An 89,974-nucleotide genomic window follows, 5' to 3' on the forward strand; every position below is an offset into this window, starting at 1 on the left:
TCGCCGTACCGGCGGCGGACCGCGGCACCACGTCAAGGTCACCGGCACGGTGCGCGGCACCGCCCGGGCGATCCGCGACATGAGCGCGGTGCTCGCCCGATGAGCGTCCAGGTGCTCGTGCTGGCCAAGACGCCGGTGCCGGGACGGGTCAAGACCAGGCTCTGCCCGCCGTGCACTCCCGGCCAGGCCGCCGTGGTCGCCGCCGCCGCGCTCGCGGACACCGTGGCCGCCGTCACCGCCGCGCCGGCCACGCGTCGCTGCCTCGTCGTCGACGGCGACCATCCGGCACCGCCCGGCTGGCACCGGACGGCCCAGCGGGGCGTGACCCTCGGCGAACGCCTGGTCCACGCCTATGCCGACACCCGGCTGGACGGCGTGGGGAGCCTGTTGATCGGCATGGACACCCCGCAGATCAGCGCCGGGCTGCTGGCCGACGCCGCCCGGCGGCTCGGCGAGGGAGAGGACGAGGACGACGCCGACGCCGTGCTCGGGCTCGCCGAGGACGGCGGCTGGTGGGCTCTAGGACTCCGGAATCCGTCCCACGGCCAGGTATTGCGGCAGGTGCCGATGTCGACGCCGGACACCGGGGCGCTGACCCTGGCCGCCCTGCGGGCTCGTGGGCTCCGTGTCGCGGCGCTACCGACGCTGCGCGACGTGGATACCTACGCCGACGCCCAGGCCGTGGCCGCGCTCTGCCCCGCCGGGAGTCGCTTCGCGTACGCCGTATCCGAGCTGGCCTGCCCGGCGACCGCCGCATGACCGCCGTCACCACCGCACCGGCAGCCGCTCCCTCCGCCCTGGCAGTCTTCGACGCGGCCATGCGCCGCGCCGACGCCGGGCGGGCCGTCATCCTGACGGTCATGGACGACCGTGGCACCGAGCGCCGGATCGACGCCGCCGCCTGGTGCCGCAGCCACCTCCCCGGCGACCAGGGCCTGCTCGCCCGCTGCGCGGGACCGACCCTCGACGTCGGCTGCGGCCCCGGCCGGCTGACCCGTGCCCTGCACCGGCTCGGCCACCCCGCGCTCGGCGTCGACGTGAGCGCGGCGGCCGTCCGGCTGGCCCGCGCGCGAGGCGCCACCGTGCTGCGCCGCGATGTCTTCGGTCCGCTGCCCGGCACCGGCGGGTGGCGGCACCTGCTTCTCGCCGACGGCAACATCGGCATCGGCGGCGAACCCGAAGCGCTGCTGCGCCGATGCCGCGAGCTGCTCTCCCACGCCGGCCAGCTGCACGTCGAGCTGGCTCCGCCCGGAACCCGCAGCTGGTCCGGGGATGCCCGGCTCCGGCATCAGGCGGGAGGTCCGAGCGCGCCGTTCCGCTGGGCCCAGTTGGCCGCCGACGACCTGGCCGGTGCCGCCGACGCGAGCGCCCTTCAGATCCTGGACACCTGGACGGAGGCGAACCGGTGGTTCGCGACCCTGGGTCAGGCCTGACCCCCGGCGACGCGGACCCAGCCGCGGGGCGGCCCCCCGCGTACGCCGTCAGGTTCGCCGACCTGGTCAGAACCGCCGACCAGTGGGTCCGGGCGCCGCTACCGCAGCCACCGGCGTCGCTGCGGCGCGGGCCGCTGCGGCCAGATGCCTTCGACTCGAAGCTGCGTTCGCCGAGGCTGGCCAGCCTGCTCGGGATCGCCCTCGCCGTCGCGTTCACGATCTGTTTCGTCACCGGGCTGCTCAGCCACTTCATCCAGCACCCGCCCGGCTGGTTCTGGTGGCCGTCCCGCCCGGTCGGCCTCTACCGCGTCACCCAGGGCCTGCACGTGGCGACCGGGCTGGCCACGGTGCCGCTGCTCGGCGCGAAACTCTGGTCGGTCTACCCACGCCTGTTCGGCTGGCCGCCGGTCCGCGACATCGCCCACGCGATCGAGCGGGCCGGCATCGGCGTGCTGGTCGCCGCCGCGCTGTTCCAACTGGTCAGCGGCATCCTCAACGTCTCTCACTGGTACGCCCCGATGCCGTTCTTCTTCACCGCGGGGCACTACTGGTCGGCGTGGCTGGCCGTCGGCGCGCTGATCGCCCACATCGGCGTGAAACTCCCGGTCGTCCGGCAGGCCCTGACCCGGGCCGCTCCCGACCGGACCGCGCCGGGCGCGCTCACCCGCCGTGGCCTGCTCGGCACCGTCGGCGCGGCCGCCGGCGTCATCACCCTCGCCACCGTCGGGCAGACCGTCGCGCCGCTCGCACCCGTCTCCGTCCTCGCGCCCCGGCGGGCCCGCACCGGGCCGCAGCGCCTGCCGGTGAACAAGACGGCCGCCGGCGCGGGGGTGCGCGACGCCGCCTTCGATCCGGGATACCGGCTGACGATCGCCGGCCCCGCGCGGACGCTCAGCCTGAGCCTGCCCGAACTGGCCGCACTGCCGCAACACACGGTCGTTCTGCCGATCAGCTGCGTCGAGGGCTGGAGCGCCACCGGCACCTGGACCGGCATCCGGCTGCGTGACCTGATCGCGCTGGTCGGCGTCGACCCCGAGGACGCCGAGGCCCACGTCGAATCCCTCGAGGCCCGCGGCCGGTACCGGGCGACGACAGTGCCGCCCCCACACACCCGTGACCCGTTCACCCTGATCGCGCTGCGGCTCGGCGGCGACGTCCTGCATCCCGATCACGGCTACCCGGCCCGGCTCATCGCCCCGAACCGTCCCGGTGTGCTGCAGACCAAGTGGGTCGGCCGGATCGCGGTCCGGAGCCCGAGATGAAGACCGCGCGGCGCGCGCTGATCGCGTCCGGCGCGCTCATCATCGCGTACGCGGTCAGCGGCGCCCTCGCCGACAGTGACTTCAAGTTCGGGACGCTGGCCTTCCTGGCCGCCGTCATCGTGGCTCACGACGGGCTGCTGATGCCGCTGACGATCGGCGCCGGCGCCCTGATCGGCCGGATCGTTCCGCCCACGTCGCGCACACCCGTCCGGGTGGCCGCAGTGCTCAGCCTGGCGCTGACGATCGTGGCGTTCCCACTGGTCCTGGGCAGTGGCCGGGTTGCCGACAACCCGTCCGTCCTGCCGCTGCACTACGGCCGCGGCCTGTTCGTGGTCTACACGCTCATCTGGGTGACGACCACCGTAGTCGTGGTAGCGCGGCGCCGGCGCCATCGCCCGCACCGGGGCGAGGGGAACTGACCGGCACCGATCAGGCGGTCGACGCCGGGATGTGCAGGACGAAGCGGCAGCCGCGGTCGATGTTGTGTGCCTCGACCCGGCCGCCGTGTGCCTCGACCAGGCCTCGGACGATGGCCAGCCCGAGGCCGCCGCCGGTCATCGCCGCCGGCAGGCCGGTGCCGTGCGCCGGGGTCCTGGCCCGCTCGCCGCGGAATGCCACGTCGAACAGCCGCGGCAGGTCGGCCTCGGGGATACCGCCGCAGGTGTCGGAGACCGCCAGCCACACGTCCTTACGGTCATGGCCGGCGGCGATGCGCACGGTGCCGTCCGGCGGGGTGTACCGGACCGAGTTGACCAGCAGGTTGGTCACCGCCCGGGCCAGCTCGGGCTCGCTGGCCATCACTGTCGGCCAGCCGGAATCCGCGGCGATCAGCCGGATCCGCCGGCTGGCGGCCAGCGGCGCGATGGTGGTGAGGGCATCGGACACCAGGTCGGCCAGCGGAATCCTGGTGGGCACCAGCCGCAGCGCCCCGGCGTTGATCCGCGACAGTTCGAACAGGTCGTCGACCAGCCGGGTCATCCGGTCGGTCTCGACGCCGATCCGCCGGTGGTATTCGGCCACCGTGCCGCGGTCGTGCACGACGCCGTCCTCGAGGGCCTCGGCCATCGCCCGCAGCCCGGCCAGCGGGGTGCGCAGGTCGTGCGACACCCAGGCGACCAGCTCGCGGCGGCCGGCCTCGGCCTTGCGCTCCTGCGCCTCGGCCTGCGCCGCCCACACCGCGGAGGCCGCCAGGCGCCGCCCGAAGGTGAAACCCACGGCGAGACTCACCAGCGCCGAGGCCGCGACCGTGACGAGCACGACCTGCAGGTCGTGCGCCGAGAGGAACATCGCCTGGGCGACGGTGACGACGCCGGAGACCACCGCGATCACGGTGGCGGCGAGCAGCACGCCGATGTGCACGAGGATCGACCGCCCGCGCAGCAGCCGCAACGCGATGGCGCCACCGGTCGCGATGACCGTCCCGGACAGCAGCGCGTAGAGGCCGATCAGCAGCATGTCTTTCACGCCGTACCCCCGGTTGTCAGCGGAACCGCCGAGGGGCCGGGGCGTTCAGCCACGAGCCCGGGCGACGCCGGCGGGTTCGTAGCTGTAGCCGACGCCCCAGACGGTGAGGATGCGCCGTGGTGCCGCGGGATCCTTCTCGATCTTCTCGCGGAGCCGGCGCACGTGCACGGTCACGGTCGACTGGTCGCCGAACTGCCAGCCCCAGACCTGCTCGAGCAGATCGGCCCGGGACCAGGCCCGGGCGGGGTGCCGCAGCAGGAAGGCGAGCAGATCGAGCTCCCGCCCGGTCAGCGCGAGGGGTTCGCCGTCCAGGTGCGCGATCCGGCGCCGGAGATCGACGCTGAGGCCGGCGTCGTGCAGCATCGCCGGTTCCGGCTGCGCCGCGGCGGGAGCGGCCCGGCGGAGCACCGAGCGGATCCGCAACACCAGTTCCCGGGGCGAGAACGGCTTGGTGACGTAGTCGTCGGCACCGACCTCGAGGCCTAGCACCCGGTCGGCCTCCTCGCCGAGCGCGGTGAGCATGACGACGGGCAACTCCGGCCACTGCCGGCGCAGCCGCCGGCACACCTCGATCCCGTCGATGCCCGGCATCATCAGATCGAGCACGGCGAGGTCGGGCGGGAACGCCGCCGCGGCCGCCAGCGCCTCGGCACCGTCGGCAGCGAGCCGGACCAGGTGGCCGTCCTGCTCCAGGTAGCGGCGGACGACATCACTGACGGTCGGGTCGTCATCGACGACGAGTACGCGGTACGGCACGTACCGACGCTACCCACCCCCAACCGGTCAGGCCGCGGACAGGACCTTTCGAAATACTTACGGGTTGCCGGCGCCGGTCAGCTCCGCAGCGCCGTGACCGGGCCGGCCCCGCGTTTGGGGCAGGGGAGAACCTTCATGAAGATGCCGGGCTGCTCGGGCGGGCTGACGCTGAGGGTGGTGTCGCCGTCCTTGACGAAGTTGGCGAGCTTGTTGGCGACGAAATCGCCGATGTCGGACTGGGCCTCCTCGGTCGAGCCGCCGATGTGCGGGGTGAGGATGACGTTCGGCAGACCGCGCAGCTCGGAGATGAACTCATCGCCGCAGCCCTTTGGCTCCGCGGAGAAGACGTCGACCGCCGCGCCGGCCAGGTGACCGCTCACCAGGGCGTCCCGCAGCGCCAGCCGATCGACCACGATGCCGCGGCAGAGGTTGAGGAAGAGGGCGCCGGGGCGCATCCGCTTGAACTGCTCGGCACCGAAGAAGCCGGCGTTGCCCGGCCGGCCGTCGACGTGCAGCGTGACGACGTCGCTGCTCTCCAGCAGCTCCTCGAGGGTGGCACACCGGTGCGCGTTGCTCAGGGCCAGCTTGTCGTCGGTGTCGTAGAACGACACGCGCATGCCGAGGTTCTCGGCGAGCACGGAGAGTTGGGTGCCGATGTTGCCGTAGCCGACGATGCCCAGCCGGCGGCCGCGGATCTCGTGGGCGCCGACCGCCGATTTGTCCCAGACGCCCTGGTGCATCAGCGCGTTCTTCTCGGTCAGCCGGCGGGTCATCATGATGATCTCGGCGATGGCCAGCTCGACGACCGAACGGGTGTTGGAGTACGGCGCGTTGAAGACGGTGACACCTTCGCTCGCGGCGGCGCCCAGGTCGATCTGGTCGGTGCCGATGCAGAACGCGCCGATCGCGACCAGGCTGTCCGCGGCTTTCAGCACCCGGGCGGTCACCTGGGTCTTGGACCGGACGCCGAGCAGGTGCACACCCGGGATGCGCTCGATCAGCTCGGCCTCGTCCAGGGCGGTGCGGACGGACTCGACGTGGTAGCCCTCGGACTCGAGCCGGGCCACCGCGTCGTGATGGATGCTCTCCAACAGCAGGACTCGCATCTTTGCGATCTCCCCTTCTGCACGCATGGACCAGCGAACCCCCGCTTACTGAGGGTTACCGGTCGATCTCGGGGAGAGGTACGGATCGCGACGCGGCAACGGATCGGTCCGGCCCGGGTTCCGGGCCGGAAATAAGGACGGCGAAAGGTTCGGCCTTCGGCGATTCGCCCGATAAGTGCCATGAGGTGACCGACTCGGGTCGGGCCGTAAGCCGGTCGATATGCGGCTGATACGGCCCACGTTGACCGGTCCGGCCGCGCCCCTTTCCTTTTGCTTAATTCCTGGCACGGATTCATTGAACTGACTGTCTGGGAGATCCGTGTCATCGGGAGAGTACCGACGGTGACGGCGGTGTGCTGGAGGACAGAATCGTGGACATCAGAAGTCGTTCCGCGGCCTGGGCCGCCCGAGTGCGCGGCCGGCACTGCCTCCAGGTCAGCCCGCTGTGGCCGGCCGGCCGGTGGCTGCTCGGCCGGGCGGCGCTGGTGGTCACTCTGCGCGGGCAACCGATGGCCCGGCGGCTCGCGGTGGTGGTGTTGCTGCCGACCACGGTCGCCGCCTCCTTCGGCCTGCTGCGGGTCAGCGACGCGCGGGAGGCCGAACAGCCGCTGGTCGAGGCGCAGCGGTACGCCCTGATCAGTCAGGCCGCGGTCAGCGCCACCGAGGCGCTCGAGGACGAACGTGACGGGGCCGCGCCGGCGGTGGCGAGCGAGCAAGGCCGGCCCGACCTGTCGGGCGCGTACGAGCAATCCGACCGTGGCCTCGCGGCGGTGCTCGCGGCCGTCGCCGAGGTCCGCGACCCGTCCCTGGAGTTCGCGCGGGACGAGTTGAGCACCCGGATCGCGACCCTCGAAGAGCTGCGCCTGACCGCCTTCTCCGACTCCTTGTCGGCGGTCACGACCGTGAACCGCTACGCCCAGCTGATCCTCGACGTCATCGAGCTCGGCCGCCGGGCGGACAGCCGGGCGATGCTGCTGGCCGGTGACCCGTCGGTGGCCGGCCGCACCCTGGGCGTGTACGACCTGCAGGAAGCGGCCGGCCTGAACTCGCAGCGCCGCGCCCTCGGCACGGCGCTGCTCTCGCGCGGCACCGAGGCGCGCGGCGAGCGGGCGGTGCTCGGCGGCTACGGGATCCTGGTGAGCCTGCAGACCGCGTCGTTCCGGTCGGTGGCCGGCCCGGACACCGTCGCCATGTTCCAGGCCGCCGACGTCGAGGCGGCCGCGGCCGACGTCGAGGTGCTCGCCCAGCGCATCACGGCGGCGAGCGAGGCCGGCGCCTCGGTCGACCTGCCGCTGCGACAGTGGACGGAGGTGACGACGGAGTATCTGACCAAGGTCCGCCAGGTCCTGCGCAACGCCGTCGACCGAGCCCTCGCCGATATCACCGCGCTGCGCGCCGCCCGCGCCGAAGGGACCCGCACCAACCTGGCCGTCGTCGTCGCCGTGCTGCTCGGTGCGGTGCTGCTGGCCGGGCTCGTCGGTGGCGGGCTGACGGTGGAACTGCACCGGTTACGCGACCGGATGCGCGACGTCGGCGAGCGCCGGCTGCCCCGGCTGGTCGCGGCGCTGGCACAGCCGCCGGTGGAGCCCGGGTCGCCGTCCCGCTCCCGGCGGCGGCCTCCCGTGTTCCCACCGGGCCCGGCGCCGAGCAGCCCGGACGAGATCGGCCAGGTGGCGCTGGCCTTCGAGAACGTGCACCGGCAGGCGATCCGGCTGGCGACGGCGCAGGCCGAGCAGCGGGCGACCACGGCCGGCATCGCCCGCACGCTGACCCGCAGGAGCCAGGAGCTCATCGGCCGGCAACTGACCCTGATCACCGAGCTCGAGCAGCGTGAGCTGGACCCGGACAAACTGAACAGGCTGTTCGGCCTCGACCACCTGGCGACCCGGATCCGGCGGCACGGCGACAGCCTGCTCGTGCTGACCGGCGTGCCCGCCGCGTGGCACTGGCCGCAGTCGGCCACCCTGACCGAGGTCGTCCAGGCCGCGGCCGCCTCCACCGAGCAGTACCGCCGGGTCGAGATCAGCCCGCTGCCCGAGACGGGCGTCCGCGCCGCCGGCATCGTCGATCTGCTGCAGATCCTGGCCGAGCTCATCGACAACGCGACCCGCTTCTCCCCGCCGGACACCCCGGTGCGGATCACCGCCGGGCCGCTCGCCGTCGGCGCGATGCGGGTCGAGGTCCGCGACCAGGGGTACGGGCTGGGCGAGCGCGCCGCCGCGGAGCTCAACGCCCGGCTGAGCCACCCCCGGCCGGACGGGATCACGGACGAGCCGAAGCTCGGGCTGCACGTGGCCGGCACCCTGGCGGCGCGGACCGGTATCGCGGTGCACCTGCTGCCGATCGAGCGAGGTTGCGTGGCGACGGTGGTCGTACCGCCGCGGCTGCTGTGCCCGGCGCCGCAACCGCAACCGGATCCGGCGAGGGCCGAGTCGCCGGCCGGGCCGTCGCCGGTGATCCAGGGAGCTTCCCGCGGGGCATGACGGCCGTCCGTTTCCGGCGGCCAAGGGTTTCTGGTACGCGACGTCGGGCCGTGTCATCAGCGGCGACCCCGGGATGCGACGCCAGGCCGGGGCCGGTCAGAGGCGCGGTGTGCCACGTCGCGTCCGCTGTCCCGGTGTCGGCGTCGAAGGTGTTGCCCTTCCCCGCGCCGGTGAGCTTTCCCGCCATTAGCCCTGGCCGACCTGGACGGTGAGCAGCGGCGAGCAGGGAAACCACCCCATCGAATTACGGGACATTGCTTACTGTTGCCGCGCCTACTGTTGCCGCGGTTACTTTTGCCGCGCTTACTGTTGCCATGAGGAATAACCGATCACGGGTGCGTCCATGATCGGCCGGACCGTGCCGAAGCGTTCTGCGGTATCCGGGCCCGGCATTCACCGATGTGTCGAAAGTGTGACCGGCCCGGCCCCGGAAACGCGGAATCGATCGGAGAACCGACTTCCGCTTTGTTGGCGGAAGAAGGTTCTCCGATCGACGTCACGGTGACCTGAATGACGGGCACCGCGTATTCGTCACATTACCGTGCCGGTCGCTGGTCTCCTCAGCGGCCGTTGATTGCCGAGGCGAGGGCATTCCGCGCGAATTCCATGGCCTGGGCACCGGAGTTGATGTCCTCCGCGGCACCGCGCAGCATCCGCTGGCTGCCCCGCGAGGCATCCGGGTTCTGGGCGACCGCGGTCTGCGCCATGGCCAGCGACTGCTGGGCATCGGCCATGGCGGCCTGGGTGTTCGACACGGCCTGCCGCAGCTGCGCCACACCGGCGGCCACCTGCCCGTTGCGGATGAGTCCCACGGCCTGCCTGATGGACTGCGCCGCACCCATGCCGGCCTGCTCGGCCTGCAGGCCCTGCGCGGTGGCCGCGTCGGCCTGCTGCGTACCCACGTCCTCGCAGCCGTCGGCGATGTTGTCACCGACCTCCATCGCCTGCTCGGCGGCCGCCATGGCCTGGTCCGCCGCCTCCATGGCGGCGTCCTGCTGGAACTCGGTCAGGCCCTGCTGTGCCATGCCCGGCGCCTGCTGATTGACGGTGCCGGCATTCGAGGCGCCGAGGGTGACCGCGATGCTCACCGCGACGACCGCGCCGATTCCGGCACCGAGCCAGGCCTTGCGACGTACGTTCCGCATTTGTTTCTCCGTTCTCGACATCGGTGAGCCGACCTCGAAAACCCACGACGAAGCGCGCCGGAACAAGCCGGCGTCGCATCATGGGGTGGTTGCACACGTCCCGAAAAGGACGTGTGCCGAGAGTCTTTCCGAGTATCGGCTACCCGAACTTAATGATTCCTTGTGGTTATGTACGAGGGGCCCGAGCCCATGGTTCAAACTTCTTCAGCGCAAGTTCTGCGCAGGGGGGCTGCGTCGCGACATTTCCGAACCCGCCGCATCCACCGTGGACGCCTGGAGCGTGAAGACGTCCACCAATGTCCCGGCACAAAGTCGGCTACCTGGAGCTGCCGATCGCGGACATCCCCGCGCGGCTGCCCGCCGTCAGGAGCCGAGCACCATCAACCTCGTGGTGGCGGCTGACCCACTGAGCCAGAGCGTCTCGCGGCGCGGCAACCCCGACCTCGACCTCGACCTCGACCTCGACCTCGACCTCGACCTCGCCGATCCTGATCCTGATCCTGATCCTGATCCTGATCCTGATCCTGATCCTGATCCTGATCCTGATTCAGGAGATGATGCCGAGCCGGAAGACGGCGTCCCGGGCGAGGAGGAAGCCGACGATGCCGACGATCCAGGCCATCGCGTCGCTGCGGAGCATCCAGTCGCTCAGCCGGGTCAGCAGCGGGATGACGTGCTGCCCGGCGGCCAGGCGGGCGATCAGCAGCAGGAGCGCGGGAGCGATCATCACCAGGCAGTAGCCGGCCATGACCAGCGCGATGTGCGCCGCGGGCAGCGCTGCCGTGGTGACCATTCCGATGGCGGCGAGGTAGGGCAGCATCGTCGTCACCTCGACGGCGGCGGCCGTGAGCGCCAGCCCGGCGAGGGCTGCCGCGCCGCCGCTGTCGGCCAGGGCGCGTTCCCGCCAGCCGAGCAGCCGGCCGCTCGTGGGCGCTGTCTTGTTCCTGCGTTCCAGCCGGAAGCTCCAGAAGAACAACGCTACGCCGACGATGAGTTGCGCCCACAGCACCGGGCGGGTGTCGAGGAGGCGGGTGATCTGCGGCAGGAATGCGTCCGCGCCCAGCGCGACGGCCACCCCGACCGCGAAGTAGAAAGCGGCGACCGTGCCGAGGAAGACCAGCATGCGCGCGGCCCGGACCCGGCCGGGGTGGATCAGCAGCCAGGCGGGGATCAGCAACGTTCCGAAGCTGGTGGAGTCGATCAGTGCGAGGACGGCCAGTGAACCCAGCAGCGCGAATTCCATGACAGGACTCTGCGGTGTGGCGGCGGCCCGCCGCGTCGGCCGAAGGATGTCGTGGTTGCCGGGCGCGTACAACCTTCGACGGATGTTGGTCGGTGCGGCCTGTGATGGGATGGGGCCGTGGGAGCGGCGGAGTTGCGAAACCGGCTTGTCGAGCGCTGGCGGAGCAGCACCCGGTTCCAGGACGTGACGGCCGCGGTGGGGACGTTCGCCGCCGGCCTGGTGTTCAACCTCATCGGCCTGACCGACGTCTGGTCCTCGGTCCAGGTCGGCCGCCTCGCCGGTGCTCCCGGCTGGTGGCACACCGTCTTTCTGGCCGTCGGCTGCCTGGCCATGCTCGGCAAGCGCCTCCGTCCGATGGTCGCGCTCAGCGTGGGCAGCGTCGCGGCCGTCGCGGACCTGGCGTTCGGCGGCAGTATCGCGCTCGTCATGGTCATGTTCGACCTGCTCCTGTCGGCCGGGCTGTTCGCCTCCGCCCGCGCCCGGGCCGCGGTGACGACCGCGGTGTTCGTCGTCGTCGGCACCGCCAGCGTCGTGGGCGGCCTGGCCGCGGGCGAGTTCCGCGTCGCCGTCTTCGTCGGCCTGCAGCTGACCACCTTGCTGTTCGTGCCGCTGTGGTGGGCGGCCAACATGCGTCAGCAGCGCTCGCTGGGCGTCCTCGCCGCCGAGCGGACGACCCGGGAGGCAGTCCTCGCCGAGCGCGCGGCGATGGCCCGCGACCTGCACGACGTCATCGGCGCCCACCTGTCCACGACCGCGATCCACTCCGGAGCCGTGCTGGCGCTGCCGCCGGAGACCGAACGCGACCGGGCGGCGCTGCGCGCGGTCCGCACCAGCAGCCTGGCGGCGCTGGAGGAGATGCGCTCGATGATCCTGCTGCTGCGGGCCGAGGACGCCGCCGCCGAGGATCCCACGCTGCCCGGCGGGCTGGACCGCGTGCCCGACCTCGTCGAGGCGGCCGTGGCCGGCGGGCTGCGGGTCGACGTGCACACCCGGGAGATCCCGCGGATCCCGGTGCTGGTGGCGCACGCCATCTACCGGATCGTCCGGGAGGCATTGACCAACGCGCGCAAACACGCGCCGGCCTCCGACGTACGCCTCGACGTGCGCGAGGCCGGCGACCAGGTGACGGTGACGGTCACCAACACGCTGACCCGTTCGGACGGTCTCGGCCACCACGCGCTGAGCTCGGGCACGGGCCTGACGTCGATGCGGGAGCGGGCCGCGCTGCTGGGCGGCGAACTGACCGCGAGCCGCGACGGCGACCGCTGGCGGGTCTTCGCGACGCTGCCCCTGCGTCCCCGGGAGCGCCCGTGACAGGGCCGGCGATCCGCGTCCTGCTCGCCGACGACCATGCCGCGATCCGGGCCGGACTGTGCCTGATGCTGGAACAGGCCGCCGACATCGTCGTGGTGGGGGAGGCGGCCGATGGCGCGATCGCGATCCGCCAAGCCGCCGCGCTGCGCCCCGACGTGGTGCTCATGGACATCCGGATGCCCGGCACCGACGGCATCGCCGCGACCCGCGCGATCACCTCGGCCGGCATGGCCGACGTGCTGATCCTCACGACGTTCGACGTCGACGAATATCTCTTCGGCGCACTGCGCGCGGGTGCGGCCGGCTTCCTGCTGAAGTCGGTGGAACCGGCCGCCTTGGTCGAGGCAGTGCGCCGGGTCGCGGCCGGGGACGGCGTCATCGCGCCGGAGGTGACCCGCCGGCTGCTCGCCGTCTTCGCCGCCACCGAGCCGAGGCCGGCGGCCGCCCGCGGGCACCCCTCGCTCGACAGCCTCACCGGCCGTGAACGGGAGGTGCTGGCCGCGCTCGGTCGCGGACTGTCCAACGCCGACCTCGCGGCGACCTTCGCGATCAGCGAGGCCACCGCGAAGACCCACGTCTCCCGCGTCCTGGCCAAGCTCGGCTGCACCTCCCGGCTGCAGGCGGCGATCCTCGCCAAGGAAACCGGCATCGCCTGAACCAAACGGATTCGCCGAGGTAGCGGTTCCCGGCCGGGTCCGGGCCCCTCACCGATCCTCGGTACGGACGCCCTGACCAGGGCGAACCGGCCACGGCGTCGATCAGCGCCGGTTCGCGTGGCCGTATCCGTCGCGTGGCCGTGAACGTCGCGCGGCCGTAAACGTCGCGGGGCCGTATCCGTCGCGGGGCGGGCCGACGGCGCGGTGGCCGTCCTCGCGTAGGTCCAAACCGTGGAACCACCCGGGTAGTCATTGCCCGGCACCGTGCGGCGACCACGGGTCATTCGCGGCCCGTGATCAGCCGCCGGGCGGCGGAGGCGATGTGCGGCGCGTCGACAGCTGCCCAGGCCAGCAGTTCGGCGCCGGACCCCGAACCCGGCATGCCGCGGACGGCGAGGTGGGCGACCTGGAGGTCGGTGATGCCGTCGGCGAGCAGGCTTTCGGTGACCGCCGAGCCGAGGCCGCCTTCCGGGCGGTGGTCCTCGACGACGACGATCCGGCCGCCCGTGGTGGCGGTGGCCGCCGCCAGGGTGGCGCGGTCGATCGGTTTGACGGAGTAGCAGTCGATGACGCGGGCGGCGATGTGCCGCTCGGCCAGCATGTCCGCGGCGCGCAGGCACTCGTGCACGGTGACGCCGGCCCCGACGAGGGTGACCTGATCGTCGTCGCCGGCGCGCAGCGTCTTGGCGCGGCCGATGGGGAAGGTCTCATCGTGGGGGTAGAGGACGGGGTAGGCGCCCCGGGTGACGCGCAGATAGCTGATGCCGGAGGTCGTGGCCATCGTGTTGGTGAGGGCGGCGGCGCTGGTCGCGTCGCTGGGATAGAGCACCGTGGAGCCGTGCACCGCGCGCAGCATCGCGATGTCCTCCAGGGCCATCTGCGAGGGGCCGTCCGCGCCGATCTCGACGCCGGCGTGGGAGCCGACGAGGCACAGGTCGACCCCGGAGATCGCGCCCATCCGGATGAAGTCGTGCGCCCGGGTCAGAAACGCGGCGAATGTGGAGGCGAACGGGCGGTAGCCCCGCACAGCGAGTCCGGTGGCGGCAGCGACCATCTGCTGCTCGGCGATGAACATCTCGAAGTAGCGTTCTGGGAAGGCACGGGCGAACTCGTCGGCGTAGGTCGAGTTGCTGACCTCGCCGTCCAGGGCGACCACCCGCGGGTCGCGGCCGCCGAGGGCGAGCAGCGCGTCACCGTAGGCCTTGCGTGTCGCCACGCTCTCGCCGACGGCGTACCGGGGCCACCAGGCATGGCTCCGGCTCAGCACGGGCGCCCGGCCGGCCGTGCGAGCGGGGCGAGGACCGCGGATGATGACGCGGCGTTCGCCACCGAGCTCGGCGATGGCCCTGGCGGCCATGTCAGGTGGCAATGGCTTGCCGTGCCAGTCCGGGCTGTTCTCCACCTCCGAGAAGCCCTTGCCCTTGACGGTCCTGGCGAGGATCACCGTGGGCCTGCCGTCGGGAGGACTCTCGGCGGCGGACAGGGCGCCGTCGATGGCCTCCAGGTCGTGGCCGTCGACGGCGATGGCACGGGCGCCGAATGCCTCGGCGCGGCGTGCGTAGGCATCGAGGTTCCAGCCGAGCTCCGTCTCGCCGCGCTGGCCGAGCCGGTTGACGTCGACGATCGCGACGAGGTTGGACAGGTGGTAGTGGGCGGCCTTGTCCAACGCCTCCCAGATCGAGCCCTCGGCGGTCTCGCTGTCGCCGCACAGTACCCAGACTCGGTACGGCCGCCGGTCCAGGTACTTACCGGCCAGCGCCATCCCGACCCCGGCGGGCAGGCCCTGACCCAGCGAACCGGTGGCCACGTCCACCCAGGGCAGCACGGGGGTGGGGTGACCCTGCAGTCGCTGGCCGAGACGGCGGTAGCCGGTCATCAGCTCGTTGTCGTCGATGACACCGACGGCCTTGAACATCGCGTAGAGCAGCGGGGACGCGTGCCCCTTGGAGAAGACGAGGTGGTCGTTGTCGGGCAAGCGCGGCTGGTCCCAGTCGTAGTGCAGGTGGCGGGTGATGAGCGCGGCGACGAGGTCGGCGGCGGACATGCTGGAGGTGGGATGCCCGGAGCCGGCGCTGGTCGACGCGCGGATCGAATCGATCCGCAGCTGGGCGGCGAGTTCGGCCACCGCCCTGAGGCCGGATCCGGACGTCGGCGCGATGGCGGTCATGCTGACTCCCTGCGGACGGCAGACGGTGGAACTGGGCGCACCCGTGAGATCCCGGTCATCGACGGCCGTCCCGGCGTGGCGAGAACGTGGTTGTCGCGCCGGCCGCGCGGGGTACGGCCGTTTCGGGGAGCGCGGACAGGGGGAGGGCGATCGCCTCGAGGGGTTTGCGCTCGGCCGGTACGCCGAGGACGATTTCGACGACACCTCCGATGATCATGATGCCGCCGCCGATGAGGTAGCCGACGAACAGCCGCCCCGGGTCGGTGCCGGCGCCGATGAGGTGGCCGTAGAGCACCGGGCCCACGGCGCCGAAGCACTGGGCGATGGCGAAGAACACCGCGATGGCGCGGGCCCGTACCTCGATCGGGAAGATCTCGCTGACGGTCAGGTACGCGGCGCTGGCGCCGGCCGAGGCGAAGAAGAAGATCACGCACCAGGCGACAGTCTGCGTGACGGCGTTCAGCATGCCCCGATCGAACAGGTAGGCCGAGATGGTGAGCAGGACGCCGGAGAGCAGGTAGGTGCCGGCGATCATCTGCTTGCGGCCGACCGTGTCGAAGAGCCGGCCGATGGTGAGCGGGCCGAGCAGGTTCCCGGCCGCGAAGCCGATCAGGTACACCGGCGCGTTCGCCGCCGGCACGGCGTAGAAGTGCGTCAGCACGAGGACGTACGTGAAGAAGATCGCGTTGTAGAGGAACGACTGGGTGATCATGAGGGTGGCGCCGAGCAGCGAGCGCCGCCAGCGGTCGACGAACAGCACGCGCAGCAGGGCCCGGTATCCCGAATGCTCGTCCCTGACCTCGATGGCCCGGCGTTCGTCGACCGGCGCCAGGGCGATGCCGCGTGACCGGGTCTGCGCCTCGATGGCCGCCATGATCTGCTCGGCTTCCGCGGCCCGGCCGTGGGTCAGCAGCCAGCGCGGGCTCTCCGGCAGGTGCCGACGGACGAAGACGATCACCACGGCGAGGACCGGGCCGAGCAGGAACGCGAGCCGCCAGCCGGTGGACACCGGCAGCAGGTTCAGGAACAGCAGGGAGCCGAGCGTCCCGAGGATGGCGCCGGCCCAGTAGGTTCCGTTCACGCCGATGTCGACGCGGCCGCGGTAGTGCGCCGGGATCATCTCGTCGATCGCCGAGTTGATGGCCGCGTACTCGCCGCCGATGCCGGCGCCCGCGATCAGCCGGGTGGCGAACAGGTAGAGCATCCAGCCGGTGCCGTGGCCGAGGGTGAGCGCGGTGAGCCCGCTGCCGGCCAGATAGACGAGCAGGGTCACGGTGAACAGATTGCGCCGGCCGAGCCGGTCGGACAGGTGCCCGAAGAACAGGGCCCCGATCACCTCGCCGACCAGGTAGACGGTGGCGATGGCGCCGACCGCGGTCGCCGACATGCCCAGGGTGCCGGGCTGGCTCAGCACTCCGGTCACGGAGCTGGCGACGGTGATCTCCAAACCGTCCAGCACCCATGCGACGCCGAGCGCCGTGACCATGCGGGTGTGGAACGGCGTCCAGGTCAGGCGGTCCAGCCGGGCCGGGATCAGGCTCCGGACGACCCCGGGTGCTGTGTTGATCGCTACCATGGTGATCCTCCTCCGACCGGGTCATGCGACCGCGGCCGTGCCGCGGCCGACCGAGTTCGAGGCCACCATTGCTCGCCGGCATCCGGTGCGACCTCACCGGCAGCGCCCAATCGGATTGGCGGCTAGCTGGTAGTCCGCTCAATACTGGAGTGGACCTTGCAGCTGCGGACGGCAGGGGAAACCGCGATGACACGGCGCCGGCGGACCGCGCCCATCGTGCGCTGGTCGGGCCGGACGGCCGCCGGCGTGCTGATGGTGGCTGCCGTCACCGGCCTGATCGCGCTGCTGGAGCCCCGCGTCGCGCCGCTGCACCTGCTGGCGCTCTACCTGCTTCCCGTGCTCGCGGTCGCGGCGCTGTGGGGCGCCGGGCCGGCGGCTCTGGTCTCGGTCCTGAGCACGACGGTGTACGCGTACCTGTTCGTCCCGCCGGAGGCCTCGTTCGCGGTCGGCGACCGGCACGAACTGATCGGCCCGGGCGTCTTCCTGGCCACCGCGGTGGTGGCCGGTTCCCTCGCCGACCGACTGCGCACGGCGGCACTCGACTGGGCCCGGCTGTCCGCCGAACAATCGGCGCTGCGCCGGGTCGCGACCCTGGTGGCGCAGGGACCCGCGGCCCAGGCCGTCTTCGAGGCGGTCACCCGCGAGGTCGGCCTGCACTGCGGCGCCGACCTCGCCCGGATGGAACGCTACGAGCCGGACGGCACGGCGACCGGCGTCGCCGCGTGGAGCCGGGCGGCGGCCGGCCTCGCGGTCGGCAGCCGGTTTCCCCTCGACGGGCCCGGCGTGGCCCACGACGTCCGGGCGTCCGGCGGACCGATCCGCATCGACACCTTCGCCGGCTCCGGCGGCGCGGTCGCCGAGGAAGCACGCGCGCTCGGCATCCGCTCCGAGGTCGGCTGCCCGATCGTGGTGGACCGCCGCATCTGGGGCGTGATCGCCGCCGCCACGAAATCCGACCGGCCCTTCCCGGCGGACACCGAAGCCAAGATCACCGGCTTCACCGAGCTCGTCGCGATCGCCGTCGAGAACGCCGACGCCCGTGCCCAGCTGACCGCCTCCCGCGCCCGCATCGTCGCGGCCGTCGACCAGACGCGCCGGCGCATCGAGCGCGACCTGCACGACGGCGCCCAGCAACGCCTGGTGTCGCTGGCCTTGCAACTGCGCGCGGCCCAGGCGGCGGTGCCGCCGGAACTGGCCGGCCTCGCCGCCGAGCTGGACGGGGTCGCAACCGGACTGACCGACGCCGTGACCGAGCTACGCGAGATGGCCCGCGGCATCCACCCGGCCGTCCTGACCCAGGGCGGTCTCACCGCCGCGGTCAAAGGCCTCGCCCGCCGCTGCCCGATCCCGGTCGACCTGGTGGCGCGGATCGACGACGAGGTCCCCGAGCGAGTGGAGGTCAGCGCCTACTACGTCGTCGCCGAGGCCGTCACCAACGCGGCCAAGCACGCCCGGGCGGCCGGAGTCACAGTCGCGATCGAGGCGGCCGGCGACACCCTGGTCGTCACCGTCCGCGACGACGGCGTGGGCGGGGCCGGCTTCCATGACGGCGGCGGCCTCGTCGGCCTGAGGGACCGGGCGGAGGCGCTCGGCGGCCACCTCTCGCTGGACAGCCCGAGCGGCGTGGGCACGACCGTGCGGGTGGAGTTTCCGCTGCGCGCGGAGGCCGGCCCGGGCTGATCCGCTCCGGCGGATCCCCGCTAGCCACCGGTCCGGATTCCCGCTAGCAGGGATGCCGGGAGGTGCGTTCCGGGGCAGGCTCACGGTGGTAGTGGGCCATCCGCCCGGCACAGCCGCGGAGCGAGGGAGCGCATCATGAACCTGCCCGACGACGAGAAAACCCAGGTCGACAGCGTGCGCAATCCCCAGCGGCGGCACGAGCTGATCGAACGGCTGGCAGTGCCCACCTTCGACTGGGCGAGCGGGCCCATCGTCGCGATGGCCGAGGCGTTGGCGCCGTCCACCCGCGCCGGGCTGTCCGCCGGCCGGGCAGCACCGAACCCGGAGCACCGGCCCTATCGATGGCTGGGCCTGCGCCGGTGGCACAGGTCGGGAGCGGCGGCAAGCGGGTAGCGGAGATGGCCGTAGTGGCCGTTGGCCGCTTGGCCGGACGTTGGTCAGGTCGGGGGTGGCGGCAAGCGGGTAGCGGAGATGGCCGTTGGCCGCTTGGCCGGACGTTCGTCAGGTCGGGGCGGCGGCAAGCGGGTAGCGGAGATGGCCGCTGGCCGCATGGCCGGACGTTCGTTCCGCCGGGATCGCCCGATCGCGCGCTGAGCCGATCACAGCCGGCCGACCGATAATGGTCCCGCTGTCGAGGCGGGATGGGACGGTCGGCCGATGAGCGAGCTGCGGGTGGTGCTGGCGGAGGATGACGTCCTCCTCCGGGAGGGCGTGGCGAGCCTGCTGGAACGGGCCGGCCTGCGCGTGGTCGGGCAGGCCGGCGACGGGGTGCGGCTGCTCGATCTGACCCGCGAGACGCGTCCGGACGTCGTGGTCGTCGACGTCCGGATGCCGCCCGGGCACAGCGTGGAGGGCCTGGAGGCGGCCCGGGAGATCCGCCGGGAGCTGCCCGCGACGGGGATCCTCGTGCTCTCCGCGTTCGCCGACGTCGAGCACGCGATGGAGTTGCTGGCCGGCGGCCGGGGGATCGGGTATCTGCTGAAGAGCCGGGTCACCGACGTGGCCGATTTCATCGACACGCTCCGGCGCATCGCCCGGGGCGGCTCGGCGGTCGACCCCGCACTGGTGCAGGAGCTGGTGAGCGCGCGGCACCGCAACGACCCGCTCGCCGCGTTGAGCCCGCGCGAGCGGGACGTGTTGGCGCAGATGGCCGAGGGACATTCCAACGCCGGGATCGGGCGGCGGCTCTGGATCACCGAGGGCACCGTGGAGAAGCACGTCCGGAGCATCCTGGCCAAACTGGAGCTGCCGGAGACCGACGACCATCACCGGCGCGTTCTCGCGGTGCTCACCTTCCTCGAGGCTCGCTGACCGGCGGGGCGGCCGGGCCGCCGCCGGCGAGCACGTCGTGGATCGCCCGGGCGGACAACGTGATCTTGGAGATGAACCCGAGTGCGGGGCTGGTCGCCAGCAGCGTGGCGTAGTCGTCCTGGGCGTGCGTCGAGATCATGATCACCGGGGCCGGGTCGGACCCGGCGGCAAGCTGCCGGGCGAGGTCGAAACCGCTCTCGTCGCCGAGGCCGATATCCACGAGGGTGACGTCAGGACGCAGATCGGCGGCCTGGTGCAGGGCATCGGCGGCAGCCGTGGCCGTGCCGACGACGGCGACGCCCTCACGCTCGAGCAGGACCCGGGCAGCGGTGAGGAAGTGGAGGTTGTCGTCCACCAGCAGGCAACGCACGGTCACCCACCAAGCGTGCCAGCCGGGACGGTCCGCCCGCATTCCGGCTAGCAGGGATGCCGCCGAGCGTGCCAGCTGGGACGGTCCGTCCGCATTCCGGCCTAGCAGGGATGCCGCCGGTGCGGCGGAGGGAGGTCGCCGCCGGACAGCCCGCGTCCGCCGATGCCTCCGCGACACCCGCTGGCCGGCCCGCGGCTGCTCGGCGCGGCAGGCGTCGCCCGGCGCGAGCGGGATCGACGCGGCGCGGATGTCGCTCCGGCGAATGTCGTCGCCGCTCAGGTGTCGAGGACCGGTGCGCTGGCACCGACCGTGGTGAAACGAGGCAGGGCCGCGACGCCGATGGCGAGCAGGGCGATGATGCCCAGCTGCACGGCTTCGACGGTGGCGAAGGCGTCCGCCGTGTTGTGCGGCTCCAGGGCCAGGTAGAGGGTTCCGAGGGTGGCCACGCCGAGTGCGAGGCCGCTCTGTTGCAGGGTGATCAGCACCCCGCTGCCGACGCCGCCGAGGTGGATCGGGACATCGGCCAACACGCTGCGGAACAGTCCGGCGAACAGCATCGACTGTCCGGCGCCGGCCAGCGCGAGGGGTAAGGCCATGGCCCACAGGCTGACCTGTGGCCACTCCGTCACCAGGACCGCGACCAGCGCGGCCAGCCCGGCGAGCTGGATGACCGCGCCGACCGACAGCGCCGCCCGGCCGAACCGGCCGATCAGCCGTGGTGCGAACACGGAGCCGAGGAAGAACAGCACCGCCATCGGCAGGATGGCCAGGCCACCGTGCAGGGCGTCGGCGTGCAGGCCGTCCTGGACGGTCAAGGCGAAGACAAACATGAACGCGCCGAAACCGATGCTGTACGCGAACACCATCGCCAGGCCGCGCGACATCGACGGCAGACGCAGCAGCGACGGCGGCAGCAACGGTATCTCGCCGCGTTGCTCGGCGCGCCGCTCCACCACGAAGGTGACGGCACCGAGCACGACCGCGAGGGCGATCATGGCCCAGGTCCACCATGGCCAGCCCAGCGAGTGGCCTTCGGTGAGCGGAACCAGCAGGGCGGTGAGGGTGGCGGCGAACAGCGCGGTGCCGGGTAGGTCGACGCCGACCGGGTGATCCGAGCGAGTGTCGGGCACGATCCGGGCCGCCACCAGCAGCACGACCAGGCCGATGGGCACGTTGACCAGGAAGATCGGCCGCCAGGAGGTGCCGGCGATGTCGGCGCTGATCAGCAGGCCACCCACCAGTTGCCCGACGACCGCGGCGATGCCCGAGGTCGCGCCGTACAGGGCCAGCGCGCGTGCTTTGCGCTCGTGCTCCAGGGTGTGGTGGAAGGTCGCCAGCACCTGCGGAATGAGCAGCGCGGCGGCCGTGCCCTGCGCGATGCGGGCAGCGATCAGGATTCCCACGGTGGGCGCGAAGCCACAGACCGCCGAGGCCACGATGAAGCCGATGAGCGCTGCCAGGAACAGGCGGTGGCGACCGTAGCGGTCACCCAGTCGGCCACCCAGGACCAGCAGAGCCGCATACGCGACGCCGTAGCCGGCGATCACCAGCTCCAGCTCGGACGCCGAGGCATGCAGCGAGGCGTCGATGCTCGGCAGCGCGACGTTGGTGATGAAGAAGTCCATGATCGGCAGGAACGCGCCGGCGAGCAGGAGGAACACCCCTATCGGGTGCAGCCCACCGGACAGCGAGACGGCACGCGGTGAGGTCGGCGCGGCTTGCCGCGACGGAAGAGTGACGGCCATTTCTCCTCCAACTGATTATGAGTAGATAACTATCTCGACATAATCAGTGTGCGTCGATAATTATGGCCGGGCAACCATCTAGGCTGGCGGTGTGACGCGGAACCCAACACCGAGGCGCGATCCGCGAACGGCGCGCGCCCTCAGATCAGCCGAGGAGGGGCGCTGGGCAGACCTCGCCGACCTGGCACTGATCATCAGCCGGGAGATTCAGCACCGCGGCTACACCGACGAACATGCCCTCCACCTCACCCAACCCGAGGGCATGGTGATGCGCTACCTGCTCCAGAGCGAACCTGCCGCCCCCAGCCAGATCGCCACCGCCATCGGCATGCAGCGCACCAACCTCTCCGCGACGCTGCGCCAGCTCGAACACAAGGGCCTCATCCAGCGACAGGCCAACCCGAACGACCGCCGCGGAGTCACGGTCAGCCCGACCGAACAGGGGCGCAGCAACTACGCCCTGGTAAGACACGAATGGGCAACCGCCGTCAGCGAGGCCGCCGGACACGACACCACCCACCTCGACGCGGCCCTCACCCTGCTCACCACCATCAAGGACGACCTGACCAAGACACGCCCGCCAACCCCGTCCCGGCACCCACCGACCTAGCCCACCGACCTAGCCCACCGACCTAGCCCACCGACCTAGCCCGCAGAGCTTGTCGCTCGGCTTATCGAGATCAGCCGGCACCCGCCCGGGGAAGCGGGGGAGCGTGGTCAGCGGTTGAGCCGCCGATAGACCGGGGCCAGGCGCTTGTGCAGAATCCGGTACACATCGAACAGTTCGTCGTATGTCGCGCGGTGGGCGGCCGTCGGTTCGAAGACGTAGTCGTTGCGCATCAGGCCGGGGATCTCGGCGAAGGAGATCATTCCCGCGCCCACCGCGCCGATCCAGCCCGCACCGCGGGCGTTGACCGCCACCGGCTGGGCATCGCGGCGGATCTCGATGCCGAGGACGTCGGCGAAGATCTGGCACCACGAGTCGGACTGGGCGCCGCCACCCGTGATCACCATCGAGGTGACCGGCGCGCCCAGGAACCGGTCGACGGCACCGGTCAGCCAGCGGGTGTTGAGCGCGACGCCCTCGAAGACCGCCCGCAGCAGGTCCGAGCGGTTGGTGTCGAGCGAGATGTTCAGGAAGCCCGCCCGCAGGTTCGGGTCGTCGACCGGCGCGCGCTCGCCGTACAGCCAGGGCGTGTAGACCACGCCGTTGGAGCCGGCCGGCACGGTCGGGATGATCTGGTCGAAGGCGTCGAAGATGGTGCCCTCGTCGCGGCTCAGCAGATGACCGGCGCCGATCAGCGGGTCGTCGTACTCCACGATCTTGTCGCGCAGCCAGGTCAGGTTGGCGCCCGCGGTGGCCTGCAGGGCGGTCATCAGGTAGCGGTCCGGCACGGCGCAGGGCAGCGCCGCGATCTGGGCGAAGACGTCGGTCTTCTTGCGCGGCACGTGCGCGGCGATCCACGAGGAGGTGCCCAGGTACAGGTGCGGTTGGTTGTCGCCGGTGGTGCCGGCGCCGACGGCCGCCGCGGTGTTGTCGATGGCGCCCGCCACCACCTGGACGGACTCCGGCAGCCCCAGGTGCGCCGCGGCGCTCGGCGACAGCGTGCCGATCACCTCGGTGCACGCGACGATCGGCGGCAGCTTGCCGGGGTCGATGCCGCAGTCGGCGACCAGCGCCGGGGAGTAGCGGATGTTGCCGGGCCGCCGGTTGTCGGTGACCCACGAGGTGAAGATCGAGTCCACGGTGGCCACCGTGCGGCCGGTCAGCTTGAGGTTGATCCAGTCGAGCACGTTGAGGAACGAGGCGGTGCGCTCGTACACCTCCGGCATCGCGTCGCGGACCAACAGCATGTGCGACGCCGGGTCCTTACCGGCCACCGACGGCATGCCGCCGGTGAGCCGCAGCCAGCGGGCGATGCGGCGGACCGACAATCCATCGTACGCCGGGAAGCCGCCGAACTGCCGGCGCAGGTTGGCTGCCCCGCGCATGTCCAGCCAGCTGATGCACGCGGTCAGCGGCTCACCGTCGGCGTCCACGGCGATCGTGCCCTCGCCCTGGGTGGAGGCGCACACGGTGGTGACCGCCCGCAGGTGCTCGGGGTGGCAGCGGCCGAGGTCCGCGACGACCTCGGCCAGCGCCTTCCACCACTCGACCGGATCCTGCTCGGCGCCGCCGCCCGGCAGCACCCGCAGCGGCACCGCCCGCTCGGCCCAGCCGGTGATCGTGCCGTCGGCCGCGACCAGGGCGGCCTTCATCCCCGAGGTGCCGAGATCGATCGCGAGGATCTGTGGCGCCGGTGCCACCGATCAGACTCCCTCGACCAGCGCGAACACCCGGTCGAAGCGGGCGAGCGCGTCGTCGATGACCTCGTCGGTGTCGGCCATCGAGGTGTACATCCGCGACCCGGCCAGCGTGATGACGCCGTGGGCCGCGTACGCCGCGCCCATCTGCTCCATCAGCTTCTTGCGGGGCTTGTTCTCCTTCAGGAGCTTGAGCGGGTTGTGCATGTCGAGCAGCATGACACCACTGCATTCCAGGTGGACGATCGAGCCCTGGTTGTAGGCGACGTACGGCAGGCCGTACTTGTCGATGAGCCGCTGCAGTCCCCGGGTGAGCCGGTCGCCGGCGCGGCCGGCGATGACCGGCGCGTTGGTGCGGGCCATCTCCTCGATCGCGAAGTAGCCGGCCGCGCAGGACAGCGGGTTCGCCGAGAGCGTCCCGCCGACCTGGATGTGCGCGCCGCTCTTGCCGTCGAGCCCGGAGCCGAAGCTCGCCATGATGTCGGCCCGGCCGCCGACCCCGCCGGCCATCGGATATCCGCCGGAGACGGCCTTGCCGAGCACGGTCAGGTCGGGCTTGACCCCGAAGTAGCCGGCCGCGCCGCCCAGCCCGAGCCGGAACCCGGTGACCACCTCGTCGAAGATGAGCAGCGCGCCGAACTCGTCGCACAGCTGCCGGACCTTGGCGTTGAAGTCGCGCGGCACCGGGCGCGTACCGGACTCGGGGCCGACCGGCTCGACGATGATCGCGGCCGTGCCGCCGCGGGCCTTGTTCTCGATGAGCTTGCGCTTGAGCTGCCCGAGGTCGTGCGGGAACGCCTCGCGGGTGCTGTTGGTGGCGCCGAACGGGATGCCCTTGGAGTTCATCCGGTAGGTGCCGGGCACCCGCAGGCCGTAGACCATCGTGTCGGACCAGCCGTGGTAGGCGCCGCCGACCTTGATCACCATCTTGTTGCCGGTGAAGGCGCGCGCGCCCCGGACCGCGGCCATCACGGCCTCGGTGCCCGAGCCCAGCGACCGGTACATCTCGATGTGCGGCATGTACTTGTGGATGATCTCGGCGAGCTTGAGCTCGTACTCGTGGAACAGACCCGTCACCGGGCCGGACGCCCGGATCACGTCCGCGACCTGCTCGTTGACCGGGCCGTAGTTGCTGCCCAGGATCGTCGGGCCGCCGGCCTGCAGGAAGTCGATGTAGGTGTTGCCGTCCCGGTCGGTCAGGTAGGCGCCCTCGGCCCGGTCGACGGCCAGCGGGAACGGGTAGTTGAAGGCCAGGTTGTGCTGCACGCCGCCGGGAATGCGGAGCTTCGCCCGGTCGGTGATCTCCTTGCTGGCCCGGCACTTGGTGTCGAAGTAGCTCAGGACGTCGAGGAGCGCGTCGTGCCGCAGCCCGCGGATGGGCTGGGCGACCAGCGCCTTGAGCCGGCGCATGGTGTCGTCGACGTCGAGGTACTCGCTGATCGCGTACCCGAGCTGGGCCGCCTCGCCGCCGGGGGCCTCGACCAGCTCGGGTGCGGGCGCGCCGGCCTTGGCGACCTCGGCGGCCTTCGCGTCGGCGCTGGGCAGCTCCTCGGCCGCGGCGACCCGCACCGGCGGCACGGACTCGGTGATCTGCGCGGCGATCCGCTTCTGGTCCTTGCGCAGCTTGGTGAAGGCGATCTCCCGGATCGCCGCCGGGATGGTGTAGACCTTGCCGCTCTCGGTGGCCAGGGCCAGCAGGTACGCCAGCGACACCTTCTCCAGCAGCGCCATCGAGAAGACCGCGCGGTCGGGGTCGGTGCCCAGCGCGATGATGCCGTGGTTGGCGATGATGAACGCGTTGTCGCCGCTCGCCACCTTCTTCTGCACGTTCTTGGCGAGGAACCCGGTGCCCGACGGCGCGTACGGGATGATCGACACCTGCTTGCCGAGGAAGCGCACCTGCTCGTCGGTCAGCGCCGGGATCTCCTTGCGGAGAAAGGCCAGGGCCGACGCGTACGGCTGGTGGGTGTGCACGATGGCGTTGACGTCCGGCCGCTCGCGGTAGATGTTGGCGTGCATTCCACACTCGATCGACGGCGGCAGGTTGGTGCCGCCCTCCTCGGGGACGTGCTTGCCCTCGAAGTCGACGATGCAGATGTCCTCGACCCGCATCTTGTCGTAGTCGTAGTTGCTCGGAGTGACGGCGTAGAGCCGGCGGCCGGGGATCCGGACCGAGATGTTCCCCTCGGTCGCCTTGAGGTAGCCGCGGTCCAGCATGGTCCGGCACATGTCCACGACGTGCTGGCGGGAGAGGCGGTGCTCCACGACAGTTCTCCTCTGCTCAGGTGACCCCTCCATCGTCGCGCCGACCGGGTGCGAAATCTTCGGGGTTCGGTCACCGAGAACGAGGGCATTTTTTATCACGTCGTGACAAGATCGGGCATGACTCCCTGGCGGAAGCTCTCCCCGGACCTGTCCGCGGCGATGCGGCCGCACCTGCCGGCCACCGTGCACGAGGTCGCTCAGGCGCTCACCGAGGCGATGCCGGCCTTCGCCGAGAGCGGAAACGCCAAGTTCGCCCGCGACCTGCGCACGGCGGTGACGGTGGCCCTGTCCCGCTTCCTGGAGCTGGTCGGCACCGACGATCCCGCGCTGCCGCCCAGCTCACGGGAGGTCTTCGTGGGCCTGGGCGCGGCCGAGGCCCGCGAGGACCGCGGCCCTGAGACGCTGCTGGCGGCCTTCCGGATGGCGTCGCGGGTGATGCTCCGCAAGGCCTGCGAGGCGCTGGCCGTGCTGCGCCCGGTGGACACCGCCGAGCTGATCGACCTCTCCGACGCGATCAACGCGTACGTGGACGAACTGACCGCCGCGAGCACGGACGGCTTCGCCCGGCAGCTGCGCGAGCAGGCCGGCGAGGGCGACCGCCGCCGGCGCCAGCTCGCGGAGCTGCTGCTGCGCGGCAGCGCGCCGGAGGCGGTGGTCGCGGCGGCCGCGGCCGGCATCGGCTGGCGGGCCCTCGACACCGTGGTGCCCGTCCTGCTGCCCCTGGACCAGGCCCGCGACGCCCGCTTCCGGTACGGCGCCGACGGCGTGGTGATCGAGCGGGTCCGCGACGCCGTCCTGCTGCTGCGTTCCGGACCCCGCGCCGCCCGCTCGCAGCTCACCGCCGCCCTGCACGCCCGGGGTGCGGTGGTCGGCCCGGCGCTGGGCTGGGCGCAGGTGCCGGAGGGGGTCCGCCTGGCCGAACTGGCGGGTGAACTGGTCCGGCCCGACACGGTCCCGGTCTTCGCCGACGACCACCTGGTGACGCTGGCGCTGCGGGGCGAGCCGGGCGCGCTGGCCGTGCTCTCCATCCGGCGGCTGGCGCCGCTCGCCACGGTCCGGGCCACCCAGCGCGAACGCCTGCTGGAGACGCTGCACAGCTGGCTGCTGCACTGGGGTTCGCGCGCGGAGGTGTCCGCGGACCTCTTCGTGCACCCGCAGACGGTGAGCTACCGCCTCAAGCACCTGCGCGAGGTGCTCGGCGACGACCTGGACGACCCGGCGATCCGCTTCGAGCTGCTGCTGGTCCTGGCCTTCCGCGCCATCCCGGCCACCCCCGCGACATAGGCCGCACTGCCTCGGCTGATCTTCCCTACGCCCGTTGATCAGCGCCGTCGGGGATCAGGACGGCCCGGGCAGGCAGGGTTCCGGCGCGCAGCCGGGCGATCGCCTCCGGGGCGGCGGAGAGCGGGAAGCGCTCGACCTCGACCCGTAGCGTCCCGGCCCGGGCGAGGGCCACCACCTCGGCGAGCTCGTCCCGGGAGCCCCAGAACGGCAGCGACACCCGGGCACCGGCCGGCAGCGCGCTCGGCTTGCGGACGGTCAACTGCCCGCCGCCGCTGCCGACCACCACGAGGTCGCCGTCGGCGCGCAGGCTCCGCGCGGCCAGCTCCAGCGTCGCGTCGGTGCCCACGAAGTCGAGCACGACGTCCGCGCCCGGCCCGCCGCTGGCCGTGCGCACCCGGCGGGGGGTGTCCGCCGCAGCGGGCAGGCTCACGTGGGCCCCGCACTTGGCGGCGAGCGCTAGCGCCTCCTCCCGCACGTCCACGGCGATCACTTGGCTGGGCGTCAGCGCGCGCAGCAGTTGCACGGCCAGGTGCCCGAGGCCGCCGACCCCGATGACAGCCACCGTGCTGCCCTCGACCAGCGCGGCCCGGCAGCGCTGGACGGCGTGATAGGGCGTCAGGCCGGCGTCGGTCAGGGGCGCGGCCTGAGCGGGATCGAGGTCGCCGATCGGCACCAGGTGCCGGGCCGACGGCACCAGCACGAAGTCCGCCATGCCGCCGTCGCGGCCGAGTCCCAGGCCGGCCCAGGACAGCTCCGCGCGCCGGTCGCAGTAGTTGTCTCGGCCGGCCAGGCAGCGCGGGCACCGGCCGCAGCCCCACGGCCCGTATACGGCCACCGGGTCGCCCGGCGCGGCCCCGGTGGCGTCCGGCCCCAGCTCCGCCACCCGGCCGGCGACCTCGTGCCCGAGGGTGAACGGCGTCGGGAAACCCATCCCACCCGCGTCGATGACGTGCAGGTCGGAGTGGCACAGCCCGGCGGCGGTCACCCGGACGAGCACCTCGGCGCCGCGCGGCACCGGCCGGTCGAGCTCGGCGAACGCGGGCGCGAGCCCGAGCCCGGGGCCGAGACCGAGACCGAGCCCGGGGTCGGGGCTGAGCACGGGGCCGAGCCCGGGGTCGGGGCTGAGCACGGGGTTGGGGTCGGGGCCGGGACCAGGGTCGGGGCCAGGCAGGCGGAATGCCCGCATCACGATGCCGCGCCACGGTGCCACACTGCGGCGCCCGCATCGCGGGGGGTTGACACCGGCATGCCGACACAGTAGCAAACTGATATCAGTTCAGGAACGAGGTGCGGGTCATGGGACAGGGGCAGGTCGCGTTCGTCACGGGCGCGGGTTCGGGGATCGGTGCTGCAGTCGCGCGACGGCTGTCGGGCCAGGGCGCCGTGGTCGTCGCGGCCGATGTGAACCCGGCCGCCGTCGAGGCGGTGGCGGCGGAGCTGCCCGGCGTCACCCCGGCGACCTTGGACGTCGCGGACGCCGGGCAGGTCGAGCGGGCGGTCGCGAAGGTGGTTCGTGACCACGGGCGCCTGGACGTCGTGGTGCACGCCGCGGGGGTGGACGACCCGGCGGCCAAGCAAGTGCTCGCGGACGCGCTGGTCGCCGGGGAGCCGCCGCAGGCCGTCGCGGCCCTCGGCGACGCCGCCTGGCGCCGCGTCCTGTCGGTCAACCTGGACGGCACGTTCCACGTCCTGCGTGCCGCGGTGCGGGTGATGACGCCGGCCCGCGCCGGCGCGATCGTCGTCATCGGCTCGTCCGCGTCGTTCGACGCCCCCGTCGGCTACGCCCACTACGCCGCGGCCAAGGCCGGGGTGCACGCGCTCAGCCAGTCGGTGGCCAAGGAGGCCATCGCCTTCGGGGTGCGCGTCAACGTGGTGGCACCGGGGCCCACCGACACCGGCATGGCCGCCAGGACGCCGGAGCCGCTGCGGCACTCGATGTCGGACGGCCGGGTGCGCCCGTACGCGTCGCCGGAGGAGATCGCCGACATCGCGATCTTCCTGGCCGGCGCCGGCGCCGCCAACCTCGTCGGCGCGGTGCTGCTCGCCAATGGCGGGCGCTTCACGGTCTGACCTTGCTCGACGCCGCCCGGTCGGTTACCGTCACTGAACTGAGTTCAATTAAGGCAGGAGGCCGTGATGCGCGATGTCGACCCCACGGCGCTCGGCGAGACCGAGGAGCAGGCGCAGCTCCGGGGCGTGCTGCGCGACTTCTTCGCCGCCACGTCCGGCCCGGACGACGTCCGCGAGCACATATCCGCCCCGCGCGGGTTCGACGAGGCGTTGTGGTCGCGGCTGGCCGGCGAGATCGGCGCCCAGGGCCTGGCGATCCCCGAGGAGTACGGCGGCTCCGGCTTCTCCTTCGCCGAGCTCGCGGTGGTCCTGGAGGAGGCCGGCCGGGTCCTGGCGTGCGGGCCGCTGCTGTCGACGGTGGTGCTCGCCGGCTACACCCTGCTGCTCAGCGACGACCGGGCGGCCTGCCACCGCTACCTGCCGGCCATCGCCGCGGGCAGCCGTACGGCGACCGTGGCCGGCTATGACGACCACAGTGACCTGACCGCCACCCGGGAGGCCGGCGGTTGGGTCGGCGACGGCCACGCCGACTTCGTCCTGGACGGTGCCGGCGCCGACGTGCTGCTGCTCGCGGCGCGGACCGGCGCCGGGACGGGCCTGTTCGCCTGCGAGGCCGGCGCGCCCGGCCTGACCCGGCGGGCTCGGCCGGTCCTGGACGGCACCCGGCCGCAGGCCCTGGTGACCCTGCGGCAGACCCCGTTGACCCCGATCGCCGCGCGCGACGCCACCGCGGTGGTGGCGCGGGTCCTCGACATCGGCCGGGCCGCGCTCGCCGCCGAGCAGGTCGGCGGCAGCGCCCACGCGCTCGACGCCACGGTCGCGTACGTGGCGCAGCGCCACCAGTTCGGCCGGCCGATCGGCTCGTTCCAGGCGGTCAAGCACCGGCTGGCCGACCTGCTGGTGGAGATCGAGGCGGCCCGGTCGGCGGCGGCCCACGCGGCGGCCTGCGTCACCGGTACGCCCAACAAAGTCGCCAGGCCGCCGGACGCAGTCGCCGGTACGCCCAACAAAGTCGCCGGGCTGCCGGACGCAGTCGCCGGTTCGCCCAACGAAGTCGCCGGGCTGCCGGGCGAACTCGCCGTGGCGGCCGGCGTGGCGCAGGTGGTCTGCTCCGAAACCTATCGGCGGGCCGCGGCGGAATACGTCCAGTTGCACGGCGGCATCGGCTTCACCTGGGAGCACCCCGCACACCTGTACCTGCGCCGGGCGCGCTCGGCGGAGGTGCTGTTCGGCACGCCCGACGAGCACCGGGCGCGGCTCGGTGAATTGCTCGGCTTGACCAGCTGACAGAGGAGGAATTTTCGTGACCGTGACCGACGAGATCCAGTTCGAGCGCGACGGCAACGTTGCCCGGGTGTGGCTCAACCGCCCGTGGAAGAAGAACTGCGTCACCCTGCCCATCCTCAAGCGGCTCGACGAGATCATCACCGAGGTCGACGCCGACCCCGAGCTGCGCGTCCTGGTGCTGCGTGGCCGGGGCGGCACGTTCTGCTCCGGCTTCGACCTGGACGAGTTGCAGGCCGACTACATCGGCAGCAGCACGGCCATGGACGTCGCCGTCGTCTCGGCCAAGGTCTGCGACCGGCTGTACTCGATGGCCACCCCGTCGGTCGCCGTGCTGGAGGGGTATGTCACCGCGGGCGGCTTCGAGCTGATGATCTCCTGCGACTTCGCCATCGCGGACGACGACGCGAAGATCGGTGACTTCCACATCCGCCGCGCCCTGTTCGGCGGCGCCGGCCCGATCTACCGCGTCCCGCGCATGATCGGCATCCGCAAGACCAAGGAGCTGATGCTCACCGGCAAGCTGCTGTCCGGGGTGGAGGCCACCGACTTTGGCCTGATCAACTCCTCGGCGCCGGCCGCGGAGCTGGACGCGACGGTGGAGGAGTTCATCAGCCACCTGACCGACAAGAGCCCGTTCCAGATGCGGATCACCAAGATGACCATCGATCGGAGCCTGGAGGCGGACATCCAGTCGCTGATGGTGATGGAGCACCTCGCGGTCGGCGTGACGCTCAATTCCGAGGACGCCGCGGAGGGCGTCGCGTCGTTCCTGGAGAAGCGCGAGCCCAAGTGGAAGGGTCGCTGACCGATGGTGGCGCTGGTCGGTGCGCGGTGCGCGGGGTGCGCGGTGACGGTCTATCCGGCGGACGGGGCCTGCCCGCGCTGCGGTCGGGGCACGTCACCGGTCACGCTGTCCACTGTGGGCACGCTGTGGACGTGGACGGTGCAGCGGTACGCCCCCAAGTCGCCGCCGTACGTCCCGCCGCCGGAGGGGTTCCGGCCGTTCGCGGTGGGCTACGTGGAGTTGCCGGAGCGGATCCGGGTCGCCGCCGTCCTCGATGCGGCCGACCTGCCCGCGATCCGGATCGGCGCGCCGGTCCGGATCGAGGCCACCGGCGGGGTGCCGCGGGCAACGCCGATCGGGGAGGCGTGATGGGCGACGTGCTGATCGTCGGCGCCGGCATCTCCCGGTTCGGCCGCACCGAGCACACGACCGGGCGCGAGCATGCCGGCTACGCGGTGCGCTCGGCGCTGGCCGATGCGGGCATCCCGTGGTCGCGGGTCGGCGCGGCGTTCGGTGGCAGCGACGCCGCGGGCCTGGCCGACACGCTCGTGGCGGAGCTGGGCCTCACCGGCGTGCCGTTCGTCAACGTCAAGAACGGCTGTGCCACCGGCGGCAGCGCGCTGGTGTCCGCGGTCAACGCCATCCGCGCCGGCATGGCCGACGTCGTGCTCGCGGTCGGGTTCGACAAGCATCCGCGGGGCGCCTTCGACCCGCTGCCGGCGGACTGGGGCCTGGCCGAGGCGTACGGCCGGGACGGGCTCATGGTCACCACCCAGTTCTTCGGCATGAAGATCCAGCGCTACATGCACGACCACGGGATCAGCGCCCGCACCCTCGCGCTGGTGGCGGAGAAGGCGTACCGCAACGGCAGCCGCAATCCGCAGGCGTGGCGGCGCACGCCGGTCAGCGCGGCCGAGATTCTCGCCTCCGGGCTGGTCAGCGACCCGCTGACCCGGTACATGTTCTGCTCACCGGGCGAGGGCGCGGCGGCCGTAGTGCTCTGCTCGCCCGAGGCGGCCCGCGCGCTGCGGGGCGTACCGGTGACCCTGCGCGCGGCCGTCGTGCGGTCCCGGCGGTTCGGCTCCTTCGAGGTGTTCAGCCCGTGGGTCGCCGCCGGCGAGCTGACCAGCGTGAGCCGGGACGCCGCGGCGGCGGCCTTCGAGGCGGCCGGGGTCGCCCCGGCCGACGTCGACGTCTGCCAGCTGCAGGACACCGAGAGCGGCGCCGAGGTCATGCACCTGGCCGAGTGCGGGTTCTGCGCGGACGGCGAGCAGGAGAAGCTGATCGCGGACGGCGCCACCGAGATCGGCGGCGCGCTGCCGGTCAACACCGACGGCGGCTGCATCGCGAACGGCGAGCCGATCGGCGCCTCCGGCCTGCGCCAGGTCTACGAGGTGGTGCAGCAACTCCGCGGCCACGCGACCGGCCGCCAGGTCCCCGGCGGGCCGCGGGTCGGCTTCACCCACGTGTACGGCGCACCCGGCGTGAGCGCCTGCGCCGTGCTGTCCCGCTGAAGGAGCGACCCCGGTGAAGAGTGACATGGAAGCTGAGGAGTTCCGGGCGAAGGCCCGCGCCTGGCTGGCCACGGTCGCCCGGGCCCGGCCGGCCGACGACGGCTGGGGGACCGGCGACGATTCGGTCGCGGTCTTCGAGAACTGGACCGAGCAGCAGGAGCGCGAGCACACCGAACGGATCCGGGAGTGGGAACGGGTCCGGTTCGATCACGGCTGGGGCGCCCTGGGCTGGGCGCCGGAGTTCGGCGGGCGCGACCTGCCGGCGTACTACGAGCAGCTCTACCGGGCCGAGGAGGCGGCCTTTGACGTGCCGCGGCGCACCGAGATCTTCCCGGTCACCCAGCAGCTCGTCGCGCCGGCCGTACGGATCTGGGGCACGCCGGAGCAGCGGAAGCGCTGGATCCCGGCGATGCTGCGCACCGACCTGCTGGCCTGCCAGCTCTTCTCGGAGACCGAGGCGGGCTCGGACCTCGCGGCCGTGCGCACCCGGGCGGTCCGCGACGGCGACCGCTGGGTCCTCAACGGACACAAGGTGTGGACGTCCGGGGCGCGGGTGGCCTCCTGGGGAGTCGCCGTCTGCCGCACCGATCCGGCGGTGCGCAAGCACGCCGGCATCACGGTGTTCCTGGTGCCGATGGACGCGCCCGGGGTCAGCGTGCGGCCGATCCGGCAGCTGACCGGCGGCGCCAGCTTCAACGAGGTCTACCTGGACGACGTGGTCGTGCCCGACGCCGACCGGCTCGGACCGGTCGGCGAGGGCTGGCGGGTCACCCTCACCGTGCTGGCCGCCGAGCGGCTGGACAGCGGCTCCCTCGGACTGGCCAACGCCGACCGCGCGCTCGCGCTCGCCCGGCACCTGCCCCGCCCGCTCACCGGGGGCGAGGTGGACGCGGCGGCCGACCTGTTCGTGCGGGCGCTGGTGCAGCGGCTGATCGGGCTGCGGGTCACCGCGGCGCTGGTCGCCGGCCGAGAGCCGGGCGCCGAGGCGTCGGTGGGCAAGCTCTACGCCACGGAGACCATGCGCCGCACCGGCGACCTGGTGGTGCGGCTGCTCGGCCCGCGGGTCGTGGCCGACACCGGGGAATGGGGGACCTTCGCCTGGACCGAGCATCTGCTGGGCGCGCCCGGCTACCGGATCGCCGGCGGCACCGACGAGATCCAGCGGAACATCCTCGCCGAACGGGTGCTCGGCCTGCCCCGGGAGCCGTCCCGGTGACGGCATCGCTGGCCGGGCGGGTGCACGCCGCGTTCCCGGGGCAGCCGGTGGGGCCGCTGCGGACGTTGGCGGGAGGGCACTCCGGGCTGACCTACACGGTCGCCGTGGGGGAGCGCCGGTTCGTGATCAAGGCGGTGCCACCCGCGGAGCGGCCGGTGGGGCGCAACGACATGCTGCGCCAGGCCCGGGTGCTGAACGCGCTGGCCGGCTCGCCGGTGCCGGTGCCCGGGGTGGTGCTGGTCGACGAGGCTCCGCCGGCCTGGTTCGCGATGGAGTTCGTCGACGGCGCGGCGGTGGAGCCGGTGCTGGACGAGCACGACGTGCCCGGCGCGCTGGCCGCGGCGCGCATGATGGGCGCCGCCCGGGTGCTGCGCCGGCTGCACGACCTCGACGTGGCCACCCTCGCGCTGGACGCCCCGGCGCCCCGGGACGCGAGCGCCGAATTGGCGCAGTGGAGCCGCACGATGCGCGCGGTGCCCGACGAGCTGCGGCCGGGGTCCGAGCGATTGCTGCGCCGGCTGGCCGATGCCGTGCCGGCCGGCCTCCCGCCCGTGCTCGTGCACGGCGACTTCCGGCTGGGCAACATGCTCTGCCGCGGCGAGCAGGCGGTTGCGCTCGTGGACTGGGAGATCTGGAGCGTCGGCGACCCGCGTACGGATCTCGGCTGGTTCCTGCTCTTCGCCGACCACCGCAATTTCCCGGCGCTGGGCCGCCCGGTCGCCGGCCTGCCGGCCGAGCCGGACCTGCTGGCCGGCTACCTGGACGGCGCCGCGGCCCTGCCCGCGTTCGCCTGGTTCGGCGCGCTCTGCCGGATGAAGATGGCCGCCGTCATGGGCCACAACCTGCGCCGCCACCGCGAGGGCCGGATCCACGACCCGGACCAGGAACGGCTGCCGCCCACCATCGCCGCGATGATCCGCAGCGCCGCCGAGCTACTGGAGTGAGGACGACCGTGGACTTCCAATTCACCCCGCGCGCAGCTGAGTTGCAGGACCGGATGCGGTCCTTCATGGCGCAGCACGTCTACCCCAGCGAGCCGGTGTACGACCGGCAACTCGCCGAGGCGGCCGACCCGCACGCGCTGCCCCCGGTGATGCGCGAGCTGAAGGAGAAGGCTCGCGCGGAAGGGCTGTGGAACCTGTTCATGTCACACGGCGACTGGGGCGCCGGACTGTCCAATCTGGAATACGCGCCGCTGGCGGAGATCGCCGGCCGCTCCATCATCGGCCCCGAGGTGTTCAACTGCTCGGCCCCGGACACCGGCAACATGGAACTGCTCGCCCTCTTCGGCACGCCGGAGCAGCGGGACCGGTGGCTGGGCCCGCTGCTGGAGGCGCGGATCCGGTCCTGCTTCGCGATGACCGAACCCGACGTGGCCAGCTCCGACCCGCGCAACCTGCGGACCCGGATCACCCGGGACGGCGACGAGTACGTGGTCGACGGCCGCAAGTGGTACACGTCCGGCATCCTCGACCCGGACTGCGCGCTGATCATCCTGATGGGGGTGAGCGATCCGGCCGCGCCGGCCTACCGGCGGCAGAGCATGCTGCTGATCCCGCGCGACACCCCCGGCATCACGGTGCTGCGGGACCTGCCGGTGTTCGGTTACACCGACCGGCTCGGCCACGGCGAGGTGCTCTTCACCGGCGTCCGGGTGCCGGTCGGCAACCTGCTCGGCGGCGAGGGGGAGGGTTTCGCGCTGGCCCAGGGCCGGCTCGGGCCGGGCAGGATGCACTACGCCATGCGCGCGGTGGGCTTCGCCGAACGGGCGCTGGAGATGATGTGCCGGCGGGTGCTGGCCCGGGAGGCGTTCGGCGGCCCGCTGGCCGAGCAGGGCGTGGTCCGCGAGTGGATCGCCCGCAGCCGGATCGAGATCGAGCAACTCCGGCTGCTGGTGTTCAAGTCGGCGTGGCTGATGGACACCGTGGGCAACGCCGCGGCCCGGATGGAGGTGGCCGCCATCAAGGTGGCCGCGCTGGAGGTGGCCCACCGGGTCGTCGACCGCGCGGTGCAGGCGTACGGGGCGGCGGGGGTCAGCGACGACACCGTGCTGGCCCGGCTGTTCGCGATCACCCGGGCGCTGCGCATCGCCGACGGGCCCGACGAGGTCCACCTGCGCACCGTCGCGCGCCGCGAACTGGCCAGATACACCGAGGGAGCGACGGCGTGAACGTTCTGGACGGCCGGGTAGCGGTGATCACCGGCGGCTCCCGCGGCATCGGCCTGGCCATCGCGCGGGCCTACCGCGCCGCCGGTGCGCACGTGACCATCGCCGCCCGCAAGGCCGACGGGCTGGCTGCCGCCCGCGCCGAGCTCATGACGACCCCGGCCGCCGGCGGCGTGCACACGGTGGTCGCCAACGCGGGCGAGCCGGAGCAGGCGCAGCGCTGCGTGGACGAGACGATGGAACGGTTCGGGCGGGTCGACATCCTGGTCAACAACGCCGCCACCAACCCGTACCATGGCGCCCTGATCGATTTGGACCTGCCGCGGGCGGAGAAGACGGTTCGGGTCAACCAGTACGGCATGATCGCCTGGACCCGGTGCGCGTGGCAGGCGTCGATGGCCGAGCACGGCGGCGCCATCGTCAACATCGCCTCGGTCGGCGGGCTGATCGTCGACCCGCACATCGGCTACTACAACGCGACCAAGGCCGCCATGCTCCATCTGACCCGTCAGCTCGCGTACGAGCTGGGGCCGAAGGCCCGGGTCAACGCGATCGCGCCCGGCCTGATCAAGACGGAACTGGCCCGCGCGGTCTGGGAGGTCCGCGAGCCGATCCTGACCGCCAAGCTGCCGCTGCGCCGGCTCGGCACGCCCGAGGACGTCGCGAACGCGGCCGTGTTCCTGGCCTCGGACGCGTCCTCCTGGATGACCGGCCAGACCCTGGTCCTCGACGGCGGCGCGCTCGCCCTGCCGATCGGCGTGGACTCGTGAGTGCCGAGCTGTTCTCGCTGGGCGGGCGCACCGCGGTGGTCACCGGTGCCTCGTCGGGGCTCGGCGCGCGCTTCGCGGCCGTGCTCGCCGGCGCGGGCGCGACCGTCTTCGCCGCGGCCCGGCGGGTGGAGCGGCTGGCCGAGGTGGCCGCCGGCGACCCGCGGATCCACCCGGTCGCCTGCGACGTGAGCCGCGAGGAGGACCGCAGCCGGCTGGTCGAGACGGTGCTGGCGGCCACCGGCCGCTTCGACGTGCTGGTGAACAACGCCGGCACGTCCGGCGCCCCGCGCGCGGCCGACGAGTCCTCCCACGACTTCGCCGAGGTGCTCGCCGTGAACCTGGTGGCGCCGTTCCACCTGGCCCGGCTCATGGCCGCCGCGGGCGGGCCGGAGACCGGCCGCTGCATCGTGAACGTCGCCTCGATCCTCGGCCTGGTGTCGGCCGCGCCGATGGGTGGTGCCGGCTACGCCGCCTCCAAGGCGGGCCTGCTCGGCCTGACCCGGGAACTCGCCGGGCAGTGGGGGCGCGCCGGCGTCCGGGTGAACGCGCTGGCCCCCGGCTGGTTCCGCTCCGAGATGACCGAGGCGTTGTTCGCGGACACCCGGTCCAGCGAGTGGGTCGAGCGGAACACCATGCTGCGCCGGGGCGGCGAGGGCGGCGAACTGGACGGCGCGCTGCTGTTCCTCGCCTCGGACGCCTCGTCGTATTGCACCGGGCAGGTCCTGGTGGTCGACGGCGGCTGGACCGCGCGATGACCGAACCGGTTTCCGTCGAGGTGCGCGCCGGGGTCGCGCGCGTGCTGCTGTGCCGCCCGGAGCGGGGCAACGCGATCGACCTGGCAACGGCCCGTGGGCTGCTGGCCGCCGCGATCCGGTGCCGGCGCGGGGGCGTACGGGCCGTGGTGCTCAGCGGCGCGGGCCGGTCCTTCTGCGTCGGCGGCGACCTGCGCGAGTTCTCCGCGCTGAGCGGCGACGCGCTGGCCGGGCACCTGCGCGCGGTGACCGACGCCCTGCACGGGGCGTTGCGCGGCTTCGCCGAGTTGGACGCCCCGATGGTCGCCGCCGTGCAGGGCGCGGTCGCGGGCGCCGGGGTCGGGCTGGCCGCCGCGGCCGACCTGACCATCGCGGCGGCGGACGCCACGTTCGTGCTCGCCTACACCGGCATCGGCTACTCGCCGGACGCCGGGGTGACCTGGTCCCTGCCCCGGCTCATCGGCCCGCGGCGCGCCCTGGACCTGCTGCTGACCAACCGGCGGGTCGACGCCCGGGAAGCCGTCGCGATCGGGCTGGTGAGCCGGGTCGTCGAGGCCGAGCGGCTCGCCGATGAGGTGGATCGGCTCGCCGCCGGGCTGGCGGCCGGCGCCACGGCGGCCTTCGGCAGCACCCGGCGGCTCGTCGCGGCCGGCCTGTCGGCGGAGCGCGACCGGCATCTCGACCACGAGGCGGAGGCGCTGGCCGCCGCCGCGGTCTCCGCCGAGGGCCGCGAGGGCGTGGCCGCCTTCCTGGACAAGCGACCGGCGCGGTTCCATCCTGAGTGACTGGAGACAAGCACATGGCGGAAGCCTTCATCGTCGACGCCGTCCGGACCCCGGTGGGGCGCCGGGGCGGCGGACTCAGCGGCGTACACCCCGCGGACCTGGGCGGGCGGGTGATCACCGCGCTGCTCGACCGGAGCGGTGTCGACCCCGGCGAGGTGGACGACGTCTACTTCGGCTGCGTCGGCCAGATCGGCGCGCAGACCGGCAACATCGCCCGGACCTCCTGGCTGAGCGCCGGGCTGCCGCAGCACGTGCCGGGCACCACCATCGACCGGCAGTGCGGCTCGTCGCAGCAGGCGGTGCACTTCGCGGCCCAGGCCGTCATGTCCGGTACGGCCGACCTGATCGTCGCCGGGGGCGTGGAGGTGATGAGCCTGGTGCCGATCGCCAGCCCGATGACCGTCGGCGCCCGGGCGGGACTGGGCAGCCCGTACGACGGGACCGGCTGGCGCACCCACTTCGGCGACCAGGAGGTCTCGCAGTTCCGCGGCGCGGAGCTGATCGCCGAGAAGTGGGACGTGTCCCGGGCGGACATGGAGCGGTTCGCGCTGACCAGCCACCGGCGGGCGGCCGCCGCGGCGGCGGACGGGTCGTTCGGCGACGAGATCGTGCCCGCGTTCGGGCTGACGGCCGACGAGGGGCCCCGACCAGACACCTCGCTGGAGAAGATGGCGGGCCTCCGGACGCTGACCGAGGGCGGCCGGCTCACCGCGGCGGTGTCGAGCCAGATCTCCGACGGCGCCGCGGCGCTGCTGGTCGCCTCCGCCGACGCCGTACGCCGCTACCGCCTGGCGCCGCTCGCCCGGGTGCACGCGCTGGCGGTGGTCGGCTCGGACCCCGTCTTCATGCTCACCGGGCCGATCCCGGCGACCGAGAAGATCCTGCACCGGTCCGGCCTCGGCGTCGCGGACCTCGACCTGGTGGAGATCAACGAGGCGTTCGCGCCGGTGGTGCTGGCCTGGCAGCGGGAGACCGGCGCCGATCCGGAGCGGGTCAACGTGGCCGGCGGGGCGATCGCGCTGGGGCATCCGCTGGGCGCGTCCGGCGCCCGGCTGATGACGACCCTGGTGCACCGGCTGCGCCGGACCGGGGGCCGCTACGGCCTGCAGACCATGTGCGAGGGCGGCGGCATGGCCAATGCCACCATCATCGAGCGGCTATGACCGGCAAGTGGAACCGAGTTCAACTCGCCTTTATGCTTCAGGTGCTGAGACGGATTCAGGTGCTGAGACGGACGACTCTGGGGGCATAGATGCCTGTTGCGCGGATGGTGGAGCCGGGGCAGGGGCCCCGCTCCAAGCGTGCCGCGATCCTGTCGGCGGCGATCAAGAGCTTCGGCAAGACCGGGTACGACGCCACCAAGTGGTCGACGGTGGCGGACCAGGTCGGCATCGGCCAGCCCGCCCTCTACCACTACTTCGAGTCGAAGGCGCACTGCCTGCTCACCATCATGCGGATGGAGCTGGAGCGGTCGCACGAGATGTTCGTCAAGGCGACCGCCGGCGAGCCGGAGCCGATGGCCGCGCTGCGGGCCGCGGTGCGCGCGGCGTACGAGGTCTCGGCGCACGACGTGCTGCGCATGCGGATCCTGGAGAACAACTTCGACCTACTGGCCGTCAAGCGCCAGTCCGAGCGCGAGGAGGCCGAGCGCGCGGCGGCCCGTGAGCTCGTGCACCAGATCGAGCTCTCGTGGACCGAGCTGCTGCAGCGGGGGATGGACGACGGCGTGTTCGCCCGCCGCGACGCCCGCACGCTCGCGCTGTCCCTGCTGGGCATGATCGTCAGCGTCTGGCGCTGGTACCGGCCGCGCGGCGCGACCCCGCTGGCCGAGATCCGGGAGCTGATCGAGGACGCTTGCGTCCGGATCGTCGGGCCGTAGTCGTTGCGCGGCCGTGCCGGCGGGGTTACTGTCCCAGTAACTGAACTGAACTCAGTTACGGGAGCGTCCGATGGTGCTGCGTGAGTACATGGCCTGCATGGATAGTGCCGACCCGGACAAGGCCCTGGACTGGGTCGAGCCCGACTTCAGGTTCCTGATCGCGCTGCCGGGCGGCGAGGTCACCGGCCGGTCCCGGGCGGACTTCGCCGCCTACATCGCCGGCCGCAACGCCACCGAACGGGAGCACCGGATCCTGCGCGCGGCGGTCGACCGGGACCTGGAGACGGTCTACGGCCTGGTCACCGAGGCCGGCCGGCCGGTGGGCGCCTTCCACAGCGCGGCGCGGATCTCGGCCGCCGGCAAGATGGCCCGGTACCAATCGCTCTTCAGCACCACCTTCGACCTGTTCGACGGGGCGGTCACGTGCGACAGGTAGCAGCCGAGTTCCGGCGGCGGGCCGAGCAGTCCGACTCCGTAGCCGTGATCGACGACTCCGGCCCGCACCCGGCGCGGGACCTGCTCCGGCACGCGCGGGACCTCGCCGGCCCGCTCTCCGGCACGGTGCTGCTGCAGGCCGACAACTCCTGGCGTACGGTCGCGGCCTCGCTCGCGGTCGGCCTGAGCGGGGGAACCCTGGCGGTCGTCAACCGGCACACCACCGCGGCCGAGTTCGCGGCCGCCTTCGAGGACATCCAGCCCGACGTGGTGGTGGCCGAGCCCGGCGCGATGGCGGAGTGGACGGTGCCGGCCCTGCTGCCCGGCAGCGACGAACGGGCGCTCGACGGCTGGCTGGCCCGGTCGGCACCCGGCCGCCGGGACGCCGCTCGCTGGGGCGGCGGCTGCCTGATCGGGCTGACCTCCGGCTCGACGGGCCGGGCCAAGGGAGTGGTGCAATCCGAGCAAGCCCTCCGGTACGCGGCGGCGCAGACCATCACGATCAACGGGCTGCGGCCGGGCGACCCGATCGCCGCGATCGTCCCGCTGTCCTCCACCGCGGCCTACTGCTTCGGCGTCTACCAGGCGCTGCTGCTGGGTGGCCCGCTCGTGCTGTGGGACAGGTGGGACCCGGCGGCGACGCTGCCCCGGATGGCGCAGGCGGGAGTGCGCTGGACCATGTGCGTGCCGACGATGGCGCTCCAACTGGGCGCGGCGGCGGCCGGCTCCCGCGCGCTGAGCGGCGTCCGGTCGATCACCGTGGGCGGCGGGCCGATGGACGCGGGCGCCCTGGGCCGGGCGGAGGAGTCGCTGGGCACCCGGATCCTGCGGGTCTTCGGGATGTCGGAGTGCCTGGGCCACACCTCGCCCGCGCCCGACGACCCGCCGGAGCTCCGGCTCGGCCGCGACGGGCGCCCGTTCCCGGGCACGGAGTTGCGCGCCGTGGACCCCGGCGGGCAACCGGTCCGCCCTGGCGAGCTGGGCCGCGGCGAGGTGCGCGGGCCGTCGCTCTTCCTGGGGTACGCGCGCGGCGGCAAACTGGAGCCGCCCGAGCTCACCGCCGACGGCTTCCTGCCGACGGGCGACCTGCTGATCGCCGACCCCGACGGCACGGTCACGATCATGGGCCGGGAGAAGGACGTCATCATCCGCGGCGGCCGCAACATCGACATCACCGAGGTCGAGCGGGCGATCGCGAGCCATCCACGGGTCGCGCAGGTGTGCGTGGCCCCGGTGCCCGACGAGGTGCTCGGCGAACGGGCGGCGGCGCTGGTCGTCGCCGTCGACGGCGGCCCGGTCCGGCTCGACGAGGTCACCGGCCACCTGCACGGCGTCGGCCTGTCCAAGGCCAAATGGCCGGAGTTCGTGTTCGCCGTGGCGGAGCTGCCGCAGACCGCGGTCGGCAAGCTGTCCCGGGCCGGCGCCCGCGACCTCGCCCGCGAGTTGCACACCCGGCGCCCGGCCGCCGAGGGCCCGGCGTGACAGGCGTTCGGGCCGACGCGGTCCGCGAGGGGCGGCAGGAGGTGGCACAGCCGTGACGGAACGAGCGGGCCGCGGGCGCTGGGCCGAGGCGGGCCCCGAGACCGTCCGTCCCGGCGTGCACCGGGTCCCGCTGCCCCTGCCGGACGACGGGCTCCGCGCGGTCAACGTCTACCTGCTGGAGGACGGCGACGGCATCGTCATGATCGACGGCGGTTGGGCGCTGCCGGAATCCCGCCGGGTGCTGGAGGACGCGCTGGCCACCCTCGGCCACGACCTCGCCGCTATCACCCAGATCCTGGTCACCCACATCCACCGCGACCACTACACGCAGGCCATCGCGCTGCGCCGGCTGCTGGGCGCACGGGTGCTGCTCGGCGCCGGCGAGCGGCCCGGCCTGGAGATGCTGCGCGAGATCCGCACCCGGGCCCCGGTCATGTCGCTGGACATCCTGGCCCGCGCCGGCGCGCACGACCTGGCCGACCGGATCCGCAAGCGGTTCGCCGCCGCGGACTTCGACGACCGGGACTGGGAACTGCCCGACGAATGGCTGGGCGGCGGTGTCCGGCACCTCGAGCGGCGGTCGCTGCGGGTGGTGCCCACGCCGGGCCACACCCGCGGCCACGTCGTCTACCTGGACGAGGAGAACGGGCTCCTGTTCGCCGGGGACCACGTGCTGCCGCACATCACCCCGTCGATCGGCTTCGAGCTGGCCGAGCCGGGCCTGCCGCTGGCAGACTACCTGCGCTCGCTGCACCTGATGACGACATTCGCCGACACCCGGCTGCTGCCGGCGCACGGCCCGGTGGCGGGCAGCACCCACACCCGGGTGGGCGAGCTGCTGGCGCACCACGACCGGCGGCTGGCGGACACGCTGCGGGCGCTCGGCGCCGGCGACCGCGCGGCATACGAGGTGGCCCGCCGGCTGGCCTGGACCCGGCGCGAGATCCCGTTCACCGACCTGGACGACTTCAACCAGATGCTGGCGGTGAACGAAACGGTGGCCCACCTGGACGTGCTGGTAGCACGCGGCCAGGCCGTAACCACCCCGGCCAACGGAACCGACCGCTTCACCCCCACCGAGCCGAAAGCGCGGCCGGTGACCGCCGTCCCGGCCCCCTGAGCGCCCCGCCGATGCCGGAGCACGGCCCGGCTCCGCCAATCTCCGGTGATCCCCGCTGCCCTATGGAGAACCCTCGCCCGCGAGCATGCCGGGACCGTCGTCGGCCAGCTGGCCCACCGCTCGGCCAGCCCCGGACGAGGCGAACGGGACACTGCCATGCCGGGATCCACCGATCGGCGTGCCGGCGGTCGAGGTCGGCGACAACCTGCACGTTCATGCCGCACACCCGGTGCTCGCCGGAGAACAGGTCGGTGCGATCACGCCGCTCACCGGGAATCAGCGCCGTGAGTTGGTGCTGTTCAACGACGTGTGGGTCACCGACTCCACCCCCGTCGAGTGCGGCCGATCCCGGCCCACGGCCAAACGCTCCGAACTGGCCGGCTGGGCCAGTTACGGCTACTGCTCCTCGCACTCACGCTGGTTCTGGGGCCCGCGCCTGCATCTGATCCGCACACCGTCGGGTCCGCCGATCGCCCGGTCACTGGCCACCGCGAAGACCGACGACCGGCAGCTCCCGACCGCGGCCCTGGAGCAAGACGCCGGCCTGCTCGCCGCCCGGCCGGGACAGCCGATCATCGCGGACAGGGGCTACGCCTCCGCCGAACGTCTCCGCCGAACGCGACCGTTGGCTGTCCGAACGTGGTGCCCGGCTGCTGCGGCCGTCCTACCGCAACCGGACTCCACACCCTGGCGAGCACCTGCTCAAACCTGTCCGGCACCCGATCGAGTCGGTCAACGACACGCTGAAAGGCCAACTCGACCTCGAAGTGCACGGCGGCCGCAGCATCGAGGGCGTCGGCGTCCGTGTCGCCCAACGCCACCTCGCCATGACCGCCGCGACATGGCACAACCGCACCACCGGTCAGCCCTCGACCAGGTCACTGATCGCGTACGACCGCTGAACTCAGTTAGGACTTGCTCGTCTAGTGGTTTAACAGGCTTTGCTCTGCTTCCCTATAGGAAACGTCAGCCGGAGAGGCCACGTTCTGCTACTCGGCGACGGATGCCGGATGCCGGATGCCGGGTGTCGGGTGTCGGGTGTCGACCGAGAGGCGTTTCCGATGGGAATCGGCCGAGAGAGGCGTTTCCGATGGGGAAGCAGAGCAAAGGCGGCAGAAGGTGGACTCTGCTGCTGGGCGGCGAGCGCTGACGGCGACGCCCCCGCTACGCACGGTGGTGATCGGTGATGCGGGATGCCTGGCGGTGTTCCGAAACTGAGGTCTGGCGCCGGACGAGGCCGTGGGCCAGGAGCCGCAGTAGCCAAGCGACTCGGCGGAACTGCTTCCCGCCGCGAGGCACGCCAGCTCCATCCCGGACGGGCGCCGCCGCTGCGATCTTGATGACCTACGGTGAGGAGCGCAGGACAGTGAGGAGCACGCCGCAGATCTCCAAGGTCTGAGCATCGGCCCGGAATCGCCTGCCGATGCGACGTGCGCCGAGCGGGACGTCCACGAGCCGGATGTTCCGCTGCGCCCGGAAAGTGCCGTTACGTGCTGAACCTTTGTGCGGGCCTCTCGCGCTGGGGCCAGGGCTCAGGCTCTTGGCTCTGCCGGATGCCGGGTAGCTGTCCGGGCCGCCGTCAGGCCGAAGACGAGGGCTGCGGCCAGGCCGCCCGCGTACGCGTTGTGGTAGAGGCCGCCCGTGTCGGCGCCCGCCGCTAGTAGGCCCGGCACCATGCCGCCGGCTTGGGCGCGGACTCGGGCGTCCGGGTCGATCAGGAGGCCGCCGAGGGTGAAGGTGATGGCCGGTGCCGCCTCCAGTACGTAGAAGGGTGGCTCGGTTTGGGGTCGGGGGTCGTTGCGGCGATCCGGCACTGCTGCGCTGGACCGTGCCGCGTTCAGGTCTTCGATCGTTGCTCGGATCTTCGGGCCCGGGTAGCCCCACTCCGGTGGCATGTCGTCCAGCTCGTCCAGGCTGTGCGCGACCGCGCAGCGTGCCCCGCGCCGGCTGGCCAGCGCGAACTTGTCCAGGCCGGGGAAACCCTCGACGTAGGACTGGGTGATTCGGTCCCGGTAGGTGGCCGCGTCGGCGATCAGCAGGCCGCGTGCCTCCGGCTGGGCCACCAGGGCGATCGTGGTGAGGTGGTCGCCGACCGTCTCGTCGATGAAGCGTTCGCCGTCCAGGTTGAAGAGCAGGGCGTGCTCGCTGTAATACAGTGCCAGGTCCGTGTAGAGCGACGGGTCGCTGAGCGGGACCCCGGCGGGGATCAGGTGGCCGTAGAAGCCCGCTCCTTCGGTGCCGAACGCCGCGCCCGCCGCCCGGCCCAGCCGCAGGCCGTCGCCCGCGCTCCATGGATTGCCGCGCAGTTGCAGGTCGCGGGCCTGCGGGTGGATCAAGTCCGCCCGTAGGCCCGGGTCGGCCTGGTAGCCGCCGCTAGCCAGCAGGGTCCAGCCCGCGGTGATGTCGTGGGTGGCGCCGTCCGGCAGGCGCAGCTCGGCGCCGGTGACCGCGTCGCCGGATAGCTTGAGCGTGGCCGTGCTGGTCCGGGTCAGCATCAGGCCGCCGCGATCCTTGATCCGTTGCTCGCAGCGCCCGAGGTAGTGGCCGGTGTCGAACTGGTGGCCCCGGCCGAAGCGCAGCACCGGGACCGCGGGGCGGCAGTCGACGCCGAGCGAGCGGATCCAGTCGATGCCGCCGGGGAAGCCGTCGATCAGTCGCGCGCCCAGCGCCGGGTCGCCACCGGGATTGACCTCGCGGAGCACCTCGTAGCTGGGCGCGGTCCAGGCGAACCCGGCATAGATCGCCGAGCCGCCCACGTGGTCGCCCTTCTCCACCACCAGCACCCGGGCTCCGGCGGAGGCGGCTGCAGCTGCCGCGGTCAGCCCGGCCATCCCCGCGCCGATCACCAGTAGGTCAACCGTCGCGGGCAGATCCTGCGCTGTCATGCGCGGCTCCTTCGGATCGCCGCCGGGAGGCCGGCGGCCGGAGTGGACGTGGGTGTTGTCATGGTCGGCTTCCTCGCGGGGTCAACGTGTCGAGTCCCGCTCGCAGCAGGGCCGGGACGGCCGTGCCGACTGTGTCGAAGCCCGTGCCCACGGTTTGGCCCGCCAGGTGCCGGGCGTGGATGCCCTCCGCGATGACGGCCAGCTTCAGATAGCCGAGTGCCTGATAGAAGCCAAGTGTCGAGGCGTCCCGGCTGGACCGCTCGGCGTAGCGCTTGGCGAGCTGGGGGCCGGTCGGGAAGCCGGCGTTGGCCGTCGGGGCGTGCCGCACCCCGAGCACCGGTGCACAGACCGGATCCCAGTAGACGAGCGTCAGGCCCAGGTCGGCGAGGGGGTCGCCGAGGGTGGCCATCTCCCAGTCTACGATCGCCAGGATCGTGCCGGGATCGTCGTGGGCCAGGATGACGTTGTCCAGCCGGTAGTCGCCGTGCACGATCGACGCGCCGCTCTCCGGCGGGGTCGCCCGGACCAGCAGGCGGTGCAACTCGGCCAGCTCGGGCAGGTCCCGGGTGGTGACCCGGGCCCACTGGTCGTGCCAGCGCCGTACCTGTCGTTCCAGGTAGCCGGCCGGCCGGCCGAAGTCGCCGAGCCCGATCTGGCCGGGGTCGACCGCGTGCAGCCGGGCCAGCTCGTCGACCAGCGCCTCGGCGCAGCGCCGGGCATCGTCTGCCGACAGTCCGGCGGCCTCGGCGCCGTCGCGCAGCACCCGGCCGTCCACGTAGGACATGATGCTGAACGGGGCGCCGATGACGCCCGGATCCGCGCAGTAGGAAACGGCCCGGGCCACCGGGATGCCGCTGGCGCCCAGCGCCGCCACCACGTGGTGTTCGCGGCCCATGTCGTGCGCGGTCGGTGTCAGCGGGCCCAGCGGCGGGCGGCGCAGCACCCAGCGGCTGTGCCCGTCCGTGACCCGGTATGTGAGATTGGAGCGACCGCCCGCGATGAGGTCCAGCCGCAGCGGTCCCCGGCACTCCGCGACCTGCTCCTCGAAGTATTGCCGCAGGGCGGGCATGTCGACGCTCACGTGGCCGCACGTTCCTGGGACGCGCGCACCGCGCGCCGGGCGATCGCCCAGCGGTGCGTCTCCGACGGCCCGTCATAGATGCGGAACGGCCGCACCTCGCGCAGCAGCCGGGACAGCGGCAGGTCCGCGGAGACGCCGAGGGCGCCGCACACCTGCACCGCCCGGTCCACCACTCGATTGACCGCCTCGGACACGAACGTCTTCGCGATGGATGTGTGCTGCGCCCCCGGCCGGCCCTGGTCGAGCTCCCAGCAGGCGCGCCACAGCAGCGCCCGGCCGGCCTCGATGTCGATCTCCGAGTCGGCCAGCATCTGCTGCACCATGCCCAACTCGGCGAGCGGCCGGCCGAACGCGGCGCGGTGGGCGGCGCGGTCCAGGGCGATGTCCCGGGCCCGGCGGGCGGCGCCCAGCCAGCGCATGCAGTGCGTCAGCCGGGCCGGCCCGAGCCGGACCTGGGCGTAGCCGAAGCCCTGGTCCACCTCGCCCAGGACCTGGTCGTCGGCGACCTCGCAGCCCTCGAACGCCAGCTCGCTGTGCCCGCCGAACAGGCCCTCGTCCAGGGTCTCGAGGTTTCTGACGAGCTTCAGGCCCGGGGTGCCCGCGTCGACGAGGAACATGGTCGCGCCGCCGGCGTCGCCGGGCGCGCCGCTCGTCCGGGCCATGCAGATCGTGAAGGCGGCGCCGTCGGCGCCGCTGATGAACCACTTGCGGCCGTCGATCCGCCAGCCGCCCGGGATCCGGGTCGCGGTGGTGGCCAGGGCGCGGGGGTCCGAGCCCGCCCCGGGGGCCGGTTCGGTCATCGCGAAGCAGGACCGGGTCTCGCCGGCGGCGAGCGGGCGCAGGTACCGCTCCTGTTGTGCCCCGGTCGCCACCGCCTCGAGCAGGTGCATGTTGCCCTCGTCCGGCGCGGCGCAGTTCAGCGCGAGCGGGCCGAGCAGCGAGTAGCCCGCCTCCTCGAAGACGACCGCCTGCCCGCGCAGGTCGAGCCCGAGACCGCCCCACCGCCGGGCCGCGTGCGGTGCGAACAGCCCGGCGTCGCGAGCGGCCCGCTGGAGGCGGAGCCGGAGCGGCTCCGGGGCGTCGTGCACCGACCCGCCGCAGGAACGCTCCTCGGGGATCACCACGTCCCGGACGAACTCCGCCGTGCGCCGGGCGAGGCCGGCGACCTCCGCGCTGACGTCGAAGCTGATGGCCACGGGGCGGCTCCTCAGAGTTTGTCGAAGATGTCGGAGCCGGCCACGACCGTCGCGACCAGGACGCCGGCGGCGGTCACCAGCGTCATGACCAGGGCGATCGCCGCCACCAGCGGGTACGACCCGTTGCCCCAGTAGTCGAAGAGCACGGTGCCCATGACCTGCGTGGTGGGCGAGCGGACCAGCAGCGACGCGGTGAACTCGTGGGTCAGCAGCACGAACATCAGGGCCGCGGCGCCCGCGATGGTGGGCCGCAACAACGGCAGCATGATCTCGGCGGTGGTGCGCAGCGGCCCGGCGCCGCTGGTCCGGGACGCTTCCGTGTACGCGTCACCGAGCGACACCATGCCGGACAGCTGCATCCGGGTGGTGAACGGCAGCATCAGTGTCACGTAGACGAGCACGATCACCTCGCGGGTGCCGTACAGCATGAAGGGCTCGCGGCTGTAGGTGAGCAGGAAGCCGGCGCCGAACACGACCGCGGGGATGCCGAGAGGCATCGCCACGATGAAGTCGACCGCCGCCCGGATCACCGGAAAGCGGCGGCCCTTGAGCAGCAGCGTCGCCGCGACGAAGCCCACCGGGAGCGCGATCGCGACGGAGATGACCGAGATGGTGAGGCTGTTGACGATCGCGTCGGTGATCCCGGACTCGGTGAACACCTTCCGGAAGTTGTCCAGCGTGAAGCCGCCGACGTCGATCGACCCGCTCCAGAACGGTGAGAGCGACACGATCGCGAGCGCGCCCAGCGGCAACGCCAGGGCCACCAGGCTGTACAGGACGATGCCCGCGACCGCGAGCCGCGACGGCCGGCCGGGCGTGCGGAACGCCTTGCCGCCGTGCGTGACGAACCGGCTGTGGTCGCCGAGGATGACCTTCTGGAAGATGACGACGGCGAGGCCGAACAGCAGCAGCGGCGAGCCGATCGCGGCGGCCCGGCCGTAGTCGATCGGGCTCTGCGACACGGCGACGTACATGTCCGTGGTCAGCACGTTGATGCCGCCGGTCCGGCCCAGCAGCAGGGGACCGGTGAACTGGCCCAGGCCCAGCAGCAGGGCGACGAAGCCGCCGTAGACCAGGGTCGGGCGCAGCAGCGGCAGCGTGACCCGGAAGAACACGCCGACCGACGAGGATCCGCTCACCTGCGCCGCCTCGATCAACTCGGAGTTGATGTTGGCGAAGCCGGAGCTGACGAAGAGGTAGACGAACGCGGTCAGCCCGAAGCCGGTGATGACCACGATCCATGGCAGCGAGTAGACGTCGACCGGGCCCTCGTCGAGGTGGTTCCACCAGGGCAGGTGGCGCAGCAGCGCGTTCAGGTAGCCGGGCCGGGGCGAGAAGAGGAAGGCCCAGCCGGTCACCGCCGCCACCGCGGGCACCACGATGGGCAGGATCGGCAGCGCGCGCAGCAGCCGCAGCCGCGGCGGCAGCCGGGTCGCCGCCCAGGCCAGCAGCGTGCCGAGGACCAGCGCGATGGCCAGCGAACCCAGCGCCAGGCCGACGGTGGTGCGCAGCGTCTCGGCCATCTCCGGGCGGTCGAAGGCGGACGCGTAGCCGCGCGCGCCGTCCTCGAACGCCAGCCGCTGCAGGCCCACCAGCGGCGCGATGACCAGATAGCCGATCACCGCGAGGAAGGACAGTGCGCCGAGCCGGGACAGCAGGCGGCGGGCGGTGGTCAGCGGGGCAGCCGCGGTGGGCAGGGCGGGTGCGACCATGGCGTCACGCTCCCACGGTCGCGGCCGAGTGCCCGGCGATGCGTTCGTCGCCGCTGCCGAAGTAGATCGCCGACCGTTCCGGGAACCAGGCGGTGACCGGCTCGCCGCGCTTCAGGTGCCGGACCCACGGCGTCGCGGCCAGCGGCGCCTTCGCCTGCACCTGGTGTCCGTCGACCGTGACCACCACATCCATGTGCCGCCCGCCGAACTGCGCGTCCACGACCAGCGCCGGCAGGCTGACGCTGCCCGCCGGCACCGGGTCGCCCTGGGCGAGTCGCAGGTCGTCCGGGCGCAGCCGGACGGTGACCTCGGTGTGCTCGCGGGGCACCGGCAGGTCGCCGGTGATCTGCTGGTCGCCGGCCGTCCAGCCGCCGCCGTGCCGGCGCAGCGCGATTCGGTTGGACATGCCGATGAACCCGGCGACGTACTCGGTGGCGGGCTCCTCGAACACCCGCTGCGGCGTGTCGAGCTGTTCGATCCGGCCGGCCTTCATGATCGCCAGCCGGTCGCCGAGCGCCAGCGCCTCGCTCTGATCGTGGGTGACGAACACGGCGGTGAAGTTCAGCCGCCCGTGCAGCTCGTGCAGGTGGGCCCGGACCTGGTCGCGCAGCCGCGCGTCGAGGTTGCTCAGCGGCTCGTCGAAGAGCACCAGGTCGGGCCGGGCGACGATGCCGCGGGCCAGGGCGACGCGCTGCTGCTGGCCGCCGCTGAGCTGCGCCGGGTAGCGGTCGAGCAGGTCGCCGCAGTCGACCAGCGCGGCCGTCTCCTCGATCCACCCCCGGGACTGCTCGCGGCCCACCCGGCGAGCTCGCAACGGGTACCCGATGTTGCGGCGCACGGTCATGTGCGGCCACAGCGCGTAGGACTGGAAGACCATCCCGATCCGCCGCTTGTTCGGCGGTTGATTGACCTTGCCGGCGTCGAGCACGGTCTGCCCGCCCAGCGAGATGCGTCCCGCGTCGGGCGTCTCCAGGCCGGCCAGGCTGCGCAGGGTGGTGGTCTTGCCGCAGCCGCTCGGGCCGAGCAGCACGACGAACTCGCCCGACTCGATCTCCAGCGTCAGGTCGTCCACCGCCACGGTCGGCGGCTTGCCGGCGAATCGCTTGGTCAGACCCTCTATCCGCACGTGCGACATGGGCAATCCTTAACCTTGGAAGACTCGGGTGGGTGGGCGCCCGCGGCCGCGGGCGCCCACCCTGACCTGCGGGCCCTACTGGAACAGCGACTTCCACTTCTTCTGGTACGCGGTCACGACATCCGGCGTGAGCTTCGCCGGATCCTGGACCCGCACCTTGTCGTTGGTGATCAGCGTGCCCGGGATGTCGGGCAGCACCGAGCCGGCGGACGGGGTGATCAGCTCCTGCCCCTTGGCGGTCACCATGAAGTCGGCGAAGAGCTGGGCGGCGTTGGGGTGCGGGCCGGTCTTCAACACCATGCCGTAGTACCGGGCGCCCCACGCTCCGGACGGCGGCATCTTGTAGTCGATCGGCGCGCCCTTGGCCTTCGCCGGGTCGAGGGCGATCGGCGCCACGAAGCTGCCGGCCGCGATCTCCCCGGACGCGAGCGCCTCACCCATCGGCAGCGAGCTGGGATAGATGCGCGGCTTCTGGGCGGCCAGTTTCGTCACGTAGTCGGGACCGTACGTCTCCTCCAGCCACAGGTAGAAGTCGACGAGCGAGGCCGCGGTCGGCTCGACTACGCCGATCTTCCCGCCGCCGAGCGCCGGGTCGAGCAGGTCGGGGTAGTCGGTCAGCCCCTTGGGGTAGAGCTTGGTGTTCCAGCCGAAGGTGAGCACGGCGGCGTTGGTCTCGAAGTAGGTGCCGTCATGGACGTACTTGGCGACGTCGTATTTGCCCTTGCCGGTCAGCTCGGGCCCGGTCGGTGCGAGGAACCTCCCGGCCTTGGCCTGGGTCTGCACCCACGGCAGGCTCGCGCTGACGTACAGGTCGGCGATGCCCTTGCCGGTCTGGAACTCGGTCTCCACCTTCACACCCAGGTCGCCGTCGACGCCGCGGACCGGCTCGACGTCGATGCCCGGGTATTGCTTCTCGAAGGCGGCGGCCAGGTTGTTCAGGGCGTCGAGGCCCTGGGCCGAGTAGACGGTGACCTTGGCTTCCTTCTTGGCCGCGGCGACCAGCGCGTCGATGCCGGCGTCCGCCGACACGAGGTTCTGCGAGCTGTCATCGTTGCCGCCGCCGCAGCCGGCGACCATCAGGGTGGTTATCAACAGCAGGACGAGGGGCAAGCCCCCGCGCCGTCGCGGATGTGCTCCCATACTCGGCTCCCTATGTGAAACCGGCCCAGCCGCGCCCGGAGTTACTTGCCTGATCAGCGGCTGGCTGGCTAAGATTTCGTGGAAGTTACCAAACTGAACTCGGTTTCGGCAAGGCCTCGCGGCCAGGGCTTCGGGAGGGGTGGTGACGCGGGTGGAACTCGACGGCATGACGTTCGTGATTACCGGCGCGGCCCAGGGCATCGGGGCGGCGACGGCGCGGAAGGCGGCAAGCCGCGGCGCCCGCGTCGTCCTGGCCGACCTCGACGACGACGCGGGCGCGCGGACCGCCGCGGCCATCACCGCCGCCGGCGGCCAGGCCCGATACCAGCATTGCGACGTCACGGACGCCGGCCAGGTCCGGGAGCTGATGCGGGCGGCCGACGAGGCGTACGGCGGCATCGACGTCCTGCACAACAACGCCGGCATCCACGAGACGATGCTGGGCGTCCCGTTGTCGATCGAGGAGATGCCGCTCGACGCCTGGGACCGGGTGGTCGCGGTCAACCTGCGCGGGCCCTGGCTGTGCGCGAAGTTCGCGGTGCCGTACCTGAAGCGGAGCCGGCGCGGGCCGTCGATCATCAACGCCGGCTCCACCGGATCGTGGGTGGGCGGCATGTCCAGCCTGGCGTACGGCGCCAGCAAGGGCGGGGTGGCGCTGCTCACCAAGAACCTCGCCGTCGAGCTGGCCCCGTACGGCATCCGGGTCAACTGCTACTGCCCGAGCGCGACCGAGACCCGGATGGTCGAGGACTACCTGGCCGCCGGGGACGACCGGGAGGCGCGGGTGCGTACCCTCACCCGTACCCAGCTCGTGTCGCGCATCGGGCAGCCGGACGACATCGCCAATCTGGTCTGCTTCCTGGCCGGCGCCGAGTCGGCGTACGTCAACGGCGTGGTCTGGCTGATCGACGGCGGCTCGCTCGCCTGGCGCGGCGTGGTCGACGCGCTGCCCGTGCAGAATGGAGTCGAATAGGTGGCCAAATCCAAGGTGGCCCAATCCAAGGTGGCCCAGTCCATGCTCGATACCGAGGCGGGACCGCGTTCCAAGCGCGCGGCGATCCTGTCGGCCGCCGTCGGCTGCTTCGGCGAGTTCGGCTACGAGGCGACGAAGTGGTCGACCGTGGCCCAGCGGGTGGGCATCGGGCAGACGGCCCTCTACCACTACTTCGAGTCCAAGGCGCACTGCCTGCTGACCATCATGCATTCCGAGTTGCACCGCTCCCACCAGCGTTTCCTGGAGGTGACCGAGGGGGTCGACCCGGCGGAAGGGCTGCGGGCGGCGGTGGCCGGCGCGTTCGACGTCACCGAGCGCGAGGTCCTGCAGATGCGCATCCTGCAGAACCACATCGACCTGCTGGAGATGCCGCGCGCCTCGACGCGCGAGGAGGAGGCGCGGCAGGCGGCCCGCGCCCTGGTGCACGACCTCGAGATGGCCTGGACCGGGCTGCTCGAACGGGGCATGGCGGCCGGTGTGTTCCCGAGGCGGGACCCGCACACCCTGGCCCAGGCCGTGCTCGGCCTGCTGGTCAGCGTGTGGCGCTGGTACCGCTGGGGCGGGCGGCTGGGCCTGGCGGAGGTCCGCGACTTCTACCTCGGCTGCGTCCGCCGCATGGTGGAGACTGGCTAGCGCCGCCCCCATCCCCTATATTGAATTCAGTTCAGTTGGATCGCTTGGGATGGGGAGCGTGACGTGGACACCACGACGGCACCGGCGCTGGTCCGGTGGTTCGAGATCATGGACAGCGAGGCCCCGGACGACATCCTCGGCCTGCTCGTCGACGACTTTCAGTTCTCCGTCGTCTTCGCGACGGGCAACGCGAACGCCAGCGACTTCTCCGGCGGCCGGGCCGCGATGGAGGGCTATCTGGCGCAACGGGAGCGGGGCACGCGGGTGCACCGGCTGCTGGCCGTCGGCGCCGACGGCGACACGGAATTCGCGCTCGGCGAGGTGATCCGCCACGGCGAGTGGGAGGCGAGCTTCGTCGCCTCCGCGCTGCTGGCCGGCGACGGCCGGTTGCGCCGGCTGATCATCGGCCGGTCGCCCGGGGTCGCGTTCCCGCCGGCGAAGGCGCGAGGGTGACCGCCGTGTACAGCCTCGTCGTGCTCGCGGCACGCCCGCCGGACTGGAGCCACGACCGGTTCATCGCCTGGTGGCGCGGCGAACACGCCGAGGTCACCCGGGCGCTGCCCGGGCTGCGGAGCTGGCGGCACCTCGCCGTCGACGCGGCGCTGGAGCCTCGATCCGAGGGCTGGGACGGGATGTCGGTGCTGAGCTTCGCCACCGCCGACGACCTCACCAGCGCCCTGGCGAGCCCGCAATGGGCCGCGGCGGTCGCTCACGTCGGCGCGATGCGGGGCCGGCGCATCGCGGTGATGGGCGAGGAGGCCGAGCTCTTCAGCGCCACGGCCGCGGAGTCGCAGCCGACGTAGGCGGCCGGCGGATTGGTGCGGCCTGCGCCGGGCCCGGATTTCCCCCCGGACACCGTCAGGCGCTGTGTCGCGCACCAGCACCTCGCCGGGGCCCGGCTCGGGCACGGCCACCTCGACCATCCGGAAGTCCGACGGTCGAACCCGCCCCGTGGATACGCCACCGGCCGAACCTCATGCCCAGCACGGCGTGGCCTCACTGCGCTGTCCAGCCGCCGTCGACGTAGAGCTCGCTGCCGGTCATGAAGGTGGAGTCGGCGCCGGCCAGGAAGGCGATCGCGCCCGCCACCTCGTCGGGCCGGCCGAGGCGGCGCATCGGCGTTCCCTCCAGCATGGCCCGCTCCCGCGGGGTGCCGCTGGTGCGCTCGAGCAGCGTGCCGCTCGCGATGAAGCCGGGATGGACCGAGTTGACGCGGACGCCGCGCTGCGCCCAGTGCAGGGCGGCGTTCTTGGTCATCACCCGGACGGCGCCCTTCGCGGCGTGGTACGAAAAGCTGGAACCGAAGCCGCCCACCGTGCCGAAGATGGAGCAGACGTTGACGATGGCACCGCCGCCGGCGGCCTCGATGGCCGGCCCGGTGTGCTTCATGCCGAGCCACACCCCGCGCTGGGTGACCGCCTCGACCTCGTTCCAGGTCTCCAGGGTCTCCGACTCGACCGTCGTGAAGCGACCGATCCCGGCGTTGTTGACCAGCACGTGGATGCCGCCCAGCGCGGCTGCGACCTCGGCCACGACCCGCCGCCACGCCTCCTCGTCGGAGACGTCCAGCACCCGCGGCTCCGCCACCGCGCCCAGCTCGCGGAGCTCCTCGGCGAGCGCGGCGCAGCGGTCCTCGTCCAGGTCGGTGACCACGACAGTGGCGCCCTCGGCGGCGAACCGGCGCGCGGTCGCCGCGCCGATGCCGCCGGTCGCGCCGGTGACCAGCGCGACCTTTCCGGTCAGTCGCATGGATCCTCCAGGGTCCGGCCCCGCCGCCTAAACTGAACTAAGTTTGGGTCGCCGGGCCGGCCCCGTCAAGGCCGGGCGTTCGATGCGGGTGACGCGGCGGGGAGGGTCAGCCGGCGCGCTCGCCGGGATCCGCGTCGTCGATGCCCAGCACCGGGCCGAACAGGTCGAGGGCCTGCTCGGCGCGGAGCGCGACGAAGGTGCCGGTCGCCGCGACCAGGATCGTGCCGGGCTCGGCCGCGGCGGCGATGGTGCCCGTCGCGGTCACCCGCCGTCCGTCGACCCCCTGCACCCGGGCGGTCAGGCGCAACGGGGTCAGCAGCGGCACCGGCTTGCGATAGGAGGTGTCGAGGCGAACCGTCATGCCGGGGTTGCCGGAGACGCTCACCGCGTAGCCGAGGATCTGATCCAGCAACATCGCGCTCACGCCGCCGTGGGCGTACATGGGTGGGCCCTCGTAGACGAGCCCGAGCGTGCAGCTGCCGACCGCCACTCCGTCGACCTCTTCGATGTGCAGCGGTGGCGCCAGGGCGCTGCCGGTGCCGGTCACCGGGTTGTACATCCGGATGCCGCCCAGCAGGTCGTCGGCCGTGGTCAGCGCGGTGCGGTCGCGCACCCGCTCGCCCAGCGGCGCCGCGGCCTGGCGCACTCGTTCGGCCGCGGCGCGCAGCTCGTCGGTCGGCGCCTCGGTGATCGCCGCGTTCTCGACCAGGACCCGCAGCGCGTCGCCCAGCTCGCTGATCGCCCGGCGCCGGCGCAGCAGGGCGGCCGACTCCGTCCGGGGCGGGCCGTCGACGGCCCGCAGGCGCCGCGCCGAATCGCCGGTGCCGGGCTGCGGTGCGGCGGTGCTGGGCTGTGGTGCGGCGGTGCCGGACCGCGACGCGGAGTCGGGGTGCCAGGCGGTCGCGGGGTCGTGACCCGCCGCCCTCGTGGTATCGCTGTCGGTCACCGCGTCCTCCCACCTGCCCCGCCCCGCCGGCGAAAGCTGAACAGCATCAGGTTCTACCAACGCGGCGGCGGCCAGCAGGCGCGGGGCTAGTGAATCTCATCACACTGCTATAACCTGTTCTAGTTATTGCGGCCCGGCGGATGGAGGCGGCATGGCGGTCACCGTGGAATACGACGCGGTTGTGGTCGGTGCCGGCGCGGCCGGCATGGCGGGCGCGCTGGCGGCGGCCCGCAGCGGTCTGCGCACGATCGTGATCGAGAAGGCGCCGGTCTTCGGCGGCTCGGCGGCGCGCTCGGGCGCCGGCATCTGGATCCCCTGCAACGAGGTGCTGCTCGCGGCCGGCGTGCCGGACACCCCCGCCAAGGCGGCCACCTATCTGTCGGCCGTGGTCGGCCCCGGCGTGCCGGCCGCCCGCCAGCAGGCCTTCCTGGCCAACGGCCCGAAGGCGATCTCCTTCCTGCAGCGCTGGACGCCGCTGCGCTTCGCCTGGATGCAGGGCTATCCGGACTACTATCCGGAGCTGCCGGGCGGGATGCCGAACGGCCGGTCGATCGAGCCGCGTGCGCTGGACGCCAACATCCTGGGCGCCGAGTTCGCCAGGCTGAACCCGCCCTACATGGCTTCCCCGGCCGGCACGGTGGTCTACACCGTGGACTACAAGTGGCTGGCGCTCATCGCCCGCCATCCGAAGGGCCTGGCGACTGCCTCCGAGCTCGTCTGGCGCTATCTCCAACTGGCCGCGGCCGGGCAGAAGCCGGTCACCATGGGCCAAGCCCTGGCCGCCGGGCTGCGCGCCGGGCTGCTCGCCGCCGACGTGCCGGTCTGGCTGAACGCACCCCTGCTCGACCTGCATGTCGAAGGCGGCCGGGTGGCGGGCGTGCTGGCCAGCCGCGACGGCGAGGAGGTGCTGATCCGGGCCCGGCGGGGCGTGCTGGTCGGCAGCGGCGGGTTCGAGCACAACGAGCGGATGCGCAAGCAGTTCCAGGCCGAGCCGATCGGGGCCGACTGGACCGTCGGCGCGTCGTCCAACACCGGCGAGGGCATCGAGGCGGGCGAGCGGGCCGGCGCGGCGCTGGCGCTGATGGAGGACGCCTGGTGGGGCCCGATGATCCCGCTGCCGGACGGGCCCTACTTCTGCCTGTCCGAGCGCACGCTGCCCGGCAACATCTTCGTCAACGCCGCCGGCAAGCGCTTCGTCGACGAGGCCGCGCCGTACAGCGACGTCGTGCACGTCATGTACGCCAAGAACACCCCGCAGGTTCCGCACATCCCGTGCTGGATGGTCACCGACCAGCAGTATCGCAACCGCTACCTGTTCAAGGACATCGCGCCGCTGCTGCCGTACCCGGACTCGTGGTATGCCAGCGGCGCGCTGCAGCGGGACTGGACCATCGAGGGGCTGGCCGGGAAGATCGGCGTGCCGGCGGCGGCGCTGCGTGCCACCGTCGACCGCTTCAACGCGCAGGCCCGGGCCGGCAAGGACACCGACTTCGGACGCGGCGACAGCAGCTACGACGCGTATTTCGCCGATCCCACCAACGGGCCCAGCCCGTGCCTGGCCCCGCTCATCCTGCCGCCCTACTACGCCTTCAAGATCGTGCCCGGCGACCTGGGCACCAAGGGCGGGATGCTCACCGACGCGCGGGCGCGCGTGCTGCGCCCCGACGGCACGGTGATCCCCGGGCTGTACGCGGCCGGCAACGCCAGCGCGGCGGTCATGGGCCACAGCTACGCCGGCGCGGGCTCCACCCTGGGCCCCGCCATGACCTTCGGCTACGTGGCCGGCCTCGACCTCGCGACCGGATCCGCCGCCTGAACGACGATCGCAGCTATCAAGGAGGAACGATGCCCAAGGTCAGTGTCACTACCGACGCCGCGGCCAGCCCGGAGCAGGTCTGGCAGGTGCTCGCGGACCCCGCGCGGGTGCCCGAGTGGAACGCCATGCACGAGGGTTTCGTGGGGGAGGTGCCGGTGACCCTCAGCGAGGGCACCGCGTACAAGCAGAAGGTGAAGCTGATGGGGATGCCCGCCGAGATGGCCTGGAAGGTGACCGCCGCCGTGGCGCCGGAGCGGCTTGAGCAGGCCGGCGACGGCCCGATGGGCGTGAAGGCGAAGAACCGCTTCATGATCGCGCCGGCCGGGCAGGGCTCGCAGATCACCTACGAGATGGAGTTCGCGGGCCCGGCGCTGGCCGGGCCGATGGCCGGCATGCTGGAGAAGCAGGCCGGCGCCTCGGCCAAGCAGGCCCTGGAGAAGCTGACCGCGCTGTTGGGGTGAGCCGCGCTCAGTGCAGCAGCAGCCGGGTGGCCAGCTCCAGGTGGTTGACGACGTCGTTCGCCGAGGCCCGGCGGGTCACCCAGGCCACCAGGTTGGACAGCCACACGTCGCCGATGACCCGGGCCTTCGCCCGGTCATCGGCGGTCGGCTCGCCGTCGTGCATGGCCCGGGTGAACATGTCCTCCATGAGCCGTGCCACCGCGTTGACCTCGGCGCTGGCGGACGGGTCGGCGAACATGAAGGCCCTGGTCATCGCCTCGGTGAGCATCGGCTCGCGCTGCATGACCCGGGTCATCCGGCCGAGCACGTGCAGCATCCGCTCGTACGGCGTGTCGCCGGGAATGGGCTTGCGGTCCAGCTTTTCCTGGATCCCCTCGAACTCCAGGGACAGCGCCGACACCAAGAGGTGGATCTTCGAGGGGAAGTAGCGGTACAGCGTGCCGAGCGCCACCTCGGCCTTCTCCGCGACCGTGCGCATCTGGACCGCGTCGTAGCCGCCCTTGGACGCCAGTGCCAGCGTGGCCTCCAGGATTCGCCGGCGCCTGTCCCGCTGCGCGGCGGAGCCCTGCTCGGCCTCCGCCCCGGCGAGCGCGCCGCGCCCGGCGCCATTGCTGGTATGCGTTCTCGATGCTGCCATCGCTACCTCTCGGGCGGACCGCCGCGGCCGACTACCGCGTTTACTCGTTGATTCAGCGTACCAACGGCTCGTTGCGAGCCGATGTCGCCCGCCGCTGGCGGAGCTAAAATGAAACGTGTTCTAATCACTGGGTGACCGATGTTGTGGGGCCGGACTTCCGGCCGGACGAGGCGCAGGAGACGATCGCCCGCCTCGCCGGCGAGGTGCTGGACGGCGACGCGGACACCCCGGAGCGGTTGTGGAAGGCGCTCGGGAGCGCGGGCCTGCTCACCCTCGCGGTGCCGGCCGGCCTCGGCGGCGCGGGCCTCGGCGCGCCGGAGACCGCGGTGGTGCTGACCGAGATCGGCCGGCGCGCCGCCGCCGTGCCGGCGCTGTCCACCCTCGCCCTGGGCGTGCTCCCGGTGGCCCGCTGGGGCACCGCCGAGCAGCAGCGCGACCTGCTGGCCGGGGTCGCCGAGGGCGCGGTGCTCACGGCCGCCGTGGCCGAGCCCGCCGACCCGCTGCCGGAGTGCCCGCGCACGACCGTCGCCGCCGACTGGACGGTGACCGGCGTCAAGACCGGCGTCCCCGACGCCGACCGGGCACACCGCATGCTCGTGCCGGCGCGCACGGCCGCCGGCGGTGTCGCCGTCATGGTCATCGATCCGGCGTCCCCCGGCGTTTCGCTCGAAGCCGCGCCGGGATCAGCCGGTGTCCCGCTCGCAGGCGCGCCGGGATCAGCCGGTGTCTCGCTCGCAGGGTCGCCGGGATCAGCGGGCGCGGGCGGGTACACCGTGCGGCTGGACGCGGTCGCCGGGCAGCCGCTGGGCGGCAACACCGACGGCCGCTGCCTGGCTGACCTGCACCGGTTCGCGATCGCCGGCGCGTGCGCGCTCGGCGACGGTGCCCTGGCCGGGGCGCTGGGGCTGACCGCCGGCCACGTCCGGACCCGGCAGCAGTTCGGCCGGCCGCTGGCCACCTTCCAGGCGGTCGCCCAGCAGATCGCCGACGTCTACGTGACCGCACGCACCCTGCATCTGGCGGTGGTCGCGGCGTGCTGGGCGCTCGGGGCCGGCCGCCCGGCCGACGACGATCTGGCGGTCGCCGCGCAGTGGCTGACCGCCGAGGCGCTGCCGGCCCTGCGCACCTGTCACCACCTGCACGGCGGGCTCGGCCTGGCCGCCGACTATCCGCTGCACCGGCACACCGCCCTGGTCCGCGACCTGGTCCGGTTCGTCGGCGGCGGCGAGCACTGCCTGCAACGGCTGGGCGAGCGCGTCGCCCGGCAACCCGGCTGAGCCGCCGTCGACCAGGCCGAGTCGCCCATCGACCCGGCCGGGTCGCCGTCGACCCGGCTGATCAGCGGAGAGGAGGCGCGTTGTTCATCGACCTGACCGAGGAGCAGCACGCGCTGCGCGAGCGGCTGCGCGCGTACCTGGGTGGTTTGCTGACGCCGGCGCAGCGCGCCGTCCTGCTGCGCGAGCGGCACGGGCCCGCCCACCGTGACCTTGTCGCCCGGCTCGGCCGCGACGGCTGGCTGGGCCTGGGCTTCCCGGCCCGGTACGGCGGCGGCGGGCTCGGCCCGGTGGAACAGCAGATCTTCGTCAACGAGGCGGCCCGCGCCGACGTTCCGCTGCCCGCGGTCACCCTGCAGACCGTCGCGCCGACGCTGCTGGCCCACGGCACGACCGAACAGCGGGAGTTCTTCCTGCCGCGGATCCTCGCCGGCGAGCTCCACTTCGCGATCGGCTACACCGAGCCCGAGGCCGGCACGGACCTCGCCGCGCTGCGCACCCGGGCGGTCCGGCAGGGCGAGGAGTACCTGGTCAACGGCCAGAAGACCTTCACCACGGGCGCACACGACGCGGACTACCTCTGGCTCGCCTGCCGCACCGATCCGGGCGCGGCCCGGCACCACGGCATCTCCATCCTGATCGTGGACACCCGCGACCCCGGCTATTCGTGGACGCCCATCATCACCTGCGACGGCGCGCACCACGTCAACGCGACCTACCTCAGCGACGTGCGGGTGCCGGTGTCGATGCGGGTCGGCGCCGAGAACGGCGGCTGGCGGCTGCTGACCACCCAGCTCAACCACGAGCGGGTGATGCTCGGCCCGGCGGGCCGGCTGGGCGCGCTCTACGACCGGGTGCGGGGCTGGGCGGCGGCCCACCGGGGGCCCGACGGCAGCGCCGTGCTGGACCGGCCCGACGTGCGCCGCTCGCTCGCCCGCACCTACGCCGCCCTGCGCGTCAACGAGCTGCTCAACTGGCAGGTCACCGGCTCGGAGCCGACGGTCGCGGACGCCTCGGCCACCAAGGTCTTCTCCTCGGAGCGGCTGCTGCGCCTCGGCCAGGAGCTGGAGGAGATCGTCGACCGGTACGGCGACCCCTCCGACGGCCCGACCGCCGACCTGCTGTCCTGGCTGGACCTGCAGGCCAAACGCAACCTGGTGCTCACCTTCGGCGGCGGGGTCAACGAGATCCAGCGGGAACTGATCGCGACCGCGGGCCTCGGCCTGCCCCGGGTGCCGAGGTAGGTGGCCGCCATGGAGGAGGCGATCAGGGCGGCCGCGCGCCGGCTCGCGGCGGCGGGCGAGGCGCCCGCGCGGCCGGGCCGGGATCCGGTGAACCGCCCGATGATCCGCAGCTGGCTGGAGGCGATGGGCGACACCAACCAGGCGTACGAGCGCGACGCCGTGGCGCCGCCGGCGATGATCCAGGTCTGGACCATGCGCGGGCTGCGGCCCGCCGCCGAGGAGCCGGACGACCCGCTGCGGGCCATGTCGACGGTGCTCGACGAGGCCGGCTACACCTCCGTGGTGGCGACCGACAGCGAGCAGACCTACCACCGCTACCTGCGCGAGGGCGAGGAGGTGACGGTGCGCGGCCGGCTGACCGAGGTGACCGGGCCCAAGCGCACCGCCCTGGGCGAGGGCTGGTTCGTCACCACGGAGAGCACCTGGTACGTCGGCACCGAGGCGGTGGCGACCATGCGCTTCCGGGTGCTGAAGTATCGCCCGGCCGCCCGGCCGGTGGCCCCGGCCGCCGCGCTCCGGCCGATGATCAGCCCGGACACCGCGTTCTTCTGGGCCGGCACGGCCGCGGGCGAGCTGCGGATCCAGCGCTGCGAGGACTGCGGCGCGCTGCGCCACCCGCCGGGCCCGGCCTGCCCGCGCTGCGGGGCCACCAAGCCCGGGTACGCGGTCGCGTCCGGCACCGGCCGCATCCACAGCCACGTGGTGCACCGCCACCCGCCGCTGCCCGGCCGGGAGTCGCCCGTGGTGGTCGTGCTGGTGGAACTGGCCGAGGGGGTACGCATGGTGGGTGAGCTGCGCGGGGTGGCGCCCGAGGAGGTCCGGATCGGGGCCGCCGTCCGGGTCGACTTCGTCCGCGTCGACGACGAGCTGACCCTGCCGACCTGGCGCCCGGACGAGACGGAGGCGGCCGGATGAGGGCCGGGACAGCACTGCCCGAGTGGCGCCTGGAGGTGACCCCGACGCTGGTCATCAGCACGGCCCTGGCCACCCGGGACTTCCAGGACGTGCACCACGACCGGGACGCGGCCGTGCGCCGCGGCGGCAAGGACATCTTCCTCAACATCCTCACCACCACCGGCCTCGTGCAGCGCTACGTCACCGACTGGGCCGGCGAGCGGGCGGTGGTGCACGGGATCGCGATCCGGCTCGGCGGGCCCTGCCACGCCTACGACACGCTGACCTTCACCGGGCGGGTGACCGGGATGGACGGCGACCGGTGCGTGGTCGCCGTGGCCGGGCGGACCGCGGTGGGCGAGCACGTCACCGCGACCGTACGGGTGACGCCGTGAACGGGTTTCCGCCGCGGGTCGGCTCAGCGGCCATCGTCGGGATCGGGGCCACCGAGTTCTCCAAGGATTCCGGGCGCAGCGAGCTGCGGCTCGCCGTCGAGGCGACCCGCGCGGCGCTCGACGACGCCGGACTGCGGCCGTCCGACGTCCAGGGCATGGTCACCTTCGCGATGGACACCAACGCCGAGGTCGCGGTCGCCCGCGAGCTGGGCGTCGGCGAGCTCAGCTTCCTGAGCCGGATCGCGTACGGCGGGGGCGCGGCGTGCGCGGTCGTGCAGCAGGCGGTGCTGGCCGTCTCGGCCGGGCTCGCCGAGGTCGTGGTCTGCTACCGGGCGCTCAACGAGCGGTCCGGCCGCCGGTTCGGGCAGGCCTCGGCCGAGCTGGCCGCCGCGCCGACGTCCGCGGGGATCGACGCGGGCTGGCACTACCCGATGGGCCTGGCCACGCCGGCCGCGATGGTGGCCATGGTGGCCCAGCGCTATCTGCACGACTTCGGGGCGAGCACCGACGACTTCGGCCGGGTCGCGGTCGCCGCCCGCCGGCACGCCGCCAGCAACCCCCGGGCCTGGTTCTACGGCCGCCCGATCACCCTGGCGGAGCACCACGCCTCCCGGTGGATCGCCGAGCCGCTGCGGCTGCTCGACTGCTGCCAGGAGAGCGACGGAGCGGTCGCGCTGGTGGTGACGTCGGAGCGGCGTGCGCGCGACCTGGCCCGGCCGCCCGCGGTGGTGTGCGCGGCGGCGCAGGGCAGCGGCACCGACCAGTACGTGATGACCAGCTACTACCGCGACGAGGTGGCGGCGCTGCCGGAGATGGGTGTGGTGGCGCGTCAGCTGTGGCGCCAGTCCGGCTACTCGCCGTCCGACGTGCGCACGGCCGTGCTCTACGACCACTTCACCCCGTACGTGCTCATGCAGCTGGAGGAGCTGGGGTTCTGCGGCCGTGGTGAGGCCCGGCACCTGGTCGCCGACGGCGGGATCGAGCTGGGTGGCGGGCTGCCGGTGAACCCGCACGGCGGGCAGCTCGGCGAGGCGTACATCCATGGCATGAACGGCATCGCCGAGGCGGTCCGCCAGGTCCGCGGCACGGCCGTCAACCAGGTCCCGGGGGACGGCCCGGTGCTGGTCACGGCGGGCACCGGCGTGCCGACCAGCGGCCTGATCCTGGCCGCGCCCTGACGAGCTGATCAGCCTGACGAGCTGATCAGCCTGACGAGCTGATCAGCCTGACGAGCTGATCAGCCTGACGAGCTGATCAGCCCGACGAGCTGATCAGCGCGTCAACGGCTGCACCGTCGTGAACGCGGCGCTGAGCACGCCGGCCTTCGTCCGCACGTGGTAGCGGGTGCGCCCGCGCTTGACGATCGTGCCGGACAGCCCGAAATACCGTCCCTCGCCGGTCAGCCGCACCTGGTCGCCCACCCCCAGCCGGACCGGCGGCGACTCGGCTCTGGGCGCGCGGATGCGGGCGAGCTCGGCCTCGTAGCGAGGATGCATCGGGGCCGGGCGCCCCTCGAAGGTCCAGGTGTAGAGCGCGGCCGGGTCGAAGGCCGGGGAGCAGCCGGAGCACGACCGCACCCGGACCGGCCGGCGATGAGCCGTCGTCCGGTGACCCGCCGCGCAGATCCCCTCCCACGCCCCGTCCACCTTCGGCGCGTCGGCCGGCATGCACCGCCGCCCCGAACAGCCGATCCGCCGCGCGACCGTCCGCCACACCCGGTCATGGCCGTGCCCCGCACCGGCGAGGGCGTGCGCGATCTCGTGCAGCACCGTCTCGGTGACCTGCTCCGGGGAGTACAGGCCCATCAGGTGCCGCGACAGGCCGATCTCCTTACGGTCCGAGCGGCACACCCCGGCCCGCGTCTTGGCGTTGTCGAACACCAACCGCCAGCCGGCCAGCCCGTGCTGGTCCATCAGCCCGGTCGCGAGCTCCCGCGCCTCCGTCTGGTTCAACCCCGATGCTCCTCGTCGTTTTCGGGCAAGGTTAGCCGCGGTAGCGGAACAGGATGCGGCCTCGGGTGAGGTCGTAGGGGCTCAGCTCCACCAGCACCCGGTCGTACGGGAGGATCTTGATGTAGTTCTTGCGGATCTTTCCACTGATGTGGGCCAGCACCTTGTGGCCGTTCTGCAGCTCCACCGTGAAAGTGGCGTTGCGCAGACATTCCAGGACGGTGCCCTCGAGTTCGATGCCGTTTGATGTTCTCGCCATGGTCGGCTACTCCTGTCGTGCGGGGTCAGCGGAGGACAAGTTCGAGGTTGCTGCCGGTGCGCCGGGCACCGATGCCCTCGAACAGCGCGGTGGCGGCCACGTTGGATTCGGTCACCTCGGCGGAGGCCGTCTCCCTGCCGATGCGGTGCAGCGTGCCCAGCGTGTGGGCCAGCAGCGCCCGGGCGATGCCGCGGCGCTGGCGGTCGGCCCGGACGGCGATCAGTCCTATCCGGGGCAGCCGGGTCACGGTCGCTACCCGCAGCAGACCCACGTACTGGCCGGACTGCGCCGCCACGGCGTATTTCGCCGGGTCGAGCACGGGAGGGGCCAGGATCTCGGCCGGCATGTCCTGCCATCCGGGGCCGGCATCCACCTGATCGCGGATCGTGCGGTCCAGGGCGCGTAGCGGGGCCTCCTCCGCGCGGCCGAAGGCCGTTATCGTCACGTCCGGCGGTGGCGGGGCCGAGTCGAGGCCCGTGGCGCGGGGATCGGTGGGTATGGCGTACTCCCACTCCCGGCGCCGGGTCGTGAAGCCGGCTCGCCGCCACCGGGCGGTCAGGCCGAGGTCGGCCTCGTCGACCACCGTGTGCAGCTGCCTCGGCAGGGCCGCCAGCATGGCCTCGGCCAGCCGGTCGAAGGCCGCGCCGTGCCAGGCGTCGATGCTGACGAACATCCGCCCGTCGGGCCGGCGCGACGACTCGCCGCGGCCGACCACGAGGTCGTCCTCCAGCGCGTGCCATCGCCCGGACGCGACGCGCGAAATCAGCACGGTGTGGCTGAATTCCACAGGATTCATAGCTTGGTGCCTTTCGGAATCGCCTGGTCAGGGCGCTCCCGGCGACACCTACGTCAGTGGCCGGCCCGTGACGGCGAGGGGAGCACCCACATCGATACAGCGTTCACGGGTCTCACCTCCTCGGTCGGTGTCACGGCTCGACGGAAGCTACCAGCCGGTGCTTCGCACCGTCCAACCATTTCCAGACCGGCGAAACGCAAGCGACCACCCGCCGCAAGATCCCCGCCGGGGTTACCAGCCCTCACTGTGGCTTGTTGTTCCGCGTCCCTTGGAATCGATCATCTAAAGAGGCGAGCGACGGAGGTGGAGCCACGTCAACCACCTGTTCGCGAAGATCGGCGACGGGGCCCAGGCCGTGGCCTACGGGCTTCCGGCATGACCTGGGCGGGTCATGACGCGCGGAGGTGCGCGAGGGCGCCAGGCGACGCTGCCCGGCGCCGCCAGGCCGACAGGACCGAGGCGGTCGCCCGGGCGTCGACCCCGGCGGTGGTGTCGATCTCGAAGTCGTACGGGCCGAAGGTGTGGATGCCGTTGAGCTCGACGTGGGCGCGTCCCTCGCCGATGCGGCGGTCACCCCGGATGCGTTCGCGACGGTCCAGTTCGTCGGGTGCGCAGTGCACGCCGACCAGAAACACGTCCAGGCCGGCCAGCAGGACGGCCAGCTCGGCTCGCCAGCTGCGAAACTCGATGACGTGCTCGACGATCAGGTCGTTGCCGGTCACCGCGAAGGCGGGCAGGCACCGGTGGAAGCCGGCGAAGAACCGGGGACGCACCTGATGCCACCAATCGAACGGCCCACCGTCGTCCCGCCGCGGCGGGAGCATGCCGGTGGCCACGAACTGGTCGGAGGAGACGTGCAGAAACGGCTCCTCCAGCGCCGTCCGCAGGCTCTTGGCCAGCGTTGATTTGCCCGAACTGGAAGCGCCGTTGAGCAGGATGATCCGGCCTGTCCCGCGCGGCGTAGGGGTGGGTTCCACGCACCCAGGATGACTCCGCCAACTCATCGCCAGAAACGCAGGACGGTCGGACCAGGGCGCAGCCCACCCGCCCGAAGGCAGGTGGGCCGCTTCATGTGCTGCTGAACCGTTGTTGACCGGCGTTCTCGATCGGTCAGAGAACGCGGTGCGTCAGTTGTTCCATTGGGCCGACACGGTGGGACTGACGGACTGGACCCGGATCTTCGACCAGGAGAATTTGTACTGGATGAAGGCGGCGTAGGTGATCGCCCGGTAGGCGCCGTACGACGCGTCATAGATCCAGACGGTGTCGTCCGTGCTCGTCTTCGCCAGGTGGGCGTTGGTGAGCAGGTAGTAGCCCCAGTAGCAGTCGACGAACAGGTTGTCGTTGGTGCTGATCGGCTGCCAGCTGTCCCACAGGTTGAAGTAGACGTTGCCCGGAATCGCGTAGAGGTCCCAGTTCGGGCCGACCAGGTAGACGGTGGCCGAACTGGACGTCTTGACTTGCTGACCCCGTGCCGGGCATGCCGCGGCCTTGAAACCGGCCTTCAGCGTGCTGGCCGCCGCCGTCCGGGTCAGCGCCGTGCCGTGGTCCGGTGCCGCCGCAGCCGGCTGCGCCGCGAGCAGCGTGGCTGCCAGCGTCGCCAGGGTCATGCTGATGATCCTCGACTTCTTCATTGTTCTCCGTCCCCGAGTAGTGCCCGTATGGCCTACGAGGTCTCTGTCTAGCGGCGCGAGCGTTGTCTGGCCCCTGCCCGGGGTCGCCAGACAAACAACTCTGGACAACGCAGTGACAATGGACGATGGATGTCGTGGCTGGTGCGGGGGAGGTCGGGGATGCCGAGGCCGGAGCGACCGTTGGACGGGCTGCCGGGCCCGGCCGTGCGACTGGCGGCTGAGCTGCGGCAGTTGCGGGAGAAGGCGGGTAAGCCGGGTTACCGGCAGATGGCCGCGCGGGTGAACTACTCGGTGGCGACACTGTCCGCGGCGGCGTCGGGCCGGCGGCTGCCGACGCTGGAGGTGACCCTGGCGTACGTCGCCGCCTGCGACGGTGATCCTGGGGAGTGGGAGCGGCGCTGGCGGGAAGCGGAACGGCTGAGTGTGACACCGGCCGAGGAACCGGATCCGGCGAACGGGCACGAGCGGGCGCCGTACCCGGGACTGGCGACGTTCCAGCCCGAAGACGCGGAGGTGTTCTTCGGCCGTGCCGCGCTGGTGGAGGAGTTGGCACGCCGCCTCAGGCAGAAGCGGTTCCTGGCCGTGTTCGGCCCCTCGGGTGCCGGGAAGTCGTCGGTGGTCCGGGCGGGGCTGGTCCCAGCCGTACCCGGGCCGGTGATCGTGTTGACGCCGGGCGCGCACCCGATGGCGGAGCTGGCGGTGCACCTCGCGCGGCATGCCGGGGTGCCGGCCGGTGGGCTGCTGGACGAGTTGCGCGAGGACCCGCCGCGGGCGCATCTGATGGTCCGGCAGGGACTGCACGCGGATGGCGATCTGCTGGTGATGGTGGACCAGTTCGAGGAGTTGTTCGCGTCCTGCGCGGATCCGGGTGAGCGGGCGGAGTTCGTGGCCGCGTTGCTGGCGATGTGCCGGGAGCCGGACGGCCGGGCCCGGGTGGTGCTGGCCGTGCGCGCCGATCACTACGCCCGGTTCACCGAGCATCCGGAGTTGCTGGCCGCGCTGGTGGACGCGCAGGTCCTGATCGGCGGGATGAGCCCGGCGGAGCTGCGCCAGGCGGTGACCAGGCCGGCCGAGCTGCGCGGCGCCCGGGTCGAGGGTGCGCTGGTGGCCACGATCGTCGCGGAGGTGAGTGACTCGCCCGGCGCATTGCCGCTGGCCGCGCACGCGCTGCGCGAGGCGTGGCAACGCCGCCAGGGTGCGATGGTCACGCTGGCCGGCTATCAGGCGGCCGGCGGTGTGGCCGGCGCGGTGGCCCACACCGCGGAGCAGACCTATGAGCGGATGTCCGAGCAGGAACAGGACGTCGCCCGGCGCGTGCTGCTGCGGATGGTCGACGTCGGGCAGGACGGGTTGATCACCCGCCGGCGGCTGAGCCGCGCCGAACTGGACACGATGGAGCTGGCCCCGGCCGTTGTCGAGGCGTTCACGGCCGCCCGGCTGCTCAGCACCGACCGCGACACCGTGGAGATCGCGCACGAGGCGCTGATTCAGGCCTGGCCGCGGCTGCGTGGCTGGGTCGAGGAGAGCCGCGCCGGGCTGCGACTGCACCGCCAGCTCACCGAGGCCGCTGCGGCCTGGGGATCGCTGGGCCGCGACGACGGCGCGCTGTACCGGGGGCTGCGGCTGTCGGCCACGGTGGAGGCGGCGGACGCGAAGGTCATCGACCTGACCGGCGCGGAACGGGAGTTCCTGGAGGCCAGCCGGGAACGGCAAGCCCGAGAGACGCGGTCGCGTCAGCGACGCACGCGGCTGGCCCTGATCAGCCTGGCCATCGGGGTGACAGCGATGAGCCTGATCGCGGCGCTCGCGTTCCGGGAGGCGAATCGAGCCAACGACGAGCGTGAGCGTGCCCTGTCGCACCAGTTGGTGGCCAACGCGCGTGATCAGCTGCAGGTCGATCAGGAACTGGCCGTGCTGCTGGCCAGGGCGGCCTATGACACCAAACCGACCGCTGAGGCCGCCGCTGTGCTCCGCCAGGCCGCGGTCGACTCCCGCATGCGAGCGAGGCTGGTCTCGGGACAGCAGCAGGTCTTCGGCGTGGCCTACAGCCCGGATGGCCGACGGGTGGCCAGTAGCGGCGCTGACGGCACGGTGCGGGTCTGGACGATGGGTGGCTCGGACCAGTTCGCCGGGCAACCTCGCGTGCTGCGTGATCATACGGGCTACGTCAGGATCCCGGTGTTCAGCGCGGACGGCCGCTATCTCGCGGCCTGCGGGGTCGATGGTCTCGTGACCGTGTGGGACCTGACCGCCGACCTGCCCCCACTCGTGCTGCGTGGTCATGGCGGAGAGGTGTCCGCTGTCGCGTTCAGCCCTGACGGACGGCTGGTTGCCGGCGCCGGCAACGACGGCACCGTCCGGGTCTGGGATCGGACGAGCGGGAACTCACGAGCTGTCCGTGCCCTGCCGCTCGGCGGAGGCCCCGCTCGGACGGTGGCCTTCAGCCCGGACGGCGACCATCTCGCCGCCGGCGGCGGCGATGGGCCGGTCATCGTCTGGAATCTGGCCAAGACCGCACCACCTGTGGTCTTGAATGGCCACGAGAACACCGTCTGGAGCATCGCTTACAGCCCCGACGGGCGCCTGCTGGCCAGCGCGAGTGCTGACCAGACAGTCAGGATCTGGCCCCTCACCGGAAGGGAGCCGCCGCTGGTCCTTCGCGCCGACGACGGCACGGTCGAGACCGTGGCCTTCAGCCCGGACGGAAGAAGGATCGCCAGCGGCCACAGCGGAAGCGACACCATTCGCGTGTGGAACACAGCGACAGGCGACGGCGAAGACCCCCTGCTTCTCCACGGTCACCTCGGACCGGTGTGGAGCGTCACCTTCAGCCCGGACGGCCGGCGGCTGCTCAGCGGCAGCGGTGACGGCACGCTGCGGCTCTGGGATCCAGCCTATCCCGGCAACCCTCAGGTGCTCGATGGTCACAGCGGAGCGGCGTGGAGCGTGGCGGTCAGCGCCGACGGGAACACCATCGCCAGCGGCGGCGCCGACCACACGGTCCGCGTATGGCGGGGCAGGATCGGGCAGGCCCCGTTGGTGCTGAGAGGCCATGGCGACGAGGTCCTCGCGGTGGCATTGACCGCGGACGGCCGCCGGGTGGCGAGTGTCTCGCGAGATCGAACCGTACGTGTGTGGGACACCGACAGCGGCGCCCGCATCGCCGTTCTCCGCGGTCACACGAAGATTGTCTGGGGCGTGGCGTTCAGCCCCGACGGGCGGCGGGTGGCCAGCGGCGGCGCCGATGAGGCCGTGCGGATCTGGGATGTCGATGGTGCGGGCCCTCCCATCGTGCTCAAGGGGCACGAAGCGTCTATCAGGGGCATCGCGTTCAGCCCTGACGGCAGGCAGGTCGCCAGCACAAGCCAAGACACCACCGTGCGGGTCTGGAACGCCGATGGCCACGGCGACCCCCTCGTCCTGCGAGGGAACCCGGGCCTGGTCTGGACCGTCACGTATTCCCCGGACGGCCGGACGATAGCCACCGGCGGCGACGACGGAAACATCAGAATCTGGAACGCGAACGGCAAAGAACAGCCCCGAATCCTCCGCGGGCACCGAGGGCCGGTCTGGAGCGTGGCATTCCGTCCCGATGGCCGGCAGATCGTCAGCGCCGGACATGACAGCAGCGAGCGGATATGGGACACGGCCACCGGAGAAGAACTCGTTTCCCTTCGTGGCCACGGCGCCTTCGTCGAACAGGCCCAGTTCGGTCCCGACGAAACCCTCATCACGGCCCACGGCGACGGCACCATCCGACTGACCCGCTGTGCGGTCTGCGGGCCGATCAACCACGTCCGAGCCATCGCGGACGCACACGTCACTCGCCCCCTCAGCGCTGACGAACGCCGTAGCTACCTGCACGAACAGGGCCCCACATAGATCAGTGGCGCTCGGTCAGCCACCCTGGGACCGCGGCGGTGCCTGGTCGAACTCGTCGCGGTTGCGGACGATGTCGCTCTGGTGGTCGCGGACCCAGTGCACAAGTCCGTCCACGGCCTCGCCCAGTGAACGGCCGAGCGGCGTCAGGGCGTATTCCACCCTCGGGGGCACCTCGGAGTATGCGGTCCTGGTCACCAGCCCGTCGCGGGTGAGGGCGCGAAGCGTCTGGCTGAGCATCCGCTGGGAGATGCCGGCGACCTGCTCGTGCACGGCGGTGAAGCGCAGCGGGCCGGACGCCAGGACCGTGATGGTCAGCAGCGTCCATTTGTCACCCACCCGCGCCAGCACGTCGCGGACGACTTCGATCGTCCGGACGCAATCCGGGGCCACCCCGCGCCGGGCGAGTTCGGAACCGAGGGAGCCGGTCATGGCATTCGTTCCCCAAGCGTCAGTAGCTGACATCAAAGTGCGTATCGGAGAGCCGGACTAAATCCGGCGGGCGCACGTTTCTTACTGATCGTAACTGACGTGCGGCCACCGGCTTCGTGGCCGCGACAGCGGGAGGACACCATGGTCCGGCACGACACCTTCACGATCTCGCGGCACCTCGGCGTGCCGCCGGGCGAGGTCTTCACCGCGTTCGCCGACACCGCGATCAGGAAGCGGTGGTTCCGGCTGCCCGGCAGCGGAGCCTCCTACGAGCAGGACTTCCGGGTGGGCGGCGGTGAGACGGCGCGCAGCACCTTCACCGGGCTGGACACGGCGCCCGAGCTGCTGGAATACCGGTCACGCTACATCGACATCGCCGGCCCCCAGCGAATCGTCTACGGCTATGAGGCCGTCGTCGACGGCGAATTGCGATGGACCTCGCTGGTCACGGTCCGGTTCGACGCCGAGACCGACGGAACCCGCCTGGAATGGACCGAGCAGGTGACATTCCTGAGATACCAGGGAGACGGCAGTGTGGAACTGGCCCATCTGCGCGGCGGGAGCGTGCTGCGGCTGAACGGCCTCGACGTGGCTCTGCGCGGGGTCAGCGGAAGGTGAGCACCGCGTCGGACAGCGCCGGGGCGTCGTCGCGGTCGGGCACCGTGGCGACCAGGAGGAGCCGGTCGTCCTCGCGCCAGATCCGGGTGCGCAGCGTCTCGCCCGGGAACACGACACCGGAGAAGCGGCAGCTGTAGGCGGCCACCCGGGCCGGGTCGCCGTCGAGCGCGGCGTCCACGGCTGCCTTGGCCACCATCCCGTACGTGCAGAGGCCGTGCAGGATCGGGCGCGGGAAGCCGGCCTTGGCGGCGAAGACCGGATCGATGTGCAGCGGGTTGCGGTCGCCGCACAGCCTGTACCACAGCGCCTGCCGCGGATCGGTGCGGGAGAGCACCTCAAGATCCGGATCGCGGGCCGGCACCGGCACCCTGCCGGACGGCCCGCGGTCGCCGCCGAACCCGCCCTCGCCCTTGGCGAAGATGCTGATCCGGCTGGTGAACAGCGCGGTGGTCGTCTCGGTCACCACGACCGCGGCGCTGCCCTTGTCGTAGACGGCGGCGATCCGGGCGCCGGCCTGCTCCCGGCCGCTCGCCGGGATCGGGCGGTGCAGCACCAGCTCCTGCCGGCCGTGCACGACCCGGGCCAGGTCGATGTCGATCCCGGGCATCGACACTCGCGGCGGCTCGGTGTCGCGCAGCGTGGTGGCGACCGTGGCGAAGGTGGGCAGCACCCCGCGCAGGGCGGCCTCGTAGACGTAGCCGAGCTCGTCCGGACCGGCGCCGACGGCCAGGTGGTAGAGCAGCACGTCGGTGCTGTCCCAGCGCAGCTCACGCCGGCCGAGGTCGGCGCCGACGGCGACCGCCGGGTCGATCGGCATCAGTCCTCCCCGGTGGGTGCGGCGCCGGTGGGCGCGATGGCGGTGGGCGCGATGCTGGTGGGTGCGGCGCTGGTGGGTGCGGCGCTGGCCGGTGCCGCGGGCGAGCCGGCCAGGTCCAGCGCGGCCAGGTAGCCGAACGTCATGGCGGGCCCGAGCGTGGCGCCGGCCCCGGCGTAGCCGCGGCCCATCACCGAGGCGCTGGCGTTGCCCGCCGCGTACAGGCCGGGGATTGGTGTGCCGTCGGCTCGCAGCACCCGGGCCCGTTCGTCGGTGCGCAGCCCGCCCTTGGTGCCGAGGTCGCCGGGCACCAGCGAGAAGGCGTAGAACGGCGGCTTGCGCAGCGCGCCCAGGCACGGGTTGGGATGCTGGCGGGGGTCGCCGTAGTAGCGGTCGTAGGCTGAGGCGCCGCGCTGGAAGTCGTCGTCGTGGCCGCGCGCCGCGAACCCGTTGAACCGCTCCACGGTGGCCCGCAGCGCCTCGGCGGGCGCGCCGATGCGGCCGGCCAGATCCTCCAGGGTGTCCGCGCGGTGGGCGATCCCGGCGGCGAACCAGCGGCGCGGCAGCGCCGCCCGTGGCCCGCGGCCGGCGAACAGGTAACGGTCCCGGTAGGTCTGGTCGGTGACCAGCCAGGCCGGCAGGTGCGGCGCTTCGCCGTCGCGGCCGAGCATGGCGTGCACGGCCTCGACGTACGGCGCGGACTCGTTGAAGAACCTTTGGCCGGTGCCGTCGACGACGAGGCCGCCGGGGAGGTTGCGCTCGGCGAGGCAGAAGTACGGCCCGCCGGTGAGTGGGAGCGACGGCCCCCACCACGCCTCGTCCATGAGGTCGAGCTCCGCGCCCAGCAGCCGGCCGGCCTCGATGCCGTCGCCGGTGTTGCCCGGCGCGCCCACGGTCCACTCCGTGCCGATCCGCTGATATCGTCGGCGCATCCCTTCGTTGTGCTCGAATCCGCCGCTGCCGAGCAGCACGCCCCGGCGCGCCCGCAGCCGCACCGGCCGCCCGTCGCGCTCGACGACGATCCCGGTGACCCGCTCCCGCTCGGTGGTCAGCTCGAGCATCGGGGTGGCCAGCCAGACCGGGACGCCGGCGGTACGGAGCCCGGCGCGCAGGCCGCCGGCGAGCGCCTGTCCCATGGTGAGCCGGCGCCGCCGCCGGAGCCGGGCGAGCAGGGTGCCGGCGGCGAGCCGGACCGCGGTGCTGACGGCCCGCGGGTGCCGCAGGCCCAGCGACAGCCACCGGTAGTCGACCGCGGTGACCGCCATGCCGTTCGGCGCGGCGAGGTAGGGCGGCGCGAGCGTGCCGAGGTCGGGACCGAGCACCCGGGCGTCCAGCGGCCTGGGCTCCACCGTCCGGCCGCCGGGCACGCCGCCGGTGGCCTCGGGGTAGTAGTCCGGATAGCCGGGCACCCAGGCGAAGTCCACCGGGGTGTGCGCCCGGACGAACGCGAGCATGGCCGGCCCGTGCTCCAGGAAGGCACGCCGGCGCTCCGGCGGCACCGCCGGCCCGGCCACGTGCGCCAGGTAGGCCCGGGCGCCGTCGGCGTCGGCTGCCACCCCGGCCCGCGTGAGGACCTCGTTGCCCGGCAGCCACAGGCCGCCGCCGGAGCGGGCGGTGGAGCCGCCGTACACCTCGGCCTTCTCGACGACGACCGCGCTCAGCCCGTGGTGTGCCGCGGTCAGCGCCGCCGTCATCCCGGCGCCGCCGCTGCCGACCACGATCACGTCGAACTCGTCATCCGCGTGAGTCATTAGAACAGGTTATAGTTATGGCGGCACCTGCGCTACAGCGAAAGCTCCAGCCCTATTGATACGTGTTCCAGTATTCGGAGGTCATGTGACCGGGTCGTGGGACTGCTCGGCCGACGTCGTGGTGGTGGGCTTCGGCGCGGCCGGGGCGTGCGCCGCCATCGAGGCGGCCGAGTCGGGCGCCGCCGTGCTGGTCCTGGACCGCTTCGGCGGCGGTGGGGCGACCGCGATCTCGGGCGGTGTCGTCTACGCCGGCGGCGGCACCCGGCAACAGATCGCGGCCGGCGTCACCGACACCCCGGAGGCGATGTTCGACTACCTCACCGCCGAGGTCGGCGAGGCCGTGTCGGCGGCGACCCTGCGCCGGTTCTGCGCGCAGAGCGCCGGCATGCTCGACTGGCTGGCCGAGCGCGGGGTGCCGTTCGACGCCAGCCTCTGCCCCTACAAGACGTCCTACCCCACCGACCGGCACTACCTGTACGACTCCGGCAGCGAGCAGTCGTTCGCCCACCTCGCCGCGCCCGCCCCGCGCGGGCACCGCGCCTACGCCCGCGGCACCTCCGGCCGCGTCCTGTACGCCCGACTCGCCGGGGCCGCGCGCGCCCGGGGTGCCGTGATCCGCGCCCAGACCCGCGCCGACCGGCTGATCCTCGACCGGGACGGCCGGGTGGCCGGCGTCGAGTGCCGCACGCTGAGCGCCGCGCCCGCCTGGGCCCGGCTCGGCCACCGCGTCCTGCACCGGTGGTCGGTCAAGCCCGGCGTCTACCTGCCCGCGTTCGGCCGCGCCCTGCACCGGCCGGTGGCCTGGCTGGAGGGCCGGTATGCCAGCCCGCTGCGGATCGGCGCCCGCCGGGCGGTCGTGCTGTCCGCCGGCGGGTTCGTGTTCAACCGGGAGATGCTCCGCGAGCACGCCGGGGAATACCGCGGTGGGCTGCGGCTGGGCACGCCCGGCGACGACGGCTCGGGCATCAAGCTCGGCGTCCAGGCCGGCGCCGGCACCCGCTATCTGGAGAAGGTCAGCCTCTGGCGCTTCCTCACCCCGCCGTCGGCGCTGGCTGGGCGGCCTGCTCGTCGATCGCGACGGGCGGCGCGTCTGCGACGAGGCCCGCTACGGCGCGGCGATCGGCGACGCGGTGCTGCGCAGCCCCGGCCGGCAGGCGTGGCTGCTGGTCGACGCGGTGGTGCTGGCCGAGGCCCGGAGCCAGGTGCGCGGCCAGACGCTGTGGTTCCAGCGGCTGCCGACGTGGTGGCTGCTCGGCGCCGGCCGGGTCGCCGCCCCGACGCTGGAGCTCCTCGCGCGGCGGGCCGGCGTGGACCCGGCGGGGCTGGCCGCCACCGTCGCGGCGTACCAGGATGCCGTGGCCGCCGGCCGGCCCGACCCGACCGGCAAGCCGGCCCACCTGGTGCGCCCGCTGGTCCGCCCGCCGTATTCGCTGATCGACGTCTCGGTGCGCCCCCGGCTCGGTTCGCCGGCGCCCATGCTCACCCTGGGCGGCCTGCGGGTCGACGAGGACAGCGGGCAGGTGCTGCGCGGCGACGGGCGCGGCGTGCCGGGACTGTACGCGGCCGGCCGCACGGCCGCCGGCCTCTGCTCGCGCTCCTACATCAGCGGGTTGTCGCTGGCCGACTGCGTCTTCTCCGGCCGCCGCGCGGGCCGGAGCGCGGCGGTGGAGAACCAGGGAGGTATGCATGCTCACCGAAGCTGACCGCCGGACGCTGGCCGACCGGCTGCGCGCCGCCGAACGGGACCGCGCGCCGATTCAGCCGCTGGTGCGGGACCGGCCCGACCTGGGTCCCGCCGACGCGTACGCGATCCAGTTGCACAACGTGCGCCGCCGCGGCGGCACGGTGGTCGGCCACAAGGTCGGCCTGTCGTCGAAGGCGATGCAGCAGCTGATGGGCGTGGACGAGCCGGACTACGGCCACCTGCTGGCCGACATGCGGCTGTCCGAGACCGAGCCGGCCGACGCGCTGCGGTACTGCCGCCCGAAGGTCGAGATCGAGGTCGCGTTCCTGCTCGGCGCCGACCTGCCCGGCCGCGACTGCACCGAGCGCGACGTGCTGGCCGCCACCGAGGCGCTCGCCCCGTCGATCGAGCTGATCGACAGCCGGATCGTGGACTGGCGGATCAGCCTGGCCGACACGATCGCCGACAACGCCTCCTCGGCCGGCTTCGTGGTGGGCGCGGCCCGGATACCACCGCGGGAGGTCGACCTGCGCGAGATCGACGCGGTGCTGTATCGCGGCGCCGAGCCGGTCGCCCGGGGCCGCTCGGACGCGGTCCTCGGCAACCCGGCGACCGCGGTGGCCTGGCTGGCCCGCACGGTCGCCGACTTCGGGGTACGGCTGCGCGCCGGTCACCTGATCATGCCGGGCGCCTGTGCCCCCGCCGTGGACGCGTATCCCGGCGACGAGTTCCGCGCGGTCTTCACCGGCCTCGGCGAGGTCAGCCTGTCGTTCGCGAAAGAGGTGTCCCATGAGTGATGGACTGACCGCGGCCATCGTCGGGTCCGGCAACATCGGCACCGACCTGCTGCACAAACTGCTGCGTTCGCCACTGATCGAGCCGCGCTGGATGGCCGGCATCGACCCGGCCAGCCCGGGCCTGCGCCGCGCCGCCGAGGCGGGGCTCGCGACCAGCGCCGCCGGCACGGAGTGGCTGCTGGCCCAGGACCCGCTGCCCGACCTGGTCTTCGAGGCCACCTCGGCGGCCGTGCACCGGGCCAACGCCCCGCGGTACGCCGGCGCGGGCATCCGGGTCGTCGATCTGACCCCGGCGGCGATCGGGCCGTACGTGGTGCCGGAGGTCAACCTCGGCGAGCACCTGGCCGCCACCAACGTCAACCTGATCACCTGTGGCGGGCAGGCCACCATCCCCATGGTGTACGCGGTGTCCCGGGTGACGCCGGTCAGCTACGCCGAGATCGTCGCGACCGTGGCCTCCCGGTCGGCCGGGCCGGGCACCCGGGCCAACATCGACGAGTTCACCCGGACCACCGGCCGCGGCCTCGAGCTGGTCGGCGGCGCGGCCCGGGGCAAGGCGATCATCGTGCTCAACCCGGCCGACCCGCCGCTGATCATGCGCGACACCGTGTTCTGCGCGATCGGCGCCGAGGCGGACACCGGGGCCGTGGCCGCGTCGATCGTGGCGATGGCCGCCGAGGTGGCCCGCTACGTGCCCGGCTACCGGCTGCTCAACGAGCCGCAGTTCGACCCGCCGTCGGCGGCGACCGGCGGGGCCACCCGGGTGGCGATCTTCGTGGAGGTCGCCGGCGCCGGTGACTTCCTGCCGCCGTACGCCGGCAACCTCGACATCATGACCGCCGCGGCCACCCGGGTGGGCGAGGAACTCGCCCGCGCCGCCGTGGCCGCGTAGGCCGCGCCCAATCAGGAGGCCCCATGCTGCCCCGCCGCTTCTCCGCCGATCTGGACCTGCGGATCACCGACTCCTCGCTGCGCGACGGCTCGCACGCCAAGCGCCACCAGTTCACCGCCGACGAGGTGGCCTCGATCGTCGCGGCCCTGGACGCCGCCGGCGTGCCGGTGATCGAGGTGAGCCACGGCGACGGGCTGGGCGGCTCGTCGTTCACCTACGGCCTGAGCCGGACGCCGGAGCAGGAGCTGATCGCGGTGGCGGTGGGCGCCGCCACCCGCGCGAAGATCGCCTTCCTGATGCTGCCGGGGGTGGGCGTCGTCGACGACATCCGGCAGGCGGCCGGCAACGGGGCCGGCATCTGCCGGATCGCCACCCACTGCACCGAGGCGGACATCGCCGTCCAGCACTTCGGGCTGGCCCGCGAGCTCGGCCTGGAGACCGTCGGCTTCCTGATGATGGCCCACTCCCAGCCGCCCGAGGCGCTGGCCGCGCAGGCCCGCATCATGGCCGACGCGGGCTGCCAGTGCGTGTACGTGGTGGACTCGGCCGGCGCGCTCGTGCTCGACCAGGTCGGTGACCGGGTCGCGGCGCTGGTGGCGGAGTTGGGCGACGACGCGCAGGTGGGCTTCCACGGCCACGAGAACCTGGGCCTCGGCGTGGCGAACTCGGTGCTGGCCGCGCGGGCCGGCGCCACCCAGATCGACGGCAGCACCCGGCGCTTCGGCGCGGGGGCCGGGAACACCCCGGTGGAGGCCTTCGTGGGTGTCTGCGACAAGCTCGGCCTCCGCACCGGCATCGACTTCTTCGCCATCGTGGACGCGGCCGAGGACGTGGTCCGCCCGGCCATGCCGGACGAGTGCCGGCTGGACCGGCTGGCGCTGATCATGGGCTACGCGGGGGTCTACTCCAGCTTCCTCATGCACGCCTTCACGCTGGCGCAGCGCTACCGGGTGTCCGGGGCGGAGATCCTGGTGCGGGCCGGCGAGCGGCGTCTCGTCGGCGGCCAGGAGGATCAGCTCATCGACATCGCGATGGAGCTGCAGCGGGCTCAGTAGTAGGTGACCGACACCGTGTCGCTGCGGGGGAGGGCCTGGCAGGCGAGGATGTAGCCGTCGGCGAAGTCCTCCTCCTCCAGCACCTCGTTGTGCACCAGCTCGACCTCGCCGTCGAGCAGCCGGCACGCGCAGGCGCCGCACTGGCCCTGCCGGCAGGAGAAGGGCGGGTTGAGCCCCGCCGCGATGATCACATCGAGCAGGCGGGTGCCGGCCGGCCACGGCAGCACGTGGGTCTGCCCGTCCAGGGTGACCTCGGCGGTGGCGTCACGGCCGCCGGCGGTGGTGTCCCCGGCCGCCAGGTCGAACCGCTCGACGCGGACCCGGTCCGCCGGCACGCCGGCGTCCCGCAGGGCCTGCTGGGCGACCACGACGAAGGGCTCCGGGCCGCACACGTACGCCTCGCGGCCGGCGTACGGCATCAGCAGAGCGGCCAGGGCGGCACCGGTCGGCGCGCCCCGCTCGCCGTCCAGCCAGTGCGTGACCACGAACCGGTCGCCGTACCGCTGTCGCAGGGCGGTCAACTCGGCGCCGAAGATGACCGAGTCGGCGTCCCGGTTGGCGTACACCAGGGCGAGCCGGCCGCGGCCCCGGGCCAGCACCGATTTGATGATGGCCATCACCGGGGTGATGCCGCTGCCGCCCGCGAGCAGCAGCAGGTCGTCGTCGAGCGAGGCCGGGGTGAACGAACCGGCCGGCGGCGCGAGGTCCAGCGTGCTGCCGGGACGGACGTGGTCACAGATCCAGTTCGACGCCTGCCCGTCGCGTACCCGCTTGACGGTGATCTTCAGGTCCGGGTCGGTGTCCGGCGAGCTGGACAGCGAATAGCACCGGGCGACCACCCCGCCGCCGTCCGGCACGCGCACCGTCAGATACTGCCCGGGCCGGTAGGCGAACGCGGCGGCCAGGGCCGGTGGCACCGCCAGCACCAGCGAGTGCGCGTCCGGGGTCTCCGCGATGACCTCGGCCACCGTGATCCGGTGGAACGTCGGTGCGACGGCGACGTCGGTCTGTGTCTCGGTCATCAGTTCACCTCCAAGCGGCCCTCGCGCACCGCACCGTCGATGCTGTCGCGCAGCTCCGGGCAGGTCGGCACCAGGGCGGTCGGGCGGCCGCCGGCCGCCGCGGCCAGCCGGGCGCAGGACCGCGCGGCCGGGGTGGTCCACTGCACGCTGGTCTGCTGCGGGCTCGCCTTGCGCGCCCGCACCCGGGCGCCGCAGTGGCCGCAGCTGATCTCGGTGAGGCCACCCTCGAGGTACGCCCGCCGCTCGGCCAGCGTGTCGGCCGGGATCATGAGCGCGGCGCCGCACCGGCCTGGCGAGCCTGGTTCGCGGCCACCTCGGCCTCCCACGTCCGCACGGCCCGGGTGGTGTCGACCTCGAACTCGTAGCGCGCCACCATGTCCTCAGTAACCTCCTCGACGTCCACATAGAACTGCTCGTACCAGCGGCGCAGCTGGTAGACCGGGCCGTCCTCGGCGCACAGCAGCGGGTTGTCGATCCGGGTCTTGTGCTTCCAGATCTCCACGTCCTGCAGGAAGCCGACCCCGATGCTCTTGGCGAACCGGCCCGCCGCCTTCTCCGCCTGGGCGTTGGTGAGGCCGGGCAGCCGCTTGACGATCACGCCCCACTGGAGCACGAACGAGGTGGGCGAGACGGGGTAGTGACAGTTGATCAGCACCGACTCGACGTCGATGCCGTGGTAGTTGTGGTACAGGTTGTCGATCATGTACGAGGGCCCGTAGTAGGCGGCCTCGGAGCGCAGGGTGGCGTCGCCGGACTGGCTGGCCCCGGTCGGCACGTCCGGCCTTGGCCGGGTGTTCAGGAACTGCGCTGCCACGTGGCCCTCCAGGACGTTCTTGAAGAACGTCGGGAAGGCGAAGTGGATGTAGAAGAAGTGCGCCATGTCGACCACGTTGTCGATCACCTCGCGGCAGTTCGCGCCGTCGATCCGGATCGAGTCCCAGGTCCAGGAGCTCCACTCGTCGGAGAAGGCGCCCTCGATCCGTGGAATGACGACCCCGGGCGGCGGTGGCGCGCCCTGCGGGTCGTGCCACACGAACAGCTGCCGGTTTTCCTCGATCGTCGTCCAGGACCGGGTGCGGGCGCGCAGTGGCACCCGGTGCGCGTAGGGCACGGTCTCGCACCGCCCGTCGCCGCGCCAGCGCCAGTCGTGGAACGGGCAGGCCACCGCGTCGCCCTTGACGGTGCCCATGGTCAGGTCGCCGCCCATATGCCGGCAGTATCCGTCGAGCACGTGCAGCGCCCCGCCCGAGTCGGCGAACACGACGAGTTTGGTGCCGAACGCCTCGATGGCATGCGGGCTGCCGTCGCGGAAGGAATCGGCCAGGCCCAGGCAATGCCAGCCCCGGGCGAACCTGGCCGGCGGGGCCCCGGTGTCGATGGTGCGTACTTGCTCGCCGCTCATGAGCCGCTCCAGGTTTTGTGGAACGCGGGACTTGTGGAACGCGTTGCAATGTGGCCGCGTAGGCTGTGGTCACAAAGGTAGAACGTGTTCTAGTATATGGGCGGCGAGTTCGCCAGCCAACCCGAGTTTGTCAGCCAACCCGCGGAGGGGATCTCATGGAGGCAAGCGCCGGCGACGCGGTCCGGAGCGGAGTGCGCGACCTGCTACCGGTTCTCAGGGACAGGGCCCAGGAGACGGAGGACCGCCGGGCGCTGGCTCCCGAGACCGTCAAGTCGCTCGCCGAGACCGGCTTCTTCCGGCTGCTGCAGCCGGCCCGGTTCGGCGGCGTCGAGGCCGATCCGGTGACCTTCCTGAGCTGCGTCCGGGAGCTGGCCGGCGCGTGCGGCTCGACCGGCTGGGTCGCCTCGGTGATCGGCGTGCACCCCTGGCAGCTCGCCCTCTTCCCCGACCAGGCGCAACAGGACGTCTGGGCCGACGACCCCGGCACCCGGATGTCGTCCTCCTACGCGCCGACCGGCAGGGTCACCGCGGTCGACGGCGGATACCGGCTCAAGGGCCGGTGGAGCTTCTCCTCCGGCTGCGACCATGCCAGCTGGGTGCTGCTCGGCGGGATCGTGCCGCCGAGCGAGGACGGCGCCCCCGCCGACTTCCGCACCTTCCTGCTGCCCGCGGCGGATTACACCATCGAGGACGTCTGGCACACCGTCGGGCTGCGCGGCACCGGCAGCAACGACGTCGTGGTCGCCGACGTGTTCGTGCCGGCCTACCGGTCGCTCAGCTTCAACGACACGGCCCGCTGTCTCTGCCCCGGGCAGGAGCTGAACACCGCCCCGCTCTACCGGATCCCGTACGGCTCGATTTTCTCGTACGCGATCACCACGCCGATCATCGGCATGGCCACCGGGGCGTACGACGCTCACGTCGCCTACATGCGGGAGCGGGTGCGCGCCGCGTATGCCGGGGTGCGGGCGGCCGAGGACCCGTACTCCCAGGTGCGGGTGGCCAACGCCGCCGCCGACGTGGACTCGGCCTGGCTGGCCCTGGAGGCCAACATGCGGGAGCTGATGGGGCTGGTCACCGCCGGCCAGAAGCTGCCGATGCCGCTGCGCCTGCGGGTGCGGCGCGACCAGGTGCGCGGCACCGAGCTGGCGATCCGGGCCGTGGACCGCCTGTTCGAGAATTCCGGAGGTAGGGCGCTGGCCACCGGCACACCCATCCAGCGGTTCTGGCGCGACGCGCACGCGGGGCGGGTGCACGCCATCAACGACCCCGAGCGGGCGCTGTCCATGTTCGGGCGCGGCGAGTTCGGCCTGCCGATCAACGACGCCATGGTGTGAGGCGGGTATGACAATTCCGAGCGCGACCCTCGACTACGACACCACCAGCGGATACGCCGCCGGCATGCACCTGCACCGGGCCGGGCCGGCCGGTTCGGCCGCGCCGCCGGCCCACCCGGTGGTGCTCCTGCACGGCGGCGGCCCCGGCGCGTCGGCATGGAGCAACTTCGGGCGTACGCTGCCGGTCTTCGCGGAGCGGTTCGACACGCTCGCCGTCGACCAGCCGGGCTTCGGCCGCTCCGGCACCGGCCCGATCACCGGGCAGTACTTCACGCATGCCGCCGACGCGCTGCTCGCGCTGCTCGACGAGCTGGGCATCGAGCGCGCCGACCTGGTGGGCAACTCGCTCGGCGGGGGCACCGCGGTCCGGTTCGCGCTGCGCCACCCGCGGCGGGCCGGCCGGCTGCTGCTCATGGGCCCCGGCGGGCTGAGCCTCAACCTGTTCTCCCCCGACCCGACCGAGGGCGTCAAGCGACTGATGGCCTTCGGCGCGCCGCCCGGTCCCACCCGGGAGAAGATGACCGCCTTCCTGCGTACCCTCGTCTTCGACCAGTCGCTGGTCACCGACGAGCTGGTCGAGGAGCGCTTCCGGGCGGCCGCCGGGCCGGAGGCGCAGCGGGCGATGCGCGAGATGGGCGCCTCGTTCACCGACCCCGCGCGCGCCGAGGAGGGCCTGCTCTGGCGCGACGCGCACCGGCTGCGCCACGAGGTGCTGCTGGTCTGGGGCCGCGAGGACAGGGTCAACCCGCTCGACGGCGCGCTGCTGGCACTCAAGCTGATCCGCCACGCCCGGCTGCACGTCTTCGGCGGCTGCGGGCACTGGGCACACCTGGAGAAGTTCGACGAGTTCAACCGGCTGGCGATCGACTTTCTGGAAGGGGACCGACCGTGAGTCTGATCCGATCCCTCGGCTACCTGCGCGTCGAGGCCACCGACGTGCCCGCCTGGCGGGAGTTCGGCGTCAAGGTGCTCGGCATGGTGGCGGGCCGCGGGCCCGACCCCGAAGCCGTCTATCTGCGCATGGACGACCTGCCCGCCCGCATCGTGGTGGTGCCCGGCGAGCGCGACCGGCTGGCCGCCACCGGCTGGGAGGTCGCCGACCCCACGGCGCTCGGCCGGCTCATCGGCGTGCTTGAGGAGGCCGGCGTCGCGGTCAAACCGGCCGGCGCCGACGAGCTCGCCGAGCGGCGGGTGGCGCAGATGGTGAGCCTCGACGACCCGTCCGGCAACCGGCTCGAGTTCTTCTGCGGCGCGGCCCTGGACACCCGGCCGGCGATCAGCCCGTACGGGAACCGGTTCGTCACCGGCGAGCAGGGCCTGGGGCACGCGGTGCTGCCGGCGCACGACGACGCCGCGGCCCTGCGCTTCTACACCGAGGTGCTCGGCTTCCGGCTGCGCGACTCGATGCGGCTGGCGCCGGAGATGATCGGCCTGCCGCCCGGTGACAGCCCGCTGTGGATGCGGTTCCTCGGCTGCTGCCCGCGCCACCACAGCGTGGCCCTGGCCCCGATCCCCGCGCCCAGCGGGCTCATCCACCTGATGGTGGAGACCGAGACGATCGACGACGTGGGCCGCGCCATGGACCGCTGCGCCAAGTTCGGCGCGCCGCTGGTGTCCACCATGGGCCGGCACGCCAACGACGAGATGATCTCGTTCTACGTCCGGACGCCGAGCGGTTTCGACATCGAGTACGGCACCGCCGGCTGCACGGTCGACGACAGCACCTTCGTGGCCCGACAGACCACCGCGCACAGTGTCTGGGGCCACCGCTTCCTGCGCGGTGGCGGGCATTGAGACCCATCATGGGTTCGCATGGGTTTTCCGCCGCGGGTGAGCTCAGGTGACCGCGAGCGCGATGGACGTCGACACCCGGCGGTTCCGTCGGGTGTTCGGCCACTTCTGCACCGGCGTCACGGTCATCACCACGGTGGACGATGAAGGCCCGGCCGGCTTCGCCTGCCAGGCCTTCGCCCCGCTGTCGCTGGATCCGCCGCTGGCCCTGTTCTGCCCCCAGGCCGACTCGGACACCTGGCGGCGCATCCAGGCCCGGGGCACATTCTGCGTCAACGTCCTGGCCGACGACCACCGCGACCTCTCCCGCACCTTCGGCACCCGCGGCGCGGACCGGTTCGCCGGCGTCGACTGGGCCCCGGCACCCTCGGGCGCCCCGATCCTGCCCGGCGCGCTGGCCTGGGCGGACTGCCGGGTGGAGGCGATCCACCCGGGCGGCGACCACACGATCGTGGTGGGCCGGGTGACCGCGCTGGGCGAGTGCCGGGACACCGGCCCGCTGCTGTTCTACAAGGGCCGCTACACGAGCACCGCGCCGACCTCCCCCTACGAGCCCCCCGAGGTGGTGGACACCCTCCTGGCCTGGCCCCGGCACACCGACTGGATCTAGCCGGTCGTCGTCGTGTCCAACGCTGTCCAACATGACGGAGCCGGCGAACGCGCGGCGCCTAAACTCCCGGGTGGTGATGTGGTCAGCGGTGACGAGGGGGATATCCATGCGGAAGCAGCCGTGGGCACGTCGGGCGGCCGCAGCAGCGGCCTTCGCCATCGTGGCGGGAGCACTGGTGGTCAACTCACACGTCGGCGGCCTCCTGGACAACTGGCCGCGGGGCGAGGTCCCGATGGTGGCGAAGTGGCCGGTGAGCGAGACCCCGATGCTGGCACGGTGGCCGGTGAGCGAGACCCCGATGCTGGCACGGTGGCCGGAAAGCGAAACCCCGATGCTGGCACGGTAGCGGGCCGGTGTCGGGTGGCTCCTCCACGGGCTGCTCAGTTGCGGAGCCGCGCGTTGAGCCGGGCGGCCTGTCGCGTGAGGTGGTCGCGTTCGGGGAGGCTGAGCGCCGATCGGGCAGCCTCGGCGTAGAGCCGCGCCGCGGTCACCGGATCACCGTCACGCTCGTGGAGGTATGCCGCGACGGCGGTGTGGCGGGGCAGGGCGGGGTCGAGCTGCGCCAGGGCGGCCAGGCCGGCCCGCGGCCCGTCGGTTTCGCCGACCGCGACGGCCCGGTTCAGGCGGGCCACCGGGCTGCCGGTGAGGCGCACCAACTCGTCGTACCATTCGACGATCTGCACCCAGTCGGTCTCCTCGGCCGTCCGGGCGTCGGCATGCAGCGCGGCGATGGCGGCCTGGGCCTGGAACTCGCCCAGGCGGTCGCGGGCGAGGGCCGCCTGGAGCACATCGACGCCCTCGGCGATCAGGCGGGTGTTCCACAGGCCGCGGTCCTGCTCGGCAAGCGGCACGAGCCGGCCGCCGGGGCCGGTCCGCGCCGGGCGCCGGGCGTGGTGGAGCAGCATGAGCGCGAGCAGGCCCGCGACCTCCTCATGGTGGGTCTTGACCGCGAGCTGCCGGGTGAGCCGGATCGCCTCGCCGGCGAGGTCGACGTCGCCGGAATAGCCCTCGTTGAAGACCAGGTAGAGCACGCGCAGCACGGTGGCGACGTCGCCGGGCTGGGTGAACCGGACGCCGGAGACGGTCCGCTTGGCCCTGCTGATCCGCTGGGCCATGGTCGCCTCCGGCACGAGGTAGGCCTGCGCGATCTGGCGCGTGGTCAGGCCACCGACCGCGCGCAGCGTGAGCGCGACGGCCGAGGCCGGTGTCAGGGACGGGTGCGCGCACAGGAAGTACAGCTGGAGCGTGTCGTCCACCTCCTGGCCCGGGACGGCCGCCGGCTCGCCCTCGACGCGTTCCTCGCGGTGCCGCCGGGAGGTATCGGCGCGGGCGGCGTCGAGAAACTTGCGCCAGGCCACGGTGACCAGCCAGCCCTTGGGATCCCGGGGCGGGTCGTCCGGCCACCCGCGTACGGCCTCGACCAGGGCGTCCTGCACGGCATCCTCGGCCGCCGCGAAGTCGGCTCCGCGCCGGACGAGGATCCCGATCACCGTGGGGGTGAGGGCCCGCAGCAGGGCCGCGTCCACGGTCATTCAGTGATGGTCGGGTGCGCGGTCAGGAACGGGCGCACCTCGAGCCACTCGTGGATCGGCTTCCCACCCGCGCCCGGAGCCGCGGACAGCTCGCCGGCCAGCTCGAGCGCCCGCTCGTAGGTCTCGACATCGATCACCATCCAGCCGGCGATCAGATCCTTGGTCTCCGCGAACGGGCCGTCGGTGACCGGCGGCCGCCCCTCGCCGTCGTAGCGGACGAAGGTGCCCTCCGGGGACAGCGGCTGACTGTCGACGAACTCGCCGGTGCTCTCGAGCCGGGCCGCGAAGTCCTGCATGTACTGCACGTGGGCCGAAAGCTCCGCCGGCGTCCACTGATCCATCGGCACGTCGTTGACCGGTGCCGGCGCGCCGCGGTAGTGCTTGAGCAACAGGTACTTTGCCATCGTGTTCTCCTTGGTGCGGTACGGCCCATTCTGGCCGCGTTCACTCCGAGGACGAAGCCGCCCACGGGTTCTCGACATCCCGACCCGCGCGGCGCTCAGGCGCGCTGCCGCTCGTCCCGCTGCCGCTCGTCCCGCTGCCGGACCAGTTCCTCGACCGCGCTCGGCAGGGTCGTCTCGAAATCGATCAGCTTCGCCCACGTCGGGGTCACCACGATCCGAACCATGCCGTCATAGAGCGACCGAACCTCCGCCTCCCACTCGACCCGCTGCTCGGGCGTCATCTCGTAGCTGCCGTTCAACTGGAGATACTCCTCCGGAATGCCGTCAACGACGTCCAGCTCGGCCCGGCCCCGGATAAGCAAGATCTTCGGCGGATGCACCTCGGTGTCGATCGTCAGGGCAACCGCCGGATTGTCGCGCAGGGCCGGGAGCTTCGGGGCGTTCTTCGTGGTGCACATGACGACCTCCGAGCCGTTCCAGGTGAACCCGATCGGGACATTGCGGGGCGTGCCGTCCTTGGCCACATAGGCCAGCCGGGTCAGGTCGCGGGCCAGCAACTCCCGGCTGAGCGGCCGGTTCAAGACCTCGGTGATCTCGTTCGGTTGCACGGTCATCTCTCCCATTGTCGCTTTCATCCGCTTCGTCCTTCTGCTTCGTCGCGAGGCCCGTCGTGGCCGCTCGCGCTCCAGGGACGGAGCCAGCGCGACATTCTCGACACCCGAAGCGTGCTGATTCTCAGGACCAGCTTCTTGGCCGTCCTGACATGGCTGAGGTCAGGGCCAGCCGCGATCTCCGGCTGCCCCGGCCTTCGCTGTCGGCTGCCCGTCCCCCCGGCCGTCGCTGCCGTCCCCCCGGCCGTCTCTGTCGGCTGTGCCGGCGGTTGCTGTCGGCTGTGCCGGCGGTTGCTGTCGGCTGTGCCGGCGGTTGCTGTCGGCTCTCCCCGCCCAGCGACGGACCCCCACTTCCAACGCTGCTTTGCTCTGCTTCCCCATTGGAAACACCTCTCAGTCGATGCCCGGTGTTTACCAAATGGGCATAATCCGAGCATTCCCCCTGGTGTTTCCTATATGGAAGCAGAGCAAAGTCACTTCGGCCGTTGCTCAGGGCCGGGCTCCGGGCGCTGAGGGCGGGCTCCGGGGACTGGTCGCCGAGGGCTGGGGCCGAGGGCCGGGCTGGGCGCTGAGGGCTGGTCGCCAGCGCTGGTCGCCAGGGGCCGGCTGGGCGCGTGGGCGCGTGGAGGGCTGGGTCGCCGGGGCTGGGTCGCCGGGGCCGGTCGCCGGGGCCGGTCGCCGGGGCCGG

The 89,974-nt window shown here is 72.6% G+C and carries 83 protein-coding genes and 2 pseudogenes; 50 read left to right on the plus strand and 35 right to left on the minus strand.

Features of this window, described 5'->3' with window-relative positions; translation table 11 throughout:
- Window positions 1-99: 99 nt before the first annotated feature.
- From DMB66_RS34750 to DMB66_RS34765, 4 genes are read left to right on the plus strand one after another with little or no spacing between them, the layout of a single operon-like run.
- Window positions 100-759, plus strand: a complete 660-nt coding sequence (locus DMB66_RS34750) for a DUF2064 domain-containing protein (protein ID WP_125808362.1) — start codon at window positions 100-102, stop codon at window positions 757-759.
- Window positions 756-1,433: a class I SAM-dependent methyltransferase gene (locus DMB66_RS34755; RefSeq protein ID WP_125808363.1), complete on the plus strand. Its 678-nt coding sequence runs from the start codon at window positions 756-758 to the stop codon at window positions 1,431-1,433. Before DMB66_RS34750 ends, DMB66_RS34755 begins: the two co-directional genes overlap by 4 nt.
- Window positions 1,406-2,695, plus strand: coding sequence for a molybdopterin-dependent oxidoreductase (locus DMB66_RS34760; protein ID WP_233625053.1), 1,290 nt, complete (start codon window positions 1,406-1,408; stop codon window positions 2,693-2,695). Before DMB66_RS34755 ends, DMB66_RS34760 begins: the two co-directional genes overlap by 28 nt.
- The gene (locus tag DMB66_RS34765) at window positions 2,692-3,114 is read left to right on the plus strand and encodes a hypothetical protein (RefSeq protein WP_125808364.1); all 423 of its coding nucleotides are present in this window, start codon (window positions 2,692-2,694) and stop codon (window positions 3,112-3,114) included. Before DMB66_RS34760 ends, DMB66_RS34765 begins: the two co-directional genes overlap by 4 nt.
- A 10-nt stretch (window positions 3,115-3,124) precedes the next feature.
- Here the strand turns inward: DMB66_RS34765 and DMB66_RS34770 are convergent, their stop codons facing one another.
- From DMB66_RS34770 to serA, 3 genes are all read right to left on the minus strand, one after another.
- A complete protein-coding gene (locus DMB66_RS34770) occupies window positions 3,125-4,159 on the minus strand; it encodes a sensor histidine kinase (RefSeq protein ID WP_370319773.1) in 1,035 nt (344 codons plus the stop codon).
- A gap of 45 nt (window positions 4,160-4,204) precedes the next feature.
- Complete coding sequence (locus DMB66_RS34775) at window positions 4,205-4,915, minus strand: response regulator transcription factor (protein WP_125808365.1); 711 nt, start codon at window positions 4,913-4,915, stop codon at window positions 4,205-4,207.
- Window positions 4,916-4,992: 77 nt separating this feature from the next.
- On the minus strand, window positions 4,993-6,021 hold the full coding sequence (gene serA / locus DMB66_RS34780) for a phosphoglycerate dehydrogenase (RefSeq protein ID WP_370319775.1): 1,029 nt from the start codon (window positions 6,019-6,021) through the stop codon (window positions 4,993-4,995).
- A gap of 371 nt (window positions 6,022-6,392) precedes the next feature.
- Between serA and DMB66_RS65630 the strand changes: the two genes are divergently transcribed.
- Window positions 6,393-8,504 (plus strand): nitrate- and nitrite sensing domain-containing protein, encoded by a 2,112-nt coding sequence (locus DMB66_RS65630; protein ID WP_125808367.1) that lies wholly within the window; start codon window positions 6,393-6,395, stop codon window positions 8,502-8,504.
- 560 nt (window positions 8,505-9,064) lie between these two features.
- On the opposite strand, the gene DMB66_RS34790 is transcribed toward DMB66_RS65630, so the two are convergent.
- A complete protein-coding gene (locus DMB66_RS34790) occupies window positions 9,065-9,649 on the minus strand; it encodes a hypothetical protein (RefSeq protein WP_125808368.1) in 585 nt (194 codons plus the stop codon).
- 547 nt (window positions 9,650-10,196) lie between these two features.
- Entirely contained in the window at window positions 10,197-10,892 is a 696-nt protein-coding gene (locus DMB66_RS34800) for a GAP family protein (RefSeq protein WP_125808369.1), read from the minus strand.
- A 132-nt stretch (window positions 10,893-11,024) separates the two neighbouring features.
- Here DMB66_RS34800 and DMB66_RS34805 point away from each other — a divergent pair, with 132 nt between their 5' ends.
- Together DMB66_RS34805 and DMB66_RS34810 are read left to right on the plus strand one after the other, a co-directional pair.
- The gene (locus tag DMB66_RS34805) at window positions 11,025-12,206 is read left to right on the plus strand and encodes a sensor histidine kinase (protein WP_125808370.1); all 1,182 of its coding nucleotides are present in this window, start codon (window positions 11,025-11,027) and stop codon (window positions 12,204-12,206) included.
- Window positions 12,203-12,862, plus strand: coding sequence for a response regulator transcription factor (locus tag DMB66_RS34810; protein ID WP_125808371.1), 660 nt, complete (start codon window positions 12,203-12,205; stop codon window positions 12,860-12,862). The genes DMB66_RS34805 and DMB66_RS34810 overlap by 4 nt, the downstream gene beginning before the upstream one ends.
- Window positions 12,863-13,142: 280 nt before the next feature.
- On the opposite strand, the gene DMB66_RS34815 is transcribed toward DMB66_RS34810, so the two are convergent.
- Together DMB66_RS34815 and DMB66_RS34820 are read right to left on the minus strand one after the other, a co-directional pair.
- Entirely contained in the window at window positions 13,143-15,029 is a 1,887-nt protein-coding gene (locus DMB66_RS34815; protein ID WP_125808372.1) for a transketolase, read from the minus strand.
- 55 nt (window positions 15,030-15,084) lie between these two features.
- Window positions 15,085-16,605 carry an MFS transporter gene (locus tag DMB66_RS34820; RefSeq protein WP_199752795.1) on the minus strand — a complete coding sequence of 507 codons (1,521 nt, stop codon included), beginning with the start codon at window positions 16,603-16,605 and terminating at the stop codon, window positions 15,085-15,087.
- 186 nt (window positions 16,606-16,791) lie between these two features.
- On the opposite strand from DMB66_RS34820, the gene DMB66_RS34825 reads away from it, so the two are divergent.
- From DMB66_RS34825 to DMB66_RS34835, 3 genes are all read left to right on the plus strand, one after another.
- Window positions 16,792-18,285 carry a DUF4118 domain-containing protein gene (locus tag DMB66_RS34825; RefSeq protein WP_125808373.1) on the plus strand — a complete coding sequence of 498 codons (1,494 nt, stop codon included), beginning with the start codon at window positions 16,792-16,794 and terminating at the stop codon, window positions 18,283-18,285.
- A gap of 135 nt (window positions 18,286-18,420) precedes the next feature.
- Window positions 18,421-18,678 (plus strand): hypothetical protein, encoded by a 258-nt coding sequence (locus DMB66_RS34830; protein WP_125808374.1) that lies wholly within the window; start codon window positions 18,421-18,423, stop codon window positions 18,676-18,678.
- Window positions 18,679-18,951: 273 nt separating this feature from the next.
- On the plus strand, window positions 18,952-19,596 hold the full coding sequence (locus DMB66_RS34835; protein ID WP_305026160.1) for a response regulator transcription factor: 645 nt from the start codon (window positions 18,952-18,954) through the stop codon (window positions 19,594-19,596).
- On the opposite strand, the gene DMB66_RS34840 is transcribed toward DMB66_RS34835, so the two are convergent.
- Both DMB66_RS34840 and DMB66_RS34845 read right to left on the minus strand, forming a co-directional pair.
- Window positions 19,574-19,972 carry a response regulator gene (locus DMB66_RS34840; protein WP_233625054.1) on the minus strand — a complete coding sequence of 133 codons (399 nt, stop codon included), beginning with the start codon at window positions 19,970-19,972 and terminating at the stop codon, window positions 19,574-19,576. The two genes, DMB66_RS34835 and DMB66_RS34840, sit on opposite strands and share 23 nt — an antisense overlap.
- Window positions 19,973-20,241: 269 nt before the next feature.
- Window positions 20,242-21,711, minus strand: coding sequence for an MFS transporter (locus tag DMB66_RS34845; RefSeq protein WP_125808377.1), 1,470 nt, complete (start codon window positions 21,709-21,711; stop codon window positions 20,242-20,244).
- A gap of 91 nt (window positions 21,712-21,802) precedes the next feature.
- Between DMB66_RS34845 and DMB66_RS34850 the strand changes: the two genes are divergently transcribed.
- A complete protein-coding gene (locus tag DMB66_RS34850) occupies window positions 21,803-22,321 on the plus strand; it encodes a MarR family transcriptional regulator (RefSeq protein ID WP_125808378.1) in 519 nt (172 codons plus the stop codon).
- Window positions 22,322-22,428: 107 nt separating this feature from the next.
- On the opposite strand, the gene DMB66_RS34855 is transcribed toward DMB66_RS34850, so the two are convergent.
- Together DMB66_RS34855 and DMB66_RS34860 are read right to left on the minus strand one after the other, a co-directional pair.
- Window positions 22,429-24,018 carry an FGGY-family carbohydrate kinase gene (locus tag DMB66_RS34855; protein WP_125808379.1) on the minus strand — a complete coding sequence of 530 codons (1,590 nt, stop codon included), beginning with the start codon at window positions 24,016-24,018 and terminating at the stop codon, window positions 22,429-22,431.
- A gap of 3 nt (window positions 24,019-24,021) precedes the next feature.
- A complete protein-coding gene (locus DMB66_RS34860) occupies window positions 24,022-26,280 on the minus strand; it encodes an aminotransferase class III-fold pyridoxal phosphate-dependent enzyme (RefSeq protein ID WP_125808380.1) in 2,259 nt (752 codons plus the stop codon).
- 117 nt (window positions 26,281-26,397) lie between these two features.
- Here DMB66_RS34860 and DMB66_RS34865 point away from each other — a divergent pair, with 117 nt between their 5' ends.
- The gene (locus DMB66_RS34865; protein WP_125808381.1) at window positions 26,398-27,564 is read left to right on the plus strand and encodes a CdaR family transcriptional regulator; all 1,167 of its coding nucleotides are present in this window, start codon (window positions 26,398-26,400) and stop codon (window positions 27,562-27,564) included.
- Window positions 27,565-27,589: 25 nt separating this feature from the next.
- Here the strand turns inward: DMB66_RS34865 and DMB66_RS34870 are convergent, their stop codons facing one another.
- Entirely contained in the window at window positions 27,590-28,693 is a 1,104-nt protein-coding gene (locus tag DMB66_RS34870; protein WP_233625055.1) for an NAD(P)-dependent alcohol dehydrogenase, read from the minus strand.
- 167 nt (window positions 28,694-28,860) lie between these two features.
- On the opposite strand from DMB66_RS34870, the gene DMB66_RS34875 reads away from it, so the two are divergent.
- From DMB66_RS34875 to DMB66_RS34950, 16 genes are all read left to right on the plus strand, one after another.
- On the plus strand, window positions 28,861-29,634 hold the full coding sequence (locus DMB66_RS34875; protein WP_125808382.1) for an SDR family NAD(P)-dependent oxidoreductase: 774 nt from the start codon (window positions 28,861-28,863) through the stop codon (window positions 29,632-29,634).
- Between the two features lie 66 nt (window positions 29,635-29,700).
- Window positions 29,701-30,921 (plus strand): acyl-CoA dehydrogenase family protein, encoded by a 1,221-nt coding sequence (locus DMB66_RS34880; protein WP_125808383.1) that lies wholly within the window; start codon window positions 29,701-29,703, stop codon window positions 30,919-30,921.
- A gap of 16 nt (window positions 30,922-30,937) precedes the next feature.
- Window positions 30,938-31,726 (plus strand): enoyl-CoA hydratase/isomerase family protein, encoded by a 789-nt coding sequence (locus DMB66_RS34885; RefSeq protein ID WP_125808384.1) that lies wholly within the window; start codon window positions 30,938-30,940, stop codon window positions 31,724-31,726.
- Window positions 31,727-31,729: 3 nt separating this feature from the next.
- On the plus strand, window positions 31,730-32,074 hold the full coding sequence (locus DMB66_RS34890) for a Zn-ribbon domain-containing OB-fold protein (RefSeq protein ID WP_125808385.1): 345 nt from the start codon (window positions 31,730-31,732) through the stop codon (window positions 32,072-32,074).
- Window positions 32,074-33,219, plus strand: coding sequence for a thiolase family protein (locus DMB66_RS34895; RefSeq protein ID WP_199752796.1), 1,146 nt, complete (start codon window positions 32,074-32,076; stop codon window positions 33,217-33,219). Before DMB66_RS34890 ends, DMB66_RS34895 begins: the two co-directional genes overlap by 1 nt.
- A gap of 13 nt (window positions 33,220-33,232) precedes the next feature.
- Window positions 33,233-34,435: an acyl-CoA dehydrogenase family protein gene (locus DMB66_RS34900; RefSeq protein ID WP_199752797.1), complete on the plus strand. Its 1,203-nt coding sequence runs from the start codon at window positions 33,233-33,235 to the stop codon at window positions 34,433-34,435.
- Window positions 34,432-35,379 carry a phosphotransferase family protein gene (locus tag DMB66_RS34905; RefSeq protein ID WP_125808387.1) on the plus strand — a complete coding sequence of 316 codons (948 nt, stop codon included), beginning with the start codon at window positions 34,432-34,434 and terminating at the stop codon, window positions 35,377-35,379. The genes DMB66_RS34900 and DMB66_RS34905 overlap by 4 nt, the downstream gene beginning before the upstream one ends.
- 8 nt (window positions 35,380-35,387) lie before the next feature.
- A complete protein-coding gene (locus DMB66_RS34910) occupies window positions 35,388-36,605 on the plus strand; it encodes an acyl-CoA dehydrogenase family protein (RefSeq protein ID WP_125808388.1) in 1,218 nt (405 codons plus the stop codon).
- On the plus strand, window positions 36,602-37,372 hold the full coding sequence (locus DMB66_RS34915) for an SDR family oxidoreductase (RefSeq protein WP_125808389.1): 771 nt from the start codon (window positions 36,602-36,604) through the stop codon (window positions 37,370-37,372). The genes DMB66_RS34910 and DMB66_RS34915 overlap by 4 nt, the downstream gene beginning before the upstream one ends.
- Complete coding sequence (locus DMB66_RS34920) at window positions 37,369-38,127, plus strand: SDR family NAD(P)-dependent oxidoreductase (RefSeq protein WP_233625056.1); 759 nt, start codon at window positions 37,369-37,371, stop codon at window positions 38,125-38,127. Before DMB66_RS34915 ends, DMB66_RS34920 begins: the two co-directional genes overlap by 4 nt.
- The gene (locus DMB66_RS34925; protein WP_125808390.1) at window positions 38,124-38,909 is read left to right on the plus strand and encodes an enoyl-CoA hydratase/isomerase family protein; all 786 of its coding nucleotides are present in this window, start codon (window positions 38,124-38,126) and stop codon (window positions 38,907-38,909) included. The genes DMB66_RS34920 and DMB66_RS34925 overlap by 4 nt, the downstream gene beginning before the upstream one ends.
- Window positions 38,910-38,923: 14 nt before the next feature.
- On the plus strand, window positions 38,924-40,072 hold the full coding sequence (locus DMB66_RS34930; RefSeq protein ID WP_125808391.1) for an acetyl-CoA C-acetyltransferase: 1,149 nt from the start codon (window positions 38,924-38,926) through the stop codon (window positions 40,070-40,072).
- An 89-nt stretch (window positions 40,073-40,161) separates the two neighbouring features.
- Complete coding sequence (locus tag DMB66_RS34935) at window positions 40,162-40,788, plus strand: TetR/AcrR family transcriptional regulator (RefSeq protein ID WP_125808392.1); 627 nt, start codon at window positions 40,162-40,164, stop codon at window positions 40,786-40,788.
- A 70-nt stretch (window positions 40,789-40,858) separates the two neighbouring features.
- Complete coding sequence (locus DMB66_RS34940; protein ID WP_125808393.1) at window positions 40,859-41,224, plus strand: nuclear transport factor 2 family protein; 366 nt, start codon at window positions 40,859-40,861, stop codon at window positions 41,222-41,224.
- On the plus strand, window positions 41,212-42,705 hold the full coding sequence (locus DMB66_RS34945) for a class I adenylate-forming enzyme family protein (RefSeq protein ID WP_125808394.1): 1,494 nt from the start codon (window positions 41,212-41,214) through the stop codon (window positions 42,703-42,705). Before DMB66_RS34940 ends, DMB66_RS34945 begins: the two co-directional genes overlap by 13 nt.
- A gap of 52 nt (window positions 42,706-42,757) precedes the next feature.
- Window positions 42,758-43,825: an MBL fold metallo-hydrolase gene (locus tag DMB66_RS34950; RefSeq protein ID WP_125808395.1), complete on the plus strand. Its 1,068-nt coding sequence runs from the start codon at window positions 42,758-42,760 to the stop codon at window positions 43,823-43,825.
- Between the two features lie 1,532 nt (window positions 43,826-45,357).
- Here DMB66_RS34950 and DMB66_RS34960 read toward each other — a convergent pair.
- From DMB66_RS34960 to DMB66_RS34985, 6 genes are all read right to left on the minus strand, one after another.
- Window positions 45,358-46,710: an FAD-dependent oxidoreductase gene (locus DMB66_RS34960; RefSeq protein WP_125808396.1), complete on the minus strand. Its 1,353-nt coding sequence runs from the start codon at window positions 46,708-46,710 to the stop codon at window positions 45,358-45,360.
- 58 nt (window positions 46,711-46,768) lie between these two features.
- Window positions 46,769-47,791 carry a phosphotransferase family protein gene (locus DMB66_RS34965; RefSeq protein ID WP_199752798.1) on the minus strand — a complete coding sequence of 341 codons (1,023 nt, stop codon included), beginning with the start codon at window positions 47,789-47,791 and terminating at the stop codon, window positions 46,769-46,771.
- Window positions 47,788-48,987, minus strand: coding sequence for an acyl-CoA dehydrogenase family protein (locus tag DMB66_RS34970; protein WP_125808397.1), 1,200 nt, complete (start codon window positions 48,985-48,987; stop codon window positions 47,788-47,790). Before DMB66_RS34970 ends, DMB66_RS34965 begins: the two co-directional genes overlap by 4 nt.
- Window positions 48,988-48,998: 11 nt before the next feature.
- On the minus strand, window positions 48,999-50,699 hold the full coding sequence (locus DMB66_RS34975) for an iron ABC transporter permease (protein WP_125808398.1): 1,701 nt from the start codon (window positions 50,697-50,699) through the stop codon (window positions 48,999-49,001).
- A 4-nt stretch (window positions 50,700-50,703) separates the two neighbouring features.
- On the minus strand, window positions 50,704-51,834 hold the full coding sequence (locus tag DMB66_RS34980; protein ID WP_125808399.1) for an ABC transporter ATP-binding protein: 1,131 nt from the start codon (window positions 51,832-51,834) through the stop codon (window positions 50,704-50,706).
- 75 nt (window positions 51,835-51,909) lie between these two features.
- Window positions 51,910-52,944, minus strand: a complete 1,035-nt coding sequence (locus DMB66_RS34985) for an extracellular solute-binding protein (RefSeq protein ID WP_158647474.1) — start codon at window positions 52,942-52,944, stop codon at window positions 51,910-51,912.
- A gap of 172 nt (window positions 52,945-53,116) precedes the next feature.
- Between DMB66_RS34985 and DMB66_RS34990 the strand changes: the two genes are divergently transcribed.
- The 4 genes from DMB66_RS34990 to DMB66_RS35005 all read left to right on the plus strand — a co-directional run bounded on the left by DMB66_RS34990 (window position 53,117) and on the right by DMB66_RS35005 (window position 55,404).
- The gene (locus tag DMB66_RS34990; RefSeq protein ID WP_158647475.1) at window positions 53,117-53,947 is read left to right on the plus strand and encodes an SDR family NAD(P)-dependent oxidoreductase; all 831 of its coding nucleotides are present in this window, start codon (window positions 53,117-53,119) and stop codon (window positions 53,945-53,947) included.
- Window positions 53,948-54,601 carry a TetR/AcrR family transcriptional regulator gene (locus tag DMB66_RS34995; protein ID WP_199752799.1) on the plus strand — a complete coding sequence of 218 codons (654 nt, stop codon included), beginning with the start codon at window positions 53,948-53,950 and terminating at the stop codon, window positions 54,599-54,601.
- A gap of 63 nt (window positions 54,602-54,664) precedes the next feature.
- Window positions 54,665-55,054 (plus strand): hypothetical protein, encoded by a 390-nt coding sequence (locus DMB66_RS35000; protein ID WP_199752800.1) that lies wholly within the window; start codon window positions 54,665-54,667, stop codon window positions 55,052-55,054.
- Window positions 55,051-55,404 (plus strand): EthD family reductase, encoded by a 354-nt coding sequence (locus DMB66_RS35005; RefSeq protein WP_199752801.1) that lies wholly within the window; start codon window positions 55,051-55,053, stop codon window positions 55,402-55,404. Before DMB66_RS35000 ends, DMB66_RS35005 begins: the two co-directional genes overlap by 4 nt.
- Before the next feature lie 193 nt (window positions 55,405-55,597).
- On the opposite strand, the gene DMB66_RS35010 is transcribed toward DMB66_RS35005, so the two are convergent.
- Window positions 55,598-56,350, minus strand: a complete 753-nt coding sequence (locus DMB66_RS35010) for an SDR family NAD(P)-dependent oxidoreductase (RefSeq protein WP_125808402.1) — start codon at window positions 56,348-56,350, stop codon at window positions 55,598-55,600.
- Between the two features lie 106 nt (window positions 56,351-56,456).
- Window positions 56,457-57,152 carry a PaaI family thioesterase gene (locus tag DMB66_RS35015; RefSeq protein WP_125808441.1) on the minus strand — a complete coding sequence of 232 codons (696 nt, stop codon included), beginning with the start codon at window positions 57,150-57,152 and terminating at the stop codon, window positions 56,457-56,459.
- A 295-nt stretch (window positions 57,153-57,447) separates the two neighbouring features.
- On the opposite strand from DMB66_RS35015, the gene kstD (DMB66_RS35020) reads away from it, so the two are divergent.
- Together kstD (DMB66_RS35020) and DMB66_RS35025 are read left to right on the plus strand one after the other, a co-directional pair.
- On the plus strand, window positions 57,448-59,112 hold the full coding sequence (gene kstD / locus DMB66_RS35020; protein WP_125808403.1) for a 3-oxosteroid 1-dehydrogenase: 1,665 nt from the start codon (window positions 57,448-57,450) through the stop codon (window positions 59,110-59,112).
- Between the two features lie 29 nt (window positions 59,113-59,141).
- On the plus strand, window positions 59,142-59,573 hold the full coding sequence (locus tag DMB66_RS35025; RefSeq protein WP_125808404.1) for an SRPBCC family protein: 432 nt from the start codon (window positions 59,142-59,144) through the stop codon (window positions 59,571-59,573).
- Between the two features lie 7 nt (window positions 59,574-59,580).
- Here the strand turns inward: DMB66_RS35025 and kstR are convergent, their stop codons facing one another.
- Window positions 59,581-60,210 carry a cholesterol catabolism transcriptional regulator KstR gene (gene kstR, locus DMB66_RS35030; protein ID WP_125808405.1) on the minus strand — a complete coding sequence of 210 codons (630 nt, stop codon included), beginning with the start codon at window positions 60,208-60,210 and terminating at the stop codon, window positions 59,581-59,583.
- Between the two features lie 143 nt (window positions 60,211-60,353).
- Here kstR and DMB66_RS35035 point away from each other — a divergent pair, with 143 nt between their 5' ends.
- The 5 genes from DMB66_RS35035 (at window position 60,354) to DMB66_RS35055 (ending at window position 65,195) form a co-directional block, all read left to right on the plus strand.
- The gene (locus tag DMB66_RS35035; RefSeq protein ID WP_125808442.1) at window positions 60,354-61,487 is read left to right on the plus strand and encodes an acyl-CoA dehydrogenase family protein; all 1,134 of its coding nucleotides are present in this window, start codon (window positions 60,354-60,356) and stop codon (window positions 61,485-61,487) included.
- A gap of 80 nt (window positions 61,488-61,567) precedes the next feature.
- On the plus strand, window positions 61,568-62,728 hold the full coding sequence (locus tag DMB66_RS35040) for an acyl-CoA dehydrogenase family protein (RefSeq protein WP_125808406.1): 1,161 nt from the start codon (window positions 61,568-61,570) through the stop codon (window positions 62,726-62,728).
- A 9-nt stretch (window positions 62,729-62,737) separates the two neighbouring features.
- Window positions 62,738-63,643 carry a bifunctional MaoC family dehydratase N-terminal/OB-fold nucleic acid binding domain-containing protein gene (locus tag DMB66_RS35045; protein WP_125808407.1) on the plus strand — a complete coding sequence of 302 codons (906 nt, stop codon included), beginning with the start codon at window positions 62,738-62,740 and terminating at the stop codon, window positions 63,641-63,643.
- The gene (locus tag DMB66_RS35050; RefSeq protein ID WP_125808408.1) at window positions 63,640-64,017 is read left to right on the plus strand and encodes a MaoC/PaaZ C-terminal domain-containing protein; all 378 of its coding nucleotides are present in this window, start codon (window positions 63,640-63,642) and stop codon (window positions 64,015-64,017) included. Before DMB66_RS35045 ends, DMB66_RS35050 begins: the two co-directional genes overlap by 4 nt.
- On the plus strand, window positions 64,014-65,195 hold the full coding sequence (locus DMB66_RS35055) for a lipid-transfer protein (protein ID WP_125808409.1): 1,182 nt from the start codon (window positions 64,014-64,016) through the stop codon (window positions 65,193-65,195). Before DMB66_RS35050 ends, DMB66_RS35055 begins: the two co-directional genes overlap by 4 nt.
- A gap of 93 nt (window positions 65,196-65,288) precedes the next feature.
- On the opposite strand, the gene DMB66_RS35060 is transcribed toward DMB66_RS35055, so the two are convergent.
- From DMB66_RS35060 to DMB66_RS35080, 5 genes are all read right to left on the minus strand, one after another.
- Entirely contained in the window at window positions 65,289-65,969 is a 681-nt protein-coding gene (locus DMB66_RS35060) for a SprT-like domain-containing protein (protein ID WP_199752802.1), read from the minus strand.
- Between the two features lie 31 nt (window positions 65,970-66,000).
- On the minus strand, window positions 66,001-66,225 hold the full coding sequence (gene infA / locus DMB66_RS35065) for a translation initiation factor IF-1 (protein ID WP_125808410.1): 225 nt from the start codon (window positions 66,223-66,225) through the stop codon (window positions 66,001-66,003).
- A gap of 25 nt (window positions 66,226-66,250) precedes the next feature.
- Window positions 66,251-67,021 (minus strand): GNAT family N-acetyltransferase, encoded by a 771-nt coding sequence (locus tag DMB66_RS35070; protein ID WP_125808411.1) that lies wholly within the window; start codon window positions 67,019-67,021, stop codon window positions 66,251-66,253.
- 389 nt (window positions 67,022-67,410) lie between these two features.
- On the minus strand, window positions 67,411-67,998 hold the full coding sequence (locus tag DMB66_RS35075; protein ID WP_199752803.1) for a chloramphenicol phosphotransferase CPT family protein: 588 nt from the start codon (window positions 67,996-67,998) through the stop codon (window positions 67,411-67,413).
- Window positions 67,999-68,148: 150 nt separating this feature from the next.
- Window positions 68,149-68,631, minus strand: a complete 483-nt coding sequence (locus DMB66_RS35080) for a hypothetical protein (protein ID WP_125808413.1) — start codon at window positions 68,629-68,631, stop codon at window positions 68,149-68,151.
- Between the two features lie 183 nt (window positions 68,632-68,814).
- Between DMB66_RS35080 and DMB66_RS35085 the strand changes: the two genes are divergently transcribed.
- Entirely contained in the window at window positions 68,815-72,537 is a 3,723-nt protein-coding gene (locus DMB66_RS35085) for a hypothetical protein (protein ID WP_125808414.1), read from the plus strand.
- A gap of 15 nt (window positions 72,538-72,552) precedes the next feature.
- On the opposite strand, the gene DMB66_RS35090 is transcribed toward DMB66_RS35085, so the two are convergent.
- Window positions 72,553-72,966, minus strand: a complete 414-nt coding sequence (locus DMB66_RS35090) for a helix-turn-helix domain-containing protein (RefSeq protein WP_125808415.1) — start codon at window positions 72,964-72,966, stop codon at window positions 72,553-72,555.
- A 141-nt stretch (window positions 72,967-73,107) separates the two neighbouring features.
- On the opposite strand from DMB66_RS35090, the gene DMB66_RS35095 reads away from it, so the two are divergent.
- Complete coding sequence (locus DMB66_RS35095; protein ID WP_125808416.1) at window positions 73,108-73,584, plus strand: SRPBCC domain-containing protein; 477 nt, start codon at window positions 73,108-73,110, stop codon at window positions 73,582-73,584.
- On the opposite strand, the gene DMB66_RS35100 is transcribed toward DMB66_RS35095, so the two are convergent.
- Entirely contained in the window at window positions 73,571-74,401 is an 831-nt protein-coding gene (locus DMB66_RS35100; protein WP_125808417.1) for a MaoC/PaaZ C-terminal domain-containing protein, read from the minus strand. The two genes, DMB66_RS35095 and DMB66_RS35100, sit on opposite strands and share 14 nt — an antisense overlap.
- A gap of 89 nt (window positions 74,402-74,490) precedes the next feature.
- Window positions 74,491-76,149, minus strand: a pseudogene (kstD, locus tag DMB66_RS35105) (3-oxosteroid 1-dehydrogenase); the annotation flags it as partial.
- An 85-nt stretch (window positions 76,150-76,234) separates the two neighbouring features.
- Between kstD (DMB66_RS35105) and DMB66_RS35110 the strand changes: the two are divergent.
- The 4 genes and pseudogenes from DMB66_RS35110 to dmpG all read left to right on the plus strand — a co-directional run bounded on the left by DMB66_RS35110 (window position 76,235) and on the right by dmpG (window position 80,577).
- A pseudogene (locus tag DMB66_RS35110) lies at window positions 76,235-77,852 on the plus strand (FAD-binding protein).
- A complete protein-coding gene (locus DMB66_RS35115; RefSeq protein ID WP_125808419.1) occupies window positions 77,836-78,630 on the plus strand; it encodes a 2-keto-4-pentenoate hydratase in 795 nt (264 codons plus the stop codon). Before DMB66_RS35110 ends, DMB66_RS35115 begins: the two are co-directional and overlap by 17 nt.
- Window positions 78,623-79,522, plus strand: a complete 900-nt coding sequence (locus tag DMB66_RS35120; RefSeq protein WP_125808420.1) for an acetaldehyde dehydrogenase (acetylating) — start codon at window positions 78,623-78,625, stop codon at window positions 79,520-79,522. The genes DMB66_RS35115 and DMB66_RS35120 overlap by 8 nt, the downstream gene beginning before the upstream one ends.
- A 23-nt stretch (window positions 79,523-79,545) precedes the next feature.
- Window positions 79,546-80,577 carry a 4-hydroxy-2-oxovalerate aldolase gene (gene dmpG, locus DMB66_RS35125; RefSeq protein ID WP_125808421.1) on the plus strand — a complete coding sequence of 344 codons (1,032 nt, stop codon included), beginning with the start codon at window positions 79,546-79,548 and terminating at the stop codon, window positions 80,575-80,577.
- Here the strand turns inward: dmpG and DMB66_RS35130 are convergent.
- From DMB66_RS35130 to DMB66_RS35140, 3 genes are read right to left on the minus strand one after another with little or no spacing between them, the layout of a single operon-like run.
- A complete protein-coding gene (locus DMB66_RS35130) occupies window positions 80,571-81,599 on the minus strand; it encodes a ferredoxin--NADP reductase (RefSeq protein WP_125808422.1) in 1,029 nt (342 codons plus the stop codon). The genes dmpG and DMB66_RS35130 overlap by 7 nt on opposite strands.
- Window positions 81,599-81,868 carry a hypothetical protein gene (locus tag DMB66_RS35135; protein ID WP_125808423.1) on the minus strand — a complete coding sequence of 90 codons (270 nt, stop codon included), beginning with the start codon at window positions 81,866-81,868 and terminating at the stop codon, window positions 81,599-81,601. Before DMB66_RS35135 ends, DMB66_RS35130 begins: the two co-directional genes overlap by 1 nt.
- Entirely contained in the window at window positions 81,865-83,001 is a 1,137-nt protein-coding gene (locus DMB66_RS35140) for a Rieske 2Fe-2S domain-containing protein (RefSeq protein WP_125808424.1), read from the minus strand. Before DMB66_RS35140 ends, DMB66_RS35135 begins: the two co-directional genes overlap by 4 nt.
- A 155-nt stretch (window positions 83,002-83,156) precedes the next feature.
- On the opposite strand from DMB66_RS35140, the gene hsaA reads away from it, so the two are divergent.
- From hsaA to DMB66_RS35165, 5 genes are all read left to right on the plus strand, one after another.
- The gene (gene hsaA, locus DMB66_RS35145; protein ID WP_125808425.1) at window positions 83,157-84,338 is read left to right on the plus strand and encodes a 3-hydroxy-9,10-secoandrosta-1,3,5(10)-triene-9,17-dione monooxygenase oxygenase subunit; all 1,182 of its coding nucleotides are present in this window, start codon (window positions 83,157-83,159) and stop codon (window positions 84,336-84,338) included.
- Between the two features lie 7 nt (window positions 84,339-84,345).
- Entirely contained in the window at window positions 84,346-85,230 is an 885-nt protein-coding gene (gene hsaD, locus DMB66_RS35150) for a 4,5:9,10-diseco-3-hydroxy-5,9,17-trioxoandrosta-1(10),2-diene-4-oate hydrolase (protein WP_125808426.1), read from the plus strand.
- Window positions 85,227-86,132: an iron-dependent extradiol dioxygenase HsaC gene (hsaC, locus tag DMB66_RS35155; RefSeq protein WP_125808427.1), complete on the plus strand. Its 906-nt coding sequence runs from the start codon at window positions 85,227-85,229 to the stop codon at window positions 86,130-86,132. The genes hsaD and hsaC overlap by 4 nt, the downstream gene beginning before the upstream one ends.
- Window positions 86,133-86,193: 61 nt before the next feature.
- Window positions 86,194-86,739, plus strand: coding sequence for a 3-hydroxy-9,10-secoandrosta-1,3,5(10)-triene-9,17-dione monooxygenase reductase subunit (gene hsaB, locus DMB66_RS35160; protein WP_370319795.1), 546 nt, complete (start codon window positions 86,194-86,196; stop codon window positions 86,737-86,739).
- A gap of 106 nt (window positions 86,740-86,845) precedes the next feature.
- Entirely contained in the window at window positions 86,846-87,085 is a 240-nt protein-coding gene (locus DMB66_RS35165; RefSeq protein ID WP_125808429.1) for a hypothetical protein, read from the plus strand.
- A 34-nt stretch (window positions 87,086-87,119) separates the two neighbouring features.
- Here the strand turns inward: DMB66_RS35165 and DMB66_RS35170 are convergent, their stop codons facing one another.
- From DMB66_RS35170 to DMB66_RS35180, 3 genes are all read right to left on the minus strand, one after another.
- Window positions 87,120-88,265 carry an RNA polymerase sigma factor gene (locus tag DMB66_RS35170; protein ID WP_125808444.1) on the minus strand — a complete coding sequence of 382 codons (1,146 nt, stop codon included), beginning with the start codon at window positions 88,263-88,265 and terminating at the stop codon, window positions 87,120-87,122.
- A 2-nt stretch (window positions 88,266-88,267) separates the two neighbouring features.
- Complete coding sequence (locus DMB66_RS35175) at window positions 88,268-88,675, minus strand: YciI family protein (protein WP_125808430.1); 408 nt, start codon at window positions 88,673-88,675, stop codon at window positions 88,268-88,270.
- 95 nt (window positions 88,676-88,770) lie between these two features.
- Window positions 88,771-89,289, minus strand: a complete 519-nt coding sequence (locus DMB66_RS35180) for a pyridoxamine 5'-phosphate oxidase family protein (RefSeq protein ID WP_233625057.1) — start codon at window positions 89,287-89,289, stop codon at window positions 88,771-88,773.
- Between the last annotated feature and the right edge of the window lie 685 nt (window positions 89,290-89,974).

The organism is Actinoplanes sp. ATCC 53533 (assembly GCF_003947245.1).

Coding starts and splice junctions, on each gene's coding strand:
- DMB66_RS34750 (WP_125808362.1), top strand. CDS start 100: ATGAGCGTCCAGGTGCTCGTGCTGGCCAAGACGCCGGTGCCGGGACGG.
- DMB66_RS34755 (WP_125808363.1), top strand. CDS start 756: ATGACCGCCGTCACCACCGCACCGGCAGCCGCTCCCTCCGCCCTGGCA.
- DMB66_RS34765 (WP_125808364.1), top strand. CDS start 2,692: ATGAAGACCGCGCGGCGCGCGCTGATCGCGTCCGGCGCGCTCATCATC.
- serA (WP_370319775.1), bottom strand. CDS start 6,021: ATGCGAGTCCTGCTGTTGGAGAGCATCCATCACGACGCGGTGGCCCGG.
- DMB66_RS34790 (WP_125808368.1), bottom strand. CDS start 9,649: ATGCGGAACGTACGTCGCAAGGCCTGGCTCGGTGCCGGAATCGGCGCG.
- DMB66_RS34800 (WP_125808369.1), bottom strand. CDS start 10,892: ATGGAATTCGCGCTGCTGGGTTCACTGGCCGTCCTCGCACTGATCGAC.
- DMB66_RS34815 (WP_125808372.1), bottom strand. CDS start 15,029: ATGACCGCCATCGCGCCGACGTCCGGATCCGGCCTCAGGGCGGTGGCC.
- DMB66_RS34820 (WP_199752795.1), bottom strand. CDS start 16,605: ATGGTAGCGATCAACACAGCACCCGGGGTCGTCCGGAGCCTGATCCCG.
- DMB66_RS34825 (WP_125808373.1), top strand. CDS start 16,792: ATGACACGGCGCCGGCGGACCGCGCCCATCGTGCGCTGGTCGGGCCGG.
- DMB66_RS34830 (WP_125808374.1), top strand. CDS start 18,421: ATGAACCTGCCCGACGACGAGAAAACCCAGGTCGACAGCGTGCGCAAT.
- DMB66_RS34845 (WP_125808377.1), bottom strand. CDS start 21,711: ATGGCCGTCACTCTTCCGTCGCGGCAAGCCGCGCCGACCTCACCGCGT.
- DMB66_RS34865 (WP_125808381.1), top strand. CDS start 26,398: ATGACTCCCTGGCGGAAGCTCTCCCCGGACCTGTCCGCGGCGATGCGG.
- DMB66_RS34875 (WP_125808382.1), top strand. CDS start 28,861: ATGGGACAGGGGCAGGTCGCGTTCGTCACGGGCGCGGGTTCGGGGATC.
- DMB66_RS34880 (WP_125808383.1), top strand. CDS start 29,701: ATGCGCGATGTCGACCCCACGGCGCTCGGCGAGACCGAGGAGCAGGCG.
- DMB66_RS34890 (WP_125808385.1), top strand. CDS start 31,730: ATGGTGGCGCTGGTCGGTGCGCGGTGCGCGGGGTGCGCGGTGACGGTC.
- DMB66_RS34895 (WP_199752796.1), top strand. CDS start 32,074: ATGGGCGACGTGCTGATCGTCGGCGCCGGCATCTCCCGGTTCGGCCGC.
- DMB66_RS34925 (WP_125808390.1), top strand. CDS start 38,124: ATGACCGAACCGGTTTCCGTCGAGGTGCGCGCCGGGGTCGCGCGCGTG.
- DMB66_RS34930 (WP_125808391.1), top strand. CDS start 38,924: ATGGCGGAAGCCTTCATCGTCGACGCCGTCCGGACCCCGGTGGGGCGC.
- DMB66_RS34935 (WP_125808392.1), top strand. CDS start 40,162: ATGCCTGTTGCGCGGATGGTGGAGCCGGGGCAGGGGCCCCGCTCCAAG.
- DMB66_RS34940 (WP_125808393.1), top strand. CDS start 40,859: ATGGTGCTGCGTGAGTACATGGCCTGCATGGATAGTGCCGACCCGGAC.
- DMB66_RS34960 (WP_125808396.1), bottom strand. CDS start 46,710: ATGACAGCGCAGGATCTGCCCGCGACGGTTGACCTACTGGTGATCGGC.
- DMB66_RS34975 (WP_125808398.1), bottom strand. CDS start 50,699: ATGGTCGCACCCGCCCTGCCCACCGCGGCTGCCCCGCTGACCACCGCC.
- DMB66_RS34980 (WP_125808399.1), bottom strand. CDS start 51,834: ATGTCGCACGTGCGGATAGAGGGTCTGACCAAGCGATTCGCCGGCAAG.
- DMB66_RS35010 (WP_125808402.1), bottom strand. CDS start 56,350: ATGCGACTGACCGGAAAGGTCGCGCTGGTCACCGGCGCGACCGGCGGC.
- kstD (WP_125808403.1), top strand. CDS start 57,448: ATGGCGGTCACCGTGGAATACGACGCGGTTGTGGTCGGTGCCGGCGCG.
- DMB66_RS35025 (WP_125808404.1), top strand. CDS start 59,142: ATGCCCAAGGTCAGTGTCACTACCGACGCCGCGGCCAGCCCGGAGCAG.
- kstR (WP_125808405.1), bottom strand. CDS start 60,210: ATGGCAGCATCGAGAACGCATACCAGCAATGGCGCCGGGCGCGGCGCG.
- DMB66_RS35045 (WP_125808407.1), top strand. CDS start 62,738: ATGGAGGAGGCGATCAGGGCGGCCGCGCGCCGGCTCGCGGCGGCGGGC.
- DMB66_RS35050 (WP_125808408.1), top strand. CDS start 63,640: ATGAGGGCCGGGACAGCACTGCCCGAGTGGCGCCTGGAGGTGACCCCG.
- infA (WP_125808410.1), bottom strand. CDS start 66,225: ATGGCGAGAACATCAAACGGCATCGAACTCGAGGGCACCGTCCTGGAA.
- DMB66_RS35070 (WP_125808411.1), bottom strand. CDS start 67,021: ATGAATCCTGTGGAATTCAGCCACACCGTGCTGATTTCGCGCGTCGCG.
- DMB66_RS35080 (WP_125808413.1), bottom strand. CDS start 68,631: ATGACCCTGGCGACGCTGGCAGCCACGCTGCTCGCGGCGCAGCCGGCT.
- DMB66_RS35085 (WP_125808414.1), top strand. CDS start 68,815: ATGCCGAGGCCGGAGCGACCGTTGGACGGGCTGCCGGGCCCGGCCGTG.
- DMB66_RS35090 (WP_125808415.1), bottom strand. CDS start 72,966: ATGACCGGCTCCCTCGGTTCCGAACTCGCCCGGCGCGGGGTGGCCCCG.
- DMB66_RS35095 (WP_125808416.1), top strand. CDS start 73,108: ATGGTCCGGCACGACACCTTCACGATCTCGCGGCACCTCGGCGTGCCG.
- DMB66_RS35100 (WP_125808417.1), bottom strand. CDS start 74,401: ATGCCGATCGACCCGGCGGTCGCCGTCGGCGCCGACCTCGGCCGGCGT.
- DMB66_RS35115 (WP_125808419.1), top strand. CDS start 77,836: ATGCTCACCGAAGCTGACCGCCGGACGCTGGCCGACCGGCTGCGCGCC.
- DMB66_RS35120 (WP_125808420.1), top strand. CDS start 78,623: ATGAGTGATGGACTGACCGCGGCCATCGTCGGGTCCGGCAACATCGGC.
- dmpG (WP_125808421.1), top strand. CDS start 79,546: ATGCTGCCCCGCCGCTTCTCCGCCGATCTGGACCTGCGGATCACCGAC.
- DMB66_RS35130 (WP_125808422.1), bottom strand. CDS start 81,599: ATGACCGAGACACAGACCGACGTCGCCGTCGCACCGACGTTCCACCGG.
- DMB66_RS35135 (WP_125808423.1), bottom strand. CDS start 81,868: ATGATCCCGGCCGACACGCTGGCCGAGCGGCGGGCGTACCTCGAGGGT.
- DMB66_RS35140 (WP_125808424.1), bottom strand. CDS start 83,001: ATGAGCGGCGAGCAAGTACGCACCATCGACACCGGGGCCCCGCCGGCC.
- hsaA (WP_125808425.1), top strand. CDS start 83,157: ATGGAGGCAAGCGCCGGCGACGCGGTCCGGAGCGGAGTGCGCGACCTG.
- hsaD (WP_125808426.1), top strand. CDS start 84,346: ATGACAATTCCGAGCGCGACCCTCGACTACGACACCACCAGCGGATAC.
- hsaB (WP_370319795.1), top strand. CDS start 86,194: ATGGACGTCGACACCCGGCGGTTCCGTCGGGTGTTCGGCCACTTCTGC.
- DMB66_RS35165 (WP_125808429.1), top strand. CDS start 86,846: ATGCGGAAGCAGCCGTGGGCACGTCGGGCGGCCGCAGCAGCGGCCTTC.
- DMB66_RS35175 (WP_125808430.1), bottom strand. CDS start 88,675: ATGGCAAAGTACCTGTTGCTCAAGCACTACCGCGGCGCGCCGGCACCG.
- DMB66_RS35180 (WP_233625057.1), bottom strand. CDS start 89,289: ATGACCGTGCAACCGAACGAGATCACCGAGGTCTTGAACCGGCCGCTC.